This is a genomic window from Nocardioides sp. GCM10030259, from assembly GCF_042666375.1.
Classification (GTDB): domain Bacteria; phylum Actinomycetota; class Actinomycetes; order Propionibacteriales; family Nocardioidaceae; genus Nocardioides.
Genome location: NZ_JBHTDF010000003.1, coordinates 1 through 111,826, shown reverse-complemented (window position 1 = coordinate 111,826; position 111,826 = coordinate 1). Strand labels below are relative to the sequence as shown.

Below are 111,826 nucleotides of genomic sequence, written 5' to 3'. Positions count from 1 at the left end.
AGCGGCGAGGTGTACGTCGTGGGCGTCGACCCGGCCGCGCAGGGACGCGGGCTGGGGAAGGTGATGACGCTCGCCGGCCTCCACCACCTGACGAACCTGGGCGTCGCCGAGATCCACCTCTACGTCGAGTCCGACAACGCGCCCGCGGTGGCGCTGTACGCCGGCCTCGGGTTCACGCACGCCGACGCCGACACGCACGTGATGTATCGGCGCGACTAGCGCAGCGGCCGCACGTGCAGGCCGACCTCGGGGTCGACGACGACCTCCTGGGCGGCCGGCATCTCCTCGACGACGAGCTGCGCGTCGAGGGGGACGTTGCGCTTGACCATCGCGAGCGCGATCGGGCCGAGCTCGTGGTGGCGGGCCGACGTGCCGACGAACCCGACGACCTTGTCGCCGTGGAGCAGGTCGGCGCCGACGGTGGGCAGCCGGTTCTCGGAGCCGTCGAGGTGCAGCAGCGTCAGCCGCCGCGGCGGGCGGCCGAGCGTGTGCACGCGGGCGACGGTCTCCTGGCCGCGGTAGCACCCCTTGTCGAGGTGGACCGCGGGGCCGATCCAGCCGGCCTCGTTGGGGATCGTGCGGTGGTCGGTGTCGAGCCCGAGCCGCGGCTCGCCCCGCGCGATGCGCAGCGCCTCGAACGCCCAGATGCCGCAGGCCGGCCCGGCCGCCTCGGCGTACGACGTCAGCTGGTCGCGCGGCACGAACTCGTAGTCGGCGTACGGGCCCTCGCCGGCGGACGACGGCCGCCAGGTGGTGGCCAGCTCGGCGGTCACGTCGGCGACCTCGACGCGCATCATGAAGCGCATCCGGTCGAGGAACTCGACGAGCGCGGCGGCCGTCCCCGGCTCGGTGTGAGCGGTGAAGGACTCGCCGTCGTCGTACCCGAAGAACGCGTGCTCGACGTGGCCCTGCGGGCTGAGGATCAGGACGCCGGTCCACACGTTCGGGCCGAGCGACTCGAGGTGCTGGGTCGTCAGCGAGTGCAGCCAGGTCAGCCGATCGGGGCCGGTCACACGGACGACGTCGCGGTGGGAGAGGTCGACGAACCCCTCCCCCGCCTCGAGCGTGCGCTGCTCGCCGTTGAACGAGCCGTAGTGGGCCGCGACGTCGTGGTCGACGCCGTCGGCGGCGACAGCGCCGGGCAGGTCGAGCAAGGGGCTAGGCATCCAGTTCACACTCCACGCAATTGCCGAAGATCGCCAAGTGGCCGACGTCCACCACGAACCCGTGCCGCTGCTCGAGCGCCTCGGACAGCGGGGCGACCACCTCTGGGTCAACGGAGATGACGCGGTGGCAATTCCGGCAGACGAGGTGGAAGTGCTCGTGGTCCGTCACGGAGTGGTACGTCGGGGCGCGGTCGGACAGGTGCGTGTGGCGCACCAGGCCGAGCTCCTCCAGGACCTCGAGCGTGCGGTAGATCGTCGAGATGTTGACCGCGCTCGCGTGCTGCTGCACCTCGGCGAGGATCTCGTCGGGGGTGGCGTGGCCGAGCTTCTCGACCGCGCGCAGCACGAGCTGGCGCTGCGGGGTGAGCCGGTAGCCGAGGCTGTGCAGCTTGGCGGCGAGGTCCTCGGTCACGGCGGGTCCTACTGGCGCTCGAGCGTCGCCCACAGGTGGGGCTGCAGGGGCTGGCCCATGGCGGCCATGTCGTAGGCGTACAGCAGCCGGCCCTCGACGTTGCCGTAGAGGCGCTTGCCGCCGACGTACTCCTTGGCGGTCGCGGTGCGCACCACCGCGTCGGTCGTCAGCTCGAGCTTGCCGCCCTCGGCCTCGCCGTACCAGACCTCGGCGAAGCCGGTGTTGTGCGTGAGCAGCAGCTCGACCTTGCCCTCGGGCCTGCAGCGCAGGAAGCCCGCCTCCTGCGCTGCCTCGCGCACCTTCTCGCCGTGGGAGTCGACGATCCAGGAGCGGGCGAAGTAGTGGAAGAACGGGCGGCCGTCGTGCGTGAAGACGAGCTCCTGGCCGTACTCGAACGGCTCGATCGTCGGGTAGTCACCCTTGCCCCGGCCACCCCACCGTCCCAGCAGCCAGGCGACCGGGGCGCAGTCGGGGTGCAGGTTGTCGGGGAGCTCGAACGGCATGACTCCCACTCTAGGGTGAGTGATATGACTCGCCCACTCGTCGTCAAGGTGACCTGCGGCTCCGACGAGCCGGAGCGGTGCAACCAGGGGTTGACCGTCGCCGCGACCGCCGTCAGCGCAGGCGCCGACGTGAGCCTGTGGCTGACCGGGGAGGGCGCGTGGCTGGGCGTGGCGGGGCGACCGGCGTTCGAGCTGCCGCACGCCGCCCCGGCGGCCGACCTCGTCGCGGCGGTCGCGGAGGGCGGCCGGGTCACGGTGTGCACCCAGTGCGCCCGGCGACGCGACATCACGGAGGCCGATCTGCTGCCGGGCGTGCGGATCGCGGGGGCCTCGGCGTACGTCGAGGAGGCGCTGGCCCTGGACGCGCAGGCTCTCGTCTACTGACCTGTCCCCTCCGCCAGACGCTCGAGAGGCCCTAGGCTGCACCACTGATGACTTCGAACGACCCGACTCCGACCCGCTGGTGGCAGCGCAAGGGCGAGCAGACGACCGAGGAGGGCGCGACGCCACCCGCGGCGCCGCCGACCGCGCCGCCCCAACGTCCGACCCAGCGCCCGACCGTCGCCGAGCCGGCCGTCCGCACGCCCGCGGACCTGCAGGCCGCGATCGAGCGCGCCGCGGAGCTGCGCCGCCGTGCCGAGCAGGCCGCGGCCGAGCAGGCCGCCGAGCGGCTGGTCGCCGAGGAGTCGGCCCAGGTCGCTGCTCGAGCCCGCATCGAGGCCGACCAGCGCGCGGCCGAGCACGCCGAGAAGGCGCAGGAGGCGTACGCCGCCCGCCAGGCCGCCGAGGAGGCCGGCGCCGCCCACGCGGAGGAGCGGGCCCGCCTGGAGGAGGCGGCGACCGAGGCCGTCCGGGCGCGGCAGGAGGCCGAGGAGGCCGCCCGCAAGCTCGTCGACTCCGCCAAGGTCGCGACCGCGCTCCGACTCGCCGCCGAGCAGGCCGCCGCGCAGCAGACCGTCGACCGGACGGCGGCCGAGGAGGCCGCCCGCGCTGCCGCCGAGCAGGCGGCCGGCGCCGACGAGGCCCGGGCCGCCGCCGAGGGGCGCGCCCGCGAGCACGCCGAGCAGGCGGCCGCCGCGCACGAGGCCCGGCTCGCGGCGGAGCAGGCTGCGCGGGACGCCGCGGCTGCCGCCGAGGAGTCGCTGAGGGAGCTCGCGTCGACCACCGAGCAGTCGCTCCGCGACACCGCCGCCGGGAGCGAGGGGTCGCTGCGCGAGCTCGCGTCGACCACCGAGCAGTCGCTCCGCGACACCGCCGCCGGGAGCGAGCAGTCGCTGCGCGACCTCGCCACCTCGACCGAGGATTCGCTGCGCGCGGCCCAGGCCTCGGCCGCGCAGGGCCTCCAGGACACGTCCGCCGCCACGCAGCAGTCGCTGCAGGAGGCCGCAGCCGGGGCCGAGGCGTCGCTCGCCGAGGCGACCGCCGCGGCCGAGGCGACGGTGCGCGCGGCCGAGGAGCGGGCACAGCAGGCCTTCGCCGACCGCGAGGTCGCCGAGGCACGCGCCGCCGACCTCGCCCGGGAGCTCGCCGAGGCGACCCGGGCGCACGACGACTTCGTGCGCGTCTCCCAGGAGTCCCGTGCGACGGCGGAGCAGGCGGCCGCCGACCAGGCCACCGCCCGCGCCGCCGCCGAGAGCGCCGCCGCCGAGGCGCTGGGCGCACGCACGACCGCCGACGAGGCCGCCGCCGAGCACGCGCGGCTCGCCGAGGAGGCGCACGCCGCCCGCACCGCCGCCGAGCAGACCGCCCGCGAGCAGTCGGCCGCGGCCGAGGCGGCCGGGGAGGCGCGCGTCCAGGCCGAGCAGGTCGCCGCCCGTCAGGCCGAGGCGACCGCAGCCGCCGCCGCGAGCGAGGAGGCGGCCCGTCGTACCGCTGCCGAGATGGCCGTGGCCCTCCAGGCCGCGCACGACGCCCGGATCGCGGCCGACGAGAACGCCCGCGACCAGGCCGCGCGCGCCGAGGAGGCCCACGCCGCCCGGCTGGCCGCCGAGGAGCAGGCCGCGGCCGCCGTCGCCGCCCGCGAGGAGGCCGAGGCGCAGGCCCGGGCCCAGATCGACGCCGCCGCGGCCGCCCACGGCGACCGGGTCGCCGCCGAGCGCGGCGCCGGCGAGGCCGCCGAGCGCGCCGAGCAGGCCCAGACCGCCCGCGAGCAGGCCGAGATGCGGGCGCGGGAGCAGGCCGAGGCCGCCGCCCACGCGGCGACCGACCAGACGACCGCCCACCAGCGCGCCGAGCAGCAGGCAGCGGCGGCCCAGCGTGCCCACGAGGAGCGCGTCGCCGCCGACACCCGCGCCCTGGAGCACGCGGCCGCGCGGGAGGCCGCCGAGCAGGCCGCCACGGAGGCGCTCGCGGCGCGTCGGGCCGCGGAGGAGGACGCGCGCACGCACGCCGAGCTCGCGGCCGCCGCCACCGCCGAGCGGCAGGAGGCCGAGCGCAGGCTCCGCGAGATCCTCGACAGCACCAGCGAGGCGACCGCACGCCAGTCCGAGGAGCTGCGGCAGGCGATCGCGGCCCGGGAGGCCGCCGAGCGCGAGGCCACCGAGCAGGCGCGGCTGCGCGCCGAGGCCGAGGCCGGCGCCACCCAGCGGGCGACCGACCGGAGCGCGGTCGAGGCCGCCGTACGCCACCAGGCCGAGATCGCCGAGGAAGCCATGCACGAGCGGGTCGCGGCCGAGGACAAGGCCCGCCAGCTCGCCCAGGAGCTCGAGCGGGTCAGCGCCGAGCTGCTGGAGCTCCAGAACCAGCGGCACTGGTGGCAGCGGAAGGGCTGACCGGCAGGGACTACGCCGGTGAGACCGCCAGGCCCGCCCGCAGCGCGGACGCGATCTCGGCGTTGGCGGCCGGGGAGGTGCGGCCGATCCCTACCACGTTGAAGAACCCGTGGATCTGGTCGGCGAACCTCCGCAGGTCCACCCGGACACCCGCAGCCTCGAGCTTGCGCGCGTAGGCCTCACCCTCGTCCCGGAGCGGGTCGAAGCCGGCGGTGGCGACGTACGCCGGGGCGAGTCCCGCGGGCAGGTCGGCGTACGTCGGGGAGACGCGTGGATCGCGGAGGTCGTGGTCGCGGATGTAGCTGGCGTTGGCGAGGTCCATGAAGGCCTGCGTGAGGTAGAACCCGTCGGCGAAGAGCCGCGCGCTCTCGGTGTCGCGCACCGCGTCGACCGCGGGGTAGACCAGCAGCTGGAAGGCCAGCGGCAGGTCCGCGCGCGCGGCCTCGATCGCGACGACCGCGGCGAGGTTGCCGCCGGCCGAGTCGCCGCCGACGGCGAGCCGGTCGCGGTCGGCGCCGAGGTCGCCGGCGTGGTCGACGACCCAGCGGTACGCCGCGACCGCGTCGTCGTAGGCCGCGGGGAACGGCTGCTCGGGGCCGAGCCGGTAGTCGATCGCCAGCACTCGCACGCCGGACCGCTCCGCGAGGAGACGGCACGCGGGGTCGTGCGAGTCCAGGTCGCCGTACATGAAGCCACCGCCGTGGAAGAACACCAGCAGCGCACCACGGTCGAGCGACGGCGTGTAGAGCCGGGCGCGGAGCCCGGCCACCGTCATCTCGCGCACCGATCCGATCGGCCGGTCCCCCGCGGCCAGGCGTGTGTGGCGCAGCACGGCCAGGCGACCCTCCGGGATCGGCAGCGTCTCGGCGCCCGCCTCGCGCGCCAGCCGCTGCATCCGCAGCATCAGCTGGGTGTCGACGGCCAGGGGCTCGCCGTCGATCACGACCGGGCGGCCGGCCAGCGCCCGCTGCAGTCGCGCCGGAAGCGCCATCGCGCCGTGCAGGGCCAGGGACTCGATCCGCTCGACAAGGCTCACGCGACGGCAACCTACCGATCGGGGCGAATCTCGCGTCACCCGCTGTTCACGGTTCGGTGCCACACTCGGACCATGACGATCGACAGCCTGCCGCCGGATGCCGTCGCCAGTCATGGGGAGGGCATCCCCGACCAGCCGTTCGACGTCGAGCCGCCGTACGAGCCCGACGACGAGGCGCTGGCGGCCGTCGAGAAGTACGCCGACCGGTTCCTCGACCGCGAGCTGTCGTGGCTGCGCTTCAACCAGCGGGTGCTGGAGCTGGCCGAGAACCCACAGCTGCCGCTGCTCGAGCGGGCTCGGTTCCTGGCGATCTTCACCAGCAACCTCGACGAGTTCTTCATGGTGCGGGTCGCCGGCCTCAAGCGCCGGATGGCCGCAGGGCTGGCCGTGGCCGCCGCCAGCGGGCTGATGCCGCGCGAGGTGCTCGACCAGATCCTCATCACCACCCGCGGGCTCGCGGAGCGGCAGGCGCGGATCTTCCGCGACGACGTCGTGCCGGCCCTGGCCGCCGCCGGCATCCAGCTGGTCCGCTGGCCCGACCTCGACCGCGAGGAGCAGCGGACGTGCAAGCGGCTCTTCAAGGAGCGCGTCTTCCCGGTGCTGACGCCGCTGGCGGTCGACCCGGCGCACCCGTTCCCCTACATCTCGGGCCTCTCGCTCAACCTCGCCGTGCTGATCCGCAACCCGAAGACCGGCAAGGAGCACTTCGCGCGCGTGAAGGTGCCGCCGATCTTCAGCCGGTTCGTCCCGGTCGGCAACCAGCGCTTCGTGCCGCTCGAGGACGTCATCGGCGAGCACCTCAAGCGCCTGTTCCCGGGCATGGACGTGCTCGAGGTGCACACCTTCCGGGTGACCCGCAACGAGGACCTCGAGGTCGAGGAGGACGACGCCGAGAACCTCCTCGCCGCCCTCGAGAAGGAGCTGCTGCGCCGCCGCTTCGGGCCGCCGGTGCGGCTGGAGGTCGAGGAGTCCATCGCCCCCCAGGTGCTCGAGCTGCTGATCTCCGAGCTCGGCATCTCGGAGGACGAGGTGTTCCGGCTGCCCGGCCCGCTCGACCTGCGCGGGCTCCACGACATCGCCGACCTGCCGCGCCAGGAGCTCAAGTACGCCGCGTTCGTGCCCTCGACGCACCCGCGGCTGGCGGAGGTCGAGTCGTCGGCTCCCGTCGACGTCTTCAAGGCGGCCAGGCGGCACGACGTACTCCTGCACCACCCGTACGACTCGTTCGCGACGTCGGTGCAGCGGTTCATCGAGCAGGCCGCCGCCGACCCGCACGTGCTCGCGATCAAGCAGACGCTCTACCGCACCTCCGGCGACAGCCCGATCATCGACGCCCTCATCGACGCGGCCGAGAGCGGCAAGCAGGTGCTGGTGATCGTCGAGATCAAGGCGCGCTTCGACGAGGAGGCGAACATCCGCTGGGCGCGCAAGCTCGAGCAGGCCGGCTGCCACGTCGTCTACGGCCTGGTCGGCCTCAAGACCCACTGCAAGCTCGCGATGGTGGTGCGCGACGAGGCCGACGGGATCCGCCGCTACACCCACATCGGGACCGGCAACTACAACCCGAAGACCTCGCGCCTGTACGAGGACATCGGGCTGATCACCACCGACGAGCGGATCGGCGAGGACGTCGCCCACCTCTTCAACAACCTGTCGGGATGGTCGCGCAACGCGAAGTACGACCAGCTCCTCGTCGCTCCCGACTCGGTGCGGTCCGGGCTGGTCGAGCAGATCCACCGCGAGATCGCGCACCACCAGGCGGGCCGGTCGGCGCGGATCCGGTTCAAGGCCAACTCCGTGGTCGACGAGGCGATCATCGACTCGCTCTACCTCGCCTCGCAGGCGGGCGTGCCCGTCGAGCTGCTCGTGCGGGGCATCTGCGCGCTGCGGCCCGGGGTACCCGGCCTGTCGGAGACGATCAAGGTGCGGTCGGTGCTGGGCCGCTACCTCGAGCACAGCCGGATCTTCTGGTTCGAGAACGCCGGCGAGCCCGTCGCGTGGATCGGCTCCGCCGACATGATGCACCGCAACCTCGACCGGCGCGTCGAGGTGCTGGTCCGGCTGCCCGGCGACGGCAACGTCTCCGCGATCGGCGATCTCCTCGACCTGGCGTTCGACGACGACACCAGCTCCTGGGACCTCGACAGCGAGGGCCTCTGGACGCGCAACCAGGGCAAGACCGATCTGCAGGACTCGCTCATCGAGGCGCAGCGCCGGCGCCGGTGACGCTGGACACGCTCCCACCCCGGGACCACCCCGCGCTTGCGCGATTCGGCAGGCGACCCCCTAGGCTGTTCGGCGGCCTTGTCCTCCTCATCAGGAGTTAACCGTGGGTTTGCGATTCCGCCCCGTCGACACCTCGTTCTACGACCTTCTCACCGAGTCAGCACAGCACCTCGTCACCGGCGCCTCGTTGCTCGCCGAGATGCTCGCCGACGGCGCCGACCACGACGACGTGGCCCGCCGGATGCGGGAGGCCGAGCACAACGCCGACGAGACGACGCACGCGATCGTCAAGCGGGTGAACTCGACCTTCGTCACGCCGTTCGACCGCGAGGACATCTACTCGCTGGCCTCGGGCCTGGACGACGTCATGGACATGATGGACGAGGTCGTCGACATGATCCTGCTCTACGAGGTCAAGCTGCTGCCGGCCGAGCTGTCCGGCCAGGTCGAGGTGCTCCAGCGCTGCGCGGAGCTGACCGCGGCATCGATGCCCAACCTCCGGTCGATGCAGTCGCTCGAGGAGTACTGGATCGAGGTCAACCGCCTCGAGAACGCCGGCGACAAGAACCACCGCCGCATCATCGCCAACATCTTCAGCGGCGACTTCAAGACCATCGAGGTGCTGAAGCTGAAGGACATCGCCGAGTCTCTCGAGGAGGCGATCGACGCGTTCGAGAAGGTCGCCAACACGGTGGAGCAGATCGCGGTCAAGGAGTCCTGACCCACCATGGACCTCGCGATCGTCATCGCGGTCGTCGTCGTTGCCCTGACGTTCGACTACACGAACGGCTTCCACGACGCGGCCAACGCCATCGCCACCTCGGTGTCGACGCGGGCGCTGACCCCGCGCATCGCGCTCGGCATGGCGGCGATCATGAACTTCGTCGGCGCCTTCCTCGGTCAGGAGGTCGCCAAGACGGTCAGCAGCGTGATCACGGTCCCCGATGACACACACGGCCTGGTGATCGTGATGGGCGGCCTCCTCGGTGCGATCGCCTGGAACCTGATCACCTGGTACTTCGGCCTGCCCTCGTCGTCCTCGCACGCCCTCATCGGCGGCCTCGTCGGCGCGGCCATCGCGTCCGGCTCGAGCGTCCAGTGGCACGTCATCCTGGACAAGATCGTCATCCCGATGATCGGCTCGCCGCTGTTCGGCTTCTTCGCGGCGTTCCTCCTGATGCTGGCGATCATGTGGATCTTCCGGAAGCGGAACCCGCACAAGGTCTACCGCGGCTTCCGCCTGGCCCAGACCGTCTCCGCCGCCGCGATGGCGCTCGGCCACGGCCTCCAGGACGCGCAGAAGACCATGGGCGTGATCTTCCTGGCCCTGCTCACCGGCGGCTACGTCTCCGCGGGCGACGACCTCCCGCTGTGGGTGATCTTCTCGGCCGCCGGCGCGATCTCCCTCGGCACCTGGTCGGGTGGCTGGCGGATCATGCGCACCCTCGGCCGCCGGATCATCCACCTCGACCCGGCCCGGGGCTTCGCGTCCGAGACCGTCGCCGCCGGCGTCCTCTACACCACGGCATTCGTCTTCGAGGCGCCGATCTCGACCACCCACACGATCACCTCCGCGATCATGGGCGCCGGCGCGACCAAGCGCTTCTCCGCCGTCCGCTGGGGCGTCGCCCGCTCGATCGTCGCCGCCTGGATCCTGACCTTCCCCATGGCCGGCATCGTCGCCGCGGCGTTCTACACCGTGATCCACCTGATCCTGGGTCAGTAGGGGTCGTCGGTGCTCGTGGGGCGGTGGGCCTCGCGGGCGGCTGCTGGCTGTAACGGGGTGTTGTGGCGTCTTCCGCGCCGTTGTGACGGGTGAGAAGTGGCCACAACACCCCGTTACAGCTGCGGCGACCCGAGGGCCTTGCAGTTGCCTTGCGAGATTCCGGCGAATTGGGCGACCGCCTTCTTGAGACCCGCCGCGTTAGATGACGGCATCAGGATGCAACCGCCGGGTCGTTGGGGGGCCGGCGGCTCCAGGGGGAGGGGACCCGATGCGCAGCAACACCGTTCGCCGCAACGCGACCAAGATCATGGCCAGCGTCGCGCTGGTCGCCGGGGCCGCCATGGTCGCCGGGATGGGCACGTTCGGTGCCTACACGGACACCACCACGGCCGATGCCGCGGTCAGCAGCGCCAAGGTCCAGATCCTCATGAACGGCGGCGACAACGGCGTCAGCGTGAACGCCAAGGACCTCCGGCCGGGCAGCGCGATCGTCGTCCCGGTCACCGTGACGCGAGGCGCCAACACCAGCCAGATCGACGACCTCCTCGTCCAGACCCGCGTCACGCAGAAGAACGCGTTCAGCGACGCCCTGCGTCTCAGCGTCGACACGTGCAGCGTCCCGTGGGTCGTGAGCGGCAGCCAGCTCACGTGCTCGGGCACCACCACTCTCGTCGCGAAGGACGCCCCGCTCGGCGACGTCCAGGGGTCGACGAAGTCCTGGGGAACGACCGCCAACTGGATCACGAGGCTGAACGAGGGCAACCCGGTCCACATCCGGGCGACGCTCGCCCTCCCGATGTCGGCCGGCAACGCGACGTCCGGCCTGAGCACCGACGTCAGCTGGTCGCTGACCGGCACGCTCGCCACCGGCGGCTCGACCGTCGTCACGCCGTCGGTCTCCTGACCACGCGCGAGGACTGACCGTCATGTCCGCCCGCGTGCTCGAGCTCCCGGTCGCCGGCGCTCACGCCCGGCACCGGAGCCGTACGCCGGTCGCACGCCGCGTCACCAGCGCGCTGATGACGCTGGTGCTCCTCACCGGAGCGGTGGCGTTCGTCGGCCTGGCGGTCGGCCCGCACCTGCTCGGCTACCGCACCGCGGTCATGCTCACCGGCTCGATGACCGGCACGATCGACACCGGCGACCTCGTCGTGTCGGTCCCCCGGCCCGCGGACGAGGTCGAGGTCGGCGACATCCTCACCTTCCACGCGCCGACGGCCGACCGCCACCTCGAGACCCACCGCGTCATCGCCGTCCGGCACACCGCGGACGGCGAGGTGGTCGTCCAGACCCAGGGCGACGCCAACGCGGCGCCGGACCCGTGGCGCGCCACGATCGAGGGCGACACCGTCTGGGAGACGCAGTACGTCGTGCCCCACGTCGGCAAGGCCGTCCAGGTGGTGCGCGGGACCGTCGTCCGGTACGGCGCCTTCTGGGTCGCGCTCGGCGGCGTGGTGCTGCTCGGCCTGAACCTGGTCTGGCGGCAGCCGGCCCACCGGGCGGGTGCCCGGAGCGCCGGACCGGAAGACGGGGACCGTCGACTCACGCTCGTCGAGTCGGAGCAGCGCCGATGATCACCGACGCGAGCGATTTCCGGCCCCTGGTGCCGCGGCGCCTGGTCTCGGCGGAGGCGAGCGCTGCCCTGGCCGGCCCGGGCACGCGCTTCCGCGCGGGCGACCTCGTCGAGGAGTCGGAGGGGACCGCCGGCGCGGTGCTGGTTCAGCTGGCGGCGCGCAAGCGGTAGCCCACGCCGCGCACGGTCTCCACGAACCGCACCTGCCCGCGCCGGTCGCCCAGCTTGCGCCGCAGGTTGCCCATGTGGACCTCGACGTGGTGGGTCTCCCCCCAGCTCTGGCCCCAGACCTCCTGCATCAGCAGGTTGCGCGACCACACCCGCGACGGCGCCCGCATCAGCGTGACCAGCAGGTCGAACTCGGTCGGCGTCAGCTCGATCTCCATGCCCGCGCAGGTGACCCGGTGGGCGTCGACGTCGACGACCAGGTCGCCGTGGCGCAGCACCTCGTGGTCGACCAGCTCGACGACCTTGCCGATCTCGTCGTAGGCCGGGACGTCCACGAGACGACGCGGCCGGCGGAACATCGCGTTGACGCGGGCCTTGAGCTCCCGGACGCTGATCGGCTTGGCCAGGTAGTCGTCCGCGCCGGTCTCGAGACCGATCAGCCGGTCGATCTCGTCGGCCTGCGCGGTCACCATGATCACGTAGGCGTCGGTCAGCGGGCGGATCCGCCGGCAGACCTCGAGACCGTCGATCCCGGGCAGCCCCACGTCGAGGGTCACGAGGTCAGGCGAGAGCTCGGTGACGAGGGCGACGCCGTGCTGGCCGTCGTTGGCGATCGTCACGTCGAAGCCCTGGGAGGTCAGGGCAGTCTCGAGGAGCGACGCGATGTCCACGTCGTCCTCGATCACGACTGCACTGCGCGGCACCCGTTCCCCCCCTGAGGCATGCAAAACGACACTTGTGACCGGTCCATCGGCCGTACGCCGGGGGACCTGAGGCGTCGCGGTCAGCCGATCTGGTGCGTCTCGGTCGCCACCACGGTGCCCTGGCGGAGGTGGACCACGACCATCCCGCCGGCCTCGAGCCCGGGATCCGGCAGGCCGAGCGCGTCGAAGACCGACGGCAGCACCGGCCGGTGCGTGCACAGGACCGCGGTGTCGTCGCCGGCGACGAGGGCGTCGACGGTCGCCAGCACCGACGCGTCGGTGGCGTCCTCCTCGCTGAGCCCGTCGTCGGGCTCGAGCCGCCAGCCGGTCGTGTCGGCGTACGGCGCGACGGTCTCCACGCAGCGGGCGCTGCTCGACGAGACGACGCGAGTCACGTCGAACGCCGCGAGCAGCGGCACCAGCAGCTCCGCCTGCGTGCGGCCGGCCAGCACCAGCGGCCGCAGGCGGTCGTCCTTCTTCCCCCAGCCCTTGCGCGACCGCGCGTGCCCGTGGCGCAGCACGATGACGGCATGCGTCTTGCGGCGCCGGGGCCGCGCCTCCTTGAGCGTCGCCCGGTCGCGCTCGTAGGTGAGCCGATCCATCGCCTCGTCGTACGCCACCCACTCGACGGCGTCGATCTCGGCGTTGGGGCGGTACGACGAGACGTCGTCGTCACCGACCGCCCGACCGATCCAGTAGGACACGTGCTTGGTGCGGCCCCCGCTCACGGGGTAGCGCTGCGGCGCGAGCGGCGGCCCCAGCCGGACGTGCAGCCCGGTCTCCTCCGCGACCTCGCGGACGGCGGCCGTCGCAGCGTGCTCGCCCCGGTCGAGCTTGCCCTTGGGGAAGGACCAGTCGTCGTAACGCGGGCGGTGGACGAGCAGCACCCGCTTGCCCGGGCGGAAGACGACGGCGCCGGCAGCGAGGACGTCCTTCGCGGGCATGACGCTAGTGTCACACCGACCGAGCCCCGATGAGGAGAGCAGTCCCCAGGTGTCGAGACGTGTGACGACCCTCGTGGTCGCCGTGCTCGTGGTCGCCCTGCTCGCCGCGGCGGCGCTCGTCGGCGTGCGGTGGTGGCGCGACCGCGGCCGGACGACGTTCGAGGAGGCCACGGCGTACGCGCCGCCGGACTCCGAGCGGCTGTCGTGGACCGACTGGTCGGCGGTCCGCGAACGGGTCGGTGGGATCGACGCCGACTCGTCGGGCGCGGACGTCGAGCGCTTCCTCGACGACGCCTTCGACGACGACCTGACCTCGGCGACGGCGCTCGTGGAGTCGGCGCCAAAGCTGCAGGACGACCTCGGGTTCTCCCCCGCCTCCGTGGAGTGGGAGCTGTTCAGCCAGTCGGGCGAGGGCGCCGTCGTCATCATGCGGCTGCCCGAGGAGTCCGACGTCGACGACGTCGCCGACCGCCTGGAGTCGAACGGCTTCGAGGAGCCGTCGTCCGACGACGGGGTCTGGACGGGCGACAGCGCGCTGCCGAAGATCGGCGCGAACCTCACGCCGGAGCTCCAGTACGTCGCGCTCGACGCCGACCGGCGGCTGGTGCTCACCAGCGACCGGGCCGGCTACCTCGAGCAGGTGGTCGAAGGCCTCGACGGCGACGGACCGTCCGAGGCGGTGCAGGACGTCGTCGGCGCGTCCGGGGAGCCGCTGTCGGCCGCGGTGTACGACGGCGACCACGCGTGCCGGGAGCTCGCGATGAGCCAGGCCGGGGTCGACGACCAGGACGCCGCGGACCGCCTGGTGGCGGAGGCCGGTGACGTCGACCCGCTGGCGGCGTTCGCGATGTCGGTGCAGCCCGGCGGCGACGTACGGGTGGTGATGGGGTTCGCCGACGACGACCAGGCCCAGACCAACGCCGACACCCGGGCGACCCTCGCCGCCGGCCCGGCGCCCGGCCAGGGCGGCGACTTCTCCGACCGGTTCACCGTCGAGTCGACGACCGCCGACGGCGACCTCGTGACCCTCGACCTCGCGCCGGTCGACGGCTCCTACGTGTTCTCGGACCTGTCGACCGGGCCGGTGCTCTTCGCGACCTGCTGAGGGAAGGTCGGGTCAGACGAGCTCGTAGCCCGCTTCCTCGACGGCGGCGGCGACGGCCGTACGGTCGAGCGGGGCGTCGCTGGTCACGGTGACCCGGCCGGTCTCCAGCTCGACGTCGACGTCGCGGACGCCCTCGACGGAGGAGACCTCCTCCCGGACGGCGGCGACGCAGTGACCGCAGGTCATGCCGGTGACGTGCAGCTCCGTGCTGGTCATGACTTCACCAGCCGGCTGATCGCCTCGACGGCCTCGTCGATCTTCGCCTTGGCCTCGTCGTCGCTGGACCGGGCCGCGTCTACCACGCAGTGGGAGAGGTGCTCCTCGACGAGCCCGATCGAGACCGCCTGGAGCGCCTTCGTCATGGCCGAGACCTGGGTGAGGATGTCGATGCAGTACTGCTCCTCCTCGACCATGCGCTGGAGGCCGCGGGCCTGGCCCTCGATCCGGCGCAGGCGGCGGAGGTAGTCATCCTTGCGATGGATGTACCCGTGCTGGTGCTCGCTCATGGGAGCATGATACCCCTGTGGGGTATCAGGATCCTAGTCAGGACTCCTGGCGGGGCTCGGGGACGACCCCGAGGATCCGGTCGATCTCGTCGACCGAGAGGGGTCCGTCGGTCTCACTGGCCGCAATGATCAGATTGGTCGTGAGCTCGACTTCACCGAGGAGGTCGGAGTCCTCGAGGGAGATGTCGAACTGGTCCTGCACGTGTTCACTCCCGATGCGCGTCGTCGTGGCTGCCCTCCACACAACGCCAAGCGTGCCCGACGGTCACGAGAAACAAACGCCAGAGCCGAAATCTGACCCGTCCGGGTCACCCGGGGTGCTCCGAGTGGACGGCCCCAAATTGATGAGAGGCCCCACCCGTAGGGGTGGAGCCTCTCGCGACGTCCGTGCAGGACGGCGTCAGATCACAGCGGGCGGACGTTCTCCGCCTGCGGGCCCTTCGGGCCCTGGGTGACCTCGAACTCGACCTTCTGGTTCTCGTCGAGGGACTTGTAGCCCTGCGACTGGATGGCCGAGTAGTGGACGAAGACGTCGTCGCCGCCGCCGTCCTGAGCGATGAAGCCGAAGCCCTTCTCGGCGTTGAACCACTTAACGGTGCCCTGAGCCATGTGCTCGTTACTCCTCTGTCGGGGCGAGAGACCGCCACTTCGACGGTCCCGCACCAGGTGCGGGTGACACGTCGCTCCGACTTCGCGTGAGTGGCAGGCCCACGAAAGAGGAAACGCCGTTGGATCACAAACTCCGCGGGCGTCAGACCTGCTGGAACTTGCACCTGTTGCGTGGCACACGTTACCAATCCCGGCTCCGGAGGAAACCGCCTCCGTCTGGTTTTTCTCACGTCGCGGATGAAGGTTGTGCTAAGCGCGCGTAACCGGGGGCGAGAGGAGGACCGGAAATAGAAACAAGCCGCGCTGGCGTCTCGGGTCACCAGCGCGGCTTGTAGGAGAAACTCTAGCCAGCCGGCAGGCCGCACCCAAGGCATTCCCGGACGTCTTGAGGAAACCTTGCAGATGCCCCGGCCCGGCCGGCGGCCGGCTCCGGACCAGCCCTGCTCGGTCCGCCCCCGGCGGGGCGAGGCAGTGGCGCAGACACGTGACCGCGCGAGAGCCTGTGGGCATGGTCTCGGAGGTGAATCGGGCGCCCGACGAGGAGCTGGAAGCCGTCGTCGAGGCACCCTGGGCGATCCCGCCGACCGCCGTGCTCACCGCCGTCGCCAGCACCGCCGGCGGACTGGACGCGGCGGAGGTCGAGCGCCGCACGGAGCGGTTCGGCCCCAACCGGCTGGCGCCACCGAAGCGGCCGCCGTGGTGGCGGCGCGTGCTGGCCCAGTTCGACGACATCCTGATCTACATCCTGCTGGTGGCGGCCGCCGCCAAGGCGGTCCTGGCCGACTGGGTCGACTTCGCGGTCATCCTCGCCGTCGCGGTCATCAACGCGCTCATCGGGTTGATCCAGGAGGGCCGCGCGGAGCGTGCCCTGGACGCGATCAAGGAGATGCTGTCGGTGCGGGCGCAGGTCGTCCGCTCGGGCACGGTGGCCGACGTGGACGCCGACGTGCTCGTGCCCGGTGACGTTGTACGCCTGCGCTCGGGTGACCGGGTGCCGGCCGACGTGCGGCTGCTCGAGGCGACCGGGCTCCAGGCCGAGGAGTCGGCGCTCACCGGCGAGTCGGTGCCGTCGGCGAAGGACGTCGCCGAGGTCCCCGCGGACGCCGGGCTGGGCGACCGGCGGAGCATGGTCTTCTCCGGCACCCTGATCGTCGCCGGCACGGGTACCGGGGTCGTCACCGCCACCGGGCAGAGCACCGAGATCGGCAAGATCCAGACGATGATCTCGCAGGTCGAGGGCATGGAGACGCCCCTGACCCGCTCGCTGGACGCGCTCGGCAAGAAGCTCGCGGTGGTCATCCTCGTGATGGCCCTGGTCATGATCCTGATCGGGCGCGGTCTGCACGACTTCTCGGCCTCACGGCTGCTCAGCGCGGCGATCGGCTTCGCGGTCGCGGCCGTCCCGGAGGGCCTCCCCGCGCTGGTCACGATCACGCTCGCCCTGGGCGTGCAGCAGATGGCCCGCCGGCGTGCGATCACCCGCCGCCTCCCGTCGGTCGAGACGCTCGGCGCCGTCTCGACGATCTGCTCGGACAAGACCGGCACCCTGACCCGCAACGAGATGACGGCGCGGATGGTGCGCACCATGGGCGCCCGCTTCGAGGTCAGCGGCCTGGGCTACGAGCCCCACGGGCAGGTGACGCTGGGACCCGAGGTGGTCACGGTCGCCGACCGGCGGGACCTTTCGCGGCTGATCGAGGACATGGCGATCTGCAACGACGCGACCGTCGTCGAGGACGGCGACCAGTGGCGCGTCGTGGGCGAGCCGACCGAGGGCGCCCTCGCCGTACTCGCCCCCAAGGCGGGGTTCGCGGCCGGCGCCTGGCGGCGGATCGCGGTGGTGCCGTTCGACCCGGCGACGAAGTACATGGGCGTGCTCGCCAGCGACCCGAACGGCGCTCCCCGGATCCTCGTGAAGGGCGCGCCGGACCGGGTCCTCGAGCGCTGCACCACCCAGACCGGGCCGGACGGCGGGTCCGAGCCGCTCGACCGGGAGCTCTGGGAGTCGCAGATCGACGAGATCGGCCTCGCCGGCCTGCGGGTGCTCGCCGCCGCCCACGCACCTGCCGACCCGTCCGCCACGACGCTGTCGCACGACGACCTCGAGGGCGGGCTCGAGCTGGCCGGGCTCGTCGGCATCGTCGACCCGCCGCGGCCGGAGGCCGTCGAGGCGATCGCCATGTGCGGCACCGCCGGGGTGCGGGTCAAGATGATCACCGGCGACCACGCGGGTACGGCGCTCGCGATCGGCCGGGAGATGGGGATCGTGCCCGACGCCGACAGCCCGGTGCTGACGGGCGCCGAGCTGGAGGCGATGTCGACCGACGAGCTCCGCGCCGTCGTGCGCGAGGTCGACATCTTCGCCAGGACCAGTCCCGAGCACAAGCTCCGCATCGTGGCGGCGCTCCAGGCGCACGGCGAGATCGTCGCCATGACCGGCGACGGAGTCAACGACGCACCCGCGCTGACTCGTGCGGACGTCGGGGTCGCGATGGGCATCAAGGGCACGGAGGCGACCAAGGAGGCCGCCGACATCGTGCTCGCCGACGACAACTTCGCCACGATCGAGCGGGCCGTGGAGGAGGGGCGGCGCATCTACGACAACGTGCGCAAGTCGCTGCTCTTCCTGCTGCCCACCAACGGCGCGCAGTCGCTGGTCATCCTCGTCGCGGTGCTCTTCGGCCTGACCATGCCGCTCGAGCCGGTGCAGGTGCTGTGGATCAACATGGTCACGGCCGTGACCCTCGCGCTGGCGCTCGCCAACGAGCAGGCCGAGCCGGACATCATGGCCCGCCCGCCCCGGCGGTCGCAGGAGTCGATCGTGCCCGCCTGGGCGCTGCGCCGCATCACGCTCGTCGCGGTGCTGATCGGCGGTGCCGCCATGGCTGTCTTCTACTACGAGTACGACCGCGGCGTACCTCTCGCCGAGGCGCAGACCACCGCCGTCACCATGCTCGCGCTCGGGCAGCTCGCGTACCTCTTCAACTGCCGCTTCATCGACCGGTCCAGCGTCACCTTCGACGTGCTCCGCGGCAACCGCGCCGTCTGGTGGGCGGCCGCAGCGATGATCGCGCTCCAGGCGCTCTTCGCCTACGCGCCCTTCGCCCACACGGCGTTCGGCTCCGCCGCGATCGACCTGCGGGCGTGGCTGCTCACCACCGCCCTGGCTGTCCTGGTCTTCCTGCTGACCGAGATCGCCAAGTGGGTGAACCGGGTGCGCTCGCGGCGCGTGGCACCGGCCCACGCAGCGCAGGACTGAGCGTGCCCGGGTGTCGAGCCGCCGCGGCCGACGGTGACATCGTTCCGCCGGCCACAGGCTCACCCTTGGGTTTCGGCACGACCGGCTCGAACCTGAGCAACCGCGGGGGACGGATCGACTCCCGTGGCCCGGACGCTCGCCCGGCAGGTAGGGTCTCCGCGATCAGGCTGGTGGAACTACATCGTCGTCCCGACGGTTCTCCCACCGAGGTCCTGATCTCCCCGGGCCTCTAGCTCAATTGGCAGAGCAGCGGACTTTTAATCCGCGGGTTGTGGGTTCGAGTCCCACGGGGCCTACCGAGCGCCTGTGTGATTTCGGTTGATGGGTGACACCTACTTCGGCTGATCGGTGACACTCCCGTATGAGGGAGTTGAGCGTGGCTGAGCAGCGGTATCAGGCTGTGTTGGCGGTGATCAGCGGCGGTGAGACGGTCACCGACGTGGCGGCCCGGTTCGCGGTGTCCCGCAAGACCGTGCATGGCTGGTTGGCCCGGTACGAGGCGGGCGGTCTGGAGGGGTTGACGGACCGGTCGCACCGGCCGCGGTCGTGTCCGCACCAGATCTGCAGCGAGGTCGAGGCTGCGATCGCGACGATGCGGACGGCGCATCCCTCGTGGGGGCCGCGGCGGCTGGTCTCGTCCTGCAGTTCTATGACGGCGATCAGCTGCTGCGCACCGAGCAGCGCACCAGCCGCGGGGAGGTGAGAGTCAAACGCGCACAGATCCCCGGCGGCCAACGAGCCCACCGGGACTAACCTGACCAGCGAGTGTCACGGATCAACCGAAGTAGATCCATCACCCAACAACCGAAGTAGTTCAGGCCTACCGAGCGCCGATCACCAGCCCGGCGTGCCCGCGGACATACTCCAGAAGGGCTACTTCTGGCCCCAGTTTCTCGCCAAGGGCTACCGGTGCGTAGCGGAGTCGCCTAACCTCGGGCCAGTTGAACCGTCGGTGACCCGAGACGCCGGCGGTTCACTCCATTTCCGGGACGTGTCGATCCAGTATCGGCGCTTGCCGTTGCGCGAGTCCTCGTAGACCCCGCCGCAGCGCTCGATCGTCAGCCGCGATCCGTCGTTGTCCTCGTCGCAGGTGACGAGGACGCGGTCGATCCCGAGGTCGGCCGAGGCGGCCAGGCTGAGCTCGAGGGCGCGCGCGGCGTGGCCCTGCCGGCGTCGGGACGGGCGTACGGCGTACCCGACGTGGCCGCCCTCCTCGAGCAGCCAGGCGTTGAGCGTGTGCCGGAGCGCGAGGAAGCCGACCACCTGGCGGTCGGCGCCGACGCCTTCGGTGATCCAGAAGTAGGAGCAGTGCACCTTGTCATCAGACAGCACCGTGGCGTGGTCGGCCTGCGCGAGCAGGTGCTCGACGACCGCCCGGCAGCCGGCCTCGGTGACGTCGAGCGTGTCGAACTCCCACAGCCCCGCACCGTGCACGTGCTGCTCGCCGGCGGCGTGGAACTCGCCGATGGTCTCGGCCCACGAGGCGGCGAGGGTGACGTCGGGGCGATCGAGCGAGGTCATGCCCCATTCCATCAAATGGAACGTGTTCTAGGATCGCCCGGTGGCCGGCTACGAACGCGACGAGATGACCGCCGAGCAGATCGAGCAGCAGAAGGCGGTCTACGGCCCGTTCACCCAGGCAGTGCGCAAGCTCGTCGACGCGACGATCCGCACCGAGGTCGACGACGACGAGATCCGCGCGGTCCAGGCCGAGGTCGAGGGCATCGTCGCGCGCCTGCGCCGGTCACAGCTCGAGGGGTCGTACGGCGTGCGCTTCGGCCGCACCGGGCGCGGTCGGCCCTGGGGCAACACGGTGGTCGGGCTGCGCAACGCGGTCGCTCCCCCGCTGGTCGTCGAGCGCGACGACACGGGTCGGGCGTGGTGCGACTTCCACCTGGGCGCGGCGTACGAGGGCCCGCCCGGGCTGGTGCACGGCGGTGTCTCCGCGCTGATCCTCGACCAGATGCTGGGTGAGGCGGCGGGCGCGGGCGGGAAGCCCGGGATGACCGCGACGCTCACGCTGCGCTACCGGCGCGGCACCCCGCTGGGCGACCTGCGCGCCGAGGCGTGGATCGAGCGCAGCGAGGGCATCAAGACGTGGGCGCGCGGGCAGGTCAGCGACGCCGAGGGCGTCACGGTCGAGGCCGAGGGCCTCTTCATCCTCCCGCGCTGGGCGCGCGAGGCGATGGCGGCACAGGAGTCGACGCCGACGTACTTCGAGTGACGTCCGCTCGTCGGCCGACGCCGCAACAACGCCAGCAGCCCGGCTCAGACCCGCTGCTCGGCGGGTACGCCGCGCTCGCCGGCGTCGGTGAGCCGCGCCTCCTCCTCGGCGCGCTCCTCGAGCTCGGCCCGTCGGGTCGTCTCGAGCATCGCGCGGGCGGCGTCGTAGGCGCCCGGGTCGGACACCAGGTCGGCGGCGCCGCGCTTGAGCCGGCTGAGCGCGCTGCGCGCGAAGATCTGCTGCTCGGTGGTGGTGCGCTCGGAGCGGCCGCGGCCGATGAACGAGACGAACCAGTGCAGCAGCGCGGTGATCCGGTTCTTGAACCCGGTGATGTAGATGAGGTGCAGCGCCAGCCACATCAGCCAGGCGATCACGCCGGTGAACCGGAGCTTGCCGATCAGCGCGACCGCGCGGAACCGGCTGATGATCGCCATCGAGCCCTTGTCGAAGTAGCGGAAGGGGCCCTGAGACGGCTTCGACTTCAGGCGGTTGTCGATCTCCTTGGCGGCGTACTTGGCGCCCTGGATCGCGACCTGTGCGACGCCGGGGAGGTTGTCGAGCGAGATCATGTCGCCGACCACGAACACGTCGGGGTGGCCGGGCAGCGTGAGGTCGGGGTTGACGGCGATCCGGCCTGCGCGGTCGAGCGGGGCGCCGGTCTGCTCCGACAGCGTGCGCCCGAGGGGGTTCGCCGCGACGCCGGCGGCCCAGATCTTGGTGACGCTGTCGATCCGCTCGACGCGGCCGTCCTTGAACTTCATCTCGATGCCGCGCTCGTCGACGTCGGTCACCATCGCGCCGAGGATGACCTCGACGCCGAGCTTCTCGAGCTCGACCTTGGTCTTCTCGCCGAGCTTCCGGCCGAACGGCGGCAGCACCTGCGGCGCCGCGTCGACGAGGATCACGCGCGCGTGGCGGGTGTTGATCGCCCGGAAGTCCTTCTTGAGCGTGCGGTGGGCGAGCTCGGCGATCTGGCCGGCCATCTCGACGCCGGTCGGGCCGGCGCCGACGACCACGAAGGTCAGCAGGTGGTCGATGTTCTCGCCGCGGCTGGCGCCGAGCTCGGCCATCTCGAACGCGCCGAAGATGCGGCCGCGCAGCTCGAGCGCGTCGTCGATGCTCTTCATGCCGGGCGCGAACTCGGCGAAGTGGTCGTTGCCGAAGTAGGACTGGCCGGCGCCGGCGGCCACGATCAGGGAGTCGTACGCCGTGACGGTCGAGCGCCCCAGCACCTGGGACGTGACGGTGTGGGCGTCGAGGTCGATCGCGGTGACCTCACCGAGCAGCACCTTGGCGTTGTCCTGGCCGCTGAGGATCTCGCGGGTCGGCGGCGCGATCTCGCCCTGGGAGAGGATGCCGGTGGCGACCTGGTAGAGCAGCGGCTGGAAGAGGTGGTGGGTGGTCTTCGCGACCATCGTCACCTCGACGTCGGAACGCCGCAGTGCCTTGGTGCCGAAGAGCCCGCCGAACCCGGAGCCGATCACCACGACCCGGTGCTTGCCGGTGGACTGCTGGGACACCTCGGGGCTGGGCAACGTTGCCATCACGGACCTTTCACTACCGCTTCGGGATCGTGCTGGGAAAACACGCTCCGCGGTACCCATTGTTCCGTTCACGACCCGGATCGGCGTAATCCGGGGGCATCTCGTCCGTCACATCGAAGTCGGGCCACCAGTTTCGTTGCGCAAAGAGGACTGGACCGCCGAAAATCAACTGTGGCGACGAGGTTTCGGTGCAAATTCGCAGGGGTAGAGGCCCCGCGATGGCGCACCCTGATCAGGTGTGCCCTGATCAGCACTCCGTGGAGACGACCGTGCCGCTGAACAGGCCCGCCCTGTCCCTGGGCCCGGGTCCACGCGGCGTGCAGGACGCGCGCCGTTGGGTCGTCGGCACCTGCCACGACATCGGCCGCAACGACCTCGACGAGTGCGCGGAGCTCGGCGTCTCCGAGCTGGTCACCAACGCCCTGCTGCACGCCCGGCCGCCGCTGTCGGTGCGGGTCCGGGGCACCCGCGAGCACCCGCGCGTCGAGGTCCGCGACGGCTCCACGGAGGTGCCGCCGATGCCGAGCCTCGGCCCCCGCGAGGAGAACGACCTGCTGCTCACGTTCGGGCGCGGTCTCGGCATCGTCGCGCGCTGCTCGACCGCGTGGGGCGTCGACGTCGAGGAGGACGGCAAGACGGTCTGGTTCGCTCCCTCGACCCGGCCGGGCGGCGAGCCGGTCCTGGGCCGGGTGACCGGCGAGCTGCCGGCACCCCGGCGGACGCCCTCTCCCGACGAGATGCGCATCGACATCGTCGGCGTACCGCTGCGGCTCTTCGTGGAGTTCCAGCGGCACTACCGCGAGCTGCGCCGCGAGGTCCGGCTGCTGGCGCTCGCGCACGAGTCCGACTACCCGCTGGCGAAGGACCTCTCCGACCTCTTCGGCTCGCTCGAGCGGGACCTCCGCGAGGGCATCGGCGCCGACCAGATCGAGCGCGCGCTCGGCTCGGGCGCGGCGACCGCGGACCTCCACGTCGCCATGCCGCACCAGACCGCGGCCACGATCGGACGCTTCATCGAGCTGCTCGACCTGGCCGACGCGTTCTGCCGCGAGGAGCGGCTGCTGTCGCTGGCCCGGACCCAGGACCAGCGGCGCTTCCAGCGCTGGTTCCTGAGCGAGTTCGTGCGGCAGGAGCGCGGCGAGCCGGCGCTGTCGTGGAAGGATGCGCCCGTGTCGCGACCCCAGAGCAGCGTGTCCTGACGTTGGACGCTCCGATGTCGCGGCTGATCGCCGCGGTCGCGGTCGGCGGCGCCGTCGGAGCCCTGATCCGGTGGTGGCTCACCGAGGCGTTCCCCTCCGCCACCGACGCCTTCCCGTGGACGACGTTCGCGATCAACGTGAGCGGATCGTTCGTGCTGGCCCTCCTGCCCGGCATCGGTGCGGTACGTCGCAACCGGGTGCTCGCGGTCGGACTCGGGCCGGGCGTGCTCGGCGGCTACACGACGCTCTCGACGTACTCCGAGCAGACCCGCGCCCTCCTCGCGCACGGCGAGACGATCACGGCGGGCTGCTACGTGCTCGGCACCCTCGCGGCCTGCCTGATCGCCGTGGCCGTCGCCGACCACTGGTCGACCGGGCAGCAGCGCGGCATCTTCGAGGACGAGGGCGGAGACGAATGATCCCGGTCCTGGTCGCCCTCGGCGCCGCGGGCGGCGCGACCCTGCGCTTCCTGTTCGGCACGTGGTTCGACGCCGGCTGGCACCGCGGCACGTTCCTGGCCAACGTGCTGGGCTCGTTCCTGCTCGGCCTCTTCTCCGCGCTCGCGCTCGACGGTCACGCGTTCGCGCTGCTCGGCACCGGCTTCTGCGGCGGCTTCACGACGTACTCGTCCTTCGCTGTGCAGAGCCACGGCCACGGCCTGCGAGGCGGAGCGGCGTACGTCGTCGCGACGATCGGGCTCGGCCTGGGAGCCTGCACGCTGGGCTGGCTGCTCGCAGCCTGACGGCTGGGTCTCGACCCGCTCCGTCGCGGCTTCGCAAGCTCAGCCGCAGTCGCTTGCTCGACCACCAACGATCCGGGCCGCTGGCGCGTCCCGGATCAGGCATAGCCCAGGTCGTGCAGCCGCCGGTCGTCGATGCCGAAGTGGTGGGCGACCTCGTGCACGACGGTGATCCGCACCTCGTCCTCGAGCTGCTCGACGCTGTCGCACATGTCGAGGAGCGGGTTGCGGAAGACGAAGATCCGGTCGGGGAGGTCCATCATCGCACCGCCCCACCGCTCGGTCAGCGCGACGCCGTCGTACAGGCCGAGGAGGTCGTCGGGCTCGCCCTCGGGCGGCTCGGCCTCGACGAGGACGACGACGTTGCGCACGAGCGCGGCGATCTCGTCGGGGATGCCGTCGAGCGCGCGGTCGACGAGCGCGTCGAAGTCCTCGGGCGACATCTCCACCGGCATGGCGACATTGTGGCCCCGCCCCGGAAATGACGTGCGAAATGACGGATGCCCCGGACCAGTGGTCCGGGGCATCTGCGTCATGCTGATGGCGACCCCGACGGGACTCGAACCCGCGGCCTCCGCCGTGACAGGGCGGCGCGCTAACCAACTGCGCTACGGGGCCAGGCACTTCCTTGCGGAAGCGGTGGAACTCTAACCCACCCTCCTCCAACCTTCACAATCGGCGGCGGGCACTCTCCGGACGTCGCTCCGGACTCGGCACCCCCAACCGGATTCGAACCGGCGCTACCGCCGTGAAAGGGCGGGGTCCTGGGCCGCTAGACGATGGGGGCCTTGACGCACGCAGCAGCATAGGACGCAGCGCAACCGCAGCACGAACCAGCGGCCGCGACGCGGACGCTCAGTCGCACGTGGCCTTCGCGTCGTCGGCGGCCTTGCGGCCGGCGTCGAGCGCGGACGCCACCTGGTCGGCCGTGAGCACGTACGCCGTGTCGGGGTTCTCCCGCGAGAACGCCACGACGACCCCGAGCACCCGGCCGTCCGGGGCGACCATCGGGCCTCCGGAGTTGCCCGGGCGCACCTTCGTGCGCACCGCGTACGCCGAGTGGTCGTAGCGGCCGTCGCCGTAGATGTCGGCCGACTGCCAGTCGAGCTGCTCGCGCACGCGCGCCGGGGTGAGCTTGAGCGGACCGTTCTCCGGGAAGCCGATCACCGCCGCGGGGTCGCCCCCGTCGGCCGACGCGAACGCCAGGTCGACGCCGGACAGCCCGGGCACGGCGAGCACCGCGACGTCGTGGGTCGGGTCACAGAACACGACCGTCGCCGGCAGCCTCCCACCCTTCGCGTCGACCTCGATCCCGTCCGCGCGGGCGACGACGTGGGCCGCGGTCATCAGCCGCTCGGGGGCGACCAGGAAGCCCGTGCCCTCCGACCCGAACATGCCCGCGTCGTGGGTGAGGATGCGCCAGACCGACTTCGAGGCACGCTCCACCCCGACCTCGTCGACCACGTCCGCCGGCGGCGCCGGCACGTCCAGGATCTCCTCGGCGGTCAGCACGTCGACGTACCGCGGGAAGTCGGTGCGGTCGCCGAGCTCCTCGAACCGGCCGGCGATCAGGTGGCTCAGCGGCATCCGGCCGTCGAGCTGGCGGAGCACGCTCGAGCCGTTCGCGGCCGCGGACAGGTGCGGCAGGACCGACCCGGCGAGGGCGACGCCGACGAGCCAGCTGAAGCCGAGCCCCGTCAGCACCCCGAACACCGCACCCGCCGTGCGGTCCAGCCACGGCACGGGCCGCCACGACGACCGGGTGCGCACCCGCTGCTCGAGCCGGAGCACCAGGTAGCGGCCCACGGCGGCGCAGCCCACGACCACGCAGACCGAGATCAGGCCGAGCCACCACGACAGGCCGACGCCCTGGAACGCCAGCGGCACCACGACCAGGCCGATCGCCGTCCCGAGGAGGACGCCCACCAAGGCCCAGAGCGCCCGCACGAGACCGTCGCGGTAGCCCAGCACGCCGACGAGGGCCACGGCCACGAGGATCGCCGCGTCGAAGAGCGTCACCGGGACGCCCCGCACGCGTGGTCGCCGATGCGGGGCCCGCGATCGACGGCATGTATGCTTCCAGCCGTCCGGGACCTCCCGGGCGTGGGCAGGTAGCTCAGTTGGTACGAGCGTCCGCCTGAAAAGTGGAAGGTCGGCGGTTCGACCCCGCCCCTGCCCACCACCGAGCACGCAGGGCTCTGACCTGCAGGGAGGCCCCCGTCGCGAACCGGCGGGGGCCTCTTCATCTCTGCAGGGTGGCAGCGGCGTCCGCGCCTGTCGATGGCCCGAATTCACCATCCCCGCCGGGCGTCGGAGCCCTCAGGAGTCGGCCGGCCCCGCCGATCCCCGAGGCGTGCCCCTCCCGAGCGTCCGCGCGCGCCTCCTCGCCGCTGCAGCAGCCCTGTGCGCGCTGGTCGCCGGGCTCCCGGCGACCGACGCCGACGCAGCGGCCCGGTCGTCCCAGCTGCGGATCGGCACCTACAACGTCATCTCGCGGGCCCCGCTCGACACGTTCGAGGCGGCGGTGAGCCGGGTCAAGCCGCAGGTCGACCTCCTGGGCCTCCAGGAGATCGGGATGAACGAGAAGAACTGGTGGCTGCTCGGCGACCCGGCCTGGGGCTACTACCGGCCGCCGGCCCTCCAGCAGAACCCGGTGATCTGGAACCGCGGCCGGCTCGAGCTGGTCTCGGCCGAGGGCGTGCAGCTGTCCGAGGCAGGCTCGGTCGAGCCCCTCGACGGGCCGTACGACGAGACCAAGCTGCCCAACTGGGCCACCGTGGTCCGGCTGCGGGACCTGGCCACGGGCGAGCTCGTCACGGCGATCAACGTCCACCTGGTCGCCTACGCGATCAGCGCCGGCCGGTTCATCCCGGAGCGCCCGCGGACCGCGCGGCTCTACCGCAGCCAGCTGCGCGCCCTCGTCGGCGTCGTGGCCGCCGAGCGCCGGATCGCCGACGACGTCTACGTCCTCGGCGACTTCAACGCCGGCTACGAGGAGGACCTCCGCACGCGCCGCGGCGCCCTGCCCGTCCGCCAGCTCGGCGCGATCGGCTTCCGCTCGATGTGGGAGCACAGCCGCCTGCTCCCCCGCTCCTACGGCACCCACGACAACGGCGCGCTGATCGACCAGGTCTGGCACCCGACGCAGCCCGTCGCCACCCGGATCCTGCGCGGGGTCCGGGGCTCGGACCACCGACCCGTGGTCGCGACGTACGCCGCCGGCTAGCTAGGCGATCCGCTCCCGGGGTACGGCGAGCCGCGGGACGCCGCCGAGTCCGGGGCGGTAGCGCACGTGGTCGGCGTACTGCTCGAGCGTGCGGTAGAGCGTCTGGTGGGCGACCCACGGGAGCGGCTCGGCGCCGTCGTACCAGCTGTCTCCGAAGGAGATCCAGACCGGCGTCCACGTGGCAGCGACGTCCCACGCGCCGCGCCGGGACATCAGCATCCGGCGGCGCTCCTGGAAGGCGCGGCGCGGGCCGTCGGTGCAGATCGGGGCGGTCGCGATCGGCCACAGGCGCAGGTCGAGCGTCATCAGGTGCACTTCGAGCTCGTGCAGCAGCGCCGGGTCGACCAGCACGGTGGCGACGTTCTCGTGGGGCGCGCGCTCCATGGGGGCACGCTTCCCCGACCCACCCGTCGGCGTCAACACCCCGCTTGGTGACCGTGGACCCGGGGGCACGGACTGCGCCGACTCGCCCTCCCAGGCGGCGGATCTGGGGCACGATGTGGGCCGCAGCAGTCGGACGGCGGTCGGTGGGAGGGTGGCGTGCTGGATGTCGGCATCGCGCCCGCGACCGGGCGCGGACAGCGGGCGGCGGCCCTGGCCGTCGGCGCGGCCGTCTGCGCGCTCGGCCTCGCCTCCGTGGTGCTGGCGGTGGTCAACTTCGGGGCGCCGGGCCCGGAGTTCGAGGTCCACCGGGAGTTCTACGCCACCGACCTGCTGATCGCGCTGGTCTACGCGGCGTTCGGGGCGTTCGTCGTGGTGCGCAGCGGGCACGTCATCGGGTGGGCGCTGGAGCTGGTGGGGCTGGGGTTCTGCCTGACGGCGTTCGGGATCCAGTTCGCCGTGCTGGGCGTCGAGCACGCGGTGCCGGCGTACGACTGGGGCAGCCAGCTCGTCGTCGCCGGCTGGGTGACCGGCGTGCTGGCGAGCATCCTGCTCGTGCCCTGCCTCGTCGGGCCGGAGCCACCGGTGGGCGGGCGGCGCGTGCTGGCGGTGCTGGCCGCCGCGGTCGCGGTGTCGGCCGGGCTGGTGCGCTACCTGACGAAGGTCTCCGCGGTGGCGGAGTGGTACGACGCCTGGGCCATCCCCGGCTACGTCCTGCTCGGGCTCGGCGCGGTCGCGGGCCTCGCGGCGCGGGTCCGCCGCAGCGAGGGCGGCGACCGCCGGGCGCTGCGGTGGGTGCTGGTCAGCGTCCTGACCACGACCGTCGCCTACTTCGGGTTCGAGCTCGGACTGAGCCTCGGCCAGCCCATGCTCACCGTCGGCGCGGCGGCGCTGACCGCGGCGCTGGTGATGCTGCCGGTCGCCGTCTTCGTCGTCGTGCGCCGGCCGACGTGGAACCTCGACCTCGCCGTCTCCCGGGCGACGGTCGGCGCACTGCTGACGCTCTTCGTGATCGCGGCGTACGTCGTGCTCGTGTGGCTGGGCGCCCGGCTGCTGCCGGTCGGCCGCGAGGACGTGGGCCTGATCGCCGTCGCCCTGCTCGCGCTGGCCGCGATGCCGGTGCGCGCCTGGGTGCAGCGGCGCGTCGAGCGGCTGGTCTTCGGGTCCGCCGCCGACGCAGGTGAGCTGCTCGACCGCCTCGGCGCCGACGCCGGGTCGGTCGACGACCGCAACGTCCTCGACGACCTGGCCGGGAGCCTGCGGCGCAGCCTGCGGCTCGCCGCGGTCGTGGTCGAGTCCGCCGACGGCCGGGTCTCGGTGACGGCGGGCGCCCCGGCCGACGAGCTGGTCGCGGTCCCCCTGCACAGCCGGAGCCTCCCCGTCGGGACGCTGTGGCTCGGCCCGCCGGCCGGCGAGCGGCTCGACCTGCGCACCCTCCAGCTGGTCCGGCAGATCTCCGGGCTCGTCGCGAGCTCGCTCGACCTCGCGCTCGTCAACGCCGACCTCGAGGGCGCGCGCAGCCGGCTGCTCGACGTACGCCAGGAGGAGCGGCGACTGCTGCGCCGCGAGCTCCACGACAGCCTCGGGCCGTCGCTGGCGGGCATCTCGCTCGCGCTGGCGGGCATGGGCCGGACGGCGACGCTGGCTCCGCAGGACACCGAGCTGCTCGCGCACCTCCAGGAGGAGCTGGCGCACCGCGCGCAGGACGTCCGGCTGATGTCGCGGTCGCTGCTGCCGCCCGCGCTCGAGGAGGGGCGGCTCGGCGAGGCCCTCGAGGCGCTGGCCCGGCGGTTCGGCAGCGCCGGCCTGAGCATCCGGGTCGAGGCCGACGACCCGGACCTCGTCGACAGCCGGCGCCAGGTCACGATCTACCACGTGGCCGCGGAGGCGGTCCTCAACGCGCACCGGCACGCGGACGCGACGGCCTGCGTCGTACGCCTCGAACGGATCCCCGACGACGGACTGCGGCTGACCGTCGCCGACGACGGCCGCGGGCTCGACGGGTCGGATGGCGCCGGCATCGGGCTGCGCTCGATGCGCGAGCGTGCCGTCGAGCTGGGCGGCACCCTGACGGTGGTGTCCGTCGACGGCGGGACGACCGTCGAGATGGTGCTCCCGGGTTCGACGCGGTCCACTCCGTCGATGTCGACGCCACCGTCTTCCAGGTTCCGGTAGGAATGGGTCATGGCAGTGGTGGGGTCTGACGGACCGGGCGGCGATCCCGCCCTCCTCGGACGCCTGTTCGGGGCCATCCCCGACGGCCTGTGGCTCTTCGACGACGACGGCGTCACGACCTGGGCGAACGACGCGATGGCCCGCATCCTCGGACGCGACCCCAGCGAGATGCCCGGCCTCCGGGTCGTCGACACGATGGACGAGCAGGGCCAGAAGGACTTCGCGCGCCACCTCGCCGCGATGGTCGCCTCGGGCGCGGGGGCTGAGAACGTCGACTCCCACTTCCTGCGGCCGGACGGCACGACCGCCTGGGGCCTGATCAGCTATGCCCCGGTCCACGACGACGACGGCACCCGGATCGGCTGGCTGCACCGGGTCACGCCGTACACCGAGCGCAAGGAGCTCCTCGACGCGCTCCTCGAGAGCGAGCAGCAGCTCGCGGCCGCCCAGCGCATCGCCCACGTCGGCAGCTGGGAGTGGGACCTCGCGAGCGGTCGGGTGCAGTGGTCGGACGAGATGTGCCGGATCTTCGACGTGCCCCTCGGCACCAGCCCGGACTTCGACGGCTACCTGCGGCTGGTCCACCCCGACGACCGCGACCTCGCGGAGACGGCGATCCGGGGCGCCACCGAGGTCGGCGCCGAGAGCTACGAGTTCGACCACCGGGTGCTGCGGCAGGACGGTGAGGTGCGCTGGGTGCGCGGGCGCGGCATCGCCGAGCGCTCCCCCGAGGGTGACGTCACCGGGATGAGCGGCACCGCCCAGGACATCACCGACCTCCACAACGCGGACGAGCAGGCGGCGGAGGCGACCCGCCGGCTCTTCCTGCTCCAGCAGATGGCGATGGCCGCCAACCGCGCGGGGAGCCTGCGTGACGCGCTGCTGATGATGGGGGCCGGCGTCCCCGAGTACACCACCTGGGCGGCCGTCTGCGCCTTCGTGCACGACCTGCCGGACGACGCCCCGGAGCTGCTCGACCTGCGGGGCGTCGACGTCCTTGTCGAGCCGGACCGCGAGCTGGCGGAGTCCGCGCGGACCTCGCGCGCGGTCGCGGTCGGCGTACCGTCCGCCCTGGCCGAGACCCACCGGCTGGTCGCGCTGCCGATCCTCGTCGACGACGAGGTCGTCTGCGTCGTGGAGCTGATCGCCGACGAGATCCCGCCCGACGACAACTCCCACCAGCTGATGGCGCAGATCGCCCACCAGCTCGGCGTGGTCGCTGAGCGCGAGCGCAACGCCGCCCGGCTCGCCGAGGCGCGCGACGAGGCGATGGAGGCGTCGCGGCTGAAGTCGGAGTTCCTGGCCACGATGTCCCACGAGATCCGCACCCCGATGAACGGCGTCATCGGCCTCACCGACCTGCTGCTGCGCACCGACCTCGACGACCACCAGCGACGCCTGACCGCCAACCTCCAGAACGCCGGGATGACGCTGCTCGGGATCATCAACGACATCCTCGACCTCTCCAAGATCGAGGCGGGCAAGCTCGAGCTCGAGGTCGCCGACTTCGACGTGCGCGCCGCCTTCGACCAGGTGGCCTCGGTGCTGAGCGGCCCCGCCCACGAGAAGGGGCTCGAGCTCGTGGTGGCCTGCCATCCCGACGTCCCCCGGCTGCTGCGCGGCGACCCGGTGCGCTTCGGCCAGGTCGTCAGCAACCTCGGCAGCAACGCGGTGAAGTTCACCGACGCCGGCGAGGTCGTCGTCGAGGCGCGCATCGAGCGGCAGACGCCCCGCGACGTCGTGCTCCGCGTCGACGTGACCGACACCGGCGTCGGCATCGAACCCGCGGCGCGGGAGCGGCTCTTCGAGGCGTTCACCCAGGCGGACCCGTCGACGACGCGGCGCCACGGCGGCACCGGCCTCGGCCTCGCGATCTCCCGGCAGCTGGTCGACGCCCTCGGCGGAGAGCTGTGGGTCACCAGCGAGGCCGGCATCGGCAGCACGTTCTCCTTCACCGCGCGGCTCGGCCGCGTGTCCGGGGCGGGCAACCCCGACTTCGACGTACCCGTCCAGCTGCGCGACCGCCGGATCCTCGTCGTCGACGACAACGAGACCAACCGCATGATCCTCGAGGACCAGCTCGCGGCGTGGCACATGCGCGCGTTCGCGGTGCCGTCGGCCGAGGAGGCGATGCGGGTGCTGCACGAGGCCGCGCAGATCGAGGACCCCTTCGAGGTCGTGGTGCTCGACCTGCGGATGCCCGGCACCGACGGGCTCGAGCTCGCGCGGATGGTGCGCGCCGACCCCGGGATACCGGTCGCCGAGCTGGTGCTGCTGAGCTCCGACGACGTCCCGCGGCAGCAGGTCGCCGACGCGGGGATCCGGACCAGCCTGAGCAAGCCGGTGCGGCACGTCGAGCTCCACGACGTACTGCTCAGCGTGCTGGCGCCGCGGCCGTACGACGCGGCCAAGGCCGGCGCCACGCCCGGTGCCGACCTCGGCCTGCGGGTGCTCGTGGTCGAGGACAACCCCGTCAACCAGATGGTCGCGACCGGCCTCCTCGAGAACCTCGGCTGCATCGTCGACGTCGCCGACGACGGGAAGGCGGCCGCGGAGCGGCTGGCCGGGGAGCACGAGTACGCCGTGGTACTCATGGATTGCCGGATGCCGACGATGGACGGGTTCGACGCGACGCGCCTGATCCGCTCCCAGGAGCCGCCGGACCGCCGGGTCCCGATCATCGCGATGACCGCGTCGGCGCTCGAGGGCGAGCGGGAGCGCTGCCTGGCCGCCGGGATGGACGACTACCTGACCAAGCCCGTCGACGCCGGCGGGGTCGAGCGCGCGCTGCGCACGTGGGGCGGCCTGCCGCCGGCGCCGCCCGTCCCGGTCGTCCCGCCCGCCGTGCCCGACCTGACGTCGGTGGAGGCCGAGGCGCTGATCGGCGTGCTCGACCCGGAGCGGAGGCGCGTGCTGGAGGGGCTCGTCAAGGACGGCACGTCGTTCTTCGAGCGCACGGCCGCGTCCTTCATGGGTCGGGTGGGCGAGCAGCTGCTGACGATCCGGGCGGCCGTCGAGCGCGACAGCCCGAACGCGCTGCTCAACTCCGCCCACCAGCTCAAAGGCAGCGCGCTCAACCTCGGGCTGCCGCGGGTGGCCGCGGTCGCCGAGCGGCTCGAGTCGCTCGGCGCGGGTGACAGCACCGAGGGCGCCGACGAGATGCTCGACGAGCTCGCCGCCGAGGTCGACGTCGCCGTATCGGCGCTCCAGCAGGCCACCGCCCACGGTGACTGACAGCCACTCTGGAAGACTCCCCGCCGTGCTCGCCCTCCCCCGGTTCACCGAGGTGGGCCGCCGGCGACCCCTCGACCTGGTCGTGCCGGGGTCGTCGCTCGACGAGGTGGCCGCGCCGTACGCCGCCGTGGCCGGCCCGGGCTCGCTCGAGCTGGCGTCCGGCGCCGACCGCCTCGTCGCGAGGTACGACGACGGCGCGGTGTGGCTCGAGGTCACCACCGGCACGCGCACGACCGAGCACCGCTCCCGACGCCTCGCCCGGCCGGACGGAGCGGTGCACGAGGTCGCGCTGGCGCTCACCGGCACCCACGTCACCGCGCTCACGCGCGCGGACGACACGTGGACCGCCCGCGCCCGGGTCGACCTGCGGCAGCGCATCGACACCCGCGACGAGGCGTGGCTGGCCGGCCTGGCGAGTGACGCCCCGCGCGCCGGCCGGTTCGGGCAGCTCGGCCTGCGCGACATCCGCGCGGTGAGCAACGCCGACGGCTCGCCGTACCGGCTCGGCGACCGGTTCGTGCTGTCCGCCACCAGCGCGGGACCCGGGTTCTTCGACACCGCCCACACGTCGGTGTGGGCGCTGGACCCCGGGACGCTCGAGCTCGCGCACCTGTCGGACCTGTTCTTCCGCCGCCCGGACGCGCCCGGTGCGTACGGCGACCACGCGACCCACGTGCTGCGCGACGGCGAACGCTGGCTGGTGGCCACGAGCACCTGGGGCGACTTCGACCGACGCCGGCCGGGAGCGAGCGTCGGCGTGACGCTCGCGGAGACCGCGGCCGACCTGCTGGACGGGTCGCACCTGCTCGACACGCGACCGCTCGACCTGCCGACCGAGGGGCTGCGGTCGGTCGGGGTCTGGGACCCCCACCTGGTGCGGGACGGCGACCAGTGGCTGGTGGGGTTCGTGACCGCGCCGGCGTTCTTCACGTTCCACCCGGCCCTCGCCACGGGGCCCTCGCTGGACGCCCTCTCGCTGCGTGCGTCCGCGACCGGCCGGACCGCCACCGAGGGCACGACGCTGCTCCGGGTCGGCGACGAGTGGCAGGTCCTCGCCAGCGACGGCAGGGAGGGCCCGCGGCGGCTGCGGGAGCGCTACCCCGTCTTCGACCTGGACCTGCGCGAGGCCGGCACCCTGGCCGCGCCGTACCCCACCAACATCCCGTGGCCGACGCTGCTGCCGGTCGACGACTCGTGGCTGCTGGTCGCCTTCGATGGCACCCGCCACGGCGGCCGGATCGCCGGGTACGGGACCCACGGCGACGTGGTTTTCATGCGGCCGGAGTCCGGTACTACCGTGTGACTTGAAGCACGCGCCACCCCTGCGTGCTCCTCCGCACCGCCACACCACCCCGTGGCCGTCACACGAGAGAGCAGGACCATCCATGTCCGACGTCTTCGAGCTGGGATCCGAGCACGAGCAGGTCGTCTTCGCCAACGACCCCGCCACCGGCCTGACCGCCATCATCGCCATCCACTCGACCGCCCTGGGCCCCGCGCTCGGCGGCACCCGGTTCCACCCCTACGCCTCGACCGCAGACGCCCTGCGCGACGTCCTCAACCTGTCGCGCGGCATGTCGTACAAGGCCGCGCTCGCCGGCCTCGACCTCGGCGGCGGCAAGGCGGTCATCATCGGTGACCCCGCCACGACGAAGAACGAGGCGCTCCTGCGCGCCTACGGCCGGCACGTGCAGTCGCTCGGCGGCCGCTACTACACCGCCTGCGACGTCGGGACGTACTCCGAGGACATGGACCAGGTCGCGCGCGAGTGCTCCTTCGTCACCGGTCGCACCGTCGCCCACGGCGGCGCGGGCGACAGCTCCGTGCTCACGGCGTACGGCGTCTTCCAGGGCATGCGCGCGGCCGCGCAGGTCGCCTGGGGCAGCCCGTCGCTGGCCGGCCGCACCGTCGGCGTCGCCGGCGTCGGCAAGGTCGGTCGCCACCTGGTCCGCCACCTCGTCGACGACGGCGCCTCGGTCGTGGTGACCGACGTGTTCGCGCCCGCGGTGGAGCGGGTGCGCTCGGAGTACCCGACCGTGCGCGTCGTCGGCTCGGAGGCCGAGCTGGTCGCCTCGGAGCTCGACGTCTACGCGCCGTGTGCGATGGGCGACGCCATCACCGACGCCGTCGTCGACGTGCTGTCGGCGAAGATCGTCTGCGGCGCCGCCAACAACCAGCTCGCCCACCCGGGCATCGAGAAGGCGCTCGAGGAGCGCGGCATCCTCTACGCGCCCGACTACTGCGTCAACGCCGGCGGCCTGATCCAGGTCGCCGACGAGCTCGAGGGGTTCTCGTTCGACCGCGCGAAGCAGCGCGCCACGGGCATCTTCGACACGACGTTGCGGGTCTTCGAGCTCGCCGCGTCCGACGGCGTACCGCCGGCCATCGCCGCCGACCGGCTCGCCGAGCGGCGGATGCGTGAGGTCGGTCGGCTGCGCGGGGTGTGGCTGCCGCGCTGAGGCGGACGGCCGCGGGATCCCCGGTCCGCCGGGGATCCCGTCGCTTCACGGGCGATGCAACGCCCGCGGTGCGCCGTTCGGTCACCGACGACGCGGAACGACGGCGCGCCCACTCACCGGCCGAGCGGCCGGTGCCGAGTCGGGGTGGGACTCAGTCCCTGCGCGAGTCGGAGTAGTCCGACCACTTGTCGAGCTCATCCGGCTCGAGCTGGTCGGTGTCGTCGCTCTTGCTCTGCCCGTGCAGCTCGTTGGCCAGCGCCCCGAAGTCCGTCTCGTGAGTGCGGTACTTCAGGTCGCGTGCGACCTTCGTCTGCTTGGCTTTCGCTCGGCCGCGCCCCATAGGGTCAGCCCCCTCGCACACTCGGCCGGGGCGCTCAGGCTCCCGGACTGATTCTCAGAGTTCTCGTGGTGCCAACGCTACCTGCTGTGTGGCTGTTCCCGCACATCGGTTCGACCGTGAGTCGCGTCAATCCGCCGGAACTCACCCGAAATTCACCAGCCGGGGTGCTGTCCGACCATCCGGACGGTGCCTCCGCGCTCCGCGTCGACGGCCACTTCGCCCGCCGCCCAGGCCCGGACGCCGTGCTCCCCGAGCACCGCGATCGCCGTGTCGGCGTCGTCGGGGTTGGTGAGCGCGATCATGCCGACGCCGCAGTTCAGGGTCATCTCGAGGTCGGGCTGGGGAACGTCGCCGACGCGGCGGACCAGGTCGAAGACCGGGGCCGGGGTCCACGTCGAGCGGTCGACGGTCGCGGTCAGCTCGACCGGGAGGACCCGCTCGAGGTTCGCGGCCAGGCCGCCGCCGGTCACGTGGGACATCGCGTGGGTGCGGGTGCGGTCGGCGAGCGCCAGGCACGCCCGGGCGTAGATCCGGGTCGGCTCGAGGAGCTCCTCGCCGAGGGTGCGGCCGAGCTCGTCGACCTGCCGGTCGAGGGACCAGCCGGCGGTGGCGAGCAGCACGTGGCGCACCAGGGAGTAGCCGTTCGAGTGCAGCCCGGAGGACTCCATCGCGATCACGACGTCCCCGGGGCGGACCCGGCCGGGGCCGAGCAGCCGGTCGGCCTCGACCACGCCCGTGGTCGAGCCCGCGACGTCGTACTCGTCGGGCTCGAGGAGTCCGGGGTGCTCCGCCGTCTCGCCGCCGAGGAGGGCGCAGCCGGCCTCCACGCAGGCCTCGGCGATGCCCTTGACGATCGCGGCGATGCGCTCGGGGACGACCCGGCCGGTGGCGATGTAGTCGGTCAGGAAGAGCGGCTCGGCGCCGCACACGACGAGGTCGTCGACCAGCATCCCGACCAGGTCGAAGCCGATCGTGTCGTGCTTGTCGAGCGCCTGGGCGATCGCGACCTTGGTGCCGACGCCGTCGGCGGACGTCGCGAGCAGCGGCCGCTCGTAGGACTTCAGCGCGGAGGCGTCGAAGAGGCCCGCGAAGCCACCGATGCCGCCGATCATCTCGGGGCGCCGGGCCTTGTCGATCCAGACCTTCATCAGCTCGACGGCCTTGTCTCCGGCCTCGATCGAGACCCCGGCGGCGGCGTACGCGTTCTCGGACACGGAACTCCTACGGGTTGTTCAGGACGGGGAGCGCCTTGCCGTACGTCGGCGCCTTGATCGAGGACTCCAGGAGGTGCTTGCCGAGCAGGCTCTCGTCGGGCAGCGCGATCGGGTACTCGCCGGTGAAGCAGGCCCGGCAGAGCCGGTCCTCCGGCTGCCCGGTCGCCTCGATCATGCCCTCGAGGGAGATGTAGCCGAGGCTGTCGGCGCCGACGCTCGCGGCGATCTCGTCGACGTCGAGGCCGTTCGCGATCAGCTCCGCGCGGGTGGCGAAGTCGATGCCGTAGAAGCACGGCCACTTCACCGGCGGGCTGGAGATGCGGACGTGCACCTCCAGGGCGCCGGCCTCGCGCAGCATCCGCACCTGGGCGCGTTGGGTGTTGCCGCGGACGATCGAGTCGTCGACGACCACGATGCGCTTGCCGCGGATCATGTGCTCGAGCGCGTTGAGCTTCAGCCGGATGCCGAGCTGGCGCAGGGTCTGGCTGGGCTGGATGAACGTGCGGCCGACGTAGGCGTTCTTGACGAAGCCCTGACCGAAGGGGATGCCGGACTCCTGGGCGTAGCCCGAGGCCGCGGGCGTGCCGGACTCGGGCACGGGCATCACCAGGTCGGCGTCGACCGGGAACTCGCGGGCGAGGCGGCGGCCCATCTCGACCCGCGCCTCGTGGACGTTGCGGCCGCTGATCGTCGCGTCGGGGCGGGCCAGGTAGACGTACTCGAACACGCAGCCCTTGGGGGCCGGCTCGGCGAAGCGGTGCGACCGCAGGCCGTTCTCGTCGATGACGATCATCTCGCCCGGCTCGACCTCGCGGACGACGCTGGCGCCGATGGTCGCGAGGGCGGCGTCCTCGCTGGCGACCACCCAGCCGCGCTCGAGGCGACCGAGCACGAGCGGGCGGATGCCCTGCGGGTCGCGCGCGGCGTACAGGGTGTCCTCGTTCATCCAGACGAAGCAGAACGCGCCCTGCAGCTTCGGGAGGACCTCCAGCGCCCGCTGCTCGAGCGAGGTGTCGGGGTGGTGGGCGAGCAGCGCGGTGACGAGCCCGGTGTCGTTGGTCGACTCCTCGACCGGCCGCGTGTGCAGCTCGAGCTCGTCGTCCGGGCCGGGCAGGTCCACGACCATCTGCTTGAGCTCGTGGGTGTTGATCAGGTTGCCGTTGTGGCCGAGCGCGATCGAGCCGTCGGCGGTCGGGCGGAACGTCGGCTGGGCGTTCTGCCAGGTGCTGGCGCCGGTCGTCGAGTAGCGGCTGTGGCCGATCGCGAGGTGGCCCTTGAGCGACTCGAGCGTGGTCTCGTCGAAGACCTGCGAGACCAGGCCCATGTCCTTGTAGACGAGGATCTGGCGGCCGTTGCTCACCGCGATTCCGGCCGACTCCTGGCCGCGGTGCTGGAGCGCGTACAGTCCGAAGTACGTCAGCTTGGCGACGTCCTCACCGGGCGCCCAGACGCCGAACACGCCACAGGCGTCCTGGGGCCCCTGCTCGTGGGGGTCCAGAGCCGCCGTCAGCCTGCCGTCGCCGCCCTTGCGGGGGCTTGATTGGAAGGGCACGAGGCCGAGTCTAGGGCGGGGCGCCCGTCAAGCCCCATTCCGGGCACTTTCTCACATGCCCGACGAATCTCGCCGCGCGCCTCTACCATTCTCCGGAACCCTAGTGACGGACGAGGAACGATGCCTCGGGACATCCCAGCAGAGCCTGACGAGCGGCGGCCCAGCCTGGCTGACGCCGCGTCGAGGGATGCCCTGCAGCTGATCGCCGAGGGCGTGACGGAGCTCGCCGGGTTCGGGATCGCCGCGATCAGCGTCGTCCGCGAGAACGGCATGCTCGAGTCGGTGGCGATCGCCGGCAACGAGGAGGCGCGGGCCGAGCTCGAGGGCACCCGGACGCCCGTGGACCGGATGCTCGAAGAGCTCACCAAGGCCGATGACTGGGGCCTGCTGCGGTTCGTGCCGCACGAGCGCCTGGACTTCTCCGACGGCGACACCTGGGGCTGGGTGCCCGACATCGACCCGATCGACGACGCACCCGACGCCTGGCACCCGCTCGACCTGCTGATCGCACCGCTGTACGACGACGAGGGCGTGCTCCGCGGCAGCCTCGCGATGGACCTGCCGGTGACCGGGCGGCGCCCGACCGAGGCGCAGCGCGCCGTACTCAACCGGTACGCCGAGCAGGCGGGCCGCGCGGTCGTGGTCGCGCTCGAGCGCGAGGCGCTCGCCCACCAGGTGCGGATGGCCCAGGCCGCCCGCCGGATCGTGCGGCGGGCCACCGCCCAGCTCAGCCTGGGCCGGATCCTCGAGGACAGCCGCGAGGCGATGGTCGAGGGCTTCCGCTCGGCCGGGATGTGGATCCAGACCTTCAGCGGGCGCGGCGACAGCGTGGGCACGGTCTACTCGGCCACCGGCGGCGAGATCGAGCTGGGCGCCGACCTGAAGGCCATCGCGGAGGCCGCCGCCCACGCGGCCTGGCGCCTCCAGCAGGTGGTGGTCGTCGAGCCCGGGCGCCCGTTCGCGCCCCCGATCACCGAGGAGCAGGGCCAGCGGATCCTGTCCTTCCTCCAGGAGATCGGGATCGGGTCGCTGCTCTTCGTGCCGCTCGGCGCCGGACCCGAGTGCGTCGGCAACCTCGTGCTCACCCGCCTCCCCGGCGCGCCCGACTGGGCCGAGTCTGAGGCCACGACGGCGCTCGACATCGGGCACGACCTGGGCCGCGCGATCCTCAACGCGCGCACCTTCGAGCGCGAGCACCGTCTGGTCGAGGAGCTCCAGGCGCTCGACACCTACAAGGGCCAGCTGATCGCGACCGTCGCCCACGAGCTCAAGAACCCGCTGTCCTCGGTGCTGGGCCACCTGGAGATGCTCGAGTCCACCCCGGAGCTCCCGCTGGCGTCGGCGGGGTCCCTGGCGGCGATGGAGCGGGGCGCCCAGCGGATGGTCAAGGTCATCGACGACCTGCTGCTGCTCTCCAAGGTCGGCGACCCCGACAACCCCGTGATCGCACGCCCGGTCGACCTGCGCAAGGTCGTCGACGACGTGCTGGACCTGGTCGACCTGGCGGCCCGGCAGAAGCGCATCGACATCACGATCGAGCTGCCCAGCGAAGCCGTCATCGCCCTCGGTGACGCCGACGAGCTCGACCGCGTGTGCGCGAACCTGGCCAGCAACGCCGTCAAGTACACCCCCGAGGGCGGCACCGTGGTCCTGCGCCTGGAGCACGTCGGCCCGGAGGTCGTGCTGACCTGCGCCGACCAGGGCATCGGCATCTCGGCCGACGACCTCGAGCGCCTCGGCACCGAGTTCTTCCGCTCCTCCAACCCGCTCGCCGTCGCCCAGCCCGGCACCGGACTCGGGCTCGCCATCGTGCGCCGGATCGTCGAGCGCCACGCCGGCCGGCTCGAGATCGAGTCGGAGCTGGGGAAGGGCAGCACCTTCACGGTGCACCTCCCGGCCGCCTGAGCCATGGTCGGGCCATGAGCGACGCCGGCACCGATCAGCAGGTGCGCGGCACCCGCTGGTCCGACGACCAGTCGCGGGAGGCGCTGCAGTCGATCGTCGAGGCGATCGGCGAGATCGCCGGGTTCGACGCGGTCGCGGTGAGCGCGGTCCGCGACGACGGCCACCTCCAGACGCTGTGCGTGGTCGGCCCGGAGGAGGCCCGCGCACAGGTCCTCGACAGCATCTTCCCGGTGCAGGTGCTGCTCGACACGCTGGAGGGAGCCGATGACTGGGGCCGGCTCAAGTACGTGCGGCACGACCGCAACCCGGTCGACGTCGCCGGGTGGGCGTGGACCTCGGACGGACCGCGCGACGTACCCGACGGGGCCTGGCACCCCGAGGACCTCCTGCTCGCGCCGCTGTACGGCGACGACGGGAAGCTGGTCGCGATGCTCTCCTTCGACCTGCCCCGGGACGGCAAGGTCCCGGACTCGTCGAAGCGCTCGCTGCTCGAGCTCGCCGCCCGGCAGGCGTGCGGCGCCGTGCTCGCGACGCTCGAGCGGGAGCGGATGGCCGAGCAGGTGCGGCTCGCCGCGGCCGCCGCCGGCATCGTGCGCCGCGCCTCGGCGTCGATGTCGGCCGAGCGCGCCCTGGCCGAGTCCGCCGCCGCCATCGTGGACGGGTTCCGGGCGCAGGCGGTCTGGAAGCAGCTGGTCGGCGAGCAGCCGAACGCCGTCCACGACGAGGATCCGACCGCGCCACCGCCCGAGATCGTCGAGGGGTTCGAGCGCTCCGCCCGGGCGCTGTGGGAGCACCAGGAGGTCGCGGTGTTCGCGCCCCACCGCCCGCGGCCGCCCGCCGTCGGCGAGGACGACCACGCGGCGATGATGGCGTTCCTGGAGGAGACCCGGGCCGAGTCGCTGGTGGTGGCCCCGCTCGGCTCCGGGCAGGAGTGCCTGGGCTGGATCGCCCTGACCCGTGGCACCGGCGGCGCCGAGTGGACCGAGGCCGAGGCTGCGATGGCGCTCGACATCGGTCGCGACCTCGGGCGGGCGGTCGCGGGCGCCCGGATGTTCGAGCGCGAGCACCAGCTCGTCCGGGAGCTCCGGGAGGTCGCCGACTACAAGAGCCACCTGATCGCGACCGTCTCGCACGAGCTGCGCACGCCGCTGACGAGCATCGTCGGCTACCTCGAGCTGCTGGAGGGCGACCCGGGCCTCTCCGGCCTGTCGCACACCGCAGTCGCGGCGATCAAGCGCGGCAGCAGCCGGCTCTCCCGCGTCGTGGAGGAGCTGCTCGTCCTGCACCGCACCGCCGGCACCACCGGCCTCGACGAGGCCCAGCCGGTCGAGCTCGCCCCGCTCGTGGCCGACATCGTCGAGCTCAACCGGGGGCCGGCCGAGGCCCGGGGCATCACGATCTCGGCGACGCTCGCCGACGGCGGCGCCGTGGTGACCGGCGCCGCCCACGAGCTGGAGCACGTGGTCGCCAACCTCGTCGGCAACGGCGTGAAGTACTCGCGCGACCACGGCCACCTCGACGTACGCCTCGAGCGCGTCGGCGGCAACGTCGTACTCTCGTGCGCCGACGACGGGATCGGCATGTCCGAGGCCGACCAGGAGCACGTCTTCGAGGAGTTCTACCGCTCGACGAACCCCGACGCGGCGGAGCAGTCCGGGACCGGGCTCGGGCTGGCGATCGTGCTCCGGGTCGTCGAGCGGCACGGGGGCCGGGTGGAGCTGGAGTCCGAGCTCGGCGTGGGCAGCACCTTCCGGGTGCTGCTGCCGGTCAGCGTGCCAGGTTCCTGAGCAGCAGCGCCTCGGCCAGCACGACCCGCTCGAACTCCGCGAGGTGCAGGCCCTCGTTCGCGCCGTGCGCGCGGGTGTCCGGGTCCTCGACGCCGGTCACGAGGACGCTCGCCTCGGGGAAGGCCTCGAGGAACTCCGCGATGAACGGGATCGAGCCGCCGACACCCATGTCGACCGGCGCGGTGCCGTCCCAGGCCTCCGCGAACGCCGCGCGCGCCGCGTCGTACGCCGGGCCGTCGGCCGGCAGCGCGATCGGCTCGCCGGTGTCGACCACGGTGGTGCTCAGCGAGGCGCCCCACGGGACGTTCGCGCGCAGGTGCTCCTCGAGCCGGGCCACGGCGTTGTCGGCGGTGTCGCCGGGCGCGATCCGGATCGTGACGCGGGCCCGGGCGACCGGGCTGAGCGTGTTGGAGGCGCCGGCGACCTTCGGCGCGTCGAAGCCGGTGACGGTGATCGCCGGCTGGGTCCAGAGCCGCTCGACGGCGGAGCCGGTGCCGACCCACGACAGGCCGTCGATCGCGCCGGACTCGGCGCGCAGCCGGGCCTCGGGGTACTCCACCTCGGCGGCCGGGCCGCTCGCGAGGCCGGCGACGGCGGGCGCGCCGTCCTCGGTCCAGAGCGTGTCCAGGAGCCGGATCAGGCCCATGATCGCGTCGGGTGCCAGGCCGCCCCACATGCCGGAGTGGACGGCGTGGGTGAGCGTGCGGAGCTCGACGTCGACGCGGATCAGGCCGCGCAGGCTGGTCGTCAGCGCCGGCACGCCGATGTCCCAGTTGCCGGAGTCCGCGATCACGATGACGTCGGCCTTGAGGCGGTCCTGGTACTGCTCGAGCAGCTGCGGCAGGGTCGCGCTCGCGACCTCCTCCTCGCCCTCGATGAAGAGCCGTACCGTGACCGGCAGGTCGTCGCCGAGCGCCCGAAGCGCCCCGACGTGGGCCATGATCCCGGCCTTGTCGTCGGCCGCGCCGCGGCCGTAGAGGCGGCCGTCGCGCTCGGTCGGCTCCCACGGCGGGGAGTCCCAGTCGGCGTGGTCGTTCTCGGGCTGCACGTCGTGGTGGGCGTAGAGCAGCACGGTCGGCGCGCCCTCCGGACCCTTCTTCTCACCGACGACCGCCGGCGGGGCGCCGTCGAAGGCCCGCACGATCTCCACGTCGACGCCCTCGGCAGCGAAGAGTTCGGCCGTCCGCTGCGCACTCTTCTCGACCTCGCCGAGCCGCTCCGGGTCCGCGCTGACCGACTGGATCCGCACCAGGTCCTCGAGGTCCTTGCGGACGCTCGGGAGTACGGACTGGACCCGGCCGCGGAGATCGTCGCTCATGGGGGTGACCCTAGATCGTCGGGATACTCCCCGACGCTCTCGGGGTCTCCGGGGCGCTCTGACCCCGAGACGTCGGGGACTACCCCAGTGGGAGGTACGGCGAGAGGTCGGCCCGCTGCCCGCTGGCCCGGACGCGGGCGGTGTCCTCGGCGTCGTGCCAGGCGAGGTCGCCGGTGGCGAGGTCGATCCAGGTGGGAGCGTCCATCTCGACGACGGCCGGGGGTGTGCCGCGGGTGTGCCGGACGCCCGGGATGACCTGCACGGCGGCGTACGGCGGGACGCGCACCTCGACCGAGTGCCCGGGCGCGCGCTGCTCGAGCACGGCGAGGAAGTGCTTGGTCAGAAGCCGCAGGTCGGCCCGGTCGGGCCCGGAGTCGGGCTCGGCGTCGCGCACCCGCTCGAGCGCGCCGGCGACCTCGGCCGGGTCGGCGGGGCGGAGCCGGGCGGGCATCAGTCGTCCTTCGTTCGTACGTCGGGGTGGGGCTGGAGCACCGAGAACCACAGGTACGTGCGCCGCTCGTCGGTGCGGCCGCGGTTGCGCTCGGACCAGCTCGCGACCACCTGGTCGAGCTCCTGGGCGAGCTGCACCGCCTCGTCGCGGGTCAGCCGGACCGCGACCTCGTTGATGGTCCGGAAGTTGTCGTCGCCGCGACCCTCGTTGCTGTACGCCGCGTCGACGACGGCGTGGCCCCAGCTGGCGGCGTTCTGCCGGAAGACCGCGGAGGCGGCCTTGCCGCCCGGCTCCTTCTCGAGCTCGTCGAGCCGCACCGTCAGGCCCTGCTCGGACGTGGGCCGCCACACCCGGTCCCGCTTGTCGCGCGCGGCGTCGGGATCCTCCTCCACGAGGCCGTACTTGGCGAGCTGGCGGAGGTGGAAGCTCGCCTGGTTGGCCGGGATGTCCAGCTCGCGGGCGAGGTCGGCGGCTCGCATCGACCCGCCGGCGGTGAGCTCGGCCAGGATCCGGTTGCGCACCGGGTGCGCGATCGCACGCAGGATCTTCGGGTCGTGGACCTGCTGACCACGGGACTCGAACGCCATGCGACCCAGCCTAGCCGAATTACGCACGCACTATTGCGCAACTAACATTGCGCAATATATGTTGCGGGTATGACGAGCTACCGCAGCCTCACCCGGAACCACGACTTCACCGTGCTCTGGATCGGCCAGACGATCAGCGAGCTCGGCAGCCGGGTGAGCATGTTCGTCTTCCCGTTGATCACCTACGCGATGACGGGCTCGGCGCTGCTGGCCGCGCTCGCCGAGGCGCTGCACCTCCTCGGCCTGGCCGGGACGCTCCTCCCCGCGGGCGTGCTGGCCGACCGCCTCGACCGGCGCCGCATCATGCGGATCGCCAGCGGCTCGGGCGTGCTGCTCTACGCATCGCTCGCCGTGGCCGGCGCCGCCGGCGCGCTCACCGTGCCCCATCTGCTGGTCGTGGCACTGCTGACCGGGGCGGGCGCCGGCCTCTTCGCGCCGGCCGAGATCTCGGCGGTCCGGACCGTCGTGCCGACCGAGGACCTGCCGACCGCGCTGAGCCAGAACCAGGCTCGGCTGCACGTCGCCGGCCTGCTCGGCGCACCCGTCGGCGGCCTCCTGTACGCCGTGACGCGCTGGCTGCCCTTCGCGGCGGACGCCGTCAGCTTCGCCGTCTCCTGGGTGCTGCTGGGTCGGCTCCGCGCCGACCTGTCGGCGCCCCGCGTCGAGGGTCCGCGGCGGCGGCCGCGTCACGAGCTCGCCGAGGGCATCCGCTTCATCGTGTCCCGCCCGTTCTTCCGGGTCCTGACCGTGTGGGGCGCGCTGACCAACCTGGCGATCAACGCGCTCTTCTTCGTGGCGGTGCTGCGGTTGATCGAGGGCGGCTTCGACCCGCTGCACATCGGCCTCGTCGAGACGGCGGCCGGGGTCGCCGGGATCGTCGGCGCCGTCCTTGCGCCGTGGATCATCGACCGGATCGCCACCGGCTGGCTGACGATCGCGATCGCCTGGAGCTTCCTGCCGCTCGTCGTACCGATGGTCCTCTGGAACGACCCGGCCGTCGTCGCGGCCGCGCTCTCCCTGGGCCTGCTGCTCAACCCGGCCGGCAACGCCGGCATCGGCTCCTACCGGATCGCGATCACGCCCCCCGCGCTCCTCGGCCGGGTGCAGTCGACCTCGCAGTTCGTCTCGATGTCGGCGATGCCGCTCGCACCGGTGCTGGCGGGCGCCCTGCTCACCACCCTCGGCGGCGGCGCGGCGATCGCCGTGCTCGGCGCGCTCACGGCGCTGGTCGCCCTGATCCCCACGCTGTCGACCAGCGTCCGCTCGGTCCCCCGCCCGGCGGCGTGGGAGCGCTACGAGTCCGCGGCGGCGAGCGAGCCGCGCGCGGACGCGAAGGCCGGCACCATCGGCACCCCGAGCAGCAGCGCCGCTTAGGCGTAGAGCACCGGGATCGAGTGACCCACCCCTCAGGGTGAGTGGAAGCCTGCCGATCGTCAGGGCATGACGCCTCCCGCCGAGCAGCGTGCGGGACGCTCCTGGGTGCCTCGCGGCGCCCGTCTCTCGGAGGAACAGTTCCGCGCGCGTCACGATGCCCTGAGCCTGGTGCTCCTGCTCCACCTGCCCCTGCTGGGCGCCATCACGCTGTGGTGGCACCCCGAGGGCGGGCTCACCGGCCCCGGTGGCTGCGACTGCTCCTGGGTGCCGCCGGTCGGCATGGCGGCGATCGTCGCCCTGCTGCTCGTCGGCCGGGTCGCGACCTCGCAGGTCACCCGTGCGGCCGCGGTCAGCACCGGCCTGGTGCTGACGTCCTGCCTGCTCGTCCACATCTCGGGCGGCATGACCGACCTGCACCTGCACTTCTTCGTGACGGTCGCGCTGGTGGCGCTCTACCAGTCGTGGGTGCCCTTCCTCATCGCGATCGCGATGGTGGCCGTGCACCACGTCGGCATGGGGCTGGCCGCGCCGGAGATGGTGTTCTCCGACGGCCGTGCCCAGGACAACCCGATCGCCTTCGCGCTGCTGCACGCCGTGCTGCTGCTCGGCGAGTGTGCAGCCCTCGCGTGGTCGTGGAAGTACACCGAGGCCGCGGACGACGCCCGGCGCGCCGAGCACGCGCGCGCCGAGGAGACCGCGGCCGAGCAGCTGCACGCACAGGAGGCCCTTGCGGCCGAGCAGGCCAAGGTGGCCGAGCTCGCCCAGGCCGAGCTCGCGGCGCGTGCCGAGCGCACGCAGCAGCTCGAGACCCGGCTGGCCGGGCTCAACGCCGCCGGAGACACGCTGCGCGACGGCGTCACCCGCTCGGAGACCGTCATGGGCGACCTCGTCTCCGCTGCCGCCGAGATCGATGCCGCCGCCACGGGGGCGGCGGCCTCGGTCACGACGGCCACCTCGCGGATCGACGAGTCGAGCGCCGTGATGCGTCGCCTCGAGGCGTCCGCCAACCAGATCGCCACCATCGCGCAGACGATCACGGGCATCGCCGAGCAGACCAACCTGCTGGCGCTCAACGCCACGATCGAGGCGGCGCGCGCCGGCGAGGCCGGTCGCGGGTTCGCCGTGGTCGCGGGCGAGGTCAAGGAGCTCGCCACCGAGACCGCGCGGGCCACCGAGCTGATCGAGGGCGTCGTCGCCGAGGTCCGCGCCGGCACCCAGGACGTGCTCGTCAACGCCGGCCAGATCGAGTCGGTCTTCGCCGAGGTCAGCTCCGCCCAGTCCACGATCTCTGCGGCCGCCAGCGCGCAGCTCCTCGCCGCCGACTCCGCCCGGGTCGCGATCCGCGGCGTGGTGGAGACGACCCAGCAGGTCACCGACGAGGTCGCTCAGCTAGCGTCGACCCGGGACTGACCGGCCGCGGCCGCCCGGCCGAACCGCTCCCCCGCCCGCGCGACGGCGGCGGCCAGCTCGGGCGGCCCCTCGACGGTGAACTCGCGGTCGAGGTGGGCCAGCACCATCAGCGGCCAGTCCAGCCTGTCGCTGGGCATGTGCATGACGCAGCCGGTGCCGTCCGGCTCGACCGTGGCCCAGCGGCCGATGTACGCCGCGACCGTGTCGGCATCGGCGTCCCACCGCACGCGTACGTCGTAGCGCTGCGGCGCCGTGCGGACCCCGGACTGCACGAACGTCGCGGCATCGGCGGCCGGGAGCTGCCGGGGGCGGAAGCGCTGCCCGGTGGTCGCCACGTCGGACATCCGGTCCAGGCGGAAGGACCGCCAGTCCTGGCGGTCGCGGTCGTAGCCGACGAGGTACCAGCGCCGGCCGAGGGAGACCAGCCGGTGCGGCTCGACCCGGCGCGTCCCGGGCTCGGCGCCGCGGGCCGCGTAGGTGAAGCCGACCGGCTCGTCGTCGCGGCACGCCTGGGCCAGCGCCGACAGCACGGTGGCGTCGACGGCCGGGCCGCCGCCCCACGGGACGGCCTCGGTCTGCGAGCGCAGCGCATCCATGCGCCGGCGCAGCCGCGGCGGCATCAGCGCGATCACCTTCGCCAGCGCCTGGACCGCTGTGTCCTCCAGACCGGCGACGGCCCCGGAGGCCACGGTGTGCAGGCCGACGGCGATCGCGACGGCCTCGTCGTCCTCGAGCAGCAGCGGCGGCAGTGCGGTCCCCGCGCGCAGCTGGTAGCCGCCCGACACCCCGCGGACCGCGTCGACGTCGTACCCGAGGTCACGCAGCCGGTCGATGTCGCGGCGCAGGGTGCGCGCGCTGACCTCGAGCCGGTCGGCCAGCTCGCCGCCCGGCCAGTAGCGGTGGGTCTGCAGCAGGGACAGCAGCCGCAGCATCCGGGCGCTCGTGCTCATGGGCCGAGCCTACGGCCGATTCAGGCCAGGACGTGTCCTCAATCCTTGCGGCGACGTCGGCGCGGGCCGCTGTTGATCACGGCCTCGCACAGCCGGCCGTCGCCGAGCGGTGCGACGAACAGCGCGGTCGAGACGAAGCCCGAGCGCTCCAGCGTGTAGGTGGCGCCGGACGGGGGCAGCCGCCGGGACGAGCGGAACAGCAGGCTGAACTGGTCCTCGTGGCCGGCGATCCCGTCGGCCAGGTTGCGCACCTTCAGCAGCGTCACCCGGTAGGTGCCGGTCGCGTCGACGAGCCGGAACTGCCGACCGCGGCGGCGCTTGAACCGGCCGCGCCGGTAGAGCCGCCCGCCGGTGCGCCCGGCGGCGAAGGCGTGCACGGGCCGGAGCAGCGGCTGCGCCACTCCGGCCAGGGCGGTCGAGCCCAGCAGGACTCGGCGGGTCAGGGACGGCACGCGTCCTCCTCGGGTCGGGGGCAATAGCATCGGTGGGTGTCCGGACCTCAGTGGCTCACGCACGATCTCTTCGCGCCGCACGTCGGCGACTCCTTCGCCGTCGCCGGCGGACCCGGCGGCGAGGACGTCGCCCTCGTGCTCACCGACACCTGGGAGAGCCAGGAGGCCGGTGGCCCCGGACCCGACGGGCAGAGCCGCCGGCAGTTCTCGCTGTTCTTCTCGGGCCCGGTCGAGGCGCTCCTCCCGCAGGGCACCTACGTGCTGCGGCACCCGGGGCTGGGTGAGCTCGACCTCTTCCTGGTGCCGCTGGGGCCGGGGGAGGACGGGATGCGCTACGAGGCGGCCTTCGCCTGATCCTGACGCGTTCATCGCGACCTCCACTCCATCCGCCGGTAGACCCCGACCTCCTCCGCGACCTCGAACCCGAGGCGGGCGTAGAGAGCGGCGGCGGGGTTGTGGACCTCGACGTGGATGCTGGCCGTGCGGCCCGACGCCGCCGCCTCGTCGAGCACCGCGCGCACCAGGCGGGTGCCGAGCCCGTGGCCGCGGCACGCCGGCGCCAGCGCGATGTCGACGATGCGGATGTCGGTCGGCCGGCGGTCGACGTACAGCCGTCCGGCCGGACGGCCGTCGACCTCGACCACGTCGAACGTGCCGTGCGGGTTGTGCTGGCGGTACTGGCGGTCCTGGAGGTCGTACTGCATGACCACGAAGGCCTCCCGCTGCCCCGGCGGCCAGGCGACCTGGTCGAGCTCGTCGGCGCGGACCGAGGCGTAGAGCGCCACCAGGAACTCCCGGTCGGCGTCGGTGGCGGGCCGGAGGTCGACGCGCTGCGTGGTCGTGCTCATCCGCGCGGCGGGAAGACGCCCTGCAGGGCGATGTTGAAGTAGCAGGTCAGGTAGGGCTGCAGGTTGTTGTGCGGCTGGTCGCCGCCCGCCGGGGCGAGCGCGTTCGGCGAGAGCTCGGCGTTCGAGCTGTCCTGGTAGAGCCGCCCACCCGTGGAGGTGGCGAACGCGGACTCGGTGCTCGGCACGTTGGTGTCGGCCGGGTCGACGGCGTCCACCCGCAGCTGGTGCGAGTGCGACGGGATCTCGCTCTCGAGCAGCGTGACGGTCTCGCTGCCGCTCGACTCACCGAGGTCGCGCGGGCTCAGACCCGGCCCCTGACCGGGGTGCATCGGCACGCGGCCCTGGAGGTCGGGCAGCGCGAAGTTGGACATCCCGTTGCCGCCGTACGTCGTGCCGAGCAGCGAGAACAGCGCGGTGTTCTGCGACAGGGGCAGCAGCTGGCCGTCGCACCACGCCCACCCCTTCGGGGCGAAGTTGAACGGGAAGATCCGGATCTCGGCGACGAACGGGTCGGCCATGTCTCTCCTCAGGTGGGCGACGGGAAGATCCCGTAGAGCGAGATGATGAAGTGGACGCAGAGGTAGGGCTGCATGTTGCTGTGGGGCTGGCTGCCGCCGACCGGGGTGACCGCCGCCGCGGCCATCGTCTGCGCCGGCGCGAGGTTGGCGTACGGCGTCACGCTGGTCGACTGCGCCGGCAGCGTCCCGGCCGGGCTGGCCGTCGTGCCGGAGCGGTCGCCGGCCACGAGCCAGGGGTGGCTGTGGGCGGGGATCTGGCTGACGGTCAGCGTCACCTCCTCGGCACCGCCGGTCTCGGCCAGGATGTAGCCGTTGCCCTGGTGGATCGGGATCCGCCCACGCAGGTCGGGCAGGGCGAAGGTCGACTGGCCGTCACCGCCGTACGTGGTGCCGATGAGGTTGAACAGGGTCTCGTTCTCGGAGATCGGGACGAGCTGTCCGTCGCAGAACGCCCAGCCCGCGGGCGCGAAGTTGCCCGCGAACATGCGGACCTCGCCGACATACGGTTGTGCCACGGTGCTCCTCAGGTCGGGGACGGGAAGATGCCCTGCAGCGCGATGCAGAAGCTGAGGGTCAGGAAGGGCTGCAGGTTCAGGTGCGCCTGGGCACCGCCGACGTTCGTCACCGTGTCGGGTCGCAGGGTGGTGCTCGGCGAGCCGTCCGTGTAGACGTTGTTGCCGCGGCCCAGGTAGCGGCTCTCCGGGCTGGTCGAGCCGGCCTCGGTGCGTGTCGACGCCCGCACCACGTGCGTGTGCTCGGGGAGCTCGGCGACCGACAGGGTGTGCGCCGCCGCGCCACCCCGCTCGCCCAGGGTGTGCCAGCCGCCGACGTGCATCGGGGTGCGGGCCCGGTAGTCGGGGAGCGCGAAGTTGACCCGCCCGTCGCCACCGAAGCTGGTGCCGAGCAGGGAGAACAGCGCCTGGTTCTGGTTGATCGGCAACAGCTGCCCGTTGCACAGCGCCCAGCCCTTGGGCGCGAAGCTGAACGACATCAGCCGGATCTCGGCGAGGAAGGGTTCTGCCATGGGAGTGAGGTGTCCTCTCGTCAGGCCGGCGGCTGCGCGCAGGGGGCGCCGCCGACGACCCCACCCCCGGGCGCTCCGCTGATGTCGACCTGGACGACGTTGCCGCCCAGGTTGCCGGCGTTCACGAAGCTCGCGGCCGCGGTCGCGTCGGAGCTCGCCCCGGCGTACCCGGGCAGGGTGAGCGTCGTCGCGTAGCGCTGCCTGAGCCGGACGTCCGTGGCCGCCCCGCCGGCGCTGACCGTGTTGCCGGTGATCGCGGCGCAACCGGCGTACGCGTCCCCGGTCGTGGTGCCGAGGTTGACGTGGATGCCGTACGCCGCGGGGTTGCCCGCGTCGTGCTCGGCGATCGTGTTGTCGGCGATGGTCGCGTTGACTGCGCCCGCCGCCGCGGTGCCACCGCCGGCCACGACCTCGATGCCGGTCGCGCCGTACTGCCGGATCTGGTTGTTGCGGACGGCCCAGGTGCTCGTCCCCTGGCCGAGCGACTGGATCTTGAGCCCGTCGCCGACCGCGGAGCCCGAGCGGTAGCCGCCGGAGAGGCCGACCGTGTTGTTCGCGAACGTCCCGACCTGCACGGTCGGGCCGGCACCCTTGACCACGGCGACGGCGTTGCCGACGGCGTCCCGGAAGCTGTTGCCGGTGACGCTCAGGGTGGTCGTGCCGCTCGCGCCACCCTGGCTGAGGCTCACCCCGCCGCCGCCGTCGGAGATCGCCGGGTGCGCGTTGCTGAACGCGTTGCGGGCGACCACGACGTCCCCGGCGCCGGTTCCGTTGTGGTCCAGCTGCAGGAGGTCGCCGCCCGCGCTGAGGAACGTGCTGTCCTCGACCGTGACGTTCAGGACCGCGCTCCCCGTCGTCGACACCAGCAGGGCGTCGTTGGCGGGCGCGCTGCCGGCGACACCGAAGGTCACCTCGTCGACCACGAGTCGGTCGAGGCTCCCGCTGCTGTTGCCGATCCGGACGTTGTCGCTGAAGCCGCCGCCGACGTACGCACGCCTGATCGCCGCCGAGCCGGTCAGCCCGGTGAACGAGATCGCGGAGTCGAAGTACGGCCCGGCCGCGTTGTCGCCGTTGACGCCGTTGATCACGCTGTCGACCATCGTGAAGCCGACGACGCCGGTGCCCCGGATCGCGTAGTTCGCGTGGTCGTGCAGCCACATCCTGGTCAGTGACGGCTGGCGGGTCTGGTTCAGCACGATGCCGGTGCCGGCGGGGGTCGCGGTCGAGTCGTTGGCGCCGACGCCGTTCGCGATCGTCCCGCCGCTGCATCCCGAGCGGTTGCCGTCGGTGCAGGTGCCCCCGGTCCCCGTCACGGTCAGCGAACCGGCCGCGGCGGTCGTGCCGGTGTTGTCCAGGCGGATGCCGACCGGGGCGCCCACCGACGAGATCCTCTGGAACGTGAGGCCCGCGGCAGCGATGGTCGTGCCGGAGACGTCGAGCGCGGTGCCGGTCGTCGTGTCGATGGTGTTGACCTCGCCCGTGACCGCGACCGACTGGCTGCCGGTGGCGCGCAGCCCGGCGCCGCTGGTCGTGTCGATGTCGAGGCCGCCGCCCGTGAACGACAGCGCATGGCCCGCGCTGGCCGTCATCGTGACGGCGGGCTGGGTGCCGGTGTAGATCTCCTTGCGGGCGGCGGAGAACGTCGTCGAGCCGCCCGTGTTGCCGGAGAGGTTGATGCCGCCTCCGACGTTGGGGTCCTTGTCGACGAGGTCACCGCTGAGGGTCACCGCACCACCGGTGCGCCCGGTGATGTCGGCGATCGGCCCGGTGGCCTCGGCCAGGGTGCCGGCGAACGTCACCTCGCCCGAGCCGCCGTCGAGGTCGAAGGTGGTCCCGGCCGCGCGAAGGAGCCAGCTGGTGGGGTCGGTGGCGGAGAAGACGCCGCCGCCGAGGCCGGCGAGGTTCACTCCGTCCGTCGCGCTGTCGTTGGAGCGGACCCGGTCGAAGTTGAGCTGCGCTCCGCTCGTGCCGGTGACGTCGACAGCCGGCCCGCCGTACGCATGCACGTTGGCGGTGGCCTCGGGACGGATCCGCACGAAGCCCGAGTTGCTGACGGCGAAGGCGGCGGTCGGGCCACCGGACGTGTTCAGGTCCAGCGCCCCGAAGGTCGTCGACCCGGTCACGGCGCCCATCTGCACGGCGCCGGTGGTGGAGCCGGTGACGGAGATGGCGTCGAAGTGGGACCCGGCCCCCATGTTCACCTGGAGGGCGTACAGGGCGGGCGCGCCCTTCGTGGTGATCTGGACGGTGCCGGCATCCGCGAACGTCACGGTGCCGGCGTTGACCAGCCGCACGCCGTTCGCGTCGGCAGGCGGACTCGTCGCGGCACTGGTGTCGACGGTGAGGTCGGAGACCGTGAAGGTGCCCGCCGTGTTGTTCAGGTAGAGGCCGGGGGCAGTGCCGGCGACGCCGGTGTCGATGATCTCGAGGTCGGCCAGCGTGCCGCCGCCGGTGGCGCGCGCGCCGCCGGTCACGCCGCCGGCGCCGGCCGGGTCGACCCGGAGGCCACGGACGACGTTGGACGCGTTCAGCGCGATGACGGACTCGCCCGTCGCGGTGAGCCACGGGCGCTTGCCGGCCTCCGGCGCGACCAGGTCGACCCCGCCGACGGTCAGCCCGGCGGCCTGGCCCAGCAGCCGCTCGCCCGCGGCCAGGTCGTAGCCGGTGTCGAGGCCCGCGGTCGTGTCGTCGCCGGCGTAGACGAAGACGAAGTCGTCGGCCCCGGAGGCCGCCTCGGCCTCCGCCAGGGTGTCGAAGGGGCCGTCCGAGGTGCCGTCACCGCCGGCCGGCGCGGTGTTGTCGACGTACCAGACGCAGTCGGTCACCGCGATCTGGACGGTGCCGGTGGCGGTCGCCGGCATCGGGCTGGCGCCGTCGGACACGGCGTACTGGAACGAGTCGGAGCCGTCGCACGCGGCCGCTCCGCGCGGCTCGTAGAGGAACGAGCCGTCGGCCCGCAGGTCGACCGTGCCGCCGTCGGCGGTGGTGATCGTCGCGGGGGTGATCGCGAAGGGGGCCGGGCCGTCGACGTCGGTGACGGTCGCCAGCAGGTCGGCCGTGACGACCTTCGCCGGCCCGTCGACCGCGCCGTACGCAGCCGTCGGCGCGTCGACCACCAGGGACGTGTTGCCGATGGCGGCGCGCGTGCCCGACAGGGTGGTCGTGGCGACGACGGGCGCGTCGTTGACGCAAGTGACCGTGACGGCGACGGTCGCGGTATCGCCGCCGTTGAGCCGGTAGGTGAACTCGTCGGACCCGCAGTAGTCGGGCGCCGGCGTGTAGGTCAGGCCGGTGCCGCCGGTCACGACCGCGGTGCCGTGCGCCGGCGGGGTGACGATCGAGTCGACCTCCTTCGGGCCGGCGTCGATGTCGGTGTCGTTGGCGAGCACGTCGACCGCCGTCGCCGCGGCGTCCTCGGACACGGTGACGGTGTCGTCGATCGCGATCGGCGCGTCGTCGACGCAGGTGACGGTGACCTCTACGGTGGCGGTCGAGTCGCCGGGCGTCAGGGTGTACGTGAAGGTGTCCGCGCCGCAGTGGTCGGCGGCCGGCCGGTAGGTGACGTTCGCGCCGTCGGCCGCGACCACCACCGCGCCGTGGGCCGGCTGGGTCGCGCTGGCGACGGCCATCGGCCCACCGTCGGGGTCGGTGTCGTTGGCGCGCACCGCGATCACGGTCGCGGGCGCGTCCTCGGCGACGGTGGCGCTGTCGCCGACGGCGGTCGGCGCCTCGTCGACGCAGGTGACGGTCACGCGGACGGTGGCCGTCGAGCCACCCGGGACGAGCCGGTAGGTGAAGGCGTCCGGGGTGGCGGTCCGGGTGTTGCAGTAGCCCGCGTCCGGGGTGTAGGTGCCGGTGCCGTCGGCGTTGAGCACGAGCGTGCCGTTCTCCGGCGCGGAGACCAGCTCGGCGGCGCGCGGACCGCCGTCGACGTCGGTGTCGTTGGCCAGCAGGTCCAGGTCGGTCGCGACGTCAGCGGTCGTCGTGACGTCGTCGTCGCGAGCGGTGGGTGCGTCGTCGACGCAGGTCACCGTCACGTCGACCGTGACGCTGGTGTTGCCGGGCCACAGCGTGTAGGTGAAGCTGTCCGGCCCGCAGTAGTTCGCGACCGGGCGGTAGGAGATGTCGCCGGCGAGGAAGTCGATCTGGCCGTGGCTCGCGCCGGCCGCCCCCGTCGACGCCATCGGTCCACCGTCGACGTCGGTGTCGTTGGACAGCACGTCGACGCGGGTCCACGCCGAGTCCTCGGCGACCTCGAGAGAGTCGGCGACGCCGGCGGGCGCGTCGTCGACGCAGGCCACCTCCACGGCGACCCCGGCGGTCGACCCGCCGTTCAGGGTGTAGGTGAAGTCGTCGGCACCGCAGTAGTCGGCGTCCGGCTCGTAGGTCACTCCACCGGCGTCCGTCACGACGACCTCGCCGTGGTCGGCCGGAGTCGCGGAGACGACCGCCATCGGCCCGGCGTCGACGTCGGTGTCGTTGGCGCGTACGCCGGCCGCCGTCGCAGGATCGTCCTCGGTCAGGCCCAGGGTGTCGTCGACCGCGACCGGCGCGTCGTCGACGCAGGTGACGGTCACCGAGACCGTCGCGGTCGACGCGTCCGCGACAGCGTAGGTGAAGGTGTCCGACCCGCAGTAGTCCGTGGCCGGCGCGTAGGTCAGCGCGGTCCCGCCGCCGGTGATGACCACGGTGCCGTGGCCGGGCTGCACGACCGCGTCGATCGCGAGCGCCTCGCCGTCGGCGTCGCTGTCGTTGGCGAGCACGTCGATCGCGGTCGCCGAAGCGTCCTCGGCGATCGTGGCGGAGTCGTCGCGCACGACCGAGCCGTCGTCGGTGCACGAGACGGTCACCGAGACGGTGGCGGTCGACCCGCCGTTCAGCGTGTAGGCGAACGTGTCCGGTCCGCAGTAGTCCGCGGCCGGCTCGTAGGTGAGGTCGGTGCCGTCGGTCGCGACCACCACGACGCCGTGACCGGGGCGGGTGGTCGTGGCGATCCGCATCGGGCCGCCGTCAGCGTCGGTGTCGTTGGCGCGTACGGCGATCCGGGTCGCCGGGGCGTCCTCGGCGACGGTCACGGTGTCGTCGACCGCCGTCGGCGACCGGTCCTCGGCGACGTCGCCGACCTCGACCACGAGGACGGACGTCGCGGCGAGGCCTCCGCTGTCGGTAGCCCGGACCCGCACGGAGAGCCGCTGGGTTGCCTCGAAGTCGAACGCGCGCGCGGTCAGCAGGCGGTCGCCGGCCACGGTGAACGCGGCGTTGTCGGCGCCGGCGCCGTCGACCAGGGCGAACGCATGGGTGTCCGCGGCGTCCGGGTCGACGGCGGCCAGCCGCCCGACCTCGGTGCCCGCGGGCTGGTTCTCCGCGACGAGGGCGGGCGACAGGCGCAGCCCGGTGGGCGCGTGGTTGCGGCGTTCCGTCTCGCCGCCGCGGAGGGTGTCGGTGCCGCGGCCGCCGGCGAGCCGGTCGTCTCCGCGGTAGCCGTGCAGGTCGTCGTCGCCGTTCCCGCCCGAGAGGCGGTCGGCGCCGACGTACCCGCGCAGCTCGTCGTCGCCGCCGTCGCCGAAGAGGCGGTCGTCGCCGCGGCCGCCGCGGAGCAGGTCGTCACCCGGACCTCCGCGCAGGACGTCGTCGCCGCGGCCGCCGCGGATCACGTCGTTGCCGCCGGCTCCCTCGAGCACGTCGTCGCCGCCCCAGCCGCAGATCACGTCGCGGCCCGGGCCGCCGCGCAGGCGGTCGGGGCCGGGGGTGCCGTTGACGGTGCAGGCCGCGGAGTCGTCAGCGGCCGCTGGCAGCGCAGAGGCCGGGACGGGCGGCAGGACCGCCAGGGACATGCCGGCGACGACGCCGATCACGGCAGCCGGAAGCGTCCGGATTCCACGCGCGCTCAATCGCCCCACCGCTTCTCGACGCCCACGACACGGGCGACGAGCCCGCGATCCCCAATCTCGGGGAAGTCTGCCAGCGTGCGCGGCGAGGCACGGGCGTTCCCGGAAGCGGCCGGGGGCCGTCTAGACCAGCCGGCGAGCCACCAGCACGGCGTCGGTGACCTCGTGGGTCTCGTCGTTCCGCGTCTCGCTGCGCGGCCGCGCCTCGGCGCGGACCTCGAACCGGTCGGCGTCGACCGCCGGGACCAGCTCGTCGGCGGTGAACATCACCCCGGGCAGCGACCAGCGCAGCCCGGTGTGGGAGTCGTCGGGGTGGTGGCCGGCGACGAGCAGCGTGCCGCCGGGCGCGACGGCCTCGGCCATCCGCTCCGTCGCGGTCACCATCCCGTGGTCGAGCAGGTGCAGGAAGCACGACGTGACGAGGTCCCACTGCTCCCCGTCGGGTGCCCACGTGCGCAGGTCGGCGTGCCGGAACTCGATGCGGTCGGCGACCCCGCGCTCGGCAGCGTGCTCGGCGGCCTTGCGCAGCCCCGCATCGGAGAAGTCGATCGCGGTGACCTGCCAGCCCTGCTCGGCGAGCCAGATCGCGTCACCGCCCTCGCCACAGCCGAGGTCGACGGCCCGGCCCGGCGACAGGTCGCTCGCCTCGTCGACGAGCACGGCGTTCGGCCGGCCGCTCCAGGTGCGGCCCTCGCCGCCGTACCGCTCGTCCCAGGACTCCTGCTCGAAGTGCTCGCGGGTGATCTCGTCGTGCTGGTGCCGGTGCTCGCTGCTCATGCGTCGAGTATGGGCAGAGGGGTTGCCGATCAACAACATTCGTTGCCGTTCTGGCAAACTGGGCAACATGGACGAGCTCGCCCGGGTCGGACCGCGGCTGCGCGCACTGCGCCAGGAGCGCGGCGTCACGCTGCGCGACCTCGCCGACGAGACCGGTATCTCCGTCAGCACCCTGTCGCGACTGGAGTCGGGGCAGCGGCGACCGACACTCGAGCAGCTGCTCCCGCTCGCGCGGGCCCACCGGGTCTCGCTCGACGAGCTCGTGGACGCCCCGGCGACCGGCGACCCCCGCGTGCAGCTGCGCTCCTCGAAGCGCCACGGCCGCACCTACCTGCACCTCACCCAGCGCCCCGGCGGGTTGCAGGCCTACAAGATCGTCTTCCCCCCGGAGCCCACCTCGGTCGTCGACCTGCGGACCCACGAGGGCTACGACTGGATGTACGTCCTCTCCGGCCAGCTCCGGCTGGTGATCGGCGACCGCGACCTGCTGCTCGGCCCGGGCGAGGTCGTCGACTTCGACACCCGCACCCCGCACTGGATCGGCAACCCCGGACCGCACACCACCGAGGTGCTCGCGCTCTACGGTCCCCAGGGGGAGCGGATGCACGTCCACTGACGTGCGTGCGAGAGGCTGGAGGCGTGAGTACTGACGGCGAGCGACTCGCCACCTGGCTCGAGGACCTCGGCCTCGCCGACTCCCTGGCCGAGGCCGGGCTGCCGACCTTCACCCGCGACTCGTCGGGACGAGCCGTCTGGAGCGACCCCGACCGGCTGCCCGAGCTCGACCGGGCATTGCACAGCCAGGGCGACGAGCCCGAGCACGCCGTGCCGGTCGCACTGGTGCTGCTCGCCCGCCAGGCGCGACTGCGGGCGGCGCTCCTCGAGACGCCGTGGTTCACCTACGAGACGCTCGCCGAGGTGCGCGGAGCGTCGGTCGACGCGACCAGGTACGCCGTTCACAAGGCAGCCCAGATGCACCGCCTGCTCGTCGTACCCGTCGACGAGCGCAGCGTGGTCCCGGCCTTCCAGCTGACGCCCGAGGGTGAGCACCGGCCCGACCTCGCGCCGGTGCTCGAGCCGCTGCTCGCCGCGAGGATGGACCCCTGGCGCGCGTGGGCCTGGCTCACCCAGCCCGCCGCCCTCACGCTGGGCAAGGCCCCCGAGCGCGCCGTGACCGACCCCGGCCTCGCCGACCTCGTCCGGCACGCCGCCACCCGCCTCGCCGACCATCTCCGTTGAGTCGGGCCCGGTCCACGGGTGATTCAGGCCCAGCTCGACATGAGGTCGAGGGTGCGGGACCAGGCGGCGCCGTGGGGGTCGATCACCGTGAAGTGGTCGCCGTCGACCTCGACCAGGTCGGCGGTGCCGCCGGCGGCGCGGGCGGCCGCGACGTAGGACGTCGACTGGACGAACGGGACGTTGTCGTCGCCGCGGGCGTGCACGCACCAGACCGGTACGCCGAGCGGCAGCTGACGGATCGGGTCGACGTCGTCGTCGGCGTCGCCCGGCGGGTGGCCGAGGAACCGCTCGACGGCGCCTCCGCCGAGTCCGGCGTCGTGGGCCGCGCGCAGGTCGAGCACCCCTGCCTGGGAGATCACGTGGGTGAGGCCGCCGTGGGCCGCCGCCCACGTGACGAGGTGGCCGCCGGCGGAGTGCCCGATGCCGACGACGGTGCCGGCGTCGACCGGGCAGGCGTCGATGGCCGCCCGGACGTCGGCGAGCGTGTCGGTGGCGCCGGTGCCGCGGCGGTACTCGATCGCCCACGCCGCCCACCCGGCCGCGACCAGGCTCGGCACCAGCGGGCGGGCGAGCTCGACGCCGTACTCCGGCTTCCAGAATCCGCCGTGCACCACGACCGCGACTCCGCGGGGCGTGCCGGTCGGCAGCGTCAGCTCGGCGAGCTGCGCCGGGTCGTCGCCGTACCGGACGACAGTCACGCCAACGCCGCCGGGAGGGTCGCCGTCCACGCGGCGCGCAGCTCGTCGAGGGGGATCTCGAACTCGCCCTCGACGCCGAGCGAGTCGCCGCCGGTGACGCCGAGCGCGGCGATGGGTACGCCGTGCTGCTCCGCAAGCTCGACGAGCCGCTCGGCTCCGCCGTCGGGCACGGTCACCAGCACCCGGCCGGTCGACTCGCTGAAGAGCGAGAGGAACGCGTCGTCGGGCAGCGTGACCGAGACGCCGACGCCGTGGCGCAGCGCGGCCTCGGAGAGCGCCTGGGCGAGGCCGCCGTCGGAGAGGTCGTGGGCGGAGGTCAGCAGGCCGACGCCGGCGTGCAGCAGCTGCGCCAGCGCGCTCTCGGCCTCGAGGTCCACCTGCGGCGGCAGCCCGCCGAGGTGCCCGTGCACGACGTGCGCCCACTCCGAGCCCGAGAGCTCCTCGCGGGTCTCGCCGAGCAGGAAAACCCGCTCGCCGGAGGCCGACCAGGCCGACGGCGTACGACGGGTCACGTCCTCGATCACGCCGAGCACGGCGACGACCGGGGTCGGCAGGATCGCGGTCTCGCCGGTCTGGTTGTAGAGGCTGACGTTGCCGCCGGTGACCGGGATGCCGAGCTCGGCGCAGGCGTCCCGGAGGCCACGGCAGGCCTCGGCGAACTGCCACATCACGGCCGGGTCCTCGGGCGATCCGAAGTTGAGGCAGTCGGAGATCGCCAGCGGCACGGCTCCGCCGGTCGCCACGTTGCGGTAGCTCTCCGCGAGGGCGAGCTGCGCACCGGCGTACGGGTCGAGCTTGGCGAACCGCCCGTTGCAGTCCGTCGACACGGCGACGCCGAGGTTGGTCTCCTCGTCGACCCGGATCATGCCGCTGTCGCTGGGCTGCGCGAGCACGGTGTTGCCGCGGACGTAGCGGTCGTACTGGTCGGTGATCCACGACTTGTCGCACAGGTTGGGGCTCGCGACCAGGGTGAGCAGCGTCTTGCGCAGCTCGTCGCCCGCGGCCGGTCGCGGCAGCGACTCGGCCGCGTCGGCCTGGAGGTCGTCCTGCCAGTCGGGGCGGGCGAACGGGCGGTGGTACGTCGGTCCGTCGTGCGCGACCGAGCGCGGCGGGACGTCGACGACGCGCTCGCCGTGCCAGTCGATCTCGAGGCGACCGGTGTCGGTCACCTCGCCGACCACGACCGCCTCGACGTCCCACTTCTCGCAGATCGCCATGAACGCGTCGACGTCGCCGGGCTCGACGACCGCCATCATCCGCTCCTGCGACTCGCTCATGAGGATCTCCTCCGGGGCGAGCGTGGAGTCGCGCAGCGGCACCAGGTCGAGCTCGACGTGCATGCCGCCGTCGCCGGCGGACGCGAGCTCGGAGGTCGCGCAGGAGAGGCCGGCGCCACCGAGGTCCTGGATGCCGGCGACCAGGCCGGCCGCGAAGACCTCGAGCGTGCACTCGATGAGCAGCTTCTCCATGAACGGGTCGCCGACCTGGACGCTGGGCCGCTTCGCCGGGCCGTCGGCGTCGAACGTCTCCGACGCCAGCACCGAGACTCCGCCGATCCCGTCGCCGCCGGTGCGCGCGCCGTACAGGATCACCTTGTTGCCGACGCCGGACGCCTTCGCGAGGTGGAGGTCCTCGTGCTTGAGGACGCCGACGCAGAGCGCGTTGACGAGCGGGTTGCCGGCGTACGTCTCGTCGAAGACGGCCTCGCCGCCGATGTTGGGCAGGCCGAGGCAGTTGCCGTAGCCACCGACGCCGGCGACGATCCCGGGCAGCACCCGATGGGTGTCGTCGGCGTCGAGCGGGCCGAAGCGCAGCGGGTCCATGACCGCGACCGGGCGGGCGCCCATCGCGAGGATGTCGCGCACGATGCCGCCGACACCCGTCGCGGCACCCTGGTACGGCTCGACGTACGACGGGTGGTTGTGGCTCTCGACCTTGAACGTGACGGCGTAGCCCTGGCCGATGTCGATGACGCCGGCGTTCTCGCCGATGCCGGCGAGCATCTTGCCGACCGGCGTCTCCTGCGGGATCTCGCTGAACTGCTTGAGATGCACCTTGGAGCTCTTGTAGGAGCAGTGCTCGCTCCACATCACGGAGTACATCGCGAGCTCGGAGCTCGTGGGACGACGACCGAGGATCTCGCGGATCCGCTGGTACTCGTCGGCCTTGAGGCCGAGGTCGGCCCACGGCTGCTCGCGGTGGGGGTCTTCGGCGGCGACAGCGACGGTGTCCAGCACGCGCTCAATCTACCGGCGGGCGCTCTGCTGCTCACATCGTGGGCGACGGTGGTTTCGAGACGGGACTTCGTCCCTCCTCAACCACCGTCGCGGTGGTTGAGGAGGTTGCCCTGGCAACCGTCTCGAAACCACCGTCAGGTCGGCTACTTGAGCATCCCGTCGGCGACGACCTCGAGCATGGGGCGTACGGCGGCGGGGTCGAGCTCGGACTGGTCGGCCACGGTCGCGACGCCGCCGACGAGGCGGGCCACGTGGAGCGCCGTGACGTCCTCGCGGATGGCGTCCTGCTCCCGCAGCCGGTCGAGGACCCGGTCGCCGGCGCCGCGCAGCACCTCGCACTTGGTGCGGATCGGCGAGCCGTCGTCGCCCATCGCGCAGGTGATCTTCGCGGGGCCGCCCTTGTGGACGCTGATCAGCCGGACGTACTCCTCGAACCATGCGAGGAGCAGGTCGCGCGGGCTGCCCTCGTTGGCGAGCACCTTCTCCGCGGTCTCGTTGACCCCGTCGACCCAGCTCTGCATGACTGCGTCGATGAGGTCGTCGCGCTTCGGGAAGTGCCGGTAGAGCGTGCCCGGACCGACGCCGGCCTGCCTGGCGATCAGGTCCAGCGAGGCGTCGTACCCCTGCTCCCGGAAGACCTGGCGAGCGACCTCGACGATGCGGTCGTAGTTGCGCTTGGCGTCGGCGCGCACGGTTCCTCCGGATAAAAGGGGCTTGCTAAACGGAGACAGTCTCCGTATTGTTCTGGTCGAAGCGGAGTCATCCTCCGGATCTACTGTACCTCGGCCCGCCGGGCCAGAACAGGACTCACCCTCATGTCCCTGAACGCACCCTCCCGCACCGCCGACACGCGGGGCCGGGAGCTGCCGACCGAGCTGCCGCCGGACGCCGGCCGTGCCGCCGCCGGCATCGCGATCGTCCTGGTCGCGCAGCTGATGATCGTCCTCGACGCGACCGTCGTGAACGTCGCACTCCCCCAGATCGACGCCGACCTGGGCTTCGGCCCGGCGTCCCTCTCCTGGGTCCTCAACGCCTACACGCTCGCCTTCGGCGGCCTGCTGCTCCTCGGCGGCCGGCTCGGCGACGTCCTCGGCCGGCTCCGGGTCTTCGAGATCGGCCTGGCCGCCTTCACCCTGGGCTCGGCCCTCGGCGGGATCGCCCAGACCCCCGGGCAGCTGATCGCCGCCCGGACCTTCCAGGGCGTCGGCGCCGCGCTGGCAGCGCCGAGCGTCCTGGCCCTGCTCACCACGAGCGCGCCCGACGAGGCCGCGCGCAACCGGGCGCTGGCGCTCTTCGGCGCCGTCTCGTCCGGCGGCGCGTCGATCGGGCTCATCCTCGGCGGGCTGCTGACCGACGTCGGCTCCTGGCGCTGGACGCTCTTCATCAACGTGCCGATCGGCCTCGCGGTGATCCTGCTCGCGCCGCGCTTCGTCGCGGAGACGCCCCGCCGGTCGGGTCGCTTCGACGTCGTCGGCGCGCTGACCGCCACCGGCGGCGCGGTCGTGCTCGTCTGGACCCTGATCGGGACCCCCGAGCACGGCTGGCTCTCGGCCCGCACGATCCTCGGCTTCGTCGCCGGCATCGCACTGCTGGCCCTGCTCGCCCGCACCGAGATGCGGCACCCGCACCCACTGGTGCAGCCGCGACTCGTGCGCGACCGCAACCGCGTCGGGGCGCTGGCCGCCATGGCCCTGCTGATAGGCGCCAACCTCTCGATGTTCTTCCTGGTCGTCCAGTACGTCCAGGGCGTGCTCGGCTTCGGGCCGCTGCTGGCCGGCGTCGCGTTCCTGCCGTTCAGCCTCGGCATCTTCGCCACCTCGAGGGTCACCCCGGCCCTGCTGGGGAGGTTCGGCCCGCGGCGGATGATGCTGGTCGGCGCCACGACGCTCGCCCTCGCCTACGCGTGGCTCAGCACGATCGGCACGAGCGACACCTACCTGGCCGCGGTCTTCGGGCCGATGACGCTGGCCGGCGTCGCCTCCGCGCTGATCTTCATGCCGGTCACCGTGATCGTGCTGTCCGGTGTCGAGCCGGAGCACGCGGGCTCGGCATCCGGCCTGCTGCAGACCACGCAGCAGCTCGGCGGAGCCGTCGGCGTCGCCGTCATCGTGTCGGTGTACGCCGCCGGCGCGGTGCCCGGTCAGCTCGTCCCCGGCATGAGCGCGGCGTTCCTCACCTCGGCGTCGTTCGCTGCCCTGGCGCTGGTCGCCTCGGCCGTGGTCGTGCGCGCCGTCCGGCCGCCCCGGCCGGCCGAGGTCCTCGACCCCGACCTCGGCGCGGAGGCGATGGCCGACGCGGCCTGAGCCCGCTGCACCAACCGGATCGGCCGGCCTCAGCAACCGCTGGGGCCGGCCGATCTGTGTCGTGAACCAGCAGCGCGAATTACAGGGTGGTAGTTACCTGTGAAGCCTGTTACCAGTGTGATTTCTGAGGTTATGGTGACGTGGCCTCGCCGCGAGGCAACGCCACCGTCACCCGGCTTCCCGGCTTTCTTGGAGCACCACATGCCTCGCCCGGCTCGCACCACCGCCCGACGTACCTCTCCCCTCCGCGCCGCCCTCCTGGCCGTCGTCCTCGCCGTCGGCACGCTCGGCGTCGTCTCGGCCGCGCCGAGCGCCTCCGGGTCGGTCTCAGCCCCGGCCAAGGCAAAGCGCGCGAACGTCGTGACGCCCGGCAACTTCACCGGCCTCGGCTTCGACCAGTGCCACGCGCCGAGCCAGGCGGCCATGGACGCCTGGATGCAGAACTCACCGTTCCGCGCCGTCGGCATCTACATCGACGGCGCGTCGCGCTTCTGCCGCGAGCAGCCCAACCTGACGCCGCAGTGGATCAGCACCCAGCTGGCCGCCGGCTGGGCGCTGCTGCCGATCACGCTCGGCCCGCAGGCGTCGTGCCAGCCGCGCTTCCCGCGGTGGGGCAACGACCCGACCATCGACCCGACCCGCGACCCCGCGACGGGCACGTACGCCGCGGCGTACAACCAGGGCGTCGCCCAGGCCTCGCAGTCGGTCGCCGTCGCCGGCGGCCTCGGGATCGTCGCGGGCAGCACGCTCTGGTACGACCTCGAGGGCTTCAACATGGCGAACACGCCGTGCCGCGAGTCGGCCCTGTCGTTCCTCAGCGGCTGGACCACCCAGATCCGCGCGCTCGGCTACGTGTCGGGCGTCTACTCGAGCGCCGGCTCGGGCATCAAGATGCTCGACAACGCCCGGGTGAACCGACCCAGCGCCTTCGCCCTCCCCGACCAGATCTGGATCGCCCGGTGGGACGGCATCCAGAACACCAGCACGAGCTACATCCGCTCCGACGGCTGGCCGAACGCCCGGGTGAAGCAGTTCCAGGGTGGCCACAACGAGACGTACGGCGGCGTCACCATCAACATCGACCGCAACTACCTCCAGCTCGGCACGGGCGCGGTCGCCCCGCGCGAGATCAACTGCGGCGGCGTCCGGCTCGTCTCCCGCGCCTACGCCCCGCTCCGTCCGGCCAGCGCGTCGTACGTGCCGGCGGGCGCGCAGGTCAAGGCGCTGCAGTGCCTGCTCCAGCAGCACGGCCTCTACAACGGCAAGGTCCACGGCCGCTACGGCAAGGCCACGGTGGCCGCGATCAACGCGTGGCAGACCGCCCACGGCCAGAAGGTCCGCACGTCGTGGGGCCTGCGCAACTGGGTGACGCTGCTCAGCGCCGGCGACACCCCGGTGGTCAAGTTCGGCTCGACCGGGCCCGCCGTACGTCGCCTCCAGCGCGCGCTGGTCGCCGCCGGCAAGGGCAGCGCGGAGTCACGCGCCGTCCGCGCCACCGGCGTCTTCGACCCGAGGACGACCGCGGCGCTGCGCGCCTGGCAGAAGAAGGCGAAGGTCCACGTGACCGGCGTCGCCGGCACCGAGACCTGGGCCGCGATCCAGGCCGGGAGGCTCTGACCCGAAGGGCCTGCGGCGTCAGCCGGCCGGCGGTCCGACCAGGAGCGCCACGCCGGTCAGGGCAGCGACAGCCACCAGGCCCGCGGCGACGCCGCGGACCGGGTTGCGGAGCAGCCAGGCGACCGGCCGGTCGAGCGCGCGCCGCGGCTCCGACCCGGTGAGCCGCCAGGCGTCACCGAGGGCACCCCGCCGCTCGGCGTACCGATCGAAGAGCACGGTGCAGAACGGCGGCACGGCCGCCGCCAGCCCGAGCACGGTCCGGCCCGCCGACCAGCGCTGGTCGACGGCGACGAGCACGGTGGTCAGGCAGTAGGCGACGAAGACGACGCCGTGGGCCATCCCGAAGATCCGGACGCCGAGCTCGGTGGTCTCGGTGACGTACTTGAGGAACATGCCGAGGAGCAGCAGGCCCCAGGTGACCGCCTCGGCGATCGCGATGCGGCGGAAGAGGTTCAGCGGGTTCATGCGAAGGAGTGCTCCAGGAGGCTGGTGAAGAAGCCGAGGCCGTCGGTGCCGGTGCCGGTGAGGTCCTCGACCGAGTGCTCGGGGTGCGGCATCAGGCCGACGACGTTGCCGCGGTCGTTGCAGATGCCCGCGATGTCGCGCAGCGAGCCGTTGGGGTTGGCGCCCAGGTAGCGGGCGACGACCCGGCCCTCGCCCTCGAGCCGGTCGAGGGTCTCGGTGTCGGCGACGAACGAGCCCTCGCCGTTCTTGAGCGCGACGACGATCTCGGCGCCCTCGTCGTAGGCCGACGTCCAGGGCGTGCGGTTGTTCTCGATGCGCAGCGGCTGGTCGACGCAGAGGAACTTCTGCTGCTGGTTGCGGATCAGGGCACCCGGCAGGAGGTGGGACTCGCAGAGGATCTGGAAGCCGTTGCAGATGCCGAGCACCGGCATCCCCCTGCCGGCCGCCTCGATCACCTCGGTCATCACCGGGGAGAACCGCGAGATCGCGCCGCAGCGCAGGTAGTCGCCGTACGAGAAGCCGCCCGGGAGGATGACCGCGTCGACGCCGCGCAGGTCGTGGTCGCCGTGCCAGAGCGCGACGGCCTCGTGGCCGCCGAGCGCGACGGCGCGCTGCGCGTCGACGTCGTCGAGGGAGCCGGGGAAGGTGACGACCCCGACCTTCACGAGAGCGTCTCCACCGCGTCCGGGAGGGTCTCGACCGAGACCGTGAAGTCCTCGATCACCGGGTTGGACAGCAGCGTGGCCGCCATCTCGCGCACCTGGGCGACCACCTCGTCGGTGAGCTCGCCCTCGATCTCGAGCTCGAAGCGCTTGCCCTGACGGACGTCCGTCACGCCCTGGAACCCCAGCCGGGGCAGCGCGCCGAGGACGGCCTTCCCCTGGGGGTCGAGGATCTCGGGCTTGGGCATGACGTCGACGACTACGCGGGGCACGCGCTCAGTGTAGGAGGGTGCGGCAGACTGAGGCACATGACCTCCACCCCACGAAACTGCGGGCTTCCCCCGCTGCGCTCCTCCAGCCCACACTTCCGCGGGGACCCCGAATGAGCATGCCCGCACAGTCCCGCGGAGCCAACCCGCTGCCCCTCGAGTTCCCCCAGTCCCTGGCGGTGTACGACGACTACGCCGCGGCCCAGCGGACGGTCGACTACCTGTCCGACAACCACTTCCCGGTGCAGCACCTGATGATCGTCGGCACCGATCTCAAGCGGGTCGAGCGGATCACGGGCCGCCTCACCACGAGCCGGGTCGCCCTGGGCGGCGTCCTCTCCGGACTCTGGCTGGGCCTCTTCGTCGGCCTGATCTTCTCGTTCTTCGTCGACGAGAACGTCCTCGCGATGATCCTCTCCACCGTGCTGCTCGGCGCCGCGTTCGGCGTCATCTGGGCGCTGCTCGGCTACGCGCTCACCCGCGGCCAGCGCGACTTCTCCTCCATCACCCAGGTCGTCGCGACCCGCTACGAGGTGCTGGTCGAGCACAAGGTCGCCGCCCAGGCGCGCGAGACGCTCGCCGGGCTGCCCGGCGCCCTCCCCAACCCGTTCGAGTAGGGGTCCGGGACGGGCCCAGGACCGGGTTTACCGCCTGCGGCGGTCTGGGAATGAGGTCCCCGACCAGAGGAACATCCGCTTCGGGGGCCGTGATGACCGAGATCGTCCCGCAGGAAATCCGTGCAGCTGCGGACAAGATGGAGGCCGCGGTCACCGCGGTCGACGCCAACATCCCGACCGGGGTGAACGCCGTGAGCACGGCGCTCCCGGGGAGCCAGAGCGCAGGGGCAGCGACGTCCCTCACCGAGACCTGGCGCACGGCGTACCAGAGCTGGGTCAGCGACGGCACCACCCACGTCGCCGCCCTGCGCCGGCACGCCGACGACTGGGTCGAGACCGACCTGGCCCAGGCCGCGCGCATGGAGCGCCTCGCGCGGGAGGGCATGTGATGGTCACCATCGACCAGCTCAAGGAGTGGGACGCCGACCGTCTCGGCGTCGTCGCCGACGAGCTCCACACCCGCCGCGGCACTCTCACCGATCTCGCGGACGAGGTGGACGCCGGCCGGCCGCCGTCGTCCTGGGTCGGCGGCGCGTCGGTGTACGCCGAGCAGGACCACGACCAGCTCGCCACCCGGCTGACCGACCAGGTCGCCGAGCTCAACATGGTCATCTCCGCCCTCGACACCGCGAGCGGCCAGGTCCGCAGCGCCCGCACGATGCTCGACGACGCCCTCTCCCGGGCCAGCACCAACGGCTTCACCGTGTCGTCGACCGGCGCGGTGACCAGCAACCGCACCTACACCGACGCGGACGAGCGGGCCGACGCCCAGGGGGTCGCCGACGAGATCGCCCAGGCCATCACCGACGCGCTCACCAACGCGGCCGAGGCCGACAGCGCCCTGGCCGCCTCGCTGCGGTCGGCCCGTACGAGCGACGTCGACGCCGGCGGCGGCCTCGGCGACCAGGACGTGCCCGACGCGCTCCGCGGCCTGACCACCGAGGAGCAGGTCGACTACCTGCTCGACCACCCCGACCTCGCCGCCATCCTCGTGCCGAGCCTCCCCGACCCGCTCAAGCACGAGCTCGGCCAGGGCCTCTCCGACCTGCTCGACAGCGAGGTCAACGACGATGACTTCGACCTCGACGACGAGACCGTCGACCGGCTGTCGACCCTGCTGGACTCCTACGGCGGCGACCCGGAGATCGCGTCCTCGCTCTACGAGGACCTCGGCGCCGACGGCACCGTCGCCACCCTCGGCAGCATCGAGAGCTACCTGCGCCTCGGCGGCACCGACCCCGACAAGGTGGCGGACCTGGCCGCGGACATGCGACGCACCCTCGCCACCGCCGGCGAGGACACCTCGTTCGACGACCACGGCTTCGGCGAGGACCTGGTCCGGCACGCGACCTGGCAGCTCTCCGACGAGCAGCGCGACGCGTTCGAGGAGCGCTACCCCCACTACAGCGGCAGCGGCGCGTCGATCCTCACCTACCTGATGGAGGACCACAGCCTCGACGGCGACCTGGTGCGCGGGGTGGCCGAGCAGCTCGACGAGTTCGAGCGGTCCGGCAACGACCTCGGCGCGGAGTACTGGTACGGCCACAACGGGCACAGCCCGCTGACCGCCGACGACGAGTACGACGGCTGGTACGACGACCCGATGGCGGCGGCCCTGGGCAACCTCGGGTCGCACCCCGAGGACGGCTACCAGTTCCTCACCGACGACCCCGAGCGCCAGGACTACTACTTCCAGGAGCGCAACTGGGAGGCCGACGGGTTCGAGGGCATCACGCAGCTGGCCGAGGGCGTCGGCACCGACGAGGGTGTCAACGCCCAGCACCCCGAGCAGCAGGCCGAGCTGGTCTCGCGCTTCTTCCACGGCATCGCCGGCAACGAGTCCTTCAGCATCGAGAACGCCGAGGCCGGCTCGCCGCACCTCGCCGAGCTCATGAAGCACTACACGCCGGCGATGGACGCCGCGCTGCGGGCGCCGGGCGAGGGCGAGCCGGGCGCCGTGCCCTTCGAGGACGCCTTCCTCGGCACCGCCGAGCACTACCCCCGGCTGTTCGCCGGCGACCTCGAGGAGCTCATGCAGGTCGCGGTCAGCACCGACGACGGCGCCACCAGCATCGCGGAGGGCATCGGCGGATTCCAGCAGCAGCAGATCAACGGTGCCGCCGTCCAGATGGCCGACGACCCCGACGACTACCGGCTCGGCAACCAGCTGCGCGACTCGCTGGAGCGCTCGGCGAACCTGCAGGGGCTGGCCGAGTGGGCCGTCGGCTCCGTCGAGATCGGCGACGCCCAGGAGCACGACGCCCGGGTCCAGGCCTTCTCCGACCTGATCGGCGAGGCGGCCGGCCTGGTGCCGCTGCCGGGCGCCGACGTCGTCGGCGAGCTCGGCAGCCGGGCCCTCGACGCCGCGTGGGGCCAGGGCGTCGACCTCGGGACGGGCGCCCTCGGCGACGCGATGTCGCAGACCGAGGACGCGACCCGCGAGGCCGAGACGCGGGCGTCGTACGGCGTCACCCAGGCCAAGCTCGGCACCTTCCACGCGCTGGCCGAGGCCGGCGTGATCCCCGAGTCCGAGATCCCGCAGACCTGGCGCACCGAGAGCGGCGGCCTCATCGACATCGCCGACATCCCGCCCGAGGACCGCTCGGCGTACGCCCAGAGCGCGATGTCGGTGGCGTCGGGCTACGTGACCAACATGGACCTGGAGACGTCCTACAAGGACGCGTTCCTGGACTACTACGGCGACACCAGTGACTAGGCGGGTGCGCCTCGCGCTGGTCGCGCTCGTGGCCGCGCTGGCGCTCGTCGGCTGCTCCGATGACGAGGACCCGACCCTGCTGACGGACGACGACCTGCCCGAGGTCGAGTCGACCACGACCTTCGACAACGGCCAGCCGACGGCGACCACCTGCTCGGAGCTGACCACCCGGATCCCGTCGATCGGCATCCCGGACCCCGACGGGCCCGAGCCGCTGACGAAGTCCTACACGCTCGCGTCCGGCGACGTCGTGACGGCCTCGCTCTTCGTGCCGGCCCAGCGGTACGGCGACGTCGACGGCGCGCTCGCCGCCGTCGACGAGGCGGTGGCGGCGTGCGTCGAGAAGGGCGACGTCACCGCGATCACCGACGGCCTGCCCGAGGGCGCGGTCGGCTTCAGCGGCAGCACCACCGGCGACGACGTCGCCTTCCAGGCCCTCGCGCCCGCCGACGACGACCGCATCGTCTCGGTGACGGTCACCCACACCGGCGGGGGCGAGCCCGAGGTCGACGTCGCGGACCTGCTCGGCGCCGCCCTGGACCGTGCCGCCGAGGTGGAGCTGAGCGAGTAGCTCCCACCACCGACCCGCTCAGGATCGCGCCCGACCGGGGCGGCGGGCCGCGCGTGCGGGCGGCGGTGGATCAGGCTCGGCTCCGGCCGGGTCAAACCGAGCCGCAGCCACCGCCGGCCCGACGTCACCCGTGGTCAGCTGAGCTCCCGCTTCAGGATCTTGCCGGTCGAGGTCATCGGCAGGGCGTCGACGAACTGCACGACGCGCGGGTACTTGTACGCCGCCATCTGCTCCTTGCCCCACGCGACCAGCTCGTCCTCGGTGACCTCCGCCCCCGGTGCCTTGATCACCACGGCCTTGATCTCCTCGCCGTGGCTCTCGTGCGGCACACCGATGACCGCGGCCAGCGAGACCGCCGGGTGGGTCATCAGGACCTCCTCGATCTCGCGCGGGTACACGTTGTAGCCGCCGCGGATGATCATGTCCTTGGACCGGTCGACGATGTAGTACCAGCCGTCCTCGTCGCGGCGGGCCAGGTCGCCGGAGCGGAACCATCCGTCGTTGATGGCCTCGGCGGTCGCGTCGGGGCGGTCGTAGTAGCCCTTCATGATGTTGTGGCCCTTGATCGCGATCTCGCCGATCTCGTCGGCGCCCTCGACGTCGCGCCACTCCCCCGACGTCGACGCGGGGTCGATGAGCTTCATCTCCACGCCCGGGATCGGCACGCCGATCGAGCCGACCCGCACGGGCTCGCCGTGCGCCGAGAACGACGCGACGGGCGAGGTCTCCGAGAGGCCGTAGCCCTCGAGGATCGTGACGCCGAAGCGCTTCTCGAACTCCTTGTGCACCTCGACCGGCAGCGCCGAGCCGCCGGCGACGGCGACCCGCAGGTTGCGCGCGACCTCGGCGACGTCGAGGCCGTCGGCCTGAGCGTCCTCGAGCGCGCCGAGCAGGCCCCAGTACATCGTCGGGACGCCGGCGAAGAACGTGATCTGCTCCTGCTTCATGACGTCGAGCGCCGGCCGGGCCTCGAAGCGAGGGAGCATCACGACCGTGCCGCCATACGCGAACCCGCCGTTCTGGCAGACCGTCTGGCCGAAGGAGTGGAAGAGCGGCAGCACGCAGAGGTAGGTGTCCGGGTTGTCGGCGCCGGCGCCGAAGAGGGCCGCGCCCGACAGCGCGTTGTCGCGCATGTTGCGGTGCCGCAGCTCCGCGCCCTTGGGCTGGCCGGTGGTGCCGGAGGTGTAGAGGATGACCGCGGTGTCGTCCTCGTCGGTGGCGACGGTCTCGAACTCGGCCGCCTGGCCGCCCATCGCCTGCGCCATGGTCTCGGTGCCCTCGATCGGGGACGGCGCCGCGAGGTCCGCCGTGATCATGAAGAAGTGCTCGCAGCCGTCGGTCTGCCGGAAGCCGGCGTACCCCTCCTCGCCCATCGGCAGCTCGGGGGTGCCCTGGAAGCAGAAGTAGGCCTTCGCGTCGGAGTCGCCGAGGTGGTAGGCGACCTCGCGGCCCTTGAGCAGCACGTTGAGCGGCACCACGGTCGCGCCGGCCTTGAGGATGCCGTAGTAGACGATCGTGAAGTAGGGCAGGTTCGGGCAGGTCAGCGCGACCTTGTCGCCCGGCCGGATGCCGCGCGCGGCGAGCAGCCCCGCGACCATGTTGGCGAAGGTGTTCACCTCGGCGTACGACAGCCGGCGCTCGCCGAAGACGATCGCAGCCCGGTCGGGGTACGTCGCCGCGCTGTCCTCGAGGAGGCTGGCCAGGTTGTACGTCGTCATGGGGAGAACGTACTCGCAGCGCGGCGCAGGTCGGCGCGGACGGCGCACCGCGCCAGCAGCCGCAGCGGTCGCGGTGCCGCGATCGTGGCCGTGACGTCGCATCCGGTCGCGGTCTCGGCGAACGTCAGCGTCAGGGTCACGACGATGCGGCGCCAGGAGCCGCGCTCGGTCCAGCGGCGCGGCCGGTCGAGCTCGGTGGTCTCCATCCGGGGCCGCAGGCCGGGCCGCGTCACGTCGATCCAGGTCTGGCCGACGCCCACGTCGCCGACGACCTCCTCGACGCGCGCGAGGCTCGACTGCCAGCCGGGCCGGTTCCTCGGGTCCGCGAGGTAGTCGAACGCGACCTCACGGGGAGCGGGGAAGGAGACCGTTACCAACGCTCTCCGGTGAGCAGCTCGTAGGCCTCGAGGTAGCGGGCGCGGGTGCGCTCGACGACCTCGTCCGGCAGCGGCGGCGGGGCCTCGCCCGACGCGCGGTCCCACCCGGACTCCAGGGAGAGCGCCCAGTTGCGCACGATCTGCTTGTCGTACGACGGCTGCGCGCGGCCCGGCTGCCACTCGGAGAGCGGCCAGAAGCGGGACGAGTCGGGCGTGAGCACCTCGTCGGCGAGCACGGTGGTGCCGTCGGGGCGGGCACCGAACTCGAGCTTGGTGTCGGCCAGGATGATGCCGCGCTCGCGCGCGATCGACTCGGCCCGGGCGTAGACGCGCAGTGTCAGTTCGCGCAGCTCCACGGCCCGGTCGGCGCCGACGGTCGACACGACGGCGTCGTACGAGACGTTCTCGTCGTGGTCGCCGAGCTCGGCCTTGGTCGCGGGCGTGAAGATCGCCTCGGGCAGCCGGCTGCCGTCCTCGAGGCCGGCGGGCAGGGCGATCCCGCACACCTCACCCGTCGCGCGGTAGTCGAGGAGGCCGGAGCCGGTGAGGTAGCCGCGGGCCACGCACTCGACGGGGTACATCGCGAGCCGCTCGCAGACGACCGCGCGGCCGCGCACCTGGTCGGGGACGTCGGTGGAGATGACGTGGTTGGGGACCAGGTCGGCGAGCTGGTCGAACCACCACAGCGACATCCGGGTCAGGATCTCGCCCTTGTCCGGGATCGTCGTGTCGAGCACGAAGTCGAAGATCGAGATCCGGTCGCTGGCGACCATCAGCAGGTCGCCGTTCGGCAGCTCGTAGAGGTCGCGCACCTTGCCGGAGTGGAGGTGGGTGGTGCCCTCGACGGCGGGCGCGGGCGGGATGTTCAGCGCGGGCACGGTCCCACTCTAGGGGCGCACCACGGTGGTTGAGGAAGGCGCCCTGGCGCCTGTCTCGAAACCACCGTGGTTTCGAGACGGTTGCTTCACGACCTGCTCAACCACCGGTCCGCCAGGGCGCGGGCCGACCCTGCAGCCACCACTCCATCCGCTTCGTGACCCACGGCAGGGCGAGGTAGGTCATCACCGGCGTCAGCACGACCACACTGGCGAGCACCCGCAGCGGCAGCGGCCAGTCGCCGATCGTGTGGCCGGCGGCCCAGTTGGCGAGCAGGCTCAGCGGGAAGAACACCAGGAAGATCGTGCAGGCCTGCTTCCACCGGGGCGGCGCCGGAGCCGGCGGGCGCAGGTCCTCCTCGTCGTACGCCGCGGGCGGGTCGAACCAGCCCTCGATGCCGGTCCGGCGCTCGACCCGGGACTCGCCGACCAGTCCCTGGGCGGCGCCCAGCCACCACTGTCGCTGCGGCGAGGCCTCCCACACCGCGAGCGAGTCGTCGTCCGCGAAGCGGTAGAGCATGTGCCACTCCTCGGAGTGCGTCGCCGGCCGCACCCACCCGGAGCCGAGGAAGCCGTCGAAGCGCGCGGCGAGCGCCGAGCCCGCGCGGATCCAGGCCACCATCTCGTCGTGGTGGCCGGGGCTGACGGTCCGGGTGATCGACACGGTGACGGGGCTGCCCATCGGGCGATCGTCCGGGGGTGCCGCCCGTCGGCGCAAGTCGGACTGGCAGAGTTGTGGCCATGCCGGAGCCTGCATCCGAGTTCCACGCCCGCGTCCTCGCCATCGCTGCCGACGGCCGGCTGCCCGCGCCCGACATGTCCGGGTGGGACATCTTCCCGTGGGACGTCGTCGACGGCGCGGTCGTGCCCAAGCCGCTCGAGGCCCCCGGCCCCGAGGCCCCCCGTGAGGGCGAGGACGGCGGTCGCCCGTGCTGGGCCTGCGCCGGCTTCGGGTCGGACCGCATCATCTGGGAGGACGAGCGCTGGGTCCTCACCCGCAGCGAGGAGCCCACCGGACTGCCGCTGGTGCTCACGCTGTGGACCCGCGAGCACCTCGACACCGGCGACCTCGACGACGACCAGGCCTCGGAGTTCGGGCGGATGGCCAACCGGCTGGTCCGGATCATGCAGGGCCTGCCGCACATCGGCCGCGTGCACGTCAACCGCTGGGGCGACGGGTGCTCGCACTTCCACGTGTGGTTCGTCGCCCGGCCGGAGGGGTTCAGCCAGATCAAGGGCTCGTACGCCGTCGAGTGGGACGACATCCTGCCGCCGGTCGACGCAGAGGTGTGGCGCGCCGACCTGCACACGGTCGCGACGAAGCTCGCCAACTGGGGCGGCCACGCACGCGCCTAGCGCACCTCGAACGACCTGGTCCCCGTCGGCATCGCCGGCGTGACCTCGACCCGGTCGACCGACGCCAGCGCCGGGCCGCGGTGCAGCCAGCCGAGCATGGCGTCGACGGCCTCCGGCTCACCCTCCAGGTGCGCCGCGACGGAGCCGTCGGGCTCGTTGCTCACCCACCCCGTCACGCCGAGCCGGCTCGCGGTGCGCTCGGTGTGGAAGCGGAACGAGACTCCCTGCACGCGGCCGGTCACGACGACGTCGACGACACGGTTCTCGGGCATGCCACCATGATGCCCGGGGAACGTCGTCGGGGTGACCGAGGAACCCGTGGCGAACCCTGAGGAGGACGCCCGGACCGAGCAGCCGCACCCCCATCGCTGGCGCATCTTCGGAGTGTCGCTCGTCATCGGGTTCATGGCGCTCCTGGACGTCACGATCGTCAACGTCGCCATCCCGTCGATCCAGGACGGGCTGGGGACCTCGCCCGCGACCGTGCAGTGGGTGGTGTCCGGCTATGCCTTGGCATTCGGCCTCACCCTCGTGACCGGCGGACGGCTCGGCGACGCCCTCGGGCGACGGCGGATGATGCTGGTCGGGCTCGCGGGCTTCATCGTGGCCAGCGGCTTCGTCGGGTTCGCCCCCGACGCGACCTGGGTCGTCGCCGGCCGGCTGGCGCAGGGCGCGAGCGCCGGGCTGCTGACGCCCCAGAACTCCGGCCTGATCCAGCAGCTCTTCCGTGGCCGGGAGCGGGCGCGCGCGTTCGGCCTCTTCGGCCTCGTCGTGTCGATCTCGTCGGCAACCGGACCGGTGCTCGGAGGGCTGATCATCGCGGCGTTCGGGGAGGAGCACGGATGGCGCTACATCTTCCTGGTCAACATCCCGATCGGCGTGCTCGCGATGATCGCCGTGGTCCGGATGGTCCCGCAACGGCCGCGCGACCAGCGCGAGACCGGGGCGCGGCTGGACCTCACCGGCGCGGCGCTCCTGGGCGCCGCCGTGCTGTGCGTCCTGCTTCCGACGGTGGCGATCCAGGGCGGCGACCTGCTGCCCCTGCTCCTGCTCGTCGGGGTCGTCCCGCTCGCGTGGGCGTTCGTCCGCCGCGAGCGACGGCTGGTCCGCACCGGCGGTGCCCCGCTTCTCGACATCGGCCTGCTGCGGCGTACACCGGGCTACGCCAACGGAGTGGCGGTCGGCACGCTCTACTTCACCGGCTTCACGGGCTTCCTGCTGGTGCTCTCGGTCTACTTCCAGCAGGAGGCCGGGCTCTCGCCGTTGCAGGCCGGTCTGCTGATGTGCCCGTTCGCGATCGGCTCCGCGATCACCGCGCCGCTCTCGGGACGGGTCGTCTCCGACCTGCACCGGAAGGTGACCGTGACTGCCCTGGCGGTGATGATGACCGGTGTCGTCCTCGTCGCAGCGCTGGTCCCGCCCGCCACCGGTGGCGGGCTGTGGGCCGCAGCGGTGCCGGCGATGTTCGTCGCCGGGCTGGGCGGAGGCGGAGTCGTCTCGCCGAACATGACGCTCTCGCTCGAGGACGTGCCGCCCCGGATGGGCGGCGCAGCCGGCGGCGCGCTACAGACCGGCCAGCGCATGGGCGCGTCGATCGGCGCCGCGCTCGCCATGAGCGTCTACCACCTCACGACCACGGCGCACGGCGGAGGCGCCGGCCTGCGCGCGGCGCTGATGACCGGGTTCGTGCTGCTCTCCGCCTCATTGGTGATGGCCGTGCGCGCACTGCGCCAGCACACTGAGGCATGACCTTCCTGAGCGAGCCGGAGATGACGCCGCGGGTCCGGGCGATCTACGACGGTGACGTCGAGTCCGACGGGTACGTGATGAACCTGAGCCGGGTCTGGGCGCACGACCCCGACGCCAACCATGCGTTCGGCGGCCTGGTCCGCGCGGTCGCCGAGAACGCCGGGCTGACGATGCGCGAGAAGGGGATCCTCGTGACCGCGTGCGCCTCCACGCTGGGCGACTCCTACTGCGCGATCGCCTGGGGTGCGCGGCTCGGCCGCGAGGCCGGTCAGGACGTCGCCGCCGCCGTCCTGACGGGCGCGGACGAGGGGCTGACCGAGGCGGAGCGGGCGCTGGCCCAGTGGGCCCGGCTGCTCGCCGCCGACCCCAACGCCACGGCCGCGTCGGACGTCGAGAGCCTGCGCGAGCACGGGTACGACGACGCGAGGATCTTCGCGATCACCGCCTACGTCGCGCTCCGCGTGGCGTTCTCGACCGTGAACGACGCGCTCGGGGCACTGCCCGACGAGCAGCTGTGCGCCGAGGCGCCGCCGGAGGTGCTCCGGGTGGTGACCTGGGGTCGTCAGCCCGCGCAGCCCAGCGCGTCGGCGTAGCCCTCGGGCACCTGCCCCCGCCCGACCTGTCGCGCGAAGTCCCAGATCACGTCGGGGTACTCACCGGTCGCGGCCATCTCCTGCAGCACGGGCCACTGGCGCGACGTGGCCAGGGCCTCGGCTGCGCGGTCGGCGCGGGCCTGGTCGCCCGCCTCGCTCGCGGCCTCGAAGTCGGCGAGCCACTCGCAGGCGACGGCGCCGGCGACGTCGGCGCCGAGGTGGTAGGGATCGGTCTCGTCCGACGAGACCCCCACGCGCTGGCTGCCCTCCGGGAACACCGGGTCGACGTACTCGCCGATGGCCGCGAGCATCGACTCGATCGTCGCCTGGCGCTCCGAGCTGTCGACGAACGACGCCGGCATCGCGGCCTCGAACCCGGCCTTGTCGACCAGCCGGAGGTGCCCGAGCAGCTCGCGGTACGCCGCCTCGCCCATGCCGCCGGCACGGATCTCGAGCCAGTGGCCGGCCTGGATCTCGCGGATCGCGGTGTGGTCGGTGGCGCTGTACGCCCAGGTCTGTGCGCCGAGGCCGAGCACCTCGATGGGCTCGCCGTCGCGGGGCGGCTCGGTGATGTGCCGCCGGTCCACGATGTAGGAGTCGTAGGCGTCGGCGGGGTACCAGCTGATCTCGAGGTAGCGGTCGCCGCTCGCGTAGGAGACCTCCCCGAAGTCCCGGTCGGCGTAGGCGTTGTCGACCGTCCAGCCCTCCGCGTCCAGCACGGCGCGGAAGTCGGCCGGGTCGCTCGCGACGGGCGGCTGCGGCTCCGGGGTGGCGTCGGGGCGGCCGGCCCACCAGGCGGTGGTCGCGGCGAGGAGCGCGACCACGGCGGCCGCGATCACGGGCGCGAGCCAGGCGCGGCGACGCGCGTGGGCGATGTCGGTGACCGGGCTGTCGTCGAGGACGGGAGTGCGCATGATCTCCTCCAGGAGCTCGGCCCGCCCGCGGTGGAGCGGCAGGTCGGCCACGGCGTCGTCGGTGAGGCGGGGGTTCACGGCTGCTCCTTCCGGGCGAGCTGGGGGCGTCTGGAGGAGTGATGTCCGGACGGCTCCGGATCGTTGCCGAGGAGCTCGCGGAGCCGGGCGCGGGCGCGTGACAGCCGCGGGCGCACGACGACCGTGGTCAGCCCGAGCACCTCGGCGATCTCGCGCGGTTCGAGCCCCTCCCACAGGTGCAGCTCGAGCACCTCCTGGTCGCGTGCGCTCAGGCGGCGCATCGCGGCGGTGACGTCCGCGCGCTGCACGACGTCGTCGGCGGGGTCGGGCATCGCGGCGGCGAGCTCGCGGCGCAGCCGGTCGCCGAGGGAGGAGCGCCGCCGCTCACCGCGCCGCTGGTTGGCGAGCACGCGGCGCGCCACGCCGTACAGCCACGGGCGCTGGTCCGGCCCCGTCGGCACGTGCTGGAGGCGCCGCCACGCCACGAGGAACGTCTCCGCGGTGGCGTCCGCGGCGTCCTCGGGCCGATCGGTGCGGCGTACCGCGAACCCGAGCACCGCGTCGAAGTGGCTCGAGTACAGCCGCCGGAAGGTCTCCTCGCGCCCCTCGCTCATGACTGCTCCATGTCCGGCAGCATGCCGTGCGTTGCAGGCGATCGCGGACGAATACTGCCATGCTCGGCACGGACGAGAGGAGCCCATGGCCGACTTCACCTTCGCGCCGCTGACTCCAGCCGCGTTCCTCGACCGAGGCGCAGCCTCGTTCGCCGACCGGACGGCGGTGGTCGACGGCGCGGTCCGGCTGACGTACCGGGACTTCGCTGACCGGTGCGCGCGGCTCGTCTCGACGCTCGCCGGCCACGGCGTCGGGCGTGGCGACCGGGTCGCCGCGCTGTGCGCGAACAGCCACGTGATGCTCGAGCTGCACCACGCCGTGCCCGCCCGCGGCGCGGCGCTGGTGTCCCTCAACATCCGGCTGACCGCGGACGAGATGGCCTACATCGTCGGCCACTCCGAGCCGCGGCTGCTGGTCGCCACCGAGGAGTACGCCGAGCTCGCGACGCGGCTCGGCGAGCGCGCCCGCATCCCGGTGCTGGTGGCGGCCGGCGGCGGGTCGCCGTACGAGACCGCGCTGGCCGAGCACTCCGGGGACGCCGCCGACCGGGTGGAGGTGGAGGAGCACGAGCTGCTCGCGATCAACTACACGTCCGGCACCACCGGGCGCCCCAAGGGCGTGATGTACCACCACCGCGGGGCGGCGCTCCAGGCGGTCGCCATGGCCTACCACGCCCGGCTCGGCACGGAGTCGCGCTACCTGTGGACGCTGCCGATGTTCCATTGCAACGGCTGGTGCTTCACCTGGGCCGTCACCGCCGCGGGTGGCACCCACGTCTGCCTGCGGGCGGTGGATCCCGGCGAGATCTGGCGCCTGCTGCGCGCCGAGGGCGTCACGCACTTCAGCGCCGCCCCGACGGTGCTGACGATGATCGGCGAGCACGCCGACGCCGGTCCGCTCGAGCGGCGGGTGCACGTCGACACGGGCGGGTCGCCGCCGTCCCCGGCACTGCTGGCGAGGCTCGAGCCGTTCGGCATGGACGTCACGCACCTCTACGGCCTCACCGAGACGTTCGGCCCGATCGCGATCAACGAGTGGCAGGCCGAGTGGGACGACCTCGACGCCGACCGGCGCTCCCGGCTGCGGGCCCGGCAGGGCATCGGCAACATCATCGCCCGGCCGCTGCGCGTGCTGGACGTCGAGGGCGCCGACGTACCGGCCGACGGTCGCACGATCGGCGAGATCGCGGCGCGCGGCAACGACCTGATGCTCGGCTACTACCGCGACGACGAGGCGACCGCGGCCGTCACCCGCTCCGGCTGCTTCCTCACCGGAGACCTCGGCGTCATGCACCCCGACGGCTACGTCGAGATCCGCGATCGCAGCAAGGACATCATCATCTCCGGCGGCGAGAACATCGCGTCGGTCGAGGTCGAGCAGGTCCTCGACGCCCACCCCGCCGTCATCGAGTCTGCCGTGGTCGCCATGCCCGACGAGCGCTGGGGCGAGGTGCCCGTCGCGTTCGTCACCGTGCGTGCCGGGCGCGACCTGGACGCCGCCGAGCTGCTGGCGTTCGCGCGCGAGCGCCTCGCGGGGTTCAAGGTGCCCAAGCGGGTCGTCGTCGAGGAGCTGCCCCGCACGTCGACCGGCAAGATCCGCAAGAACGTCCTCCGCCGACGGGCGGCCGACCTCGCGGGGTCCTAGAGGATCGAGCCGGGCGAGTACGCCGCTGCCTCGGGGTGGCGGGCGGTGACCTCCGCGACCCGGCGTACGACGAGCTCGACCTGGTCGACGGCCGCGCCGGTGAACGTGATCGGCTCCGCCACCAGGGTCGCGAGCTGGTCCGCGGTCAGGCCGAGGCGCTCGTCGGCGGCGAGGCGCGCGAAGACGTCGTTGTCGGCCCGCCCCTTCCGCATGTCGAGGGCCGTGCCGACGGCGGCCTCCTTGATCGCCTCGTGCGCCGCCTCGCGGCCGACGCCGTTGCGGACCGCGGCCATCAGCACCTTGGTGGTCGCCAGGAACGGCAGGTAGCGGTCGAGCTCGCGCTGGATCACCGCCGGGAACGCGCCGAACTCGTCGAGGATCGTCAGGAACGTCTCGAAGAGGCCGTCGGCGGCGAAGAACGCGTCGGGCAGCGCGACCCGGCGTACGACGGAGTCGGAGACGTCGCCCTCGTTCCACTGGTCGCCCGCGAGCTCGCTGACCATCGACAGGTGGCCGCGGAGCACGACGGAGAGCCCGTTGACCCGCTCGGCGGAGCGGCTGTTCATCTTGTGGGGCATCGCCGAGGACCCGACCTGGCCCTCCTGGAAGCCCTCGGTGACCAGCTCGTTGCCCGCCATCAAGCGGATCGTGGTCGCGAGGTTGGACGGTCCGGAGACCAGCTGCACCAGGGCGCTGACGACGTCGAGGTCGAGGCTGCGCGGGTAGACCTGGCCGACGCTGGTCAGCACGCGCTCGAAGCCGAGGTGACGGGCCACCCGCTCCTCGAGCTGCTGGAGCTTCGACGCGTCTCCGTCGAGCAGGTCGAGCATGTCCTGCGCGGTGCCCATCGGGCCCTTGATGCCGCGCAGCGGGTAGCGCGCCAGCAGGTCCTCGACGCGGTCGACCGCGATCAGCATCTCGTCGGCGATCGTCGCGAACCGCTTGCCGAGCGTGGTCGCCTGGGCGGCCACGTTGTGGGAGCGGCCGGCCATCACGGTGGTCTCGTGCTCGGCGGCCAGCCGGCCCAGCCGGGCGAGCGCGGCGACCGCGCGGTCGCGGACGAGCGCGAGGCTCTGGCGCACCTGGAGCTGCTCGACGTTCTCGGTCAGGTCGCGCGAGGTCATGCCCTTGTGGATGTGCTCGTGCCCGGCGAGCGCGGAGAACTCCTCGATCCGCGCCTTCACGTCGTGGCGGGTCACCCGCTCCCGGGCCGCGATCGACTCGAGGTCGACCTTGTCGACCACGTCGCGGTACGCCTCGACCACGCCTTCAGGAACGTCGATCCCGAGGTCACGCTGCGCCTCCAGCACGGCGATCCACAGCTGCCGCTCGAGCACGATCTTGTGCTCCGGCGACCAGATCCGCGCGAGCTCGGCGGAGGCGTAGCGGGTGGCCAGGATGTTGGGCACAGTCACGTGCCTCATTCTCCCATGCTCACCGACGCACCCTCGACGACGCCGAGGGGCTCGGACGCGATGTCGGTGCGGCGCTGGAGGCCGTCGAACGTGATCAGGTCCGCGGCGGCGTACGCCTTGGATCGCGCGTCGGCGACGTCGGTGCCGAGGGCGCGTACGGCGAGCACGCGGCCGCCCGCCGTGACCAGGTCGTCGCCCGAGAGCGAGGTGCCGGCGTGGATCACGTCGACGTCGTCACGCGCGCCCGCTGCGTCGACGCCGGTGATGACGTCGCCCTTCGACGACGACTCCGGGTAGCCCGCGGAGGCGAGGACGACGGTGACCGCGGCGGCGTCGCGGAAGGAGGGCGGCAGCACCTCGGCGAGCCGCCCGTCCGCGGCCGCGGCCAGCATCGTTCCCAGCGGCGACTCCAGCACGGCCAGCACCGGCTGGATGTCGGGGTCGCCGAAGCGGACGTTGAACTCGATGACGCGCGGCCCTGACGCCGTGAGCGCCAGCCCGACGTACAGGCACCCGACGAACGGCGCGCCGCGCCGCGACATCTCGGCGAGCGTCGGCCGGACGACCGTGTCGAGCACGACCTCGGCGAGGTCGGGCTGCGCCCAGGTGAGCGGCGTGTAGGAGCCCATGCCGCCGGTGTTCGGGCCGCGGCCGCCGTCGAAGATCCGCTTGAAGTCCTGGGCGGGCTGCAGGGCGTAGGCTTCCGTGCCGTCGCAGATCGCGAAGAGCGACACCTCGGGACCGTCGAGGAACTCCTCCACCACCACGCGTCCGCAGGCCGTGGCGTGCGCCAGTGCCTCCGCGCGGTCGCGGGTCACGACCACGCCCTTGCCGGCGGCGAGCGCGTCGTCCTTCACGACGTACGGCGCGCCGAGCTCGTCGAGGGCGGCCTCCGCCTCGGCCGGCGTCTCGCACGTGCGGGCCCGCGCCGTCGGCACGCCCGCCGCCTCCATCACGTCCTTGGAGAACGCCTTCGACCCCTCCAGTCGCGCCGCGGCCTGCGACGGCCCGAAGACCGCGATCCCCCGCCCGCGCACCGCGTCGGCGACCCCGGCGACCAGCGGCGCCTCGGGGCCGGGGACGACGAGGTCGACGCCGAGCGACTCGGCCAGGTCGGCGACGGACGCACCGGACATCGCGTCGACGTCGTGCAGGGTCGCGACGGCCGCCATGCCGGGGTTGCCCGGTGCGGCGTGCACCTCGCCGACCTCCGGGTCCCGGGCCAGCGCCAGGGCCAGCGCGTGCTCGCGGCCGCCGGTTCCGATGACGAGGATCCTCACGACGGCGACCTCAGATCAGCTCGTGGCGGACGACGGTCGCGTCGCGCGACGGCCCGACGCCGACCGCCGAGATGCGGGCGCCCGACATCGCCTCGACAGCCTCGACGTACCGCTGCGCGTTGGCCGGCAGGTCGTCGAACGTGCGGGCACCGGAGATGTCCTCCCACCAGCCGTCGAGGTACTCGTAGATCGGTACGGCGTGGTGGAAGTCGGTCTGGTTGACCGGCATCTCGTCGTGGCGGGTGCCGTCGACGTCGTACGCCACGCAGACGGGCACCCGCTCCAGGCCGGTGAGCACGTCGAGCTTGGTGAGCACGAAGTCGGTGACGCCGTTGACCCGGGCGGCGTAGCGGGCGATGACCGCGTCGTACCAGCCGCACCGGCGGGGGCGACCGGTGGTGGTGCCGTACTCCGCGCCGACCTTGCGCAGGTGCTCGCCGCTGTCGTCGTGGAGCTCGGTCGGGAACGGCCCCTCCCCGACGCGCGTGGTGTAGGCCTTGACGATCCCGATGACCTGCTCGAGCCGCGTCGGCGGGATGCCGGAGCCGGTGCACGCGCCGCCGGACGTCGCCGACGACGACGTGACGAACGGGTAGGTGCCGTGGTCGACGTCGAGCAGCGTCGCCTGGCCGGCCTCGAGGAGCACGGTCTCGCCGCGGTCGAGCGCCTGGTTGAGCAGCAGCCCCGTGTCGCAGACCATCGGCGCGAGCCGGTCGGCGAAGGCGAGCAGCTCCTCGACGGTCTCGTCGACGGTGGCGGGCCGGCGGTTGTAGATCTTGGTGAGGACCTGGGCCTTGAGGTCGAGGACGCCCTCGACCTTCTGGCGCAGGATCTTCTCGTCGAAGATGTCCTGGATGCGGATGCCGATCCGGTTCATCTTGTCCGCGTACGTCGGGCCGATCCCGCGCCCCGTCGTCCCGATCCGGCGTGAGCCCAGGAACCGCTCGGTCACCTTGTCGAGGGTGCGGTTGTAGTCGGCGATGACGTGCGCGTTGGCGCTGATCCGCAGGCGGCTGGTGTCGACGCCGCGGGCCTCGAGGTCCTCCAGCTCGTGGAAGAGCACCGCGAGGTCGACGACGACGCCGTTGCCGATGACCGGGATGCAGCCGGGCGTGAGGATGCCGCTCGGCAGCAGGTGCAGCGCGTACTTCTCGCTCTTCCCGTCGTCGCCGGTGATCACGACCGTGTGGCCCGCGTTGTTGCCGCCGTTGAACTTCACGACGTGGTCGACGCGGCTGCCGAGGAGGTCGGTCGCCTTGCCCTTCCCCTCGTCGCCCCACTGGGCACCGATGATGGCGATCGCCGGCATGCACTGCTCCCTAGAAAAAGAAAAACCCCGGCACAAGTGCACCGGGGCTCTTGCGGCCACACGCTACCAAAGGGTGGTTTGGGCCCATCCGGCGTCGGCTATGGTCCGCCTCGTGGACCCGCTTCTCGTGATCACGAACTCCGAGGCCGGCACCTCGGACGAGGAGCGGCTGGCGGCGGCTCTCGCCGTGCTCCGCGAACGCGCCTCGGTCGAGGTCGCCTCGACGAGCAAGCCCGGCGAGCTCGACGGGGTGCTGCACCGCGCCGGCTCGCGCCGGATCGTCGTGGCGGGCGGCGACGGGAGCCTGCACGCCGTCGTGGCCGCGCTGCACCGGCGCCGGGAGCTCAAGAACGCCGTGCTCGGCCTGGTCCCGCTCGGCACCGGCAACGACTTCGCCCGCGGCACCGACATCCCGCTCGACCCCGAGGAGGCCGCGCGGGTCGTGCTCGACGGCGTGCCGCGGCCGATGGACCTGGTCGTCGACGAGGTCGGCGAGGTCGTGGTCAACAGCGTGCACGTCGGAGCCGGCGCCGAGGCCAGCCGGCGGGGCGAGCGCTGGAAGAAGCGGCTGGGGCGGATCGGCTACCCGATCGGCGCCGCCATGACGGCGATCAACCCGTCCACCGTGCGCCTGCACGTGGAGGTCGACGGCGAGGCCGTGTGCGACGTCGACGAGCCCGTGCTCCAGGTGGCCGTCGGCAACGGCCCGTCGGTCGGCGGCGGCACCCATCTCACCCCCGAGGCCGACCCGCTCGACGGACGGCTCGACGTGATGGTCTCGCGGTCGACCGGACCGCTGGCGCGGGTGCTCTACGGCCTGCGGCTCGGCTTCGCCACCCACCACCACCGCGACGACGTGACCTACCTGCGCGGCGAGCGCGTCTCCGTCTCGGGCGGCCCCTTCTGGTGCAGCGCCGACGGCGAGCTCTACGGGCCGGAGCGGCAGCGCTCCTGGCGCGTGGAGCCGGCGGCGTACCACTTCCTGTTGCCGCGCGGCTAGAGCCACCCACGCCGCGCGGCTTCCACCCCTGCCTGGAACCGCGAGTCCGCACCGAGCTCGGTCATCATCGCGGCGACCCGGCGCCGCACGGTGCGCAGGCTCAGGCCGAGCTTGCGGGCGATCTGCTCGTCGTGGGCGCCGGCGGCGAGCTGCTCGAGCAGGAAGCGGCGCAGGTCGACCCGCGGCTCGGCGCCCTCGAGCACGGGCACCGCGGCCCGCCCCCACAGCTCCTCGAACCACATCCGCATCGACTCGACCACGCCGCGCTGCCGGACGACCGACAGCGGCAGGTCGGCCACGCCCAGCGGCTCCGGGAGGACGGCATGGGTGTCGCCGACGATCAGCATCCGGGTCGGGAGGTCGGGGAGCACCCGGATCTGCTCCCCGGCAGCCACGCGGGCCGACAGCACCTCGGGGGCGTCGTGCAGCGCGCGCACGGGATAGATCGCCCGGGAGCGGCACCCGGTGGCCACGACCTCGGCGACCAGGTCGATCATCCGGTCCTCGCGCGGCCCGCGCCACTGGTCGGGGCGCAGCCAGGCGAGGTCGCCGCCGGCCCCGGCGTCCAGCACCAGGCTTCGCACCCGTCCGAACACGTCGCCGCCGACCCAGATCTCGCCGCGCACCGGTTCGGTGATCGCGTCGCTGCTGGACAGGTGCTGCTCGGCGGCCAGCACCTCGATCGCCGGGCCGACGCCGGCGAGCAGCCGCTGGGCGCGACCGGCGTACGCCGCCTGCGCCTCGACGACGCCGCGCAGCACCTCGACCGGCGTCGCGACCACGAGACGGGTGTCGTCCACGCGCACCACCCCGGCCTCGATCAGGGGCGCGACCTCGGCGAGCAGCTCCGTGCGGCTGCGGAGCATGTCGGCCGCGACCCGGTCCAGCGTGCGACCGGACTGCGGCCGCAGCCGCTGGTAGAGCCGGTCGAGCTCGACCGGATGGCCGAGGGCGGCGAGCAGCGTGGTGGAACGCGGCATGGTGGCATCTTAGTGCCAGCGGCCACTTCGCTACCTATGGCAGGGAGATGTCACGGCATGATGCCGGGAAGTGCGCCCCGGTGGACGACCCACATCGGGGGATGAGGTCGAGCACCGAGCGGGCGCGCAGCACGAGGCGCCGGGGCCGCCACTGGGCGGTGGTCCCGGCACTCCTCGACCTCCCTCGGCTCAGGCCTCGGGCTTGAGGTGCGGGAACAGGATCGTCTCCCGGATCCCGACGCCGGTGAACAGCATGATGAGCCGGTCGATGCCGAGCCCCATGCCGCCCATCGGCGGCGCGCCGTACTCCAGCGCGCGGAGGAAGTCCTCGTCGAGCTGCATCGCCTCGACGTCGCCCCCGGCCGCCTGCCGGGACTGCTCGGTCAGCACCTCGCGCTGGATGACCGGGTCCACGAGCTCGCTGAACCCGGTGCCGCGCTCGACCCCGCCGACGATCAGGTCCCAGGCCTCGATCAGCCGCGGGTCCGACCGGTGCGGGCGGGCGAGGGGCTGCGCGGACGGCGGGTAGTCGCAGACGAACGTCGGCTGCAGCAGCTTCGGCTCGACCAGCTCGCTGAGCAGCTCGAGGACCAGCTTCTCGGTGCCCCACGCGTCGTCGTACTCGAGATCGTGCTCGTCCATCACCGCGCGCAGCGTCGCCAGGTCGGTGTCCGGCGTGATCTCCCGACCGACCGACTCGCTGACGCCGGTGTAGACGGGCAGCCAGCGCCACTCGCCGTCGAGGTCGATGGTGCCGGCCGGTGTCTCGATCTGCCGCGACCCGGTCGCGTCGGCGGCGGCGAGGATCATGTCCTTGGTCAGCTCCGCGATGGTGTGCTGGTCGCCGTACGCCTGGTAGGCCTCGAGCATCGTGAACTCCGGGCTGTGCGTGGAGTCCACGCCCTCGTTGCGGAAGATCCGGCCGAACTCGAAGACGCGGTCGACGCCGCCGACGACGGCCTTCTTCAGGTTCAGCTCCAGGGCGATCCGGAGCACCATCTCCTGGTCGAACGCGTTGATGTGCGTCCGGAACGGCCGCGCCCGCGCGCCGCCGTGGATGAGCTGGAGCACCGGCGTCTCGATCTCGAGGTACCCCTGGTCCTCGAGCGTCCGGCGGACGGCGCGCACGATCGCGGCGCGGGTGCGGACCATGTCGCGGGCCTCCTGGCGCACGATCATGTCGGCGTACCGCTGGCGGACCCGCGACTCCTCGGAGAGCTCCTTGTGCAGCACCGGCATCGGGCGCAGCGCCTTGCTCGCCATCTCCCAGCGGCCGGCCATCACGGACAGCTCGCCGCGCTTCGAGGAGATCACCCGCCCCTCGACGAACACGTGGTCGCCGAGGTCGACGGTGTGCTTCCAGTCGGCCAGCGACTCCTCGCCGACCTCGGCGAGGCTGAGCATCACCTGGAGGCGGGTGCCGATGCCCTCCTGGAGGGTCGCGAAGCAGAGCTTGCCGGTGTTGCGGACGAACACCACGCGCCCCGCGACCACGACGACGTCGTCGGTCTCTTCACCGGCCTCGAGGTGGCCCCACTTCTCACGGACCTCGGCCAGCGTGTGCGTGCGCGGCACCTCGACCGGGTAGGCCTGGCGGCCCTCCTCGAGCAGCCGCGCCCGCTTCTCCCGGCGGACCAGCATCTGGTCGTTGAGGTCGAGGTCGGGCTGGTGGGGCGTGTCGGTCACCCGGCAAGGCTACCGACGGCACTCCGGTCGTCCGCGACCGGATTCAGGCGTCGCCCAGCAGCTCGGCGTACCCGGTCGGGCTGGAGTCACGGAGGAACTCCGAGCACCGCTCCCACTCGGCGTCCTCGCCGATCGCGCGGGCGGCGAGGGCGAGAAGCGCGAGGCAGGTGAGGAAGCCGCGGTTGGGCTCGTGCTCCCACGGCACCGGGCCGTGGCCCTTCCAGCCGTTGCGGCGGAGCAGGTCGAGGCTGCGGTGGTAGCCGACCCGCGCGTAGGCGTAGATCGTCACCGGGTCGTCCTCGGCCTCCGCGGCCAGCGTCGCCAGGGTCGCCCAGGCGAGCGGCGACTCGGGGTGCCGGCGTACGACGTCCATGGCGTCCGCGCCCGGTGTCAGCTCCGCGGCCGCCGGGTCCTCGGGGAGGTGGGTGGGCGGGGGTCCCGCCATCAGGTCCTGTCCGCTGAAGCCACTCATGCGCGTACTCGCTTCGCTCCGTGCGCGCATGAGGCACAGGTCGCGCTGCCTTGGATGATTCGCTCGCTCCGCTCGCTCATGGAAGCAATTGTCCATGGTCGGGTGTTGAGTGGGGACGTGACTCAGCCCCAGGCCACCGCGCCGACCACCGACCCGACCGGCGGGAAGGAGCCGTGGCCGGCGCTCTTCGCGCTGTGCATCGGCTTCTTCATGATCCTGGTCGACACCACGATCGTCTCCGTCGCGACGCCGGCGGTGATCGAGGACCTGAACGCCGAGGTCAACGACGTCGTGTGGGTGACGAGCGCCTACCTGCTCGCGTACGCCGTACCGGTGCTCATCACCGGCCGGCTGGGCGACCGCTACGGGCCGAAGAACCTCTACCTCGTCGGACTGACGGTCTTCACGCTCGCGTCGCTGTGGTGCGGCCTGACGAGCTCGATCGAGATGCTCATCGCGGCGCGGGTCCTCCAGGGCATCGGCGCGTCGATGATCACGCCGCAGACGATGGCGATCATCACCCGCATCTTCCCGCCCGACCGACGCGGCGCCGCGATGGCGCTGTGGGGCGCCACGGCGGGCGTGGCCACCCTGGTCGGCCCGATCCTGGGCGGCCTGCTGGTCGACGGGCTCGGCTGGGAGTGGATCTTCTTCATCAACGTGCCGGTCGGCGTCGTCGGCTTCGTGCTGGCGGTCCGGCTGGTGCCGACCCTGCCGACGCACAGCCACCGGTTCGACTGGCTCGGTGTGGTGCTGAGCGGCGCCGGCATGTTCCTGCTGGTGTTCGGCATCCAGGAGGGCCACCAGTTCTCCTGGAACGCCGTCATCTGGGCGATGATCGTCGGCGGCCTGGTCACCCTCGGCCTGTTCGTGTTCTGGCAGTCGCGCAACCGGGACGAGCCGCTGGTGCCGCTCCACCTCTTCCGCGACCGGAACTTCTCGATCGCGAACGTCGCGATCTCGGTGATGGGCTTCTCGATCACGGCCGTCGCGATCCCGATCATGATCTGGGCCCAGGTGGTGCGCGGGTTGAGCCCGACGAAGTCGGCGCTGATCCTCGTCCCGATGGCGCTGATGACCATCGTGCTGGCCCGGATGGTCGGCGGGCTCACGGACCGGGTGCACCCGCGGCTGCTGACGGCGTTCGGCTTCGTGTGCCTCTTCAGCGGCCTGCTGTGGCTGACGTTCGTGATGACGCCCGACACCTCGATCTGGTGGACCGTGCCCCCGATGGCGGTCTTCGGCGTCGGCAACGCGTTCGTCTGGGCACCCAACAGCGCGACCGCGACGCGCAACCTGCCGGTCCAGCTCGCCGGTGCCGGCGCGGGCGTCTACAACGCCACCCGCCAGGTCGGCGCCGTGCTCGGCTCCGCCGCGATCGCGGTCGCCATCGACGCCCGCCTCGCGGCCGAGGGCCTGCCGGCGTTCCAGGGTGGCGGCGAGTCAGCCTCCGCCGTCTCCCTGCCGCCCGCCGTGGCGGAGTCCTTCAGCGACGCGATGGCGACGTCGGTCCTGCTGCCGGTCGCCGCGTTCGCCCTCGGCTTCGTCGCGGTGCTGTTCTTCGAGAAGCCGCGTCACGCGGGCTACGCGAGCGCTGCCGCCCCGGCGGACTGACGAGTCGGTGGTCGAGCCTGCCGAGACCACCAATCGAGCAGTCCGCTGGCGCGTCCTGCTCAGCCGATCGACTTCCCCGCGGAGCGCAGGTTCTCGCAGGCCTCGACGACGCGGGCGGCCATGCCGGCCTCGGCGGCCTTGCCCCAGGCGCGCGGGTCGTACTGCTTCTTGTTGCCGACCTCGCCGTCGACCTTCAGCACGCCGTCGTAGTTCTGGAACATGTGCGTGGCGACCGGCCGGGTGAAGGCGTACTGGGTGTCGGTGTCGACGTTCATCTTGACGACGCCGTAGTCGACGGCCGCGCCGATCTCCTCGGCCGAGGAGCCTGAGCCGCCGTGGAAGACCAGGTGGAAGGGCTTCGCGCCGGTTTCGAGGCCGAACTCCTTCACGACCGCAGCCTGGGCGTCCTGGAGCACCTCCGGGCGGAGCTTGACGTTGCCGGGCTTGTAGACGCCGTGCACGTTGCCGAAGGTCAGCGCGGTCATGTAGTAGCCGCGGTCGCCGTACCCGAGGGCCCGCGCGGTGGCGATGGCGTCCTCGGGGGTCGAGTAGAGCTTGTCGTTGATCTCGTGGGCGACGCCGTCCTCCTCGCCGCCGACGACGCCGACCTCGATCTCGAGGATCACCTTCGCCTTGATGCAGCGGTCGAGGAGCTCCTCGGCGATGACCAGGTTCTCGTCGAGCGGCACGGCCGAGCCGTCCCACATGTGCGACTGGAAGAGCGGCGCCTCGCCGCGCGCGACCCGCTCCTCGGAGATCGCCAGCAGCGGGCGGACGAAGCCGTCGAGCTTGTCCTTGGGGCAGTGGTCGGTGTGCAGTGCGATGTTGACCGGGTAGTTCTTCGCGACCTCGGCGGCGTACGCCGCGAACGCGGCGGACCCGGTGACCATGTCCTTCACCGATGGGCCGGAGAGGTACTCCGCCCCACCGGTCGAGACCTGGATGATGCCGTCGGAGCCGGCGTCGGCGAAGCCCTTGAGGGCAGCGTTGAGGGTCTGCGAGGAGGACACGTTGATCGCCGGGAACGCGAACGCTCCCGCCTTGGCGGTGTCCAGCATCTCGGCGTACTTCTCGGGGGTCACGATGGGCATCTGACTGCGCTCCTCCAGCGAACGGCGTATCTCTGCCATCGACCCTAGTGGCTACCCGTCCGTCGCCCGAAGGCCGTTCGTCCCTCAGGAGCTCCCGATCCGGCCTACGGTGACAACCGATCGTCCGGGCGCTCCGTTCTGGGGGTGTCGGGACGACGGACGGGAGACACCATGAGCGCGGGGATCGACGAGCTGATCGGGGTGGAGGTCGAGCGGTCCTTCGGGGGCGAGCCACCGCTGCGCGACCCCCGGGAGTACGTCGCGCGGGGGCGGCGAGCCCGCCGCCGACGCACCGGGGGCGCGGTGGGCACGGTCGTCGCCGGCGCCGTCGTCGCCGCCGTTGCCATCGGCGGCATCCAACCGCTCGCCACCTCCGACCGCGAGGTCGAGCCGGCCGGCCCCACGACCACCGCGGTGAAGGTGGCGACGCCGGTGCCGGTCGACCCGGAGACGGCCGCCAAGTGCGAAACGGACTCCCTCGGCCCCTGCGGCCGTCGCGGCATCGGATGGGATGACATCCACCTCGACGGCTCCGGCAAGGTCGTGCGGGGATACGCAGACGTCGAGGTGACCGGCTACTACGACAACGTGCTCGGCGATGCCTACGGCGTCTCGGCAGCCCTGGAGGTCTCAGCCGACGGCGAGACCGTCTGGATGCTGCTCACCGCGACGAAGGACTTCGGCGAGAGCGGATTCCAGTCGGACGTCCCCGATCCCGACCGCACCTTCGACGAATGGGTGCGCGACAGCCTCTCGCTGGGCGGCGGGTGGTTCGGCTACACCCACGACCCGATGATCCCCAGCCGGACGTCGTCGTGAAGGCCTCGCTGGAGGACGAGTACGTCGCGTTCGTCGCCGCCCGTCAGCAGCACCTGCGCCGGATCGCCTACGCGATCTGCGGCGACTGGCACCGCGCCGAGGACCTCCTCCAGACCGCGCTCACGAAGCTCTACCTGGCCTGGCCGCGGCTGCGGCGCGAGGGCGCCGAGGAGGCATACGTCCGCACGATCCTGGTGCGTGCCGACATCGACGAGCACCGGCGACCCTGGCGTCGGGAGCGGGCGAGCGCGACCCCACCGGATGCCGTCGCCCCAGCGCTGCCGGCGTACGAGGAGACGTCGGCGCTGCTCGACGCTCTCCGGCGGCTCCCGGACATGCAGCGCCGCACGGTGCTGCTGCGGCACTGGCTGGGGCTCTCGGTGGAGGAGACCGCGACGGAGCTCCGCATCAGCCCGGGCACGGTCAAGAGCCACACGTCACGTGCGCTCGAGTCGCTGCGCTCGCTGCTCGTGGAGGACACCACGCCGTAGCGTGAGGCCATGTCGCTGGCAGGCCGGTACGTCGCGGTGGTCGGCCCGGCCGACGGCGCCCGGCCGTCCGACCTCGCCCACGCCGAGGAGGCCGGACGACGCCTCGCCGGGGCGGGCGCCGTGCTGCTGACCGGCGGCCACCACGGCGTGATGCAGGCGGCCGCCCGCGGCGCCCGCGACGCGGGCGGGGTCTCGATCGGGTTGATGCCCGGTCACGACCGCGCCGAGGGGACCTCCGAGCACACCTACCTGCTGCCCACCGGGCTCGGTGAGCTCCGCAACGGGCTGATCGTGCGGGCCGCCGACGCCGTCCTGGCGATCGGGTGCAGCTGGGGCACGCTGAGCGAGATCGCCCTCGCGCGGCGTACCGGCGTCCCGCTCGTGCTCATCGACCCGTGGGAGCTGCCGGAGGACGTCGGCACCGTCGTCACCGACGCACCCGACGCGGTCGCGGCGCTGCAGAATCTCCTCGCCGGCTGACAACCGACGGCCGACGATCTGCGTATCCCCTGCATGGACACCGACATCCGCGACGAGATCGACCGTTCGTTCGGCGACGGGCCGCCCGTGACCGGACCGGAGCTGCTGGTGACCCGGGGCCGCGCGGCGCTGCGCCGCCGGCGTCTGGTCGAGGCGGGGTCGATGCTCGCCGTGGCCGTCATCGCCGTCGGAGCCACCGCGATCGTCACCAGTGGCGGTGGCGGCGACCGCGCGACGCCGCAGCCCGCCGCGCCGTCGCCGAGCGCGACCTCATCCGACGCTGTCGACGCGACGCCACCTCCGACCCGTCCGGAAGTCCCGGTCATCGTCGACCGTGGCCTGCCCCTGGACTGGCCGCTCGCCGCCCAGCCCGACGGCCTGCACGTGTCGCCCCGGGTGAAGCTCCTGAAGGTCGTCGACGATCCCTTGCACGTCCGCCCGGACGGTGGCTGGTCCGTGGCGGTGTCCTACCGCGGTGCCCGGGGCGAGATCACCTGGTGGGTCGGCTACGTCGACGACGAGGGCAGCGGCTCCTCGAGCAGCATGCCCGCGCGGTTCATCCACACGGACTTCGACAGCTGGGTCGCGCGGGAGAAGACCACGTTCCTGCTCGACGGCGACGCACCGACAGCGCCGACGACCCCCGACGGAGGGTGGCCCGGTCGCACCGACGTGCCGCTGGTCCGGTTCGCCGGTGACACCGAGGGGCTGGAACCGCTCGATGGTGTCACGGTCCTCCGGCAGCGTCCGCACCCCGACCTTCCGGCCAGCTGGGCGACCGCCCGCGATCGCAGCGCCGTCGCCGAGGTCCGCCTCGACGGCAGCCGCTACTACGTGCTCGCTCGCAGCACGGCGGACGCCGCGAAGCCCGAGTTCATCGCGGTGGAGGCGAGGCCCGAGGTGGGCGCGACGCTCGACGCGTTCCTCGACTTCGCACGTGGCCGGTACGCCGAGGGCGGCGGTGGCCTGCTGTGAGGGCCGCGGAGCGCGACGCGGCGTTCTCGGAGTTCGTCCGCGCCCGCCGCACCCACCTGCGCCGGATCGCGTACGCGATCTGTGGCGACTGGCACCGTGCCGACGATCTCGTCCAGACCGCGCTGACGAAGCTCTACGTCGCGTGGCCGCGGATCAACCGCGACGGACGGGAGGAGGCCTACGTCAGGACGATCATCGTGCGGGCCGGTATCGACGAGGCGCGGCGCCCGTGGCGGCGGGAGTCCGCGGGGCTCCCGGAGCGTGACCGGCCGGCACCCGCCGGGGTGCCGGTCGAGGAGCGGTCCGCGCTCTTCGACGCCCTCCAGGCGCTCCCGGTGATGCAGCGCAAGGTCGTCGTGCTCCGCCACTGGCTGGGGCTCTCCGTCGCCGAGACCGCGGCCGAGCTGCGGATCAGCGAGGGCACGGTGAAGTCACATGGCCACCGCGGCCTCGAGGCGCTCCGCACCGCCCTCGCCAGCAACCACTGACGGCGACCGATCCGCGGGCCTAGCGTCGGTGCATGCCGAAGGTCATCTACTTCACCGCCTGCACCCTCGACGGATTCATCGCGGACGAGCACAACTCCCTCGACTGGCTCTTCGAGACTCCGCGCGGCGACCGTCGAGGGCGGCATCTGGGTCGTCGGCGGTGGCGACCTGGTCGGCCAGTTCGACGACGCCGGGCTGCTCGACGAGATCGTGCTCGGCATGTGCCCGGTGACGCTCGGCGCGGGCGCGCCGCTGCTCCCCCGCCGGATCACGAGCGGCCGGCTGCGGGTCGCTGCCGTGACGCAGGACGGCGCGCGGGTGCGGATCCGGCTCGCGGTCGACCGGCGTCAGCCGGCCCGAGGCTGAGGCTCAGCCGCGCCAGGCGTCCTCGCCGGACAGGTCGGCGTACTGCCGTACCCAGGCGTGCATGGCGATGGCGGCCGCGGCGGAGGCGTTGATCGACCGGGTGGAGCCGAACTGGGCGATCGAGAACGTCGCATCACACGCCTCGCGGGCGCCGTCGGAGAGGCCGGGCCCCTCCTGGCCGAAGAGGAAGCAGACCCGGCGCGGCAGCGAGGTCGTCTCCAGGTGGAGCGAGCCGGGCAGGTTGTCGACGCCGTACAGGACGACGCCGCGCCCGTGGAGGTACGCCGCCAGGTCGGCCACGGTCGGGTGGTGCCGCACGTGCTGGTAGCGGTCGGTCACCATGGCGCCTCGGCGGTTCCAGCGGCGGTTGCCGACGATGTGCACCTCGGCGGCCAGGAAGGCGTTCGCGGAGCGGACGATCGTCCCGATGTTGAAGTCGTGCTGCCAGTTCTCGATCGCGACGTGGAAGTCGTGCCGCCGGGCGTCCAGGTCGGCCACGATGGCCTCGACGGTCCAGTAGCGGTACCGGTCGACGACGTTGCGCCGGTCCCCCTCGGCGAGCAGGCGCGCGTCGTACTGCTCCCCCTCCGGCCACGGGCCGACCCACGGCCCGACACCCACCTCGGCCGGGCCGTGCGGCATCGGGTCGTACGGCGCGCGGGTCTCGTCGTCGGCGCCCACGCGCGCGACCCTAACCCGCCGAGAGGTAACCATTGGCTAACGGGCCATCCCGTCGATACCAAAACGCGTTGAGCCGACAGGTACCGTTGTCGCGTGATCGATGTCCTGCTCGTGCAGCCGATGTTGCTCGGCATGGACTGGATGGATCCCAACTGGCTCCTCGACAAGTTCGGAGGAGCCTTCTACTGGGTCAGCCTCCTCATCGTGTTCATCGAGTGCGGGCTCTTCTTCCCGTTCCTCCCCGGCGACACGCTGCTCTTCGCGCTCGGCCTCTTCCTCAACTCCGGCCGCATCGACATGTTCGGCACCCCGCCGGTCGTGGAGCTCCTCATCGCGTCCGTGCTGCTGACGATCGCGGCCTTCCTCGGCAACGTCGTCGGCTACGAGATCGGCCGCGCCATCGGGCCACCGCTCTACGAGCGCGACGGCCGGCTCCTCAAGAAGAAGTACTTCGACCAGACCCACGCGTTCTTCGAGAAGCACGGCAACAAGGCGCTGGTCATCGGCCGCTTCGTCCCGTTCGTGCGCACCTTCATCACCGTCGTCGCCGGCGTCACCCGTATGGACCGCCGCCGGTTCCTGGTGTGGAGCTTCATCGGCGCGGTCCTCTGGGTCGGCAGCATCCTGCTGCTCGGGTTCACCCTCGGCCAGGCGTTCCCGGGCCTCGGCGAGAACATCGACAAGGCGATCCTCGTCATCCTCGCCTTCACGGTCGTCCCGATCGCCTACGAGTGGTGGCGGCACCGTCGTACGTCGAGCCGTCGCGCCGACGACAACGACGGCGACGGCGTGCCGGACCTCGACATCATGGGGATGCCGACGACGACCCACCAGCGCGGCGGCGACGGCGCCTGACCCGGCGCACCAGCCACCAGCCGAACCCCGCGGCGACCAGCGCCACCACGGCGTACTGGAGCCAGCCGGCGGCCTCCTCGACCAGGTGCCACTCCTCCCCGAGGAGGTAGCCGGCCCCGATGAAGACGGTGTTCCAGATCGCGCTGCCGACGGTGGTGAGCAGCACGAAACGGCCGAGGGGCATCCGATGCGTCCCGGCCGGGATCGAGATCAGGCTGCGGAAGATCGGCACCATCCGGCCGAGGAGGACGGCCTTCTGGCCGTGCCGGTCGAACCACTCCTCCGTGCGCACGAAGTCGTCCTCGTCCACGAGCGGGAGGCGCACCCAGAGCGCCAGGGCCCGGTCGCGGCCGAACCGCCGTCCGCCCCCGTAGAGCAGCAGTGCTCCGGCGAGCGACCCCAGGATCGACCAGGCCAGCGCAGCCGCCAGCGAGAAGGTGCCCCGGTTGGCCGCGAAGCCCGCCAGCGGCAGCACGATCTCGCTGGGGATGGGCGGGAAGAGCGCCTCGACCGCGAGCAGCAGACCGACGCCGGGCGCACCGATCGCCTGCATCAGGTCGACAGCCGCCTCCCCGACGACGCCGAGGTCGTCCGAGGCCGCCACCGCGACCATCAGCCCCGAGCGGCGTCCAGCTGTGCCTTGGTGAGGACCGGCCGCACCTCGAGCCCGACGTCGGCGAGCGGGTTCTCGCCCGCGGGACTTCGGTCGATCGCGCAGACCACGACCTCGACCGTGGCGCCGGCCTCGCGGAGCGCCCGCGTCGCGTCGCGTACGGCGCCGCCGGTGGTGATCACGTCCTCGACCAGGGTCACCCGGCGCCCGGCGACGTCCGGGCCCTCGGCCAGCTTGCAGGTGCCGTACTCCTTGGCCTTCTTGCGCACGAAGAGGGCCGGCCGGCCGGTCAGGCTGCTGACCATCGTCGCGATCGGCACCCCGCCGAGCTCGAGCCCGCCGAGCAGGTCGGTGTCGGGCGGCAGCAGCGAGATCATCTCGCGGGCCACGCGGAGCAGCAGCTGCGGATCGGCCTCGAACAGGTACTTGTCGAAGTACTCGGTGGCCTGCTGGCCCGAGCGGAGCGTGAACTCCCCGGTCAGTCGGCAGATCGCGTCGATGTCGGCAGCGAGGGTCTCGTCCACGCCTCCAGAGCCTAGCTACTGTCGGCTGCATGCTCGCGCAGCGTCTCGACGGCATCCCCCCGACGATCTTCTCCGAGATGTCGGCGCTCGCCGTGCGGACCCAGTCGGTCAACCTCGGGCAGGGCTTCCCCGACGTCGACGGTCCTCCGGAGGTCATCGCCCGCGCCGTGCACGCGCTCGAGAGCGGGCAGAACCAGTACGCGCCCGGCCCCGGCGTACCCGCCCTCCGGCAGGCGATCGCCCGCCACCAGCTGCGCCACTACGGGCTCGAGCTCGACCCGGACAGCCAGGTCGTCGTCACCACCGGTTGCACCGAGGGCGTCGCGGCCGCGCTGCTCGGGCTGGTGAACCCCGGCGACGAGGTGGTCGTGCTCGAGCCCTACTACGACTCCTACACGGCGATGATCCAGATGGCCGGCGGCGTCCGCCGTCCCGTGACGCTGCGGTCCCCCGGCTTCCGGCTGGACGCCGACGAGCTGCGGGCGGCGGTCACGCCGCGTGCCCGCTTCGTGCTGCTGAACTCGCCGCACAACCCGACCGGCACGGTCCTCACCCCCGCCGAGCTCCGGGCCGTCGCCGAGGTCGCGATCGAGCACGACCTCGTGGTCATCACCGACGAGGTCTACGAGCACCTGGTGTACGACGGCCACGACCACGTCCCGCTGGCGACGATGCCCGGGATGTTCGAGCGGACGCTCAGCCTCTCGAGCGCCGGCAAGTCCTACTCGTTCACCGGCTGGAAGGTCGGCTGGGCGACCGGCCCGGCCGAGCTCGTCGGGGCCGTGCTCGCCGCAAAGCAGTGGCTGACGTTCACGTCGGGGTCACCGCTCCAGCCGGCCGTCGCCCACGCCCTCGACGAGGAGCCGGACTTCCCGGCCGCGCTGGCCGCCGACCTCAGGGCGCGTCGCGACCTGCTCTGCGCGGGGCTGGCCGACGTCGGCCTCGACGTACGCGTGCCCGAGGGGACCTACTTCGCCAGCACCGACATCTCCGCCCTCGGCTGGGAGGACGGCATGGCCTTCTGCCGCGCCCTCCCCGAGCGCGCCGGCGTCGTCGCGATCCCCACCCAGGGCTTCTACGACTCCGACGCCGGTCGCCACCTGGTCCGCTGGGCGTTCTGCAAGGACCTGGCGGTCATCGAGGAGGGCATCGCGCGGCTCTCGAAGGCCGACCTGTCGCGGTAGTCCCTGACGATTTCGGGGTCGTTCGGGCCGGGACACCCCGAAGACGTCAGGGGGTATCCCGACGATCCGCGAACCAGGCGCGGGTCTCGGGGCGCACCAGGAAGCCGATGCAGAGCGCGCTGGCGAGCAGCGGGAGGGCGAGCAGGACCGCGCCGAGGAGCGAGCCGAGCAGGCTGAGGGCCCCGGCGGTGGCGGCGGAGATGATCAGCACGATGCGCGCCCAGTCGGCGCGGCGCAGCACCAGTGCGGCCAGGACCGCCGCGGCGACGCACCACAGGACGATGACCGCCATCATCAGGTACGTCGCCGTCAGCAGCAGGTCGTCGGAGATCCCCTGCTCGGCCAGCTCCGGGTTGTCGCGGTGCATCTGGTCGAGCAGCGGGTCGGGCGAGACCGCGAGCACGACGGCGCTCGCGACCAGGCCGACCACGGTCGCGGCGGTGCAGATCCAGGTCAGCACACAGGCCCAGAGCACGGCTGCCGGACGGCCGGTGGGCGCGGGCCGGGCCGCCGGACCGGCGTACGCCGTGGGCTGCACCGGAGGCGGGGAGGTCGGGGTCGCCGAGGGCGCCGGCCGCCGATCCGGCGGGGCCGTGCCGCCGAACCCTTGGGTTGAGGAGCTCCCGAGGGACGAGGGAGCGTCTCGAAACCACGCGCGCGACGGCTGGAGCCACAGGATCGCCGCCGACGCGGCGACGACCGACGTGAGGAACCCGCCGGTCACCAGGCCGGCGAAGAAGAGCGGCACCGCGAGCACGCTCACCGCGAGCCGGGCGCTCCGGCTGCGGCGCAGCACCTGGTAGCCCAGGATGCCCGCGGCCGCCGCGCACCCACCGGTCACCATCGCGAGCGTGCGCATCACGGAGATCACCGTGTCGTCGGAGACGCCGAGGTCGGAGCCCGGCGGCTCGGACAGGAATCGGTCGACCGCCGCCTGCGTCTCGAGCGAGTGCAGGGAGCCGACGCGCTGGTACACGAGCAGGACGACGAACCCCGACCCGACCATCAGCAGCCAGCCCGCCAGCGTCACCTGGCGGGGTCGATCGCGCACCGGTTCGCCCACGCCGTCATTCCATCACGGGGACGGTCGCGCTCAGATCACGGTTCAGACGTCATCGCGGACGATGGTGTCCGTCCCACGTGAGCCGACGCAGGGGTCACGTGCGGATCTCGAGACCGGCGTCACCCCTGTCGACGGTCACCGACCCGCCGTCGGCGACCTGCCCGCCGATCAGCATCCTCGCCAGCGGGTCGCCGATGGCGGTCTGGATCAGGCGGCGCAGCGGCCGCGCGCCGTACGCCGGGTCGTAGCCGGTGTCGGCGAGCCAGCGCTTCGCGTCCTCGGTGACCGAGATCGTGATCCGCCGGACGGCGAGCCGCTTCTCGAGCAGGCCGAGCTGGAGGTCGACGATGTGCGTCAGCTCGTCGAGCGTCAGCGCCTCGAAGATCACGACCTCGTCGAGCCGGTTGAGGAACTCCGGCTTGAACGACGCCCGCACCGTCGCCATCACGGACTCGCGCTTCTTCTCCAGGTCGAGCGTGGGGTCGACGAGGAAGCTCGAGCCGAGGTTGCTGGTCAGGATCAGCAGCGTGTTGCGGAAGTCGACCGTGCGGCCCTGGCCGTCGGTGAGCCGTCCGTCGTCGAGCACCTGCAGCAGGATGTCGAAGACCTCGGGGTGGGCCTTCTCGACCTCGTCGAGCAGCACCACCGAGTACGGACGGCGCCGCACGGCCTCGGTGAGCTGGCCGCCCTCGTCGTACCCGACGTAGCCCGGAGGGGCGCCGACCAGGCGGGCCACCGAGTGCTTCTCGGAGTACTCGCTCATGTCGATGCGCACGATCGCGCGCTCGTCGTCGAAGAGGAAGTCGGCCAGCGACTTCGCGAGCTCGGTCTTGCCGGTGCCGGTCGGGCCGAGGAAGAGGAACGAGCCCGTCGGCCGGTTGGGGTCGGAGAGGCCGGCCCGCGATCGGCGTACGGCGTCGCTGACGGCCGTGACCGCGGCGCGCTGGCCGATCAGGCGCTCGCCGATGACCTCCTCCATGCGGAGCAGCTTGGCGGTCTCGCCCTCGAGCATCCGGCCGACCGGGATGCCGGTCCAAGCCTCGACGACCTCGGCGACCTGCTCGGCGCCGACCTCGTCACCGACCAGCGGCTCGACGTCGGCCTTCTCGGCCGCGACGACCTCGCTGATCTTCCGCTCGAGCGACGGGATCGACTCGTAGTTGATCCGGCTCGCGCCCTCGAGGTTGCCCTCGCGCAGCAGCCGGTCGGCCTCCATGCGCAGCTGGTCGAGCTGGCGGCGCAGCTCGCCCTCGCCCTCGAGCGACTGCTTCTCGAGGTCCCACCGGGCCTCGAGCGCGCGCAGCTGCTCCTCCTGGTCGGCGAGGTCCTGGCGCAGCGCGTCGAGCCGCTCGCGGGAGGCGTCGTCGGTCTCCTTCTCGAGCGCGAACTGCTCCATCTTGAGCCGGTCGACCTGCCGGCGGAGCTGGTCGATCTCCTCCGGCGACGACTCGATCTCCATGCGCAGCCGCGACGCGGCCTCGTCGATCAGGTCGATCGCCTTGTCGGGCAGCTGGCGGCCGCTGATGTAGCGGTCGGACAGGGTGGACGCGGCGACCAGCGCGGCATCGGTGATGCGGACGCCGTGGTGCGCCTCGTACTTCTCCTGGATGCCGCGCAGGATCTGGATGGTGTCCTCGACACTCGGCTCGCCGACGAAGACCTGCTGGAAGCGACGCTCGAGCGCGGGGTCCTTCTCGATGCGCTCGCGGAACTCGTCGAGCGTGGTCGCGCCGATCATGTGCAGCTCGCCGCGGGCGAGCATCGGCTTGAGCATGTTGCCGGCGTCCATCGCGGAGTCGCCGCCGGCGCCGGCGCCGACGACCGTGTGGAGCTCGTCGATGAACGTGATGACCTGGCCCTCGGCCGACTTGATCTCGTCGAGCACGGCCTTGAGCCGCTCCTCGAACTCGCCGCGGTACTTCGCGCCCGCGACCATCGCGGTCAGGTCGAGGCTGAGCACCCGGCGGCCCTTGAGCGAGTCGGGCACGTCGCCGGCGACGACGCGCTGGGCGAGGCCCTCGACGACGGCGGTCTTGCCGACGCCGGGCTCGCCGATCAGCACCGGGTTGTTCTTCGTACGCCGCGACAGCACCTGCACCACGCGGCGGATCTCGGCGTCGCGGCCGATGACCGGGTCGAGCCGGCCCTCCTCGGCCGCGGCGGTCAGGTCGACGGAGTACTTCTCCAGCGCCTCGTACGTCGACTCCGCGTCCTCGCTCGTCACCCGCCGGTTGCCGCGCACGGCCGTCAGGCCCTCGCGCAGGCCGTCGGCGGTCAGGCCCGCGTCGGTGAGCACCTTCTGCGCCGGGCTCTCGACGGTCGCGATCGCGATCAGCAGGTGCTCCGTCGCGACGTAGTCGTCGTTGAGACTGCCCGCGAGGTCGAGCGCGCTCGCCAGCACGCGGGTCAGCGCCGGCGACGCCTTCGGCGCCTGCACGCTCGCGCCACTGGCGCTGGGCAGGCCGTCGCGGACGGCGACCGCCGCGCGCACCAGCGCTGCAGGGTCCGCGCCGGACTTGCTCACCAGCGAGGCGGGGGTGCCCCCCTCCTGGAGGAGCAGGGCGACGAGGAGGTGGACGGGCTCGACGGCGGAGTTGCCTGCGGTGGTCGCTGCCACCTGGGCGGCCTCGATCGCCTCGCGGCTGCGGGTCGTGAACTTCTCGGCGCCGAACTGGCTCATGGGCGTGATTCTCCTGCTGATCTCGTGCGTGGGCCACCACCGGGTGACGTTCCATCGGAACAACATCAGAAAAGTTGAGTCCATTCCACTCAACTCTTGAAAGGCCCCCATGGTTCCCGCGGACTGGACTAGACCACCTGTTTGCCCCACCCGCCCCACGGGCAGCACCACCACGTCACAACGGGGGACATCTCGGGGGCCATCCGCTCCAGGGAGTTCCGATCAACTCCCGATGCAGAGAGCAGAGCGCATGAACCTCATCAGTCGCACCGCCACGGCGTTCGTCGCGGCGCTGGCCCTGAGCGTGCCCACGGCCGCCATCACCACGGCCGCGAACGCCACGCCGGGCGCCACCAGCCAGGTCGAGCAGCACACGCAGGTGGCCGCCAAGGCCAAGAAGAAGCTCAAGATCAAGCTGAGCAAGGGCAAGAAGGGCTACTCCCACTACGGGCAGCCCGGCGTGAAGGTCACCGCGACCGTCGCCAAGGGCAAGAAGAAGGCCAAGGGCAAGGTCACGTTCCTGCTCAACGGGACGGCCGTGCGCACCGCCAAGCTCAAGAAGGGCAAGGCGTCATACCAGCTGGCGAGCACCACCGCGCCCGGCTCGTACAAGGTCACGGCGAAGTACAAGAGCAAGAAGAAGACCACCAGCGTCCGGGTCTACAACTCCGCGATCGCCGTCTCGGCGACCTCGCTGACCTACTCCCAGGCCGCCATCGACGCCTACCAGTACTCCGGCACCGCGATCACCGGCACCGTGAACTTCAAGGACGCGGTCGCCACCAAGGGCTGGGTCGACATCTACAAGGACGGCAACATCAAGGGTGGCTCGTCGTCCCCGGACTACTGCTGCATGGCGCCGGTGGGCACGAACGGCGCCTTCGAGTTCAGCCACTACGAGTTCATGAGCGATCTCGAGAAGCGTGGCATCACGCCCGGCACCACCGTCACCTACTACGCGTACTACACCGACGACGCCGGGTTCGACGACTACATCTACTCCGCCCCGATCACCGTGACGCTGGTCCCCTGAGGTCCCGCACTCACCGCTGACAGACCGCTGACCCGCCCGGATCCCCGGGCGGGTCAGCGTCGTCTCAGGGCATGCCCGACTCAGCGGCTCCGGCGCCAGACCACCAGCGACTGATCGGGGTCCGGCGGTCGCAGGGCGGGCAGCCGGCTCGGCGGCGCCTGGGTACGCCGGGCGGTCATCGCCTGGCGCAGGGCCTCGCGGGTCGCGGCGAGCTCGGCCTGGAGCTCCTCGTTGCGCGCCGCCAGCGCGGCGGCCCGGTGCTCGAGCTCGAGGATGCGGCGCACGCCCTCGATGCCGATGCCCGACGACGTCAGGTCGCTGATCTCGCGCAGCAGCTCGATGTCACGGGCGGAGTAGCGCCGGCCGCCACCGCCGGTGCGACCGGGCGTGATCAGCCCCATCCGCTCGTAGGTGCGCAGGGTCTGCGGGTGCAGTCCGCTGAGCTCGGCCGCGACGCTGATCACGAAGACCGCGGCGTCGGGCGACGGCGGCTCGAAGGGCGTGCGGCCGCGCATCATGCGTCCTCGAAGAGCTTGGTGCGCAACGGCCGACCGGCCATCGCGGTCCGGTAGGCCTCGATGGCGTCGCGGGCCGGGCCCTCGACGGACGCCGGCACCGTGACCTGGACCGTCGCGAGCAGGTCGCCCTTGCTCCCGTCGGCCTTCGGGGCACCGCGCCCGCGGACCCGGAAGGTGCGGCCGTTGGGCGTGCCCGGCGGGACCTTGAGCGTCACCGGGGCGCCGCCCAGCGTGGGGATCCTGATGTCGGCGCCGAGCGCGAGCTCGTCGAACGAGACCGGCACGTCGAGCGTGAGGTTGTGGTCCTTGCGCCCGAAGAGGCGGTGCGAGGACACCTTCACGGTGACGTAGAGGTCGCCCGCCGGTCCGCCGCTCTCGCCGGGCGCGCCCTTGCCGCGCAGCCGGATCCGCTGGCCGTCCTTGACGCCGGCGGGGATCCGCGCCTGGATCGTGCGCGACGAGACGCCGCGGCCGCTGCCGCTGCAGGTCGGGCACGGCTCGTCGTAGACGAGCTGCCGCCCACCGCACATCGGGCACGTCTCGTTGATCGAGAACGCGCCGCCCGCGGACGCCACGATGAAGCCGGCGCCCTCGCACTCGGGGCAGACGTGCGGCTTCGTGCCCGGCTTGCCGCCCGTGCCCTTGCAGTCGGGGCAGGCGGAGTCGGCGGTCAGCCGCAGCGACACCGTCACGCCCTCGATGGCGTCGGTGAAGCTGATCGTCGCCGTGGTCTCAACGTCGGCGCCCTTCTGCGCGCGCGCCGTACGCCGGGAGCCGCGGCCGCCGCGGCCGCCACCGAAGAGGTCGCCGAACATGTCGCCGAAGCCGCCACCACCGGCCGCGCGGTCGCGGAGCAGGTCGTTGATGTCGAAGCCTCCGGCGCCACCACCGCCCGGGAACCCTCCGCCGCCGAAGCCGCCGAAGCCGCCGGCGTAGGCCGACCGCATCTCGTCGTACTTCTTGCGCTTCTCGGGGTCGCCGACGACGTCGTAGGCCTCGGCGACCGCCTTGAAGGTGTCGTGCTTGGCGGTGTCGCCGGGGTTGGAGTCGGGGTGGTTGGCGCGCGCGAGCTTGCGGTAGGCCTTCTTGACCTCGTCGTTGGTCGCGTCCTTGGGGACGCCGAGCACCTTGTAGAAGTCCTTCTGCGCCCAGTCGGCACGGAATCCGTCACTGCTCATCGCACACCTCCCTCCCTGCTGTCGTCGGCGGTCAGCTCGACGCCGGGTCGACGACGAGCACCTGCGCGGCGCGGACGACCCGGTCGCCGATCCGGTACCCGGCCTTGGCGATCACCTTGCAGGTGGTCACCTCGACCTCGGGGTCCTCGCCGATGTGGCTCAGCGCCTCGTGGATCGTGGGGTCGAACGCCTCGCCGGGCGCGCCGAACTTCGCGAGCCCGACCCCGGCGACGACCCGCTCGAGCTGGTCGGCGACGGCCCGGAACCCCGGGTCGAGGTCGCCGTGCTCACGGGCCCGGTCGACGGTGTCGAGGACGTCGACGATCGGGGCGAGCGCGGCGAACGTCGCGTTCTCCTTGATCAGCTCGCGGTCCCGCTCGACCCGGCGCTTGTAGTTGACGAACTCGGCCTGCAGCCGCTGGAGGTCGTTGGTGCGCTCCGCCAGCTGGCGGCGGGCGACGGCGAGCTCGTCCTCCACGGCCTCGTCGGTGGTTGAGGAAGGCGCGCTGGCGCCCGCCTCGAAACCATCGACCTCGGACTCCTCCGTAGGGCTCTCGGGGTTTCGAGACGGTTGCTGCGCAACCTCCTCGACCGCCGAGAGCTCCTCGTCGGCGTGACTCTCTTCGGTCACTTGTTCTCGCCCTCGTTGGTGTCCTCGTCGACGATCTCGGCGTCGACGACGTCGTCGTCGGCCTCGCCCGTCGAGCCGTCCGTGCCGCCCGCGGCGGCCTGGTCGGCCTCGGCCGCGGCGTACATCGCCGCGCCCATCTTCTGGCTGGACTCGCCGAGCTTGGTGATGCCGGCCTGGAGGTCCTCGGCGGACGCGTCGTCCTTCTCGAGGACCGCCTTGAGCGCGTCGACGTCGGCCTGCACCTCGGTCTTCACGTCCTCGGGCAGCTTCTCGGCGTTGTCGGCGAGGAACTTCTCGGTCGTGTAGACGAGCTGGTCGGCCTGGTTGCGGGTCTCGACCGCGGCGCGACGCTGGGCGTCCTCCTCGGCGTACTGCTCGGCCTCCTTGACCATCCGGTCGATGTCGTCCTTCGACAGCGCGGAGCCGCCGGAGATCGTCATCGACTGCTCCTTGCCGGAGGCCTGGTCCTTCGCGGTCACGTGCACGATGCCGTTGGCGTCGATGTCGAAGGTGACCTCGATCTTCGGCACGCCGCGCGGGGCCGGCGGGAGGCCGGTCAGCTCGAAGTTGCCGAGCGGCTGGTTCTGCGACCACATCTGGCGCTCGCCCTGGGCGACCTTGATCTCGACCGACGGCTGGTTGTCGTCGGCGGTCGTGAAGATCTCGGACCGCTTGGTCGGGATGGTGGTGTTGCGCTCGATGAGGGTGGTCATCACGCCGCCCTTGGTCTCGATGCCGAGCGACAGCGGGGTGACGTCGAGGAGCAGCACGTCCTTGACCTCGCCCTTGAGCACGCCGGCCTGCAGGGCCGCGCCGACGGCGACGACCTCGTCCGGGTTGACGCCCTTGTTGGGCTCCTTGCCGCCGAGCAGCTCCTTCACCACGTCGGTCACCGCGGGCATGCGGGTGGAGCCGCCGACGAGCACGACGTGGTCGATGCCGCTGACGTTGACTCCGGCGTCCTTGAGCACGCTCTGGAACGGCGCCTTGGTGCGGTCGAGCAGGTCGGAGGTGAGCTTCTGGAACTCGCTGCGGGTGAGCTTCTCCTCGAAGTGCAGCGGGCCGGACTCGCCGTGGGTGATGTAGGGCAGGTGGATCGTGGTCTCGCTCGAGGAGGAGAGCTCGATCTTCGCCTTCTCCGCGGCCTCCTGGAGGCGCTGCTTGGCGATCTTGTCGGCACCGAGGTCGACGCCGTTGTTGTCCTTGAACTTCTTGACCATCCACTCGACGATCCGGGCGTCCCAGTCGTCACCACCGAGGTGGTTGTCGCCGGAGGTCGCCTTGACCTCGACCACGCCCTCGCCGATCTCGAGGAGGGACACGTCGAACGTGCCGCCGCCGAGGTCGAAGACGAGGATGGTCTGGTCGTCGCCCTTGTCGAGGCCGTAGGCCAGCGCGGCCGCGGTGGGCTCGTTGACGATGCGGGAGACGTTGAGGCCCGCGATCTCGCCGGCCTCCTTGGTGGCCTGGCGCTGGGAGTCGGAGAAGTACGCCGGGACCGTGATCACCGCGTCGGTGACCGGCTCGCCGAGGTAGGCCTCGGCGTCGCGCTTCAGCTTCTGCAGCACGAACGCGCTGATCTGCTGAGGCGTGAAGTCCTTGTCGTCGATCTTCTGCTTCCAGTCGGTGCCCATGTGGCGCTTGACCGACCGGATGGTCCGGTCGACGTTGGTGACGGCCTGCCGCTTGGCCACCTCGCCGACCAGCACCTCGCCGGACTTGGCGAAGGCCACGACGGACGGAGTGGTGCGCGCACCCTCCGCGTTCGCGATGACGGTGGGCTCGCCACCCTCCAGGACGGCCACGACGCTGTTCGTCGTGCCCAGGTCGATGCCGACCGCACGTGCCATGTCTTTCCTACCTCCGGTGTTGGGTCCTGCTTCGCAGCCATCGTGCGCTGCCGCAGTGAGTCTGACAAATTAGTTGAGTCGACTCAACTCAAGTTTGCTCACTCGGCCCAACGGAGGTCGAGCCGACATTGTTCCCCGCTCGACCGACGAACCTCAGCCGACGAACCTCAGCCGACGAACCTCAGCCGACGAACCGGGCCACCATCTGCTCCCGGGTCAGCCCGGGGACGTCGGCGATCGGGATCCATCGGGCCTCGTCGGTGGTGCCGTCGACCTCGGCAGCCAGGTCGCCGCCGGAGATCGTCGCCTCGTAGACGACCCGGACGTTCTTCTGCCAGCGGTCCGACGGGACGAAGCGGTCCCCGGGTGCGCTCACCCGCGTGTCGACACCGAGCAGCCGGCCGAGCAGGACGTCGTACCCGGTCTCCTCCCGGACCTCGCGCACCGCGCCGTCCTCGAGTGACTCGTGCAGCTCGACGCCGCCGCCGGGCAGGGTCCAGGTCGGCACCTCGGGCTCGTTCCAGAGCGCGAGCAGCACGTGGTCGTCGCGGGCGATGACGGCGTACGCGCCGAGGCGGGTGTCGTACTCGGTGAAGTCGGGTCCGGGCTCCATGCGGCTCATCCTCGCGTACGGCGGCCGTGTCCGATCTCCCGCGGAGATGCAGAAACTTTCCGGCCAGATACCCAAAATCGACGAAGACGTCTAGACCAGTCCGACTGAGGGTGGCCCGATGCTGGGGGGCAAATACAACACGACATTTCACCTGCGCTCTCACGGTCACGCGTCCTCGCGTTCCGACCGTGGGACACCTCGGATCCTCGCGATCCTGACACGGCTGGGAGCACTGCTCCTGGTCTCGCTGGGGCTCGTCGCCGTCGGCGGCAGCCCGGCTTCTGCACACACCGCCTCGGTCGACGCGAGCTGCGAGCAGCTGACCGTCGACCTGACCCGATACGTGGCGTCGGGCGGGCCCAACACGGTCCGGGTCGTGGTCGACGGGGAGACCCGCGCCGAGACGACCTTCGGCTCGTCGTACGGCCAGGCCTTCGCGCTCGGCGACGCCGCGACGCCGCACAGCTGGACCGTCTCGGTGACCGCCTGGGACGACCCGGACGGCGCGCGTGGCTGGACCTTCGAGCGCTCGGGCACGTCGTCGCCGTGCGAGCCACCGGACGCCTGCCCGGAGATGCCGGACGATCAGCCGCCGGGCACCGACTGCGCACAGCCGCCGGACGACGTGGAGCACCGATGGCTGCACGGCGCGCCGGACTGCACGACACACACCATCACGAAGACGAAGCAGTCGCGGTTCCGCAGCTACAGCTGGAACGGCACGGCCTGGACGGCCGGACCGTGGTCGGAGTGGACGACCGTCGAGACCAAGGCCTGGCCCACGTCGCCGGAGCAGTGCCCGGGCACCCAGGTGACCGCGACGGCTCCGGGTTACTCGCCCCCGGACTGCGCGACCGGCCCGAGCCTCACCCACGCGGACGGGCCGGGCTACCACTGGGAGTCGAGCGGGCCGCCCGAGGCACTCGTCCTCACCGCGGTCGCCGACGCCGGCCACACGCTCGTCGGCCGGACGGTCTTCGGGCCGTACGACACGACCCCGTGGACCGACGAGGAGAAGGTCCGGCACGGCTGCGTCGCCCCGCTGGCGGACCCGGTCGTGACCCCGGCGGCGAGCTGCGGCGTGCCCGCCGCGATCACCCCGATGTCCGGTGACCACGTCGCGTACTCGATCTCGGGCGGGAGCTGGAGCGGCCTCGCGGCCGGTGACTACGTCATCACCGCGACCCTGACCGACGGGGCGGTGGCGTTCGACAACGCGGCGGCGTCGGGCTGGCGGGTCGACGGCAGTACGGCGACCAGGGTCGTCACGGTCGCCGCACCGGCGACCTGCGTGACCCCGGACGTCGGGATCACCTCCGGGGTCTGCGTGCCCGGGCCGGACGCCGCGGCGACCGGCGGCGGCATCGTCGTGCCGGTGCAGCAGGGCGTCACGTACGTGACGCGGGACGCCGCCGGCTCGGTGGTCGACCCCCGCACCCTGGGCTCGCTCGCGCCCGGCACCTACACCGTCACCGCCACGCCGGCCGACGGCTACCAGGTGACCGACGCCAACGGGTTCGTCGACGGGGTGCGAACGGTGGTGATCGAACCGGTCGGCACGGGCTGCCAGCCGGTCGCCGTACCGGTGCAGCCGACGGTCCGCGCGGTCGACCCGTGCTACTCCGCGAACGACCGCGTCGTCTTCGACCGGGAGAACGAGTACTGGACCGCCGAGATCACCGACGACTCGCACGTCACGTTCACCGCGAAGGGAGACACCCTGCTCGAGGACCGCGACGGCAACCTGGCGGACCGGCTGGTGCTGTCCTACCCGCCGCTCACGGACGAGCAGTGCCCGCTGGAGCCGGGCGGCGTCGATGCGACCTGCGTCGACACGGTGCCGTACCTGAGCTACGCGGTCGACCTGCCGGCCGGCTTCGCGACCGACGACCCGCGACCGTTGCGGATCACGTTCGTGAATCCCGACGGGCCCGACCACGTCGTCCGCGACCTGCCGCTCACGGGCCGGTTGCTGTGGCCGGGCGCCTCGGCGACGGAGCCACTGATGTGGCCGGGCTGGGACCTCGTCGACGGGCGGTACGTCGACGTGGGCGACCGCAACTTCGGCTGGACCCGGGGCGGCATCACGGTCTCGTTCGACGTCAACCCGCACTACGCGACGAGCGTGACCTATCCGCCCGCCACCGTGGCGTGCGCCAACCCGCAGCAGCCGGAGCGCCCACCCGGGCTGAACCGGCCGCCGGCGACGACCGCTCCGCCGCTGCCCGATGCCGGTGGTCCGAGCGGGCTGCTCGCCGCACTGGCGGGCCTGCTGCTGGTCTCCGGGTGCGCGCTGGTCCGGATCGGACGGGGGGACGCCTGAGAGCCCTATGTCAAGCAGCCTCCTGAGTGAGGGTGCTGAGCCGGCCGTGTAGGTCGGGGTTGTAGGGCACCTGGTCG

The 111,826-nt window shown here is 72.5% G+C and carries 108 protein-coding genes, 4 tRNA genes and 1 pseudogene (1 of these 113 cut by a window edge); 52 read left to right on the top strand and 61 right to left on the bottom strand.

Translation table 11 applies throughout. From position 1 onward, the window contains the following. Positions 1-219: the end of a mycothiol synthase gene (gene mshD / locus ACFQQI_RS03180; protein WP_378557805.1), read on the top strand. Its footprint begins 603 nt before the window's first position; 219 of the gene's 822 nt are visible here — the last part of the coding sequence; the start codon falls outside the window, past its left edge; its stop codon occupies positions 217-219. On the opposite strand, the gene ACFQQI_RS03175 is transcribed toward mshD, so the two are convergent. From ACFQQI_RS03175 to ACFQQI_RS03165, 3 genes are read right to left on the bottom strand one after another with little or no spacing between them, the layout of a single operon-like run. Further along, complete coding sequence (locus ACFQQI_RS03175) at positions 216-1,166, bottom strand: YgfZ/GcvT domain-containing protein (protein WP_378557802.1); 951 nt, start codon at positions 1,164-1,166, stop codon at positions 216-218. The genes mshD and ACFQQI_RS03175 overlap by 4 nt on opposite strands. Further along, a complete protein-coding gene (locus tag ACFQQI_RS03170; protein WP_378557799.1) occupies positions 1,159-1,578 on the bottom strand; it encodes a Fur family transcriptional regulator in 420 nt (139 codons plus the stop codon). The genes ACFQQI_RS03175 and ACFQQI_RS03170 overlap by 8 nt, the downstream gene beginning before the upstream one ends. An 8-nt stretch (positions 1,579-1,586) precedes the next feature. Next, complete coding sequence (locus ACFQQI_RS03165; RefSeq protein ID WP_378557796.1) at positions 1,587-2,081, bottom strand: FABP family protein; 495 nt, start codon at positions 2,079-2,081, stop codon at positions 1,587-1,589. A 24-nt stretch (positions 2,082-2,105) separates the two neighbouring features. Here ACFQQI_RS03165 and ACFQQI_RS03160 point away from each other — a divergent pair, with 24 nt between their 5' ends. Beyond that, a complete protein-coding gene (locus tag ACFQQI_RS03160; protein ID WP_378557793.1) occupies positions 2,106-2,465 on the top strand; it encodes a DsrE family protein in 360 nt (119 codons plus the stop codon). Positions 2,466-2,512: 47 nt separating this feature from the next. Then, complete coding sequence (locus tag ACFQQI_RS03155) at positions 2,513-4,852, top strand: hypothetical protein (protein WP_378557790.1); 2,340 nt, start codon at positions 2,513-2,515, stop codon at positions 4,850-4,852. Between the two features lie 10 nt (positions 4,853-4,862). Here ACFQQI_RS03155 and ACFQQI_RS03150 read toward each other — a convergent pair whose 3' ends face one another. Further along, positions 4,863-5,888 (bottom strand): alpha/beta hydrolase, encoded by a 1,026-nt coding sequence (locus tag ACFQQI_RS03150; RefSeq protein ID WP_378557787.1) that lies wholly within the window; start codon positions 5,886-5,888, stop codon positions 4,863-4,865. Between the two features lie 72 nt (positions 5,889-5,960). On the opposite strand from ACFQQI_RS03150, the gene ACFQQI_RS03145 reads away from it, so the two are divergent. The 6 genes from ACFQQI_RS03145 (at position 5,961) to ACFQQI_RS03120 (ending at position 11,584) form a co-directional block, all read left to right on the top strand. Next, positions 5,961-8,114 (top strand): RNA degradosome polyphosphate kinase, encoded by a 2,154-nt coding sequence (locus ACFQQI_RS03145; protein ID WP_378557784.1) that lies wholly within the window; start codon positions 5,961-5,963, stop codon positions 8,112-8,114. Between the two features lie 103 nt (positions 8,115-8,217). Then, the gene (locus ACFQQI_RS03140; RefSeq protein WP_378557781.1) at positions 8,218-8,835 is read left to right on the top strand and encodes a DUF47 domain-containing protein; all 618 of its coding nucleotides are present in this window, start codon (positions 8,218-8,220) and stop codon (positions 8,833-8,835) included. Positions 8,836-8,841: 6 nt separating this feature from the next. Next, entirely contained in the window at positions 8,842-9,840 is a 999-nt protein-coding gene (locus tag ACFQQI_RS03135) for an anion permease (protein WP_378557779.1), read from the top strand. A 268-nt stretch (positions 9,841-10,108) separates the two neighbouring features. Further along, the gene (locus ACFQQI_RS03130; protein WP_378557776.1) at positions 10,109-10,744 is read left to right on the top strand and encodes a hypothetical protein; all 636 of its coding nucleotides are present in this window, start codon (positions 10,109-10,111) and stop codon (positions 10,742-10,744) included. A 22-nt stretch (positions 10,745-10,766) separates the two neighbouring features. Next, positions 10,767-11,414, top strand: coding sequence for a signal peptidase I (locus tag ACFQQI_RS03125; protein ID WP_378557773.1), 648 nt, complete (start codon positions 10,767-10,769; stop codon positions 11,412-11,414). Continuing rightward, positions 11,411-11,584, top strand: coding sequence for a hypothetical protein (locus ACFQQI_RS03120; protein WP_378557770.1), 174 nt, complete (start codon positions 11,411-11,413; stop codon positions 11,582-11,584). Before ACFQQI_RS03125 ends, ACFQQI_RS03120 begins: the two co-directional genes overlap by 4 nt. Here the strand turns inward: ACFQQI_RS03120 and ACFQQI_RS03115 are convergent. Further along, a complete protein-coding gene (locus tag ACFQQI_RS03115) occupies positions 11,560-12,285 on the bottom strand; it encodes a response regulator transcription factor (RefSeq protein WP_378557768.1) in 726 nt (241 codons plus the stop codon). The genes ACFQQI_RS03120 and ACFQQI_RS03115 overlap by 25 nt on opposite strands. A gap of 80 nt (positions 12,286-12,365) precedes the next feature. Beyond that, positions 12,366-13,229 (bottom strand): NUDIX domain-containing protein, encoded by an 864-nt coding sequence (locus ACFQQI_RS03110; protein WP_378557766.1) that lies wholly within the window; start codon positions 13,227-13,229, stop codon positions 12,366-12,368. A 49-nt stretch (positions 13,230-13,278) separates the two neighbouring features. On the opposite strand from ACFQQI_RS03110, the gene ACFQQI_RS03105 reads away from it, so the two are divergent. Continuing rightward, positions 13,279-14,334 carry a hypothetical protein gene (locus tag ACFQQI_RS03105; protein WP_378557763.1) on the top strand — a complete coding sequence of 352 codons (1,056 nt, stop codon included), beginning with the start codon at positions 13,279-13,281 and terminating at the stop codon, positions 14,332-14,334. A gap of 12 nt (positions 14,335-14,346) precedes the next feature. Here the strand turns inward: ACFQQI_RS03105 and ACFQQI_RS03100 are convergent, their stop codons facing one another. From ACFQQI_RS03100 to ACFQQI_RS03085, 4 genes are all read right to left on the bottom strand, one after another. Further along, positions 14,347-14,550: a heavy-metal-associated domain-containing protein gene (locus tag ACFQQI_RS03100; RefSeq protein WP_378557760.1), complete on the bottom strand. Its 204-nt coding sequence runs from the start codon at positions 14,548-14,550 to the stop codon at positions 14,347-14,349. Continuing rightward, complete coding sequence (locus ACFQQI_RS03095) at positions 14,547-14,840, bottom strand: metal-sensitive transcriptional regulator (RefSeq protein WP_378557757.1); 294 nt, start codon at positions 14,838-14,840, stop codon at positions 14,547-14,549. The genes ACFQQI_RS03100 and ACFQQI_RS03095 overlap by 4 nt, the downstream gene beginning before the upstream one ends. Before the next feature lie 37 nt (positions 14,841-14,877). Continuing rightward, positions 14,878-15,042 (bottom strand): hypothetical protein, encoded by a 165-nt coding sequence (locus ACFQQI_RS03090; RefSeq protein WP_378557754.1) that lies wholly within the window; start codon positions 15,040-15,042, stop codon positions 14,878-14,880. 203 nt (positions 15,043-15,245) lie between these two features. Next, positions 15,246-15,449 (bottom strand): cold-shock protein, encoded by a 204-nt coding sequence (locus tag ACFQQI_RS03085; RefSeq protein ID WP_157342116.1) that lies wholly within the window; start codon positions 15,447-15,449, stop codon positions 15,246-15,248. A gap of 508 nt (positions 15,450-15,957) precedes the next feature. Here ACFQQI_RS03085 and ACFQQI_RS03080 point away from each other — a divergent pair. From ACFQQI_RS03080 to ACFQQI_RS03070, 3 genes and pseudogenes are all read left to right on the top strand, one after another. Further along, positions 15,958-18,708, top strand: coding sequence for a cation-translocating P-type ATPase (locus ACFQQI_RS03080; protein ID WP_378557750.1), 2,751 nt, complete (start codon positions 15,958-15,960; stop codon positions 18,706-18,708). A 223-nt stretch (positions 18,709-18,931) separates the two neighbouring features. Further along, positions 18,932-19,004: transfer RNA gene (locus tag ACFQQI_RS03075), tRNA-Lys, on the top strand. A 65-nt stretch (positions 19,005-19,069) separates the two neighbouring features. Next, positions 19,070-19,342 (top strand): annotated as a pseudogene (locus tag ACFQQI_RS03070) (helix-turn-helix domain-containing protein); the annotation flags it as partial. Positions 19,343-19,611: 269 nt separating this feature from the next. Here ACFQQI_RS03070 and ACFQQI_RS03065 read toward each other — a convergent pair. Continuing rightward, positions 19,612-20,229 carry a GNAT family N-acetyltransferase gene (locus ACFQQI_RS03065; RefSeq protein ID WP_378557748.1) on the bottom strand — a complete coding sequence of 206 codons (618 nt, stop codon included), beginning with the start codon at positions 20,227-20,229 and terminating at the stop codon, positions 19,612-19,614. A 40-nt stretch (positions 20,230-20,269) separates the two neighbouring features. On the opposite strand from ACFQQI_RS03065, the gene ACFQQI_RS03060 reads away from it, so the two are divergent. Further along, positions 20,270-20,932: a PaaI family thioesterase gene (locus ACFQQI_RS03060; RefSeq protein WP_378557747.1), complete on the top strand. Its 663-nt coding sequence runs from the start codon at positions 20,270-20,272 to the stop codon at positions 20,930-20,932. A 44-nt stretch (positions 20,933-20,976) separates the two neighbouring features. Here ACFQQI_RS03060 and ACFQQI_RS03055 read toward each other — a convergent pair whose 3' ends face one another. Beyond that, the gene (locus tag ACFQQI_RS03055; protein ID WP_378557746.1) at positions 20,977-22,476 is read right to left on the bottom strand and encodes an NAD(P)/FAD-dependent oxidoreductase; all 1,500 of its coding nucleotides are present in this window, start codon (positions 22,474-22,476) and stop codon (positions 20,977-20,979) included. A 269-nt stretch (positions 22,477-22,745) separates the two neighbouring features. Here ACFQQI_RS03055 and ACFQQI_RS03050 point away from each other — a divergent pair, with 269 nt between their 5' ends. Genes ACFQQI_RS03050 through ACFQQI_RS03040 form a run of 3 tightly spaced genes read left to right on the top strand, consistent with a single transcriptional unit; the run spans position 22,746 to position 24,417 of the window. Next, positions 22,746-23,675 (top strand): ATP-binding protein, encoded by a 930-nt coding sequence (locus ACFQQI_RS03050; protein ID WP_378557745.1) that lies wholly within the window; start codon positions 22,746-22,748, stop codon positions 23,673-23,675. Positions 23,676-23,689: 14 nt separating this feature from the next. Next, complete coding sequence (locus ACFQQI_RS03045) at positions 23,690-24,094, top strand: CrcB family protein (protein ID WP_378557744.1); 405 nt, start codon at positions 23,690-23,692, stop codon at positions 24,092-24,094. After that, positions 24,091-24,417: a fluoride efflux transporter FluC gene (locus ACFQQI_RS03040; RefSeq protein WP_378557743.1), complete on the top strand. Its 327-nt coding sequence runs from the start codon at positions 24,091-24,093 to the stop codon at positions 24,415-24,417. The genes ACFQQI_RS03045 and ACFQQI_RS03040 overlap by 4 nt, the downstream gene beginning before the upstream one ends. 95 nt (positions 24,418-24,512) lie before the next feature. On the opposite strand, the gene ACFQQI_RS03035 is transcribed toward ACFQQI_RS03040, so the two are convergent. From ACFQQI_RS03035 to ACFQQI_RS03020, 4 genes are all read right to left on the bottom strand, one after another. Next, positions 24,513-24,869 (bottom strand): metallopeptidase family protein, encoded by a 357-nt coding sequence (locus ACFQQI_RS03035; protein ID WP_378557740.1) that lies wholly within the window; start codon positions 24,867-24,869, stop codon positions 24,513-24,515. A gap of 86 nt (positions 24,870-24,955) precedes the next feature. Continuing rightward, positions 24,956-25,032: transfer RNA gene (locus tag ACFQQI_RS03030), tRNA-Asp, on the bottom strand. 96 nt (positions 25,033-25,128) lie between these two features. Next, a tRNA-Glu gene (locus ACFQQI_RS03025) sits at positions 25,129-25,201 on the bottom strand. 68 nt (positions 25,202-25,269) lie between these two features. Further along, positions 25,270-26,433, bottom strand: coding sequence for a MarP family serine protease (locus tag ACFQQI_RS03020; RefSeq protein WP_378557737.1), 1,164 nt, complete (start codon positions 26,431-26,433; stop codon positions 25,270-25,272). Between the two features lie 86 nt (positions 26,434-26,519). On the opposite strand from ACFQQI_RS03020, the gene ACFQQI_RS03015 reads away from it, so the two are divergent. Next, positions 26,520-26,596: transfer RNA gene (locus tag ACFQQI_RS03015), tRNA-Phe, on the top strand. A 171-nt stretch (positions 26,597-26,767) separates the two neighbouring features. After that, a complete protein-coding gene (locus ACFQQI_RS03010; RefSeq protein WP_378557734.1) occupies positions 26,768-27,640 on the top strand; it encodes an endonuclease/exonuclease/phosphatase family protein in 873 nt (290 codons plus the stop codon). On the opposite strand, the gene ACFQQI_RS03005 is transcribed toward ACFQQI_RS03010, so the two are convergent. Beyond that, positions 27,641-28,024, bottom strand: coding sequence for a hypothetical protein (locus tag ACFQQI_RS03005; protein ID WP_378557731.1), 384 nt, complete (start codon positions 28,022-28,024; stop codon positions 27,641-27,643). A 156-nt stretch (positions 28,025-28,180) separates the two neighbouring features. On the opposite strand from ACFQQI_RS03005, the gene ACFQQI_RS03000 reads away from it, so the two are divergent. The 4 genes from ACFQQI_RS03000 (at position 28,181) to ACFQQI_RS02985 (ending at position 35,889) form a co-directional block, all read left to right on the top strand. Then, positions 28,181-30,196: a sensor histidine kinase gene (locus ACFQQI_RS03000; protein WP_378557728.1), complete on the top strand. Its 2,016-nt coding sequence runs from the start codon at positions 28,181-28,183 to the stop codon at positions 30,194-30,196. Between the two features lie 9 nt (positions 30,197-30,205). After that, complete coding sequence (locus tag ACFQQI_RS02995) at positions 30,206-33,430, top strand: response regulator (RefSeq protein WP_378557725.1); 3,225 nt, start codon at positions 30,206-30,208, stop codon at positions 33,428-33,430. A 25-nt stretch (positions 33,431-33,455) separates the two neighbouring features. Further along, positions 33,456-34,733, top strand: a complete 1,278-nt coding sequence (locus ACFQQI_RS02990; RefSeq protein ID WP_378557722.1) for a hypothetical protein — start codon at positions 33,456-33,458, stop codon at positions 34,731-34,733. 82 nt (positions 34,734-34,815) lie between these two features. Further along, entirely contained in the window at positions 34,816-35,889 is a 1,074-nt protein-coding gene (locus ACFQQI_RS02985; protein ID WP_378557719.1) for a Glu/Leu/Phe/Val dehydrogenase, read from the top strand. 151 nt (positions 35,890-36,040) lie between these two features. Here the strand turns inward: ACFQQI_RS02985 and ACFQQI_RS02980 are convergent, their stop codons facing one another. From ACFQQI_RS02980 to purF, 3 genes are all read right to left on the bottom strand, one after another. Continuing rightward, positions 36,041-36,229, bottom strand: a complete 189-nt coding sequence (locus tag ACFQQI_RS02980) for a DUF3073 domain-containing protein (RefSeq protein ID WP_378557716.1) — start codon at positions 36,227-36,229, stop codon at positions 36,041-36,043. A 152-nt stretch (positions 36,230-36,381) separates the two neighbouring features. Continuing rightward, on the bottom strand, positions 36,382-37,443 hold the full coding sequence (purM, locus tag ACFQQI_RS02975; RefSeq protein WP_378557713.1) for a phosphoribosylformylglycinamidine cyclo-ligase: 1,062 nt from the start codon (positions 37,441-37,443) through the stop codon (positions 36,382-36,384). A 7-nt stretch (positions 37,444-37,450) separates the two neighbouring features. After that, positions 37,451-38,995, bottom strand: coding sequence for an amidophosphoribosyltransferase (gene purF / locus ACFQQI_RS02970; RefSeq protein ID WP_378557710.1), 1,545 nt, complete (start codon positions 38,993-38,995; stop codon positions 37,451-37,453). A gap of 120 nt (positions 38,996-39,115) precedes the next feature. On the opposite strand from purF, the gene ACFQQI_RS02965 reads away from it, so the two are divergent. Both ACFQQI_RS02965 and ACFQQI_RS02960 read left to right on the top strand, forming a co-directional pair. Further along, positions 39,116-40,900, top strand: coding sequence for an ATP-binding protein (locus ACFQQI_RS02965; RefSeq protein ID WP_378557707.1), 1,785 nt, complete (start codon positions 39,116-39,118; stop codon positions 40,898-40,900). 14 nt (positions 40,901-40,914) lie between these two features. After that, a complete protein-coding gene (locus ACFQQI_RS02960) occupies positions 40,915-42,687 on the top strand; it encodes a sensor histidine kinase (RefSeq protein WP_378557704.1) in 1,773 nt (590 codons plus the stop codon). On the opposite strand, the gene ACFQQI_RS02955 is transcribed toward ACFQQI_RS02960, so the two are convergent. The 3 genes from ACFQQI_RS02955 to ACFQQI_RS02945 all read right to left on the bottom strand — a co-directional run bounded on the left by ACFQQI_RS02955 (position 42,668) and on the right by ACFQQI_RS02945 (position 45,043). Continuing rightward, entirely contained in the window at positions 42,668-44,005 is a 1,338-nt protein-coding gene (locus ACFQQI_RS02955; protein ID WP_378557701.1) for a dipeptidase, read from the bottom strand. The genes ACFQQI_RS02960 and ACFQQI_RS02955 overlap by 20 nt on opposite strands. Positions 44,006-44,084: 79 nt before the next feature. Then, positions 44,085-44,456: a sterol carrier family protein gene (locus ACFQQI_RS02950; RefSeq protein WP_378557698.1), complete on the bottom strand. Its 372-nt coding sequence runs from the start codon at positions 44,454-44,456 to the stop codon at positions 44,085-44,087. Further along, positions 44,456-45,043, bottom strand: a complete 588-nt coding sequence (locus tag ACFQQI_RS02945; RefSeq protein WP_378557695.1) for a helix-turn-helix domain-containing protein — start codon at positions 45,041-45,043, stop codon at positions 44,456-44,458. The genes ACFQQI_RS02950 and ACFQQI_RS02945 overlap by 1 nt, the downstream gene beginning before the upstream one ends. Before the next feature lie 69 nt (positions 45,044-45,112). Here ACFQQI_RS02945 and ACFQQI_RS02940 point away from each other — a divergent pair, with 69 nt between their 5' ends. Together ACFQQI_RS02940 and ACFQQI_RS02935 are read left to right on the top strand one after the other, a co-directional pair. Continuing rightward, on the top strand, positions 45,113-46,417 hold the full coding sequence (locus ACFQQI_RS02940; RefSeq protein ID WP_378557692.1) for an MFS transporter: 1,305 nt from the start codon (positions 45,113-45,115) through the stop codon (positions 46,415-46,417). 66 nt (positions 46,418-46,483) lie between these two features. Continuing rightward, positions 46,484-47,827 (top strand): methyl-accepting chemotaxis protein, encoded by a 1,344-nt coding sequence (locus ACFQQI_RS02935; RefSeq protein WP_378557689.1) that lies wholly within the window; start codon positions 46,484-46,486, stop codon positions 47,825-47,827. Here ACFQQI_RS02935 and ACFQQI_RS02930 read toward each other — a convergent pair. Then, positions 47,803-48,777, bottom strand: coding sequence for a helix-turn-helix transcriptional regulator (locus tag ACFQQI_RS02930; RefSeq protein WP_378557686.1), 975 nt, complete (start codon positions 48,775-48,777; stop codon positions 47,803-47,805). The genes ACFQQI_RS02935 and ACFQQI_RS02930 overlap by 25 nt on opposite strands. 38 nt (positions 48,778-48,815) lie before the next feature. Then, positions 48,816-49,229 (bottom strand): DUF6916 family protein, encoded by a 414-nt coding sequence (locus ACFQQI_RS02925; protein WP_378557683.1) that lies wholly within the window; start codon positions 49,227-49,229, stop codon positions 48,816-48,818. 36 nt (positions 49,230-49,265) lie between these two features. On the opposite strand from ACFQQI_RS02925, the gene ACFQQI_RS02920 reads away from it, so the two are divergent. Continuing rightward, positions 49,266-49,583 carry a DUF6916 family protein gene (locus ACFQQI_RS02920; protein ID WP_378557680.1) on the top strand — a complete coding sequence of 106 codons (318 nt, stop codon included), beginning with the start codon at positions 49,266-49,268 and terminating at the stop codon, positions 49,581-49,583. Between the two features lie 11 nt (positions 49,584-49,594). Here ACFQQI_RS02920 and ACFQQI_RS02915 read toward each other — a convergent pair whose 3' ends face one another. The 6 genes from ACFQQI_RS02915 to ACFQQI_RS02890 all read right to left on the bottom strand — a co-directional run bounded on the left by ACFQQI_RS02915 (position 49,595) and on the right by ACFQQI_RS02890 (position 58,284). Further along, complete coding sequence (locus ACFQQI_RS02915; RefSeq protein ID WP_378557677.1) at positions 49,595-50,077, bottom strand: GNAT family N-acetyltransferase; 483 nt, start codon at positions 50,075-50,077, stop codon at positions 49,595-49,597. After that, the gene (locus ACFQQI_RS02910) at positions 50,074-50,595 is read right to left on the bottom strand and encodes a phage tail protein (protein WP_378557674.1); all 522 of its coding nucleotides are present in this window, start codon (positions 50,593-50,595) and stop codon (positions 50,074-50,076) included. The genes ACFQQI_RS02915 and ACFQQI_RS02910 overlap by 4 nt, the downstream gene beginning before the upstream one ends. Positions 50,596-50,603: 8 nt before the next feature. Further along, complete coding sequence (locus ACFQQI_RS02905; protein ID WP_378557672.1) at positions 50,604-51,110, bottom strand: phage tail protein; 507 nt, start codon at positions 51,108-51,110, stop codon at positions 50,604-50,606. A gap of 8 nt (positions 51,111-51,118) precedes the next feature. Continuing rightward, positions 51,119-51,619: a phage tail protein gene (locus tag ACFQQI_RS02900; protein WP_378557669.1), complete on the bottom strand. Its 501-nt coding sequence runs from the start codon at positions 51,617-51,619 to the stop codon at positions 51,119-51,121. A 20-nt stretch (positions 51,620-51,639) separates the two neighbouring features. Next, a complete protein-coding gene (locus ACFQQI_RS02895; RefSeq protein ID WP_378557666.1) occupies positions 51,640-57,510 on the bottom strand; it encodes an Ig-like domain-containing protein in 5,871 nt (1,956 codons plus the stop codon). A 120-nt stretch (positions 57,511-57,630) separates the two neighbouring features. Beyond that, positions 57,631-58,284 carry an SAM-dependent methyltransferase gene (locus ACFQQI_RS02890; protein ID WP_378557663.1) on the bottom strand — a complete coding sequence of 218 codons (654 nt, stop codon included), beginning with the start codon at positions 58,282-58,284 and terminating at the stop codon, positions 57,631-57,633. Positions 58,285-58,351: 67 nt separating this feature from the next. Here ACFQQI_RS02890 and ACFQQI_RS02885 point away from each other — a divergent pair, with 67 nt between their 5' ends. Both ACFQQI_RS02885 and ACFQQI_RS02880 read left to right on the top strand, forming a co-directional pair. Continuing rightward, positions 58,352-58,900, top strand: a complete 549-nt coding sequence (locus tag ACFQQI_RS02885) for a helix-turn-helix domain-containing protein (protein WP_378557660.1) — start codon at positions 58,352-58,354, stop codon at positions 58,898-58,900. A 23-nt stretch (positions 58,901-58,923) separates the two neighbouring features. Continuing rightward, positions 58,924-59,523: a hypothetical protein gene (locus ACFQQI_RS02880; RefSeq protein WP_378557657.1), complete on the top strand. Its 600-nt coding sequence runs from the start codon at positions 58,924-58,926 to the stop codon at positions 59,521-59,523. Between the two features lie 23 nt (positions 59,524-59,546). Here ACFQQI_RS02880 and ACFQQI_RS02875 read toward each other — a convergent pair whose 3' ends face one another. From ACFQQI_RS02875 to ACFQQI_RS02865, 3 genes are all read right to left on the bottom strand, one after another. After that, the gene (locus ACFQQI_RS02875) at positions 59,547-60,221 is read right to left on the bottom strand and encodes an alpha/beta hydrolase family protein (protein ID WP_378557655.1); all 675 of its coding nucleotides are present in this window, start codon (positions 60,219-60,221) and stop codon (positions 59,547-59,549) included. Then, a complete protein-coding gene (gene purL, locus ACFQQI_RS02870; protein WP_378557652.1) occupies positions 60,218-62,458 on the bottom strand; it encodes a phosphoribosylformylglycinamidine synthase subunit PurL in 2,241 nt (746 codons plus the stop codon). Before purL ends, ACFQQI_RS02875 begins: the two co-directional genes overlap by 4 nt. Before the next feature lie 143 nt (positions 62,459-62,601). Further along, on the bottom strand, positions 62,602-63,150 hold the full coding sequence (locus ACFQQI_RS02865; RefSeq protein WP_378557649.1) for a TetR/AcrR family transcriptional regulator: 549 nt from the start codon (positions 63,148-63,150) through the stop codon (positions 62,602-62,604). Positions 63,151-63,273: 123 nt separating this feature from the next. Between ACFQQI_RS02865 and ACFQQI_RS02860 the strand changes: the two genes are divergently transcribed. Beyond that, a complete protein-coding gene (locus tag ACFQQI_RS02860) occupies positions 63,274-64,761 on the top strand; it encodes an MFS transporter (RefSeq protein ID WP_378557646.1) in 1,488 nt (495 codons plus the stop codon). Positions 64,762-64,962: 201 nt separating this feature from the next. Continuing rightward, a complete protein-coding gene (locus ACFQQI_RS02855; protein ID WP_378557643.1) occupies positions 64,963-66,378 on the top strand; it encodes a glycoside hydrolase domain-containing protein in 1,416 nt (471 codons plus the stop codon). Positions 66,379-66,396: 18 nt separating this feature from the next. Here the strand turns inward: ACFQQI_RS02855 and ACFQQI_RS02850 are convergent, their stop codons facing one another. From ACFQQI_RS02850 to purS, 3 genes are read right to left on the bottom strand one after another with little or no spacing between them, the layout of a single operon-like run. Beyond that, a complete protein-coding gene (locus tag ACFQQI_RS02850; protein ID WP_378557640.1) occupies positions 66,397-66,843 on the bottom strand; it encodes a DUF3817 domain-containing protein in 447 nt (148 codons plus the stop codon). Continuing rightward, positions 66,840-67,508, bottom strand: a complete 669-nt coding sequence (gene purQ / locus ACFQQI_RS02845; RefSeq protein ID WP_378557637.1) for a phosphoribosylformylglycinamidine synthase subunit PurQ — start codon at positions 67,506-67,508, stop codon at positions 66,840-66,842. The genes ACFQQI_RS02850 and purQ overlap by 4 nt, the downstream gene beginning before the upstream one ends. Beyond that, a complete protein-coding gene (gene purS, locus ACFQQI_RS02840) occupies positions 67,505-67,777 on the bottom strand; it encodes a phosphoribosylformylglycinamidine synthase subunit PurS (protein ID WP_378557634.1) in 273 nt (90 codons plus the stop codon). Before purS ends, purQ begins: the two co-directional genes overlap by 4 nt. Before the next feature lie 110 nt (positions 67,778-67,887). Between purS and ACFQQI_RS02835 the strand changes: the two genes are divergently transcribed. The 4 genes from ACFQQI_RS02835 (at position 67,888) to ACFQQI_RS02820 (ending at position 71,678) form a co-directional block, all read left to right on the top strand. Continuing rightward, positions 67,888-68,391 (top strand): general stress protein, encoded by a 504-nt coding sequence (locus ACFQQI_RS02835; protein WP_378557632.1) that lies wholly within the window; start codon positions 67,888-67,890, stop codon positions 68,389-68,391. A 92-nt stretch (positions 68,392-68,483) separates the two neighbouring features. Further along, entirely contained in the window at positions 68,484-68,780 is a 297-nt protein-coding gene (locus tag ACFQQI_RS02830) for a hypothetical protein (protein WP_378557630.1), read from the top strand. After that, complete coding sequence (locus ACFQQI_RS02825; protein ID WP_378557628.1) at positions 68,780-71,107, top strand: hypothetical protein; 2,328 nt, start codon at positions 68,780-68,782, stop codon at positions 71,105-71,107. Before ACFQQI_RS02830 ends, ACFQQI_RS02825 begins: the two co-directional genes overlap by 1 nt. A 4-nt stretch (positions 71,108-71,111) precedes the next feature. Then, positions 71,112-71,678 (top strand): hypothetical protein, encoded by a 567-nt coding sequence (locus ACFQQI_RS02820; RefSeq protein WP_378557625.1) that lies wholly within the window; start codon positions 71,112-71,114, stop codon positions 71,676-71,678. Positions 71,679-71,812: 134 nt separating this feature from the next. Here the strand turns inward: ACFQQI_RS02820 and ACFQQI_RS02815 are convergent, their stop codons facing one another. The 4 genes from ACFQQI_RS02815 to ACFQQI_RS02800 all read right to left on the bottom strand — a co-directional run bounded on the left by ACFQQI_RS02815 (position 71,813) and on the right by ACFQQI_RS02800 (position 75,330). Continuing rightward, on the bottom strand, positions 71,813-73,396 hold the full coding sequence (locus ACFQQI_RS02815; protein ID WP_378557622.1) for a long-chain fatty acid--CoA ligase: 1,584 nt from the start codon (positions 73,394-73,396) through the stop codon (positions 71,813-71,815). After that, a complete protein-coding gene (locus ACFQQI_RS02810) occupies positions 73,393-73,773 on the bottom strand; it encodes an SRPBCC family protein (protein WP_378557619.1) in 381 nt (126 codons plus the stop codon). The genes ACFQQI_RS02815 and ACFQQI_RS02810 overlap by 4 nt, the downstream gene beginning before the upstream one ends. Next, complete coding sequence (locus tag ACFQQI_RS02805) at positions 73,767-74,651, bottom strand: phosphoribosylaminoimidazolesuccinocarboxamide synthase (protein ID WP_378557616.1); 885 nt, start codon at positions 74,649-74,651, stop codon at positions 73,767-73,769. Before ACFQQI_RS02805 ends, ACFQQI_RS02810 begins: the two co-directional genes overlap by 7 nt. A gap of 97 nt (positions 74,652-74,748) precedes the next feature. Further along, on the bottom strand, positions 74,749-75,330 hold the full coding sequence (locus ACFQQI_RS02800) for an antibiotic biosynthesis monooxygenase (protein WP_378557613.1): 582 nt from the start codon (positions 75,328-75,330) through the stop codon (positions 74,749-74,751). 59 nt (positions 75,331-75,389) lie between these two features. Here ACFQQI_RS02800 and ACFQQI_RS02795 point away from each other — a divergent pair, with 59 nt between their 5' ends. Continuing rightward, on the top strand, positions 75,390-76,004 hold the full coding sequence (locus ACFQQI_RS02795) for a hypothetical protein (RefSeq protein ID WP_378557610.1): 615 nt from the start codon (positions 75,390-75,392) through the stop codon (positions 76,002-76,004). On the opposite strand, the gene ACFQQI_RS02790 is transcribed toward ACFQQI_RS02795, so the two are convergent. Then, on the bottom strand, positions 76,001-76,276 hold the full coding sequence (locus ACFQQI_RS02790; RefSeq protein WP_378557607.1) for an acylphosphatase: 276 nt from the start codon (positions 76,274-76,276) through the stop codon (positions 76,001-76,003). The genes ACFQQI_RS02795 and ACFQQI_RS02790 overlap by 4 nt on opposite strands. A gap of 31 nt (positions 76,277-76,307) precedes the next feature. Here ACFQQI_RS02790 and ACFQQI_RS02785 point away from each other — a divergent pair, with 31 nt between their 5' ends. Together ACFQQI_RS02785 and ACFQQI_RS02780 are read left to right on the top strand one after the other, a co-directional pair. Continuing rightward, entirely contained in the window at positions 76,308-77,753 is a 1,446-nt protein-coding gene (locus ACFQQI_RS02785; protein WP_378557604.1) for an MFS transporter, read from the top strand. Continuing rightward, on the top strand, positions 77,750-78,346 hold the full coding sequence (locus ACFQQI_RS02780; protein WP_378557601.1) for a carboxymuconolactone decarboxylase family protein: 597 nt from the start codon (positions 77,750-77,752) through the stop codon (positions 78,344-78,346). Before ACFQQI_RS02785 ends, ACFQQI_RS02780 begins: the two co-directional genes overlap by 4 nt. Here the strand turns inward: ACFQQI_RS02780 and ACFQQI_RS02775 are convergent. Both ACFQQI_RS02775 and ACFQQI_RS02770 read right to left on the bottom strand, forming a co-directional pair. Further along, on the bottom strand, positions 78,316-79,338 hold the full coding sequence (locus ACFQQI_RS02775; protein ID WP_378557598.1) for a hypothetical protein: 1,023 nt from the start codon (positions 79,336-79,338) through the stop codon (positions 78,316-78,318). The two genes, ACFQQI_RS02780 and ACFQQI_RS02775, sit on opposite strands and share 31 nt — an antisense overlap. Then, a complete protein-coding gene (locus ACFQQI_RS02770) occupies positions 79,335-79,892 on the bottom strand; it encodes an RNA polymerase sigma factor (protein WP_378557595.1) in 558 nt (185 codons plus the stop codon). Before ACFQQI_RS02770 ends, ACFQQI_RS02775 begins: the two co-directional genes overlap by 4 nt. Positions 79,893-79,977: 85 nt before the next feature. Here ACFQQI_RS02770 and ACFQQI_RS02765 point away from each other — a divergent pair, with 85 nt between their 5' ends. Beyond that, a complete protein-coding gene (locus tag ACFQQI_RS02765; protein WP_378557592.1) occupies positions 79,978-81,537 on the top strand; it encodes an acyl--CoA ligase family protein in 1,560 nt (519 codons plus the stop codon). Here the strand turns inward: ACFQQI_RS02765 and purB are convergent. Genes purB through ACFQQI_RS02750 form a run of 3 tightly spaced genes read right to left on the bottom strand, consistent with a single transcriptional unit; the run spans position 81,534 to position 85,541 of the window. Beyond that, positions 81,534-82,961 (bottom strand): adenylosuccinate lyase, encoded by a 1,428-nt coding sequence (gene purB / locus ACFQQI_RS02760; protein WP_378557589.1) that lies wholly within the window; start codon positions 82,959-82,961, stop codon positions 81,534-81,536. The two genes, ACFQQI_RS02765 and purB, sit on opposite strands and share 4 nt — an antisense overlap. Then, positions 82,958-84,232 carry a phosphoribosylamine--glycine ligase gene (purD, locus tag ACFQQI_RS02755; RefSeq protein ID WP_378557586.1) on the bottom strand — a complete coding sequence of 425 codons (1,275 nt, stop codon included), beginning with the start codon at positions 84,230-84,232 and terminating at the stop codon, positions 82,958-82,960. Before purD ends, purB begins: the two co-directional genes overlap by 4 nt. Before the next feature lie 10 nt (positions 84,233-84,242). Next, positions 84,243-85,541 (bottom strand): adenylosuccinate synthase, encoded by a 1,299-nt coding sequence (locus tag ACFQQI_RS02750; protein WP_378557583.1) that lies wholly within the window; start codon positions 85,539-85,541, stop codon positions 84,243-84,245. A gap of 112 nt (positions 85,542-85,653) precedes the next feature. Here ACFQQI_RS02750 and ACFQQI_RS02745 point away from each other — a divergent pair, with 112 nt between their 5' ends. Then, positions 85,654-86,541, top strand: coding sequence for a diacylglycerol/lipid kinase family protein (locus ACFQQI_RS02745; protein WP_378557580.1), 888 nt, complete (start codon positions 85,654-85,656; stop codon positions 86,539-86,541). Here the strand turns inward: ACFQQI_RS02745 and ACFQQI_RS02740 are convergent. The 3 genes from ACFQQI_RS02740 to ACFQQI_RS02730 form a co-directional block, all read right to left on the bottom strand. Further along, complete coding sequence (locus tag ACFQQI_RS02740) at positions 86,538-87,521, bottom strand: LuxR C-terminal-related transcriptional regulator (RefSeq protein WP_378557577.1); 984 nt, start codon at positions 87,519-87,521, stop codon at positions 86,538-86,540. The genes ACFQQI_RS02745 and ACFQQI_RS02740 overlap by 4 nt on opposite strands. Before the next feature lie 189 nt (positions 87,522-87,710). After that, a complete protein-coding gene (lysS, locus tag ACFQQI_RS02735; protein WP_378558336.1) occupies positions 87,711-89,162 on the bottom strand; it encodes a lysine--tRNA ligase in 1,452 nt (483 codons plus the stop codon). A gap of 88 nt (positions 89,163-89,250) precedes the next feature. Next, complete coding sequence (locus ACFQQI_RS02730; RefSeq protein WP_378557574.1) at positions 89,251-89,679, bottom strand: DUF3151 domain-containing protein; 429 nt, start codon at positions 89,677-89,679, stop codon at positions 89,251-89,253. 117 nt (positions 89,680-89,796) lie between these two features. On the opposite strand from ACFQQI_RS02730, the gene ACFQQI_RS02725 reads away from it, so the two are divergent. Next, complete coding sequence (locus ACFQQI_RS02725; RefSeq protein WP_378557571.1) at positions 89,797-91,293, top strand: DHA2 family efflux MFS transporter permease subunit; 1,497 nt, start codon at positions 89,797-89,799, stop codon at positions 91,291-91,293. Between the two features lie 59 nt (positions 91,294-91,352). Here the strand turns inward: ACFQQI_RS02725 and fbaA are convergent, their stop codons facing one another. Then, entirely contained in the window at positions 91,353-92,384 is a 1,032-nt protein-coding gene (gene fbaA, locus ACFQQI_RS02720; RefSeq protein ID WP_378557568.1) for a class II fructose-bisphosphate aldolase, read from the bottom strand. A 171-nt stretch (positions 92,385-92,555) separates the two neighbouring features. Between fbaA and ACFQQI_RS02715 the strand changes: the two genes are divergently transcribed. The 6 genes from ACFQQI_RS02715 to ACFQQI_RS02690 are packed head-to-tail and all read left to right on the top strand — an operon-like array spanning position 92,556 to position 96,003. Continuing rightward, a complete protein-coding gene (locus ACFQQI_RS02715; RefSeq protein ID WP_378557565.1) occupies positions 92,556-93,203 on the top strand; it encodes a hypothetical protein in 648 nt (215 codons plus the stop codon). Then, positions 93,200-93,694, top strand: coding sequence for a SigE family RNA polymerase sigma factor (locus tag ACFQQI_RS02710; protein WP_378557562.1), 495 nt, complete (start codon positions 93,200-93,202; stop codon positions 93,692-93,694). The genes ACFQQI_RS02715 and ACFQQI_RS02710 overlap by 4 nt, the downstream gene beginning before the upstream one ends. Positions 93,695-93,703: 9 nt before the next feature. Then, a complete protein-coding gene (locus tag ACFQQI_RS02705; RefSeq protein ID WP_378557560.1) occupies positions 93,704-94,174 on the top strand; it encodes a TIGR00725 family protein in 471 nt (156 codons plus the stop codon). Positions 94,175-94,207: 33 nt separating this feature from the next. Next, on the top strand, positions 94,208-95,149 hold the full coding sequence (locus ACFQQI_RS02700) for a hypothetical protein (protein ID WP_378557557.1): 942 nt from the start codon (positions 94,208-94,210) through the stop codon (positions 95,147-95,149). Continuing rightward, a complete protein-coding gene (locus tag ACFQQI_RS02695; RefSeq protein WP_378557554.1) occupies positions 95,146-95,637 on the top strand; it encodes a SigE family RNA polymerase sigma factor in 492 nt (163 codons plus the stop codon). The genes ACFQQI_RS02700 and ACFQQI_RS02695 overlap by 4 nt, the downstream gene beginning before the upstream one ends. A 9-nt stretch (positions 95,638-95,646) precedes the next feature. Next, positions 95,647-96,003: a dihydrofolate reductase family protein gene (locus ACFQQI_RS02690; RefSeq protein WP_378558333.1), complete on the top strand. Its 357-nt coding sequence runs from the start codon at positions 95,647-95,649 to the stop codon at positions 96,001-96,003. 3 nt (positions 96,004-96,006) lie between these two features. Here the strand turns inward: ACFQQI_RS02690 and ACFQQI_RS02685 are convergent, their stop codons facing one another. Then, a complete protein-coding gene (locus ACFQQI_RS02685; protein WP_378558329.1) occupies positions 96,007-96,645 on the bottom strand; it encodes a TrmH family RNA methyltransferase in 639 nt (212 codons plus the stop codon). 132 nt (positions 96,646-96,777) lie between these two features. Between ACFQQI_RS02685 and ACFQQI_RS02680 the strand changes: the two genes are divergently transcribed. Then, positions 96,778-97,539, top strand: a complete 762-nt coding sequence (locus ACFQQI_RS02680) for a DedA family protein (RefSeq protein WP_378557551.1) — start codon at positions 96,778-96,780, stop codon at positions 97,537-97,539. Here the strand turns inward: ACFQQI_RS02680 and ACFQQI_RS02675 are convergent. Further along, the gene (locus ACFQQI_RS02675; protein ID WP_378557548.1) at positions 97,490-98,152 is read right to left on the bottom strand and encodes a DedA family protein; all 663 of its coding nucleotides are present in this window, start codon (positions 98,150-98,152) and stop codon (positions 97,490-97,492) included. The genes ACFQQI_RS02680 and ACFQQI_RS02675 overlap by 50 nt on opposite strands. After that, a complete protein-coding gene (gene pyrE / locus ACFQQI_RS02670) occupies positions 98,152-98,676 on the bottom strand; it encodes an orotate phosphoribosyltransferase (RefSeq protein ID WP_378557545.1) in 525 nt (174 codons plus the stop codon). Before pyrE ends, ACFQQI_RS02675 begins: the two co-directional genes overlap by 1 nt. Before the next feature lie 29 nt (positions 98,677-98,705). On the opposite strand from pyrE, the gene ACFQQI_RS02665 reads away from it, so the two are divergent. Continuing rightward, complete coding sequence (locus tag ACFQQI_RS02665; protein ID WP_378557542.1) at positions 98,706-99,860, top strand: pyridoxal phosphate-dependent aminotransferase; 1,155 nt, start codon at positions 98,706-98,708, stop codon at positions 99,858-99,860. Positions 99,861-99,906: 46 nt separating this feature from the next. Here the strand turns inward: ACFQQI_RS02665 and ACFQQI_RS02660 are convergent, their stop codons facing one another. Continuing rightward, positions 99,907-100,923, bottom strand: coding sequence for a hypothetical protein (locus tag ACFQQI_RS02660; protein ID WP_378557539.1), 1,017 nt, complete (start codon positions 100,921-100,923; stop codon positions 99,907-99,909). Positions 100,924-101,017: 94 nt separating this feature from the next. Further along, entirely contained in the window at positions 101,018-103,603 is a 2,586-nt protein-coding gene (gene clpB, locus ACFQQI_RS02655; protein ID WP_378557536.1) for an ATP-dependent chaperone ClpB, read from the bottom strand. 250 nt (positions 103,604-103,853) lie between these two features. Between clpB and ACFQQI_RS02650 the strand changes: the two genes are divergently transcribed. After that, on the top strand, positions 103,854-104,636 hold the full coding sequence (locus ACFQQI_RS02650) for an Ig-like domain repeat protein (RefSeq protein WP_378557533.1): 783 nt from the start codon (positions 103,854-103,856) through the stop codon (positions 104,634-104,636). A gap of 80 nt (positions 104,637-104,716) precedes the next feature. On the opposite strand, the gene ACFQQI_RS02645 is transcribed toward ACFQQI_RS02650, so the two are convergent. The 5 genes from ACFQQI_RS02645 to ACFQQI_RS02625 all read right to left on the bottom strand — a co-directional run bounded on the left by ACFQQI_RS02645 (position 104,717) and on the right by ACFQQI_RS02625 (position 109,426). Continuing rightward, on the bottom strand, positions 104,717-105,151 hold the full coding sequence (locus ACFQQI_RS02645; protein ID WP_378557530.1) for a heat shock protein transcriptional repressor HspR: 435 nt from the start codon (positions 105,149-105,151) through the stop codon (positions 104,717-104,719). Then, complete coding sequence (gene dnaJ / locus ACFQQI_RS02640; RefSeq protein WP_378557527.1) at positions 105,151-106,332, bottom strand: molecular chaperone DnaJ; 1,182 nt, start codon at positions 106,330-106,332, stop codon at positions 105,151-105,153. The genes ACFQQI_RS02645 and dnaJ overlap by 1 nt, the downstream gene beginning before the upstream one ends. A 31-nt stretch (positions 106,333-106,363) precedes the next feature. Then, positions 106,364-106,963, bottom strand: coding sequence for a nucleotide exchange factor GrpE (gene grpE, locus ACFQQI_RS02635; protein WP_378557524.1), 600 nt, complete (start codon positions 106,961-106,963; stop codon positions 106,364-106,366). Next, on the bottom strand, positions 106,960-108,813 hold the full coding sequence (gene dnaK / locus ACFQQI_RS02630) for a molecular chaperone DnaK (RefSeq protein WP_378557521.1): 1,854 nt from the start codon (positions 108,811-108,813) through the stop codon (positions 106,960-106,962). The genes grpE and dnaK overlap by 4 nt, the downstream gene beginning before the upstream one ends. 181 nt (positions 108,814-108,994) lie before the next feature. Then, positions 108,995-109,426 (bottom strand): NUDIX hydrolase, encoded by a 432-nt coding sequence (locus ACFQQI_RS02625; RefSeq protein WP_378557518.1) that lies wholly within the window; start codon positions 109,424-109,426, stop codon positions 108,995-108,997. Between the two features lie 118 nt (positions 109,427-109,544). On the opposite strand from ACFQQI_RS02625, the gene ACFQQI_RS02620 reads away from it, so the two are divergent. After that, a complete protein-coding gene (locus ACFQQI_RS02620) occupies positions 109,545-111,749 on the top strand; it encodes a hypothetical protein (protein ID WP_378557515.1) in 2,205 nt (734 codons plus the stop codon). The last annotated feature ends 77 nt before the right edge of the window (positions 111,750-111,826 follow it).

Bases quoted from the DNA above. Each gene is read 5' to 3' on its own strand.
- ACFQQI_RS02965 (WP_378557707.1), top strand. From the start codon at position 39,116: ATGCCTCGGGACATCCCAGCAGAGCCTGACGAGCGGCGGCCCAGCCTG.
- ACFQQI_RS02765 (WP_378557592.1), top strand. From the start codon at position 79,978: ATGGCCGACTTCACCTTCGCGCCGCTGACTCCAGCCGCGTTCCTCGAC.
- ACFQQI_RS02620 (WP_378557515.1), top strand. From the start codon at position 109,545: ATGCTGGGGGGCAAATACAACACGACATTTCACCTGCGCTCTCACGGT.
- ACFQQI_RS03135 (WP_378557779.1), top strand. From the start codon at position 8,842: ATGGACCTCGCGATCGTCATCGCGGTCGTCGTCGTTGCCCTGACGTTC.
- ACFQQI_RS03120 (WP_378557770.1), top strand. From the start codon at position 11,411: ATGATCACCGACGCGAGCGATTTCCGGCCCCTGGTGCCGCGGCGCCTG.
- ACFQQI_RS02645 (WP_378557530.1), bottom strand. From the start codon at position 105,151: ATGCGCGGCCGCACGCCCTTCGAGCCGCCGTCGCCCGACGCCGCGGTC.
- ACFQQI_RS02815 (WP_378557622.1), bottom strand. From the start codon at position 73,396: ATGACGACGTACAACCTGGCCAGCCTCCTCGAGGACAGCGCGGCGACG.
- ACFQQI_RS02950 (WP_378557698.1), bottom strand. From the start codon at position 44,456: ATGCCCGCCCGGCTCCGCCCCGCCGACCCGGCCGAGGTCGCCGGCGCG.
- ACFQQI_RS03160 (WP_378557793.1), top strand. From the start codon at position 2,106: ATGACTCGCCCACTCGTCGTCAAGGTGACCTGCGGCTCCGACGAGCCG.
- ACFQQI_RS03045 (WP_378557744.1), top strand. From the start codon at position 23,690: ATGTCGCGGCTGATCGCCGCGGTCGCGGTCGGCGGCGCCGTCGGAGCC.
- ACFQQI_RS02945 (WP_378557695.1), bottom strand. From the start codon at position 45,043: ATGGCGTTCGAGTCCCGTGGTCAGCAGGTCCACGACCCGAAGATCCTG.
- ACFQQI_RS03100 (WP_378557760.1), bottom strand. From the start codon at position 14,550: ATGACCAGCACGGAGCTGCACGTCACCGGCATGACCTGCGGTCACTGC.
- ACFQQI_RS02715 (WP_378557565.1), top strand. From the start codon at position 92,556: ATGAGCGCGGGGATCGACGAGCTGATCGGGGTGGAGGTCGAGCGGTCC.
- dnaK (WP_378557521.1), bottom strand. From the start codon at position 108,813: ATGGCACGTGCGGTCGGCATCGACCTGGGCACGACGAACAGCGTCGTG.
- ACFQQI_RS02675 (WP_378557548.1), bottom strand. From the start codon at position 98,152: ATGGTCGCGGTGGCGGCCTCGGACGACCTCGGCGTCGTCGGGGAGGCG.
- ACFQQI_RS02650 (WP_378557533.1), top strand. From the start codon at position 103,854: ATGAACCTCATCAGTCGCACCGCCACGGCGTTCGTCGCGGCGCTGGCC.
- ACFQQI_RS03125 (WP_378557773.1), top strand. From the start codon at position 10,767: ATGTCCGCCCGCGTGCTCGAGCTCCCGGTCGCCGGCGCTCACGCCCGG.
- ACFQQI_RS03095 (WP_378557757.1), bottom strand. From the start codon at position 14,840: ATGAGCGAGCACCAGCACGGGTACATCCATCGCAAGGATGACTACCTC.
- ACFQQI_RS03175 (WP_378557802.1), bottom strand. From the start codon at position 1,166: ATGCCTAGCCCCTTGCTCGACCTGCCCGGCGCTGTCGCCGCCGACGGC.
- ACFQQI_RS02955 (WP_378557701.1), bottom strand. From the start codon at position 44,005: ATGAGCGACGATCTCCGCGGCCGGGTCCAGTCCGTACTCCCGAGCGTC.
- ACFQQI_RS02770 (WP_378557595.1), bottom strand. From the start codon at position 79,892: ATGAGCGAGGGGCGCGAGGAGACCTTCCGGCGGCTGTACTCGAGCCAC.
- ACFQQI_RS03155 (WP_378557790.1), top strand. From the start codon at position 2,513: ATGACTTCGAACGACCCGACTCCGACCCGCTGGTGGCAGCGCAAGGGC.
- ACFQQI_RS02700 (WP_378557557.1), top strand. From the start codon at position 94,208: ATGGACACCGACATCCGCGACGAGATCGACCGTTCGTTCGGCGACGGG.
- ACFQQI_RS02625 (WP_378557518.1), bottom strand. From the start codon at position 109,426: ATGGAGCCCGGACCCGACTTCACCGAGTACGACACCCGCCTCGGCGCG.
- ACFQQI_RS03005 (WP_378557731.1), bottom strand. From the start codon at position 28,024: ATGGAGCGCGCGCCCCACGAGAACGTCGCCACCGTGCTGGTCGACCCG.
- ACFQQI_RS03040 (WP_378557743.1), top strand. From the start codon at position 24,091: ATGATCCCGGTCCTGGTCGCCCTCGGCGCCGCGGGCGGCGCGACCCTG.
- ACFQQI_RS02685 (WP_378558329.1), bottom strand. From the start codon at position 96,645: ATGCCGCACGGCCCGGCCGAGGTGGGTGTCGGGCCGTGGGTCGGCCCG.
- ACFQQI_RS02850 (WP_378557640.1), bottom strand. From the start codon at position 66,843: ATGAACCCGCTGAACCTCTTCCGCCGCATCGCGATCGCCGAGGCGGTC.
- lysS (WP_378558336.1), bottom strand. From the start codon at position 89,162: ATGCTGGTCCGCCGGGAGAAGCGGGCGCGGCTGCTCGAGGAGGGCCGC.
- ACFQQI_RS02855 (WP_378557643.1), top strand. From the start codon at position 64,963: ATGCCTCGCCCGGCTCGCACCACCGCCCGACGTACCTCTCCCCTCCGC.
- ACFQQI_RS03110 (WP_378557766.1), bottom strand. From the start codon at position 13,229: ATGCCCGCGAAGGACGTCCTCGCTGCCGGCGCCGTCGTCTTCCGCCCG.
- ACFQQI_RS02705 (WP_378557560.1), top strand. From the start codon at position 93,704: ATGTCGCTGGCAGGCCGGTACGTCGCGGTGGTCGGCCCGGCCGACGGC.
- ACFQQI_RS02935 (WP_378557689.1), top strand. From the start codon at position 46,484: ATGACGCCTCCCGCCGAGCAGCGTGCGGGACGCTCCTGGGTGCCTCGC.
- ACFQQI_RS03080 (WP_378557750.1), top strand. From the start codon at position 15,958: ATGGTCTCGGAGGTGAATCGGGCGCCCGACGAGGAGCTGGAAGCCGTC.
- ACFQQI_RS02795 (WP_378557610.1), top strand. From the start codon at position 75,390: ATGCCGGAGCCTGCATCCGAGTTCCACGCCCGCGTCCTCGCCATCGCT.
- ACFQQI_RS03085 (WP_157342116.1), bottom strand. From the start codon at position 15,449: ATGGCTCAGGGCACCGTTAAGTGGTTCAACGCCGAGAAGGGCTTCGGC.
- ACFQQI_RS02665 (WP_378557542.1), top strand. From the start codon at position 98,706: ATGCTCGCGCAGCGTCTCGACGGCATCCCCCCGACGATCTTCTCCGAG.
- ACFQQI_RS02960 (WP_378557704.1), top strand. From the start codon at position 40,915: ATGAGCGACGCCGGCACCGATCAGCAGGTGCGCGGCACCCGCTGGTCC.
- ACFQQI_RS02930 (WP_378557686.1), bottom strand. From the start codon at position 48,777: ATGAGCACGAGCGCCCGGATGCTGCGGCTGCTGTCCCTGCTGCAGACC.
- ACFQQI_RS02730 (WP_378557574.1), bottom strand. From the start codon at position 89,679: ATGAGTGGCTTCAGCGGACAGGACCTGATGGCGGGACCCCCGCCCACC.
- ACFQQI_RS02890 (WP_378557663.1), bottom strand. From the start codon at position 58,284: ATGAGCAGCGAGCACCGGCACCAGCACGACGAGATCACCCGCGAGCAC.
- ACFQQI_RS02740 (WP_378557577.1), bottom strand. From the start codon at position 87,521: ATGCCGCGTTCCACCACGCTGCTCGCCGCCCTCGGCCATCCGGTCGAG.
- ACFQQI_RS02835 (WP_378557632.1), top strand. From the start codon at position 67,888: ATGAGCATGCCCGCACAGTCCCGCGGAGCCAACCCGCTGCCCCTCGAG.
- ACFQQI_RS02825 (WP_378557628.1), top strand. From the start codon at position 68,780: ATGGTCACCATCGACCAGCTCAAGGAGTGGGACGCCGACCGTCTCGGC.
- ACFQQI_RS02910 (WP_378557674.1), bottom strand. From the start codon at position 50,595: ATGGCCGACCCGTTCGTCGCCGAGATCCGGATCTTCCCGTTCAACTTC.
- ACFQQI_RS03065 (WP_378557748.1), bottom strand. From the start codon at position 20,229: ATGACCTCGCTCGATCGCCCCGACGTCACCCTCGCCGCCTCGTGGGCC.
- ACFQQI_RS02915 (WP_378557677.1), bottom strand. From the start codon at position 50,077: ATGAGCACGACCACGCAGCGCGTCGACCTCCGGCCCGCCACCGACGCC.
- ACFQQI_RS03055 (WP_378557746.1), bottom strand. From the start codon at position 22,476: ATGGCAACGTTGCCCAGCCCCGAGGTGTCCCAGCAGTCCACCGGCAAG.
- ACFQQI_RS03165 (WP_378557796.1), bottom strand. From the start codon at position 2,081: ATGCCGTTCGAGCTCCCCGACAACCTGCACCCCGACTGCGCCCCGGTC.
- ACFQQI_RS02985 (WP_378557719.1), top strand. From the start codon at position 34,816: ATGTCCGACGTCTTCGAGCTGGGATCCGAGCACGAGCAGGTCGTCTTC.
- ACFQQI_RS02750 (WP_378557583.1), bottom strand. From the start codon at position 85,541: ATGCCGGCGATCGCCATCATCGGTGCCCAGTGGGGCGACGAGGGGAAG.
- ACFQQI_RS02800 (WP_378557613.1), bottom strand. From the start codon at position 75,330: ATGGGCAGCCCCGTCACCGTGTCGATCACCCGGACCGTCAGCCCCGGC.
- ACFQQI_RS02995 (WP_378557725.1), top strand. From the start codon at position 30,206: ATGGCAGTGGTGGGGTCTGACGGACCGGGCGGCGATCCCGCCCTCCTC.
- ACFQQI_RS03130 (WP_378557776.1), top strand. From the start codon at position 10,109: ATGCGCAGCAACACCGTTCGCCGCAACGCGACCAAGATCATGGCCAGC.
- ACFQQI_RS02885 (WP_378557660.1), top strand. From the start codon at position 58,352: ATGGACGAGCTCGCCCGGGTCGGACCGCGGCTGCGCGCACTGCGCCAG.
- ACFQQI_RS02940 (WP_378557692.1), top strand. From the start codon at position 45,113: ATGACGAGCTACCGCAGCCTCACCCGGAACCACGACTTCACCGTGCTC.
- ACFQQI_RS02780 (WP_378557601.1), top strand. From the start codon at position 77,750: ATGACCTTCCTGAGCGAGCCGGAGATGACGCCGCGGGTCCGGGCGATC.
- ACFQQI_RS02900 (WP_378557669.1), bottom strand. From the start codon at position 51,619: ATGGCAGAACCCTTCCTCGCCGAGATCCGGCTGATGTCGTTCAGCTTC.
- ACFQQI_RS02830 (WP_378557630.1), top strand. From the start codon at position 68,484: ATGACCGAGATCGTCCCGCAGGAAATCCGTGCAGCTGCGGACAAGATG.
- ACFQQI_RS03145 (WP_378557784.1), top strand. From the start codon at position 5,961: ATGACGATCGACAGCCTGCCGCCGGATGCCGTCGCCAGTCATGGGGAG.
- fbaA (WP_378557568.1), bottom strand. From the start codon at position 92,384: ATGCCCATCGTGACCCCCGAGAAGTACGCCGAGATGCTGGACACCGCC.
- ACFQQI_RS02980 (WP_378557716.1), bottom strand. From the start codon at position 36,229: ATGGGGCGCGGCCGAGCGAAAGCCAAGCAGACGAAGGTCGCACGCGAC.
- dnaJ (WP_378557527.1), bottom strand. From the start codon at position 106,332: ATGAGCAGTGACGGATTCCGTGCCGACTGGGCGCAGAAGGACTTCTAC.
- ACFQQI_RS03035 (WP_378557740.1), bottom strand. From the start codon at position 24,869: ATGCCGGTGGAGATGTCGCCCGAGGACTTCGACGCGCTCGTCGACCGC.
- ACFQQI_RS02860 (WP_378557646.1), top strand. From the start codon at position 63,274: ATGTCCCTGAACGCACCCTCCCGCACCGCCGACACGCGGGGCCGGGAG.
- clpB (WP_378557536.1), bottom strand. From the start codon at position 103,603: ATGAGCCAGTTCGGCGCCGAGAAGTTCACGACCCGCAGCCGCGAGGCG.
- purB (WP_378557589.1), bottom strand. From the start codon at position 82,961: ATGAGGCACGTGACTGTGCCCAACATCCTGGCCACCCGCTACGCCTCC.
- ACFQQI_RS02790 (WP_378557607.1), bottom strand. From the start codon at position 76,276: ATGCCCGAGAACCGTGTCGTCGACGTCGTCGTGACCGGCCGCGTGCAG.